Below are 91,545 nucleotides of genomic sequence, written 5' to 3' on the forward strand. Positions count from 1 at the left end.
CTCCGCGGGGGCCACACGCACGTTGTGCAGGAGCAGGCCGAGGGCGGGGAGCACCTCCGTCGACGGCTGGAGGGCGTTGGTCAGGAGCAGCAGAGAACTCATACGTCTGGTTCCTCCTCGGTCCCTGCGAGGACGTTTGTTGGCACAGCACCGCTCTGCGATCCCGAAGGCTCCGTACACCTGCGGTTTCCCGCGTCGTATACAACGCTTCCGAAAGCACAAAAGGACCCGGGGGCTACGCTGCCCGAGTCCTCTGCCCAGCAGAATAGCCCACATGAGCTCTGGTCCGGCAGGTCATGTGGCGCGTTCCACCGATCGTCCGCATTCCGAGACGACTGTGGGAACGCCCGTTCGGAAGCCGTCGAGGACGTTTCTGCGCACGTCCGACGGCGTGACGATCGACGCCGTGTACGACCCGGGTACCGCCGTATACGACGCCTCCGGGAAGCCTTCCCGTCACCCCGTGTTCGTCGTCGCCCACGGCTTCACCGGGGCCGTGGACCGGCCGCATGTGCGCCGGGTGGCGCAGGCCTTCGCGCGGTACGGGGCGGTCGTCACGTTCTCCTTCCGGGGCCACGGGGCGTCCGGCGGGCGGTCCACGGTCGGCGACCGGGAGGTGCTCGACCTGGCTGCGGCGGTGCGGTGGGCGCGGGAGCTCGGGCACGCGCGCGTGGGGACGGTCGGGTTCTCGATGGGCGGCTCGGTGGTGCTGCGGCACGCGGCGCTGCATCACCGGGACAGCGACGCGGTGGTGTCGGTCAGCGCACCGGCCCGCTGGTACTACCGGGGGACCGCCCCCATGCGGCGGCTGCACTGGCTGGTGACGCGGCCCGAGGGACGGGCGGTCGGCCGGTACGGGTTCGGCACGCGCATCCACCACCGGGCCTGGGACCCGGTCCCGCTCTCTCCGGTCGAGGCGGTGCCGAGAGTCGCTCCCACCCCGCTGCTGATCGTGCACGGCGAGGCCGACGGCTACTTCCCCGTGGACCACCCGCGGATGCTGGCCGCTGCCGCCGGTGACCAGGGCGAACTGTGGCTGGAGCCGGGCATGGGGCACGCCGAGCACGCCTCCGGTGACGAGTTGCTGGCCCGCATCGGGGAGTGGGTGACCGGCCGGGCGGGCTAGCCTGACGGGGTTCACCGTCGGATGAGCCCGTGGTGAGTCCGATGTGAGTCCGCTGCGACTGTGCGATTGAGGAAGCAGATGCCAAAGGTCACGGTGCGCTACTGGGCCGCCGCCAAGGCCGCGGCCGGGGTGGCCGAGGAGCCGTACGAGGCGGCCACGCTCGCCGAGGCGCTCGACGGAGTGCGCGAGCGGCACCCCGGCGAACTCGAGCGCGTCCTGCGGCGCTGCTCGTTCCTCGTGGACGGCGACCCCGTGGGCACCCGCGGACATGAGACGGTACGGCTGGCCGACGGCGGCACGGTCGAGGTGCTCCCGCCGTTCGCAGGAGGATGAGCGATGACCAACCAGCCGAACGACGGTTACGGCCCCTACGACCCGTACCGGTCCTACGGGCAGCAGCAACAGCCGCAGCAGCAGCAGCCGCAGGCGTGGCCCGGGCAGGAGTACCAGGGGTACGACGACCCGCACGCCGCTCAGCAGTACACGCAGCAGTGGCAGGGCCAGACCTGGGAGACGCAGACGCACCAGCCGGTGTCCGCGCCGGTGGCGGCGGAGGAGACGGCGTACCTGCCGCCCCAGGCCCCGCAGGGGCACGCGGCTCCGGCTGACGCCGAGGCCGCCGACGGCACCGCTCCCGGCTACGGCCCGGCCACCATCGGCGGGAACACGCGCGTCACGGACGCGCAGCGGGCCCGGGCGGAGGGGCGGTCCCCGATCATCGAGCCCGGGACGCAGCCGGCCGCGCTGACGGCGCTGCTCGGGCTGCTGCTGGCCGGTGCGGCGGCGGTCGGGACGTACGCGCTGCTCGTGCCGCTCGTGATCCTCCAGGCCGTCACCGCGGCGGGCTGGTTCCGGCTGAACGGGATGTGGCCGGCCCGGCAGGGCATCGCCCTGGGCTTCGCGGGCGCGCTGGCCGCGGACGCGGCGCTGCTGGCCTCGGGCCGCTCCCCGTCGGCGATCCTCGGCACGCTCGGCGTGTGGGTGCTGCTCGCGCTCGTCCTGCAACTGCGGTCGCACGCCGACCCGGACGAACGGATGTACGGCCTGATGGCGACGGTCGCGGCCTCGGCGCTGGCGATCGTGGCCGGCGGGTACCTGGCGGCCGACGCGGACGCGGTGACGGTGGGCGCGGTGGCCGTGGCGGCGGCCGTCCTGGCCCGCGCCCTGCCGCTGCCGACGCCCGCCTCGGTGGTGGTGTCCCTCCTCGCGGCGGCGGGCGCGGGCATCGCGGCAGGGTCGGTCACGGACCTCGGCGCCTCGGGAGCGCTCCTCGGCGCGGGCGTCGCCGTCTGCGCCCTGATCGGCCACCGGGTCGCGAGCTACGACTACCCGTCCCGCTTCGTCCACTTCACCGCGGGCGTGGCCCTGCCGCTGGCCGCGGCGGCACCGGCGGTGTACGTCCTGGGCAGGGCGCTGGCGTAGATCCGGCTGGGGCGGGACGCCGGGCGCCCGCCCTGTCACAGATGATCAACAATCCTCCGGTTCCCCTTCCCCGCAGGGTTACCCTCACGCAAGGGACGGCCACCCGGTCGTCAGGGACCGCCGTCTGACCGACTGGGTGGGGACACACCGCATGCGCGCACTGCGAATACTGCTGATCTTCGTCGTGATCCTGGGCGGGCTTTTCGTGATCGCCGACCGCGTCGCGGTCAACTTCGCCGAGGACGAGGCCGCCGACCGGCTCAGGACGACGGAGAACCTGTCGGCGACCCCCGACGTGTCGATCAAGGGCTTCCCGTTCCTCACCCAGGTCGCCGGCGGCTCCCTGGACGACATCGAGGTCGGCATCAAGAACTACGAGGCCGCCGCGGGCAACGGCGACCGGAAGATCCGTATCGACGACCTTCAGGCCGACATGAAGGGCGTCGAGTTCTCCGGCGACTACAGCTCCGCCACCGCCACCAGCGCCACCGGCACCGCGACCATCGCCTACGACGAGCTGCTGAAGACGGCGAAGTCCGAGCCCACCCAGGTCGCACCGGGCGTCACCGCCCATGTCATCGGACTCTCCGACGGCGGCAACGGCAAGATCAAGGTCACCGTCGAGGCCACGGTCCTCGGCACCAAGCTTCCCGAGCCGGTCTCCGTGCTCAGCTCGGTGAAGGTGGACAACGGCACCGTCCGCGTGCACGCCGACGGCCTGCCCGAGTTCGGCGGCGTCGACATCGCCGAGAACCGCGTCCGGGCGATCACCGACTTCCAGCAGAAGATCGACGGCCTGCCCGGCGGCATCAAGCTGGACACGGTCCAGGCCGCCCCGGACGGCGTCGAGATCACGGTGAAGGGTTCGGACGTCCGGCTGGCCGGGTAGGAAGGCGCTCGACCGGGCCCACGGCGGGCCCGACCAGGACTGTCCGGTGGGCGAGACGGCAATGTCCGCCGCGTAGAGGTGACGGGGGGCACGGTCGGCCGAATGCCGTGCGGCGAGCGGCCCGACGGCGCTCTGATCCCATATCCCGGATCATCCCGTCTCAGTATGCGACACACCGGTGACATGCCCGCCCGACCGTCCCTACGATCGACGCTATGAAGCGACAGGCGGATCTCACGAAGCGGCGGGCAGTAGACCTGTGCCGCGTCGCCGCCATGCTCTGTCGCACCTTCTGAGCGATCGCGTCGGCCCGCGTGCCGACGCGCGCATCCCCGCCGCCCCGCATCAAGGGCACCCGTGCGCCGCCCTCGTCATGGGCGCGCCCTGCAGACCTCGCACGCCCCGCCGTAACTGCCCCGGAGGAGAAGAAGCATGAGCCGCAGCGACGTCCTGGTCGACGCCGATTGGCTCCAGGAGCACCTGGACGACCCGACCATCGCCATCGTCGAGGTGGACGAGGACACGTCCGCCTACGAGAAGAACCACATCCGCAACGCCATCCGGATCGACTGGACCAAGGACCTGCAGGACCCGGTCCGCCGGGACTTCGTCGACCAGGAGGGCTTCGAGAAGCTCCTGTCCGACAAGGGCATCGGCAACGACCACACCGTGGTCCTCTACGGCGGCAACAACAACTGGTTCGCCTCCTACGCCTACTGGTACTTCAAGCTGTACGGCCACGAGAGCGTCAAGCTCCTCGACGGCGGCCGCAAGAAGTGGGAGCTCGACGCCCGCGAGCTGGTCGCCGGCGACGAGGTGCCGGAGCGTCCGAAGACGGACTACAAGGCCAAGGCCCAGGACACGTCCATCCGCGCCTTCCGTGACGACGTCGTGGCCGCCATCGGTTCGCAGAACCTCGTCGACGTGCGCTCGCCCGACGAGTTCTCCGGCAAGCTGCTCGCCCCGGCCCACCTGCCGCAGGAGCAGTCGCAGCGCCCGGGCCACGTCCCGTCCGCCCGCAACATCCCGTGGTCCAAGAACGCCAACGACGACGGCACCTTCAAGTCGGACGAGGAGCTCAAGGAGCTCTACGCCGAGGAGAGCGTCGACCTGGCGAAGGACACCATCGCCTACTGCCGCATCGGTGAGCGCTCCGCGCTGACCTGGTTCGTGCTGCACGAGCTCCTCGGTGTGGAGAACGTCAAGAACTACGACGGCTCCTGGACCGAGTACGGCTCCCTCGTGGGCGTGCCGATCGAGCTCGGCGCCAACAAGTAAGCAACCCCGACCGACCTTTCCAGACTTCAGGAGTACGACATGTGCGGTGCGAAGGCCGGCGGCCCCGACGCCTCGACGATCAAGCCCGGTGAGACCACCATCCAGGGTCAGGTGACCAAGGACGGCGAGCCCGTGGTGGGCTACGTCCGTCTGCTGGACTCGACCGGCGAGTTCACGGCCGAGGTGCCGACCTCGGCGACCGGACAGTTCCGCTTCTACGCGGCCGAGGGCACCTGGACCGTCCGTGCCCTCGTGCCCGGCGCCACCGCCGACCGCACGGTCGTCGCCCAGCAGGGCGGCCTGGCGGAGGTCGCGATCGCCGTCTGACGGCGACGGGTCCTCGAAGGGCCGCACCCCTCGGGTTGGACGCCTGGGGTGCGGCCCTTCGGCCTGCCCGGACCTACGCTGGACACATGTACGCACGGCGGCGTCATACGTACTTCGCGATGATGGGCCTCTGCATCGGACTCTTCGTCCTGGCCTGGGGTGTCGTACGCCTGTGGTCCGTCCCCGTCGCCGTCGGGATGTGTGTCGTCGCCATGGTCATCCCGCCGGTGGCGGCCATGGTCGCCAACCGGCGCGGGCCGGAGGACCGGTGGTGGGACGACCCTTCCGGAGACCCCCAGTCCGACGAGTGGTGGGACGAGCTGGACGGCAAGAAGCGTCCGCGGTGAACGGCGTCGTCTCGCGTACGGGGGGTATCCCGGCCCTATGCGACTGACAGCGGCGACCCTGGACGCACCGCACGCGCGCGAGCTGGCGGACTTCTATCTGCGGCTGCTGCCCGGCTGGGGCATCCGGCGCGACGAGGACGGCCCGGACTGGGTCCACATCCGGCCGCCCGACGGCGGCACGGGGCTGTCATTCCAGACGGAACCCGCCTACCGCCCCCCGGTCTGGCCGAGCGTTCCGGACCGGCAGCAGATGATGATCCACCTCGACATCGAGGTCGACGACCTGGAGCGGGAGACCGCGCGGGCCGTCGCCGAAGGCGCGCGGCCGGCCGAGTTCCAGCCGCAGGCCGATGTCCGGGTGCTCCTGGACCCGGCGGGCCACCCGTTCTGCCTCTACACGCAAACGCCTCAGTAGACGAGCGCCTGCGTCTCCTCCGCCATCGCCTCCTGGACGAAGACCTGCGCGCCCGCGATGCGGACCCCCTTGAGGACGTCCTGCTCCGTGATCTCGCGGCGGGCCGCGCACTGCGTGCACAGGGTGACGCGGCCGGCCGTGAGGAGGGAGTCCAGCAGGTCGGGCAGGGGGGCCGCGTGCGGCAGCTCGAACTCGGCGGCGCGGCCGGGCAGGGCGAACCAGGAGGACTCGCCGGTCAGCCACAGGGAGACGTCGACGCCGCTGGCGACGGCCACCGCCGCCACCGTGAACGCCTGAGAGCACCGCTCGGGGGCGTCCGCCCCCGCCGTCACCTTGATCACCAGCTTCTTCGCCATAGCCGGAATCGTAGTGCCGAAGGGGCCCGCGTAAGCTGGGCTCGGCCCTGTGCACCCATTCGCACCCCCGCTCAAGGAGCACCCCGTGGAGATCTTCTTCGAAATCCTGTTGGTCCTGGTCGCCGTCGGCGTCCTCGCCTTCGCCGGACTGACCGTGAAGAAGCTGTACCAGGGCCAGCGCTGACCCACGTCTAGGAAGTTCCCATGATCGAGATCCCGTCCGACCTCCACAAGGACCTCGTCCCGCTCGCCTTCCTGCTCGGCAACTGGGCGGGCGCCGGCGTGCACGACTTCCCCGGCTCCGAGAAGTGCAACTTCGGGCAGGAGGTCACCTTCACCCATGACGGCCGGGACTTCCTGGAGTTCCAGTCCCACAGCTGGGTGCTGGACCAGGACGGCAACAAGGTCCGCCCCCTGGAGTCCGAGCACGGCTACTGGCGGATCGACGCCGACCGCAAGGTCGAGGTGACGATGACCCGCGACGACGGCGTCATCGAGATCTGGTACGGCGAGCTGGCCGACAAGAAGCCGCAGATCGACCTCGTGACGGACGCGGTGGCCCGCACGGCCGCCTCCCGGCCCTACACCGGCGGCAAGCGGCTGTACGGCTACGTCAAGAGCGACCTGATGTGGGTCGGCGAGAAGCAGACCCCCGAGGTCGAGCTGCGCCCCTACATGTCCGCCCACCTGAAGAAGGTCGTCACCCCGGAGGAGGTCGAGCGCTGGGCCAAGGCCCTGCCCGACGACATGCCGGACGACGGCATCGCTTTCTTCAAGTAGTCCTAGACTCTTGGGTGTGGTGAGCACCGACTGGAAGAGCGATCTGCGGCAGCGCGGCTACCGGCTGACCCCGCAGCGGCAACTCGTGCTCGAAGCCGTGGACACCCTGGAGCATGCGACCCCCGACGACATCCTCGTGGAAGTGAGGAAGACGGCGTCGGGGGTCAACATTTCGACGGTGTACCGGACGCTGGAGCTCCTGGAGGAGCTCGGCCTGGTCAGCCACGCGCATCTGGGGCACGGGGCGCCGACGTACCACCTCGCGGACCGGCACCACCACATCCACCTGGTCTGCCGCGACTGCCAGAACGTGATCGAGGCGGACGTCTCGGTGGCGGCCGAGTTCACCGACAAGCTGCGGCAGACGTTCGGCTTCGACACCGACATGAAGCACTTCGCGATCTTCGGCCGGTGCGAGGACTGCACGCTCAAGGCTTCACATACCGAGTCGTAGGCTTACGGACATGAAGAGCCCCCTGCTGACCCTGCCCGGCGCCGTCCCCGCCGAGGGCGTGGACGAAGGCGTCGCCGCCCACTACGGCGATCTGTTCCGTGAGCAGCGCGCCCTCGCCGACGGCACCGGATTCGTGGACCTCTCGCACCGCGGGGTCGTCACCGTCACCGGCGAGGACCGGCTCGCCTGGCTGCACCTGCTGCTGACCCAGCACGTCAGCGACCTCCCGGCGGGCCGGGCCACCGAGGCGCTGATCCTCTCCGCGAACGGCCACATCGAGCACGCGCTGTACCTCGTCGACGACGGCGCGACGGTCTGGGCCCATGTGGAGCCGGGCACCCAGGAGGCGCTGATCGCGTACCTGGAGTCGATGAAGTTCTTCTACAGGGTCGAGGTCGCCGACCGGACGGCCGACATCGCCGTCGTCCACCTCCCGGCCGGCTCCATCGCCGAGGTTCCGGAGGACGTCGTCGTACGGGAGACGCCGCACGGCAGGGACCTGTTCCTGCCGCGCGCCGACCTGGAGGCCTACGCGGCGCAGGCCGGGCCGCCCGCCGGGATCCTCGCCCACGAGGCGCTGCGCGTGGAGCAGTACCGGCCCCGGCTCGGTTTCGAGACCGACCACCGCACCATCCCGCACGAGCTGGGCTGGATCGGCTCGGCGGTGCATCTGCAGAAGGGCTGCTACCGGGGCCAGGAGACGGTCGCCCGGGTGCAGAACCTGGGCAAGCCGCCGCGCCGGCTGGTCTTCCTGCACCTCGACGGCAGCGAGGTCCATCTGCCCGTGGCCGGGACGGAGCTCCGGCTCGCGGACGACGGGCCCGACGGCCGCAAGATCGGCTTCATCACCACGTCCGCCCGCCACCACGAACTCGGCCCGGTCGCCCTCGCCCTGGTCAAGCGGAACGTGGCGGTGGACGCCCCGCTGGTGGCCGGTGACACGGCCGCGGCCCAGGAAGTCGTCGTCGCGCCGTAAAGCTTGTAGATCTTTCGGGTCAGATTTCGATCTGCACGGTGAACGGGCCGTCGTTCGTCAGTGATACGCGCATGGCCGCGCCGAAGCGGCCCGTGGCCACCGTCGCGCCGAGGGAGCGCAGCTGGGCGACGACCTCGTCGACGAGGGGTTCCGCGACGTCGCCGGGGGCGGCGGCGTTCCAGGTGGGGCGGCGGCCCTTGCGGGCGTCGCCGTAGAGGGTGAACTGGCTGATCACCAGGAGCGGGGCGTCGATGTCGCTGCACGACTTCTCGTCGTGCAGCATGCGGATCGACCAGAGTTTGCGGGCCAGCTGGGCCGCCTTCTCCTTGGTGTCCTCGTGGGTGACGCCGACGAGGACGCACAGCCCCTCGCCCTCGATCGCGCCCACGGTCTCGCCGTCCACGACGACGCTCGCGCCGTCCACCCTCTGCACCACTGCTCGCATACGTCCATCATGCAGGGCGGTGACTTCGGCGCCGCGGCCGGTCGGCGGATGGCCCGAAAGGGTGGTTTGCGCGGGGCTCCAACAGCCCCTGCACGGCCGTATTTTGCTGCTTAACCGCCCATCTGGGGTCTATCGGGGGCACTCGTTCCCATAGCGGCCACCTGGGGTGGCACGATGCTTGCACACACCGGTCGAGGGGACGGTTGAGGCACATGAGCACATCAAGCACCGGGCAGCAGCAGGCGGCTGTCTGGTCGACGTACACGGGGATCGGCGCGTCGGAGTACCACCGGCCGCCCACACAGCGCACCGACAGCCCGCGGCTGCCCTCGGACGGCCCCGAGGACCAGCTGCCCGCGCTGAGCCTGCCCGACCTGCGCACGCTGCGCCGCGAGACCCAGCGCGACGAGGCCGACCTCAGCTATCTACGGCGGCTGCTCCAGGGGCGGATCGACATCCTGCGCGCGGAGGTGGCCCGGCGTGCCCCGGCGGATGTGGCCTCCGCCGCCGCACCCGACGAGGCGTCGGTGGTGGAGCGGCTGGCGGAGATCCTGCGGGACGCCCCGGCCCGGCACCGTTCCTCGGCCCGCCATCTGACCCTGGGCACCCCGCAGGGCGAGGAGTTCCGGCGGCTGGCCGCCGAGATGCTCGCCGAGGTCGAGCTGTCCGACCTGGACGCGCGCACGGACCTGGAGCTGAACACGGCGATGGGCCGGCTCGAGCGGTACGAGCAGCAGGTCTCCCGGCGCAGACAGCGGCTGCAGCGCACGGCCGACGAGTGCAGCGCGGAGATCGCGCGCCGGTACCGCGAGGGGGAGGCGCAGGTCGAGGACCTGCTGGTGTGACCCGTCCCCGGGCCCAGGAGGGCCGGCGGTCGGATATTTACGCGACACCGACCGGCCCTCCGCCTAGCGTGACGTCATGACCCCCATGTCCCGTGCCGACGACATCGACGTACGCCCGATCGTTGAAGCCGAGGTCGCCGACTGGCTGCGCGCCGTCAACACCGGTTTCCTGCGGGCGCCCGCCCTCACCGAGGAGGAGATCGAGGGCCGGCGCGAGAGGTTCGTCGAGGGCCGCTACCTCGGAGCCTTCGACGGCGGCCGGTGCGTGGCGACCTTCCGCTCCTTCGACCAGGGGCTCACGGTCGTCGGCGGGGCGAGCGTCCCGGCCGATGCCGTCTCGGGCGTCACCGTCACCGCGACGCACCGCCGCCGCGGGCTGCTCAGCCGGATGATGGCGCGGGACCTGGCGGCCGCGAAGGACCGCGGGGACGTCGTCGCGACACTGATCGCCGCCGAGTACCCGATCTACGGCCGGTTCGGCTTCGGGCCGGCGACCTGGATGGCGGAGTGGACGGTCGACGTGCCACGCGCCGGTCTCGACGCCCGCTGGGCGGGCCCGGCGGACGGCGGGCGGATCGACCTGGTCGACGGCGAGGACGTCCGCAAGCTCGGCCCCGAGCTGCACGAGCGGTTGCGCCGCGGCCGGCCCGGCGCCGTCACCCGCGACGACCTGTGGTGGCAGATGAACACCGGCGCCCTGCGGTGGGACCCGTCGTGGAAGACGCCCTTCTTCGTCGTGTACCGCTCGGCGTCCGGCGAGGTCGAGGGCATGGCGGCGTACGACGTGGACGACACCTGGGGGGACGGCAAGCAGCCGCTGAACACGGCGACCGTGCGGTGGCTGCTCGGCGTGACACCGGCCGCGGAACGGGCGCTGTGGGAGTACCTCTGCTCCATCGACTGGGTCGTGAAGGTGAAGAGCGGCTGGCGGGCGCCCGACGACCTGCTCCCGCATCTCCTGCCCGATCCGCGGGCGGCGGAGATCACCTCGCTGGCGGACTGGCTGTGGGTGCGGATCCTGGACGTCGTACGGGCGCTGGAGGCGCGGACGTACGAGGGTCAGGGGACGCTGGTTCTGGAGATCGCCGGGGTGGACGGGCTGACCGGGGGGCGCTACCGGCTGGAGGCCTCACCCGAGGGGGCGTCCTGCGCGCCGACCACGGAGAGCGCGGAACTCGAACTCGGGCTGGGCGAGTTGGGGGCGCTGTGGCTCGGGGACGAGTCGGCGGTGCGGCTGGCGGCGCTGGGGCGGGTGCGTGAAGAACGAGCGGGCGCCGCCCGGAAGGCCGACGCCCTGCTGCGCACGTCCAGGCGGCCTTGGTGCCCGGACATGTTCTGAGCCGCTCCCTTCTGCCGGCGTGCTGGGACCCGCATCCGTAGCGAGCTGTTCGGTTGTGGTTGTTGTGCGGTGGTGCCGACCGGGCGGGACTCCCGGCTCCCCTCCGGAAGGGAGTCCCTTGGCGGGTGGCCAACCCCCTGAAGGTCTGACCATGTTCCCGAAGTTGGTGACCAACTTCACTGTACTTATCTCCGCCTGGAACCGGCTCATAACCACCTTTCCCTGAACTGCCGGAAGATGGCGGGAAGTTGTAGTGTTCAGTTGTGGACCCGGAACACGACTCCGTCAATGGACGGAAGAGGTCGCAACGGCCACAGAGGACACATCACGAGGTGGCCGACGAGCTGCGCGCCCGGATCAGGTCGGGGGTGCTGCGGCCGGGTGAACGCATGCCCACCCAGGCCCAGCTGGCCCACGAGTTCGGTGTGGAGCGCGGTGCCGTGCGGCAGGCGCTGCGCATCCTTCAGTCCGAGCGGTTGCTCACCAACGTGTCCAAGGGCAGCCCGGCGACCGTCGCCCCCGACCCCGTCGGTGCGCTGACCGGCCCGGAGGCCCCTCCGCTGCCCACGACGGTGGCTCTCGCGCCCCGGATAGCGACGGCGTTCGCGGCGGAGCACGTCGAGATCGACGCCGTGTGCCTGACGTCCATCTCCCTCACGCTCGCCATCGGTGAGCCGCTGCGGCAGATCCACGCCGGACGGCTGAAACCGGCCAAGGTCGACGTCCGGGTGCTGCTGCCGAGCCGGGACATCGACCTCGCCTTCCCGGTGCCGGTCGAGGGGGGCGGCGACGACTGGGTGCACGAGCGGTGGCTGGCGATGCGCAACGCCCAGGGGCAGGTCCTCCAGCACAACCTGCTGGCCCTGCGCGCCACCCACGGCATCGACGTCCGTGTCACGTTCCGCGCGCTGCCCTTCACCCCGCCGGTGAAGCTGTACCTGCTCAACGGCACGGAGGCGCTGTTCGCGTACTACACGCTGACGCGCCGGGAGGCCGAGCTCGATCAGGAGCAGCCGGCGATGTACGACGCCCAGGGCACCCAGTCCATGCTGTTCTCCTTCCGGCAGGGCGCCGGGCTGCGCGACACCACGTTCGTCGAGCAGTCGCACCTGTGGTTCAACGCACTGTGGGAGACGATCAGTTCGGAGCTGGTGCTCACGAGCTGACGTCTCCCACGGGTCGTTCCGGGGCGGCGCGGTGACTCATCGGGCGGGCCCCGTCATCAGCAGCGCGAGCACGACGGCTCCCGCGGAGCTGACGGCCGGGCTCTTGGCCTTGACGCCCACGGTGAGAAGGATCAGGCCGACGATGCCGGCCGGACCGTACTTCCACTGGACGAGCTGTTCGAAGGCGACGACGAAGGCGGCGGAGAGGAGAGCGAGGGCGGGCATCGGTGTTCCCCCTTCGGAAGTCCGGAAGCAAAACTTCCGCCAACTCCGAGAAGTTGGCAACCAACTCTGATTAAGTTGTCCCCACTTGGCCCCTAGTCATAAACAACTTCCAAACAACTCCCGCCAGATGGATCAGAGTTGTAGCGTTTGGTCGTGGCCCAGGAGAGCGTGGCGGAGAACGTGGCAGTGAACGGCAGCAGAAGGTCCTCGCCCCAGGAGATCGCCGACAACCTGCGGCAACGCATCCGCGCCGGTGAGCTCAGGCCGGGGGACCGCCTGCCCACGCAGGCCGAACTCGCGGAGGAGTTCGGCGTGGAGCGCGGTGCCGTCCGCCAGGCCCTGCGCGTCCTCCAGGAGGACGGCCTCCTCACCAACGTCAGCAAGGGCAGCCCGCCACGCATCGCCGCCCCGGCTCCCGCCCGCGGCGAACCCCAGCCGACCATGGTGGGCCTGGCCCCGCGTCTGACGGAGGCGTTCTCGGCCGCACGCGTGTGCGTCGACGTCGTCTGCCACACCGCGGAAACGCTGATGGTCGCGATCGGCGAGCCGCTGCGGCTGATCCACGAGGGCCGGATCCACCCCGAGTCGATCGACGTGCGCATCCTGGTCCCGTCCCGGGACATCGAACTGGCCTTCCCGGTCCCGGTCGAGGCCCACGGTGACGACAACCCGGTCCACCAGCGCTGGCTGGCCATGCGCAACGCCCAGGGGCAGGTTCTCCAGCACAACCTGCGGACGCTGCGCTCCACGCACGGGATCGACGTCCACGTCACGTTCCGCGCGCTGCCCTTCACCCCACCGGTGAAGCTGTACCTCCTCAACGAGGAGGAGGCCCTGATCGGCTACTACATGCTGACCAGGCGCGAGGAGGAGTGGGGCAGCCAGACCCTGGACATGTACGACGTCCTCGGCTCCCAGTCCCTCCTCTTCTCCTTCGTGCAGCGAACGGGCCGGCGGGACGCGGCGTTCGTGAAGGAATCCCAGAAGTGGTTCAACGCCCTCTGGGAAACCATCACGACGGACCTGACACTCTCCTAGTGACTTCTGATACGAAGCAGACTGGTGCGGTGACTGCATCGACCGAGGAACTGCGGAAACTGCTCGCTCCTGTTCGATACGTCCTCTGGGATCTGGACGGGCCGATCTGCCGCCTGTTCGCCGGCCATCCGGCCAAGGAGGTGGCGCGGGAGCTGGTGAAGCTGATCCAGCGGCTGGGCCTGGGCGGGCTGCTGAAGGAGAAGGAACGTTTCGACCCGGATCCGCAGGCCGTGCTGCTCGGGGTCAACGAGCGGCACCCGGACAGCGACCTGATCACGCTGCTGGAGAACTGGCTCACCGAGCAGGAGCTGACAGCCGTCCCGACCGCGATGCCCACGCCGTACACGGACCCGCTCGTCAGGACGTGGTCGGCCCTGGGCGCCGGATTCGCCATCACCACGAACAACTCGGCGCTCGCGGCGGCCTCCTACATCGAGAGCCGGCGCCTGGAGGCGTGCTTCCCCTACATATACGGGCGCACCAAGGACCTCGACCTGATGAAGCCCCACCCGCACTGTCTGTCCCAGGCCCTGAAGTCCCTGGGTGCGGATCCGTCACACGCGCTCATGCTCGGCGACACCGGGACGGACTACCAGGCGGCGCAGAAACTGAACGTCCCGTTCCTCGGCTACGCGCGAGACCAGCGCAAGCTGGATCTGCTCGTGGCCGCGGGCGTCAAGCCGTCGCACATCGTGAGCTCCATGGAGGACGTGCTGACCACGCTGAAGGGCATGCACTGATCGTCACGGTTACCTCATTGAGACCAGGGATCACCGGACTCGAGTCGTGCGGGCATCGGCGCGGCGCTAGGCTCTGCACCACTTTCCAGAGCTTCGCACCTTGATCCAGGAGCAGCCGGTGCCCCCGCAGCCGGTTTCCCCTCCTCCCCCAGGGAGGGCCCCCGCGCACGACCCTTACGGGGAGTTCGTGCGGCGGGCCAAGACAGACGGCGTGATGCACGACGGTCATCACAACCGGAACTTCGTGTTGCCCCTGACCGAGCCCATGGCGCGGTACGTGGGGCGGGCGGCCGGCACCCCGGCGATAGTGCGCCTGCGGGTCCTGAACGCGCTGCCCGTGGTGATCCGGACCTGGAAAGAGCCCGACGTGCTGCGGGCCATCAGCGGCGTGCTGCCCAAGGCGCCGGAATGCCTGGCCAGGCGGAACGGTTCGGCGGTCCACAGCTATGTGGAGGGCGTCCCGCTCTCCGGCCTGCACCGCGACGGCGAACCCGTCGGCCACCCCCTGATCGCCTCCCTGATGCAGACCGTCGCCCGGATGGCACAGGTCCGCAGGGAGGCGCTCCCGCCGCTGCCGGGTACCCGGCCGAGCAGCGACAAGGACAGCAGGGGGTTCCTGCGCACCCTGGCCCACGTGGCCGACCGCCAGATCCGGCAGCCCAACTGGGGCGAGTTCGGCGGGCTCTTCGAGGCGCTGGGCGTCCCCGCCGACGCCCTGACCAGACTGGCCGAGCGGATCCCCGCCATGGCGCGCCGGCCGTACACGCTGCTGCACACGGATCTGCACCGGGACAACCTCATCGTCGCCGCGGAGGACCGGTCCATCGCCTGCGTCGACTGGGAGCTCGCCACCTACGGCGACCCGCTCCACGAGCTCGCGACGCACCTCGTCCGGATGCGCTACCCCGCGTCGCAGTGGGACGAGGTGCAGCAGGCCTGGGCCGTGGCCATGGAGGAGTGCCGGCCGTCGGCGGTCAAGGGTCTGGCCAGGGATCTCCGGCACTACGTGGCCTTCGAGAAGGCCCAGTCGGTCTATCCGGACGTGATGCGTGCCGCCAAGTCGCTGGACGACCGCCTCGACGACCGGAGCCTGAACGAGGCCACGGCCGTCGTGCAGGAGGCGCTCGTGGCCGCCGCCGCTCCGCTCGGGCTCGCCAAGGTGCCGTGCGACGAGGAGATCGAGCGGGTGCTGCTGCGCTGGCGGGCCTCCCGGCACCGCCGGCCCTCCGCCTTCCGGCCGGTCCCGACCCTCGCCTGGGACCCCGACAAGCGGGTTCCGGAACACCCCGGCTTCCCGCACACCGCCGTGCGCGACGCCCTGGTCGCCGAAGGCACGGCCCCGGCCGGCCGGGTCTTCAGGGGCACCGCACACCTCAACTCCGTGGTCCGCGTGCCGCAGGCCGACTTCCCCGTGGTGGTGCGCCGGAGGATCGCCTCGTTCTGCCGCCGGGAGCCGAGCCACCTGAGCGAGCACGCGGTGCTGCGCGCCATCGCGCGTTCCGAGGTCGATGTGACGGCGCCCCGGGTACTGGCCCTGGGCAGGAGCCACGGCGGGGACGCCTTCGCCATCCACACCTACGTCGGACCGCGGCACAGCGACCGGCCCCCCAGCCATCCGGTGCACGGTCTGCTGCCGCACGAGGCCGACGGGCTCGTCTACCAGCTCGGGCAGCTGACCCGGGTCGACCACGCCGGGCTCGACCCCATCGCCGGGACGTGGGACTTCTACACCTGGCTCAGCCGGCAGCTGGTCACCCTGGTGCGGGGGCTGCCGGCGGAGTCGCAGCGGCTGGCCAAGGCGCTGGGGCTGCCGGACGCCGACCGGCTGAGCGAGATCCTCGCCCGGCATCGCGTCACCCCCCGCAAGCACGCCCTGCTGCACGGGGACCTCAACCCCTGGAACCTCGTCCGTCACTCCCAGCGGGACCGGCACGCTCTCACCATCATCGACTGGGAGATGGCGATGGTGGGCGATCCGCTGTACGACCTGGTGCGGCACATCCACCTCACCCCGACCCGGCCGGAGATCCGGCAGCGCATGGTCCGGCAGTGGGAGAACACGCTGCCCGCCGAGTACACCAGGGACTGGCAGCGGGACTGGCGCGTCTACCGCTGGGTCGAGATCGTCCGGTCCGCCTACGTCGACCTCGACCGGCTGGTGACCGGCGCCGGTCTGGACGCGCCCAATGTGCGCCGGGCGGTGGACTCGTACGCCATGACCCTGGCGGCCGCGACCGCCTCCCTCGGCCTCCCGGCACGGTCCGTCGAGCACCCCTGGCTGGTCCGGGCCGACGGCCGCACTGCGTAGGCTCCCCGGTATGAACGACCCCGGCCTGCGTGAGCGCAAGAAGCGGCGGATGTACGAGACCGTGTCGGACATCGCCGTGCGGCTCTTCATGGAGAAGGGGTTCGACGCGGTGTCCGTCGCCGAGGTGGCGGCGGCGGCCGAGATCTCGAAGCCGACGCTGTTCCGGTACTTCCCCGCCAAGGAGGATCTGGTGCTGTACCGGATCGCCGACCACGAGGGGGAGGCGGCCCGGGTGGTGGCGGGGGCCGAGGGGGAGGCCGTGGAGGCGTTGCGGCGGCATTTCGTCGAAGGGCTGGAGCGGGGGGATCCCGTCACCGGGCTCAACGACCACCCCGACGTGCTCGCCTTCCACTCCCTGCTCTACGGGACGCCCTCCCTGGTCGCCCGGGCGCACACGCATCAGGAGCGGTCGGAGGCGGCGCTCGCCGAGGTGCTCGGGGGTGATCTGGACGCGCGGCTGGCGGCCGGGCAGATCATGGCCGTGCTGCGGGTGCTCGCGCTGGAGAACTGGCGGCGGATCGAGGCGGGGGAGCGGGTGGCGGACGTGCGGCCGGACGCGCTGGCGGCGGCGGAGCGGGCGTTCGGGTGGCTCGCGGCCGGACTGCCGCCACGCCTCCGTAGTGAAACTCGGTAATTTATTTAACTCGGTCACTTTTTCACGTACGCTCGGTGGAATGACCTCGACCGAGCCTGCCCTCCAGCACGTCCTCGACCGGGAACGCGCCCACCACGAACGCTGCCGGACCGCCCTCGCCGCGATGGTCGAGGGCGCCGGTGAACAGGTCGTCATGGGGGAGGACGTCTCCGCGTCCGGGGCCGATGCCGAAGTCCTCGGGTACCGGCTGCGCAGCCGGGCGAAGGCGCTGCGGGACCTGCCCGAGGGGCCGTTGTTCTTCGGGGCCCTCCAGGGCGGGGAGGGGCAGTTGCACATCGGGCGGCTGCGGATCTCCGAGCACCCGGCCGAACCGCCCCTCGTCGTCGACTGGCGTGCGCCCGTCTCGCGCGCCTTCTACCAGGCCTCGGCACGTGACCCGCAGGGCGTCGCCGTACGCAGGCGGTTCGGGTGGGCGCCCGGCAGCCGGGGCGACTCCGGCGATCTCACCGGCCTGGAGGACGAGCACCTGGAGCAGGGGGAGACGCGCGACAGCGAGATCGTCGCCCGGGAGATCGAACGGCCCCGCGTCGGGCCCATGCGGGACATCGCCGCGACGATCCAGCCCGAGCAGGACGACCTCGTACGGGGGGAGCTGGCGGAGTCGGTGTGCGTGCAGGGCGCGCCGGGCACCGGCAAGACCGCCGTCGGGCTGCACCGGGCCGCGTATCTGCTGTACACGCACCCGCAGCGCATCCGGCGCGGCGGCCTGCTGATCCTCGGGCCCAACCGCACCTTCCTGTCGTACATCGCCGAGGTGCTGCCCGCCCTCGGTGAGACGGGGGTGCGGCAGTCGACCCTGGGGGAGGAGATCGCCCGGTGCCCCGTGCGGGTCGTCGACGACGAGCGGGCCGCCGTCGTGAAGCACGACGCCCGGATGGCCGAGGTGCTGCGGCGGGCGCTGTACGCGAGGGTGCGCGTCGACGGGGGCGGCGCGTCGCTCGCCGTGCCGGACGGGTCGTACCAGTGGCGGGTGCCGGCGGGGGAGCTTGCGCGGATCGTGACCCGGGTGCGGGAGGAGGAACCGCCGTACGAGGTGGGGCGGGAGCGGGTGCGGGCGCGGATCGTGCGGTGTCTGCGCGAGCAGGTCGAGCGGCGGGCGGGGCCGCCCCCGGGCGCCTGGGTGCGGCGGATCGAGCGGTCGCGGCCGGTGTCGGCGTATGTCGACGCCGTGTGGCCTCGGGTGCGGCCCGAGGAGGTCGTGGCAGAACTGCTCGGCGACGAGGAGAGGTTGGCGGCGGCTGCCGACGGGCTGCTCGACGCCGGTGAGCGGCGGGCGCTGCTGTGGGGGCGGCCGCCCCGGTCGTGGAAGTCGGCGCGCTGGTCGGCCGCCGATCTGGTGCTGCTCGACGAGGTGGCCGGGCTGATCGGACACCCGGAGGGGTACGGGCACGTCGTCGTCGACGAGGCGCAGGATCTGTCCCCGATGGAGTGCCGGGCCGTCGCCCGCCGGGCCCGCTTCGGTTCGCTGACGGTGCTGGGCGATCTGGCGCAGGGGACGACGCCGTGGGCGGCGCGGTCATGGCGCACGGTCCTCGCGCACCTGGGGAAACCGGACGCGACCGTGGTCGCCCTGACCACCGGCTTCCGGGTGCCGAAGGCGGTCGTGGGGCTCACCAACCGGCTGCTGGAGCGGCTGGACGTGGACGTGCCGGCGGCCCGTTCGCTGCGCGGGGACGGGGAGTTGCGGGAGCGGGAGACCAGCGTCGAGGGCGTGCCCGGCACGGTCGTCCAGGCCGTGCGGGACGCGCTGGGGCGGGAGGGCTCGGTCGGGATCGTGGCGGCGGACGCGGACGTTCCCCGGGTCCGGGCGGCGCTGGAGGCGGCCGGCATCGAGGCGGCGGGCCCGGACGCACTCGGCGCGCGGGTCACCCTGGTGCCGGCGAGCGTGGTCAAGGGCCTGGAGTACGACCATGTCGTGGCCGTCGAGCCGGCGGCGATCGCCGAGGCGGAGGAACGGGGACTGCACCGGCTGTACGTGGTGCTGACGCGGGCGGTGTCCCGGCTGGAGGTGGTGCGGGGGAGGCCAATGCCCTTCTAGGGCAGGGTGGTTAGGGTCCATGCCATGACTGAAGCCGACGCGTTCACGGGCATACCCACGACCACCCTGGCCGATCTGCTGGGCCGCGAACAGGTCATGGACATCGGGATCCGGCCGCTGTGGGAACCGGTGCCCCGGGTGGCCGGACCGGCCTTCACCGTACGGTGCCCTCCCGGCGACAACCTGATGCTGCACGCCGCGATCCACCGGGCCGGCCCCGGCTCGGTCGTCGTCGTGGAATCGGGCGACCTGGACTACGCCCTGGCCGGTGGCAACGTCTGCGCGGTCGCCCGGCGCCGGGGCATCACCGCGTTCGTCGCCGACGGACTGATCCGCGACCTCGCCGAGGTCCGGGACCTGCGCTTCCCGGTGTTCGCACGCGGGGTCATCCCCATCCCGGGCACCAAGTCGGCCGCCCGCCCGCTGAACGAGCGGGTGCGCTGCGGCGGGGTCACGGTCGACGCGGGCGACACGGTCGTCGCCGACGAGGAGGGCGTCGTGGTGGTCCCCGCGGCCCGCCGTGAGGAGGTGCTGGCCGCGGCCCGGACGAAGCTGGCGAAGGAGGACGCGGAGACCCTGGACATGTGGGAGTCGGCCCACCGGACGCGGATCGCCAAGATCCTGGCGGAGCAGGGGTTCGACGACTGACCGACGCCCGGCCGGGCAGCCGCTCAGCCCTTCGCCGAGAAGGGCCCTCCCTCGGTGAAGGCCAGTTCGTGGAAGCGGGCGCCGATGTGGTGGTGGGTCGCTGCGTCCGGGTGGACGTGGTCGGGGAGGGGCAGGGCGGTGGCGTCCTCGGCGCCGTAGAGGTCGAGGCCGTCGAGGTAGTGCAGATTCGGGTCGTCGGCGGCGCGCTGCCGGACGATGCGGGACAGTTCCTCGCGGATGACGGTGAGGGTGAGTTTGCCGGTGGGCGTCTCCGCCGGGTCGCCCATGGCGGCGAAGAGGAGGCGGCCCTTGCCGAGCTCGGTGCTGTCGGGGGCGGTGGGGCCGGGCGTGTCCTCGTGGAGGGGGCAGTGGATGGGCGAGACCAGCAGCAGCGGGGTGTCGGGGTGCCCCTCGCGGACGGTGTCGAGGAAGCCGTGCACGGCGGGACCGAAGGCGCGCAGCCGCATCGCGTCCTGGTTGACGAGGTTGATGCCCACCTTGACGCTGATCAGGTCGGCCGGTGTGTCGCGCATGGCGCGCGCGGTGAACGGGTCGAGCATCGCGCTGCCGCCCAGGCCGAGGTTGACCAGTTCCACCCCGCCGCGCAACGCGGCGACCGCGGGCCAGATGGCCGTCGGGCTCGCGGCGTCCGAGCCGTGGCTGATCGAGCTGCCGTGGTGCAGCCACACCCGGCGGCCCCGGTCCGGCCCGGGCACGACGGGCGCGTCCGTGCGCAGGGCGACCAACTCGGTGGTCTCGTTGTGCGGCAGCCAGATCTCGACGTCCTTGTCGCCCTCGGGCAGGCCGGTGAAGCGGACGGTGCCGACCGGGCCGGGCGTGAGCCCGCTCTCCCAGGTGGTCAGGTCGACGGTGAGGACGTTGCCGCCCGTGCCCGGGGCCTGGCCGGCGGGGCGGCCGTCGACGAGCAGGTCGTACAGACCGTCCGGGCGCGGCGGGAAGCCGGTGTACTCGCGCTTGGTGCGCAGCGTGTCCAGTTCGACGGCGGTCGCGGCGGTACGGAAGGCCAGGCGTACGCCGGAGGGCTGGGCCTCGGCCATCGCCAGCTGCGCGTCGGTGTTCTGCGCGCGGGCCCGGGCGGGGAGGCGGTGGGGGAGCAGGCCGTGCTCGGTGCGCTCCACGTCGAGGGCGCCGCGCAGCAGGTCCGCCGTGACGGGAGTGGTGATCCAGTCGTGCTCGGTGTGCATGGGTGTCAGCCTCGGGGATCGGTAGGGCCGCGGGCCGGTTCCGCAGCAGCGTGTCGAGGGCGTCGAGGATCCGGGCCCAGGAATCTCGGTGTCCGGGGTTCTGCGGCTGAAACCGCGACCGGCCGGTGTCCTGCCGAAGCCGGCCTCACCGGCGCGCTGAGGCGTCCTGGAGGGCCCGGCGGGCGGGCGCCCGCAGTCTCCTGCCCCGGCGGGTCGGCCCCCAGGGCTTCAGGACGGAGATCACCGTCATGAAGACATAGGCGGACAGCGACACGACCGGCCCGAACAGCACGTCACCGGCGTCGGGCAGCGGCCCGCCCGCGGCGACGGCGGTGACAGCGGAGTTCACCCCGGGGCGCAGTGCGAACACCGTCGCGGTGGTCGTGGCGAGCGTCAGCCAGAACTTCGTGTACACCCACCGGTACCGGGCCAGACCCCACACCGTGCCCAGTGACAGCAGCAGGCCGCTGAGGAGCGTGAGGAAAGCGGCGGGGAGCAGGAGCCAGTCGGCGAAGAGCTTCATGGCCCGTACGGAGGCCTCCACGGTCGCGGGGGAACCGTCGGTGGCCGCCGTGATCCCGAGCGCGAGCAGCCCGAGCGAGAGCCCGAGCCAGCCGGCGGAGGCGATGACGTGCACGACGAGAGCGGCCCGGCGGGCGGGGCGGCCGAGCCTCGGCGCAGGGCCCGGGCTCGGTTTCGCTTTCGGTTTCTGCTGCGTATTCACACCGAACACCGTGCCGGGCCCGGGCGGTCGGGTCGTCTCACGGCGGGAGTAAACCGACGTACTGGCGTCGGAGTACGGTCGCGTGTCACTGCCGTCGCCTAGGTTCGCGGCATGACCGAACCTACCCACCTCACCGCGGTCCGCCAGTCCTACGACACCGTCGCCGCCGACTACGCCCGGCGCGTCAAGGAACCGGCCGAGCTGGACCCGGTGTCGCGCGCGATGCTGGCCGCCTTCGCCGACCTCGTACGGCCCCCGCACCCCGGGCCGGTCGCCGACCTGGGCTGCGGCCCCGGCAAGGTGACGGCACACCTGGCCGCCCTGGGGGTACCGGTCTTCGGTGTGGACGTGTCGCCGAGGATGATCGAGCTGGCCCGGGCGGCGCATCCGGAACTCCGCTTCACCGTCGGCTCGATGACCTCGCTGGACATCGCCGACGGCGAACTCGGCGGCATCCTCGCGTACTACTCCACCCACCACACCCCGCCGCAGTGGCTGCCGACGGTCTTCTCCGAGTTCCACCGCACGCTCGCGCCCGGTGGCCGGCTGATGCTGGCCGGCCATGTCGGCGACGACGAGCACCTCCGCCCGACCCACGCCTACGGCGACCACCCGGTGTCCTACGTGTCGTACCTCCTCCCGCCCGACCGCATCGCCGAGCTGCTCCACCGGGCCGGGCTGGTGGTCACGACGCGGGTGGTGCAGGAACCGGAGGGCGCCTCGAAGAGGCAGGTGGGCACGTTTCTGGCGGACAAGCCGGGGTGACGCCGACGGGGTCAGGCCGACCGCTCGTGCACCCAGACCCGCAGCGGTCCGACGGTCTCGAAGCCGTACCGGAGGGCGGTTGCCAGGTCGTCGCCCTGCTCGTAGCCCACGACGGGCGCAGCGGGGAAGAGCCGGCCGACCGCGTGCAGGACGAGGGGCCAGGCCGTGGGGGGCGGTCCGAAGACGTTGGACACGCCGACCACCCGCTCACTCCGCGTGGCCACCGCTCCGGCGACGACACATCCGTCCGCGGACCGCCCCGAGATCACGAAGGTCCCCGGGTCGGCGAGCAGCCCGTCCCGGAAGAGACCCGAGTCGTCACCTCCGTCGTCCCAAGCCTGTGCCCAGCTCCGCAGCGCGTCCCGATCACCCACCACGTCCCACGCGAGACCCGCCGGCTCCGGGGCGGTACGGGTCGCGGGTGCCGCGCCCGCGGGGCGGTGGATCCACTGTGCCTCGAACAGCACCCGGAATCCCGCCTCCGTCAGATCGAGATCGGCGAAGCTGTCCTTGACCGAGGCGCCGGGCAGGGCCGTGTCGACCCGCGCCAGGAGCGCCTCCCGGTCGGCGCCGGGGCCCAACGTCACCGCGTCGGGGTAGTACAGCGGCGTCCGCCGTGCCGCAACCCAGACCCGACCACCGAACTCGCCCGCCACGCCATGAGCCCGGCACATCGCCGCACACCACTCGGCGTTGTTGCGGGCGGCGGACCGGGCCGGGGCTTGCTGCGGAGTCGTCACGACGCGGATCAAATCGATGGCCGGCCCGGTCCGTCCACCGATTTGATGGTTGCCGACCCCGACCACCCTGGAAGGAAGCCACCCTGTGCCTGTCTCCCTTGCTGACTCCGGACCGGCCGTGGCGCTCCTGCGCGGGCTCGGCGCGGCGGACATCGCCCATCCGGGCGGCACCCTCCTCGCCCATCTCCAGCGCGTACAGAGGCAACTCGCCGCATGGGGTGCCCGCCCGGCCCTCCAACTCGCGGGCCTGTGCCACGCGTTCTACGGAACGGACGGCTTCCCTGGCGCCCTGCTGCCCCTGGAGCGCCGTGGCGAACTCGCAGCGGCGGTCGGTGCCGAGGCCGAGGCCCTGGTGTACCTGTACGCCTCGTGCGATCGAAGCGCCACCTATCCGACGCTCGCGGAGGCCGACGGGCCTTTTCGTGACCGGTTCACAGGACTGAGCCACACCCCTGAGCCGCAGTCGCGGTGCGACTTCGCCGAGTTGTCCGCCGCCAACGAGACCGACCTCGCTCGCCTCGACCCCGCCTTCCGCGACCGATGGGGACCCGAACTCCTCACCTTCTTCACCCGCATCCGTCCCCTGCTGAGCCAACCCGCCTGGTCGGACTGCCAGGAGGTGGTTGCCGGATGAAGTTGAGCGCGATAACCCTCGACTGCGCTGATCCGCTCGCGCTCGCGGCGTTCTATCAGCGGGCCACCGGGCTCGAACTCCATCCGAAGTCGCACGCCGACTTCGCCTCCCTGGGCAGCGAGGGTGGACTCTCCCTCGGCTTCCAGCGGGTCGACGGCTACCGGGCACCGAGCTGGCCGGACCAGGAGGTTCCTCAGCAGCTGCACTGCTGCTTCAGGGTGGCGGACCTGGACGAGGCCGAGGCGCGGCTGGTGGAGTCGGGTGCGTGCAGGCCGGAGTATCAGCCGAATGTGGGCAGGTGGCGGGTGCTCATTGATCCGGCGGGGCATCCCTTTTGCATCGTCGGGGGCTGAGCGAACGGCTCGGTCGCCAGGCACACTCGGGGTTCAGGCGCTCGGTTCGCCCTCCTGGGGCGCGTCGCCGGTCGGCTCCGGGAGCCCGATGACGTACGTGCCCTTCGCGGGGAGGGTGGCGACGAGGCCTCGTTTGCGGAGTTCGACGACGGCGCGACGCACGGTGCCGATGCTCACGCTGTACAGACCGGTCATGGCGCGCTCGCCCGGCAGTGCGGCGCCTTGCGGCAGCTTGCCGGACGCGATGTCCGCGGCGATGGCGTCGGCGAGTTTCACGTACTCGTAGCGCGGAAGCTCCGTCATCTCTCCACCGTGCCGCAGCCCTACGCATGCCGCAGGAGCGGGACGCGTCCTGCCGCAGCGGAACGCGGAAGGACGCAGAGGGGTGCAGGGGGACGCAGTTGCCGGTAGGGTCGACATGACGAGACCCCGGCGAGGTGGCTAGACCTCCCGGGGCACGGCCAACGCTTACAAGGAGCGTCGACATGCACGACCTTATCCCCCGCGCCCTCCAATGGCTGCGCCTCCTCTTCGCCCCCGGCACCGGGAAACGGCGTCGGGGCCGCCCCCGCCGGCATCTCTTCCCCCACGTGCACCTCACCCTCGTCAGCTGCCCCTCCGCCCCCCGGTCACCGCAGCTCCCCCGCCACCGTTCCCCGTACGGCCTGCACACCCCGCTCGACGGCACCGCCTCCGCCCTTGTCCGCCCCTACCTCGGGGTCGATCCCGACCAGCACCTGATCGGCCCGCGGAAGGTGGCTGCATGATGGAACGCCCCGCCGGTCGGACACCCGGCACGCCGCCACCCCGGCTTCTGCCCTGGCTGTCCCCCAAAGGCAACCCTTGCTACCTGGTGACCGACGACAACGGCAGCTACCTCTCCCGTCTCGCCGACGACCTGGAGGCCGTCCAGCTCGCCACCGGCACCGAGGTGCTCGGCCTCGCCCGCAAGGTGCTGGACGACCCGGCCTCGCCGTACACGGAGGTCCGTTTCGCCGGCCTCCGTCTCGCCGAGTGCCTGGCCGACGCCCTGCGCGTCGCCGAGTCCCGGGGGATGCGCGTGCCCGTACCGGACAGCGAGGAGGGCGAGCGCACCCCCGGACAGGCCACGGACAACGCAGGAAGCGGGCCGTGGTCGTGACCACGAAGGGCCGGGGGTGGAGTCGCTGGCGTTCAGCCCGGACGGACGCACCCTGGCCGTCGGCGCGGGCAGCTCCGTCGGATTGTGGGACGCCGACCTGCCCGTCCCGGCCCGCGCGATCCGCACCATGCCGTCGACACCACCCTCAGCCCTCGGGAACAGTCCCGGTACCTGCACGACCGGCCCGCCGAAACCGGCTGCCGGCCGACCGTGTGACAGGACCTCCGAGAGGCACTGTCCGTCTGGTGGCCGCGTGGCGTGGCGCACTATTGCAAGCGGGTGCTTGCAATAGTTAGCGGGGTGTTGCACTGTGGAGGCATGGCATCGCTCAACGTCGGCAACCTCGGTGACTATCTGCGCGAGCAGCGGCGCACTGCGCAGCTGTCGCTCAGGCAGCTCGCCGATGCCGCCGGGGTGTCCAATCCGTATCTGAGCCAGATCGAGCGCGGGCTGCGCAAGCCGAGCGCGGAGGTGTTGCAGCAGGTCGCCAAGGCCCTGCGGATCTCCGCCGAGACGCTGTACGTGCGGGCCGGGATCCTCGACGCCGAGCGGGACCGGGACGAGGTGGAGACGCGGGCCGTCATCCTCGCCGACCCGACGCTGAACGAACGGCAGAAGCAGGTGCTGTTGCAGATCTACGAGTCCTTCCGCAAGGAGAACGGATTCGGGACCGACGAGGGCACCGCTGTCTCGGACGGCTTGGGCGTCGCAGGTGTCGTCGGTGTCGTCGCCGGTGACGGTGCGGTGAGCGTCGACGGGGACGCTCCCGACGCCGGCACCGGGATACCGCGGACCGGCCCGGCCGACGCCGGCCAGCCCGCCCGGCGCCGTAGCCGCGAGAGCGCCGGCAAGAACGACGGCGGCGCGTCCGCCACCCGCCAGGCCCGTGAGGGCACCGGCGGCAGTGACACCGATCCGCGGCAGACGGCCGGCTGAGCCGGACCAGGGCACCGGCCGTGCCGCCGCGGATCACACAACCCTCAGCCGAACCCTCAAGCGAGACAGAATCCGGGAGGACCATCACCATGGCCATCACCGACGACCTGCGCAAGACCCTCAGCGACCCGACCCCGCTCTACTTCGCCGCAGGCACCGCCGACCTCGCCCTTCAGCAGGCCAAGAAGGTGCCGGCCCTGGTGGAGCAGCTGCGCTCCGAGGCCCCCGCGCGGATCGACGCCGTACGCAACACCGACACCAAGGCCGTCCAGGAGAAGGCGTCCGCCCGGGCCAAGGAGGCCTCCGCCCGCGTCAAGGAGACGCAGGAGACCCTCCAGACGAAGGTCACGGCGTTCATCGGCTCCCTCGACGCCGACTTCAAGAAGCTCGGCAGCACCCTCGACGCGGACCTGAAGAAGTTCGGCGAGAGCGCCCAGGACTTCGCGCTGCGCGGCGTCGGCGTGGCCGCCGAGTACGCCGTCAAGGCCCGTGAGACCTACGAGAAGGTCGCCGAGCACGGCGAGCAGGCCGTGCGGACGTGGCGCGGCGAGGCCGCCGAGAGCATCGAGGACGTCGCCGAGGGCGTCGAGGAGCTGGCCATCGCCGTCGAGCCGAAGCGCCAGCCGGTCGAGGTCAAGGAGGAGCCGGTCAAGCCCGCCGGTGCGGCCGCCCCCGCCAAGACGGCCCCCGCCGCCAAGAAGGCCCCGGTGCGCAAGCCGACCACCGCCAGGACCACCACCGCCAAGAAGACCACCCCGCCGGCCAAGTAGGACGGCGGAGGGATCACACGGGCCGGGCACCCTGGGGGTGTCCGGCCCGTTGTACGGGTACGGTGACCGCGTAGGGACGAGCCGAGTCAGGTGGTGGGCGTTGTGCTGATGCAGGGCTTCGCAGGGTTCATGTGGCTTCTGAGCATGGCCCTGATCGTTTTCAGCGGTTTCGCGTTGTTCGACGCGGCCGTCCGCCGGGAGGACGCCTACCGCGCGGCCGACAAGAAGACCAAACCCTTCTGGCTGATCATCCTGGCGATCGCCTTCGTGGTGAACCTGCTCTTCCCGATCCTGTCGTTCCTGCCGATCATCGGCCTCATCGCGACGATCGTGTACATGGTCGACGTACGGCCCGCGATCCGGGCGCTCCCGGGCGGCGGCCGCAGCCGGCGCGGCTCCAGCAGCGACGGCCCCTACGGCCCGTGGAACGGCGGCCGGTAAGGACCCGCAGCGGCCTGAGCGGCCGGTGCTACGGCACCCGGTCCAGCAGCAGTACCGCCACGTCGTCCGTCAGCTCGCCGCCGTTGAGGTCGCGCACCTCGTTCACCGCCGCCCGCAGCAGCTGCTCGCCCCGCAGGCCCTCGGCGAACTGGCGGCGGACCATCTCCGTCATGCCGTCCTGGCCGAGCCGCTCCCGGCCCTGGCCGATGTGGCCCTCGATCAGGCCGTCGGTGTAGAGCATCAGGCTCCACTCGGCACCCAGCTCCACCTGCATCCGCGGCCAGCGGGCGCCGGGCAGCAGACCGAGGGCCGGTCCGTTGTTGTCGTACGGCAGCAGCCGGGCCGGCTTGCCCGGCCGGGCCAGCAGCGGCGACGGGTGGCCCGCCAGGCACAGGCCGGCGCGGCGGCCGTCCGGCGCGATGTCCACCGTGCACAGGGTCGCGAAGATCTCGTCGTCGGCCCGCTCGTGCTCCAGCACCTGCTGGAGCGTGCCCAGCAGCTGGTCGCCGCACAGGCCCGCCAGCGTCAGCGCGCGCCAGGCGATCCGCAGTTCCACCCCGAGGGCGGCCTCGTCCGGGCCGTGCCCGCAGACGTCGCCGATCATGGCGTGCACGGTGCCGTCCGGCGTCCGCACGACGTCGTAGAAGTCGCCGCCGAGCAGGGCTCGCGAGCGGCCCGGCCGGTAGCGGGCGGCGAACCGCAGCGAAGAGCCCTCCAGCAGCGGTGTCGGCAGCAGGCCGCGCTCCAGACGGCGGTTCTCCTGCGCCCGCAGCCGGCCCTCGGCGAGCCGGCGCTCGGCCGACTCGGAGCGCTTGCGCTCCACGGCGTAGCGGATCGCGCGGCTCAGCAGCCTGCTGTCCAGCTCGTCGCGGAAGAGGTAGTCCTGGGCGCCCACGCGCACCGCCTCGGCGCCGCGCTCGGCGTCGCCCGACGCGGTCAGTGCCAGGACGGCGTGCCGGGGTGCGAGCTCCAGCACGTGCTTGAGCACGGCGAGCTCGTCCTCGGAGTCGCCGTGGCCCGGCGCGGGCAGCGCCAGGTCCAGCAGGATGCAGTGGACGTCGTCGGTCAGCAGCCGTCCGGCCTCGGTCAGATTGCGGGCCGTGCGGACGCGGATCGGCTTGCCTGCCTGGTCGAGCATGTCCGGCACGATCGGCGAACCGGCCGGGTCGTCCTCGATCAGCAGCAGCGTCAGGTTGGTGTGGGCGGTGTGGTTCTCCACCTTGTCCGTGGTGTTCCCGGCGGTGTCCGGCGTGCGGCCCGACGGCGAGGCGTCCTTCAGGGACTCCTCGGCGGATCCGCCGCGCGGGGACGCGGCCTGCGCCTGACCACTCTCCGCGGCCGGGATCGCTCTCTGCCGCGGTATGGGTACGGGCATCGTGTTGGGTTCCTTCCCTCCCCCCGAGGGCATGGCGGGGGCGAGGGACCTCGACCCACCGACGGGGACCATAGCGGGTGTCGCGGCCGCATAGGAATGGTGTGAGCCACGCCGCTGCGCCGACGGCCAGTGTCATATGCCGCGATATGCCCCGCAGTTGGACAGCTCGGGGATGCTGTGGGGATGACGAACGTCACGTCAGCGCGCTGTGGGGCGTGCGGTGGGTCACGTGGGCCAGGTCACCGCGGGTGTCCGATATCCGGTGTGCCGTCTTCGGGCCGCCGTCGGCGATCAGTTGGGGCCGGTGTCGGCGTCCGGCCGGACCACGCCGAGGATGGGCATGGATCCGGCCCCCGCGATCGTCACGGTCCGCCCGGGCCGCGGCGCGTGCACCATCGCCCCGTCACCGATGTACATGGCGACATGGCTGGCGTCGTCGAAGTAGATGATGAGATCGCCGGGCCGCATGTCCTGGACGTCGATGTGCCGCAGCCGCTTCCACTGCTCCTGCGAGGTGCGCGGGATGCCACGCCCGGCGGACATCCAGGCCTGTGACGTCAGCCCCGAACAGTCGTAGGTCTCCGGGCCCTCGGCGCCCCACTGGTACAGCTTGCCGATCTGCGCCGTGGCGTACTTCACGGCCTGCTTGCCCTGCTCGGAGGCCTTTCCGTCGATCTCGTCGAGGATGCCGGAGTCGAGCCAGGCGGTCTGCGCCCTGTTCGCGGCCTCCTTCTCCAGCTCGGCGAGGCGCTCCTGCTCCTCCTTCTGGAGCTCGGACTCGAGCTTCTCCGCCTGCGCGATCTGCTTCTCGATCTTCTTCTGCGCGGCGGCCTTGGCCTTGCGGCCCGCCTCCAGCTTCTTCAACTGCGCGGAGGCGTCCCGGGCGTACTGCTCCAAGTCCTCCTGGGTGCGGGTCAGTTCGCCGAGCAGGCCCTTGGTCGCATGGTGGCCCTCGCGGACCCGGCCCGCGCCGTCGAGGAAGTCCTGCGGATCGTCGCTCAGCACCAGATGGGCCTCGGGCGGCAGTCCGCCGCCGCGGTACTGGGCGGCGGCCGCGGCGCCCGCGCGGTCCTTCAGCTTCCTGAGCTTCTCCTGGCCCTTGACGATCTTCTTGGCCAGGTCGACGACCTCGGCGGACTGTTTGTCCGCCTTCTCGTCGGCGGCGTTGTACTCGTCGGTGGCGCGGCCCGCGGCGCGGTAGAGCTTGTCGAGTTTCTTGCGGACGGCTTCCAGGTCCTTGGCGGGCGCGAGCGTCGATCCCGCGCCCGGGGTGGGTGAGGGGGTGGGGTTCGCGAACGCCGTGCCCGGTGCCGCCAGCACCGTGACCGCGCAGACCACGGCCACCGCCGTCGCGATCAGGCCACGCTTGCCCGTTCCCATACCTCAGCCCCCAACTGATTAACCGTCAGTAACGTCCGGTTCGCCTGGGGATGCTGTCATGCCGGCTCGGAAAGCGACAGAGGTAGTACTTCCCACCGCCCCCTCGCCGGTATGCCCCCGGCATGACGATCTCCCCGCCTGTGTGACGAAAGACTCAAAGAGATCGTTCCCAACGGGCCCGATCCGGACCTCGGGAGTCATGCGTGTGGGGCCAAGGCCTCCCACCGGAGCGTCACTTCGCCCTGCCGCCACCGCGCCGGCCCGTCCGTCACCGGCCAGTCGGCCGTCAGGTCGCGCACCGCCCGGATCCAGCGCTGCCGGGCGCCGTAGGAGGCGTAGGGCGCGGCGGCCGCCCAGGCGCGGTCGAAGTCGCGCAGGAAGGCGTGCACCGGCTCGCCCGGGACGTTGCGGTGGATGAGCGCCTTCGGCAGGCGCTCCGCCAGGTTGGAGGGGCGCTCCAGGGAGCCCAGCCGGGTCGCGAAGGTGACCGTGCGCGGTCCCTCCGGGCCGAGCGCGACCCACACGTGCCGGCGTCCGATCTCGTCGCAGGTGCCCTCGACCAGCAGCCCGCCGCGCGACCCGGTCACCGGGTCGGCCGGCGCGAGCCGCCCGCACAGCCGCTGCCACACGGCCGCGACCTCGCCCTCCTCGTACTGCCGCAGCACGTTCGCCGCGCGGACGAGCAGGGGCCGCTGCGGGATCGGGATCTCGAAGCCGCCGTGCCGGAAGACCAGCCCCGCCCGTTCGTAGGGCAGCGCCGCCGCGACCCGGGCCGGTTCGATCTCGACGCCCACCACGCGCGCGCGTGGCGCGACGGTACGCAGCCGGTGCAGCAGCTCGACGGCCGTCCAGGGGGCGGCGCCGTACCCGAGGTCGACCGCCACCGGGTCCGCGGCGCGGCGCAGCTCGGCGCCGTGCGTGGCGGCGATCCAGCGGTCCATACGGCGCAGTCGATTGGGGTTGGTCGTCCCGCGCGTCACCGTGCCCTGAGGGCGGGTCGCTGCGCGGGATGTCATACGCACGAGGTTAAGCCGCCGCGGGCCCCTGTCGGGGCGCGAGGTGCCGCCGCCGGTAGGCGGGACGCCGGCTCGTCGTCCCGCCGTCGCCGTACGGGGAGACCCTGGGCGAGCTGTGGGCCTACGAGACCTGCCCGTCTGCTACTGGGAGGAGGACCCCCTCCAGCTCCGTCACCCCGCGGCATGCCGTGGGCCCTGTCATGCCTGTGAGGGTAGGGACCCCCGGCGCTGGTCGCCCGCCTTCTCCGGTGCCCGGCCCGGCCTCGGCGGCTACTCCCCGCCCCCGTACGTCCCGAACTCCGGCACCCCTGCCGACTCGAAGACATGGACCGACAGACCGCCCGGTGTCGTCCGGTGGCCGGCCGGCCGGAGCCCCGCGGGGGCGCCGCCGTCCGGGAAGAGACGTCGCCCCTGGCCGACGACGACCGGCGCGATCGCCAGCCGGAGTGTGTCGACCAGTCCGGCGGCCAGCAGGGACTGGGCGAGGCGGGCGCTGCCGTGGATCTGGAGCTCCCGGCCGGGCTGCCGCTTCAGCTCGGCGACCTGGGCGGGGACGTCGCCGGACAGGATCGTGGTCGGGTTCCACCCGGCCTCGGTCAGGCTGCGGGAGGCGACGTACTTCGGCAGGCCGTTCATGATCCCGGCGAGGGGATGGCCGGTCATCGCGGGCCAGTCCCGGGCGAAGTTCGTGTAGGTCCGGCGCCCGAGCAGCAGCGCGTCCGCCTCGCCGAGCCAGCTGCCGGCGAGCCGCTCGAACTCCTCGTCCAGATGCGGCACGAACCAGCCGCCCCGCTCGAAGCCGTCACTGGTGTCCTCGTCCGGGGCGCCCGGCCCCTGCGAGACACCGTCGAGCGACAGAAATTGCTGCACCACCAGCTTCATCACGCACCACTCCCTTCCGGGTTCACCACGCACCACTCCCTTCCGGGAGTCACCGCCACTGCTTCAGACATCGTGGGGCGCCGGAACTCATCGGTGCGGTGACCCGGCCGGGGCCGCACGCGCGATCGTGCGGCCCCCGGCCGGGTGAGACCCGTCAGTCCTGGCGGACGATGTTCCTGCCCGGGCCGCCGGAGAGGGTGTCCCGGCCGGGGCCGCCGTACAGCTCGTCGTCGCCGCTGTTGCCCCATATGAGGTCGTCGCCGCTGTTGCCGTACAGGACGTCGTCACCCCTGCCGCCGTACAGCTCGTCGTTGCGGTCCCCGCCGTAGACCGTGTCGTTGCCGTCGTCGGCGCGCAGGATCTGGTCGCCCTTGCCGCCGCGGAGGATGTCGTCGCCGGCGCCGCCGTCCACGATCTCGCCGCCGCGGGCCGCGTAGAGGGTGTCCGCGCCGTCGCCGCCGCCCGCGTACGCCAGCGCGCCCGCCGTGAGGGTGTCGTCGCCCGCGCCGCCCCGGACGGAACTGCCGTCGACCCCGCTGCCGGTCGCCCCGGTCCACCGGTCGTCGCCGGCGCCCAGCTCGACGGTGGTGAAGTAGTAGATCTGGTCGGTGGTGTTGGTGTAGGAGGCGGCGTCGGCGGCGTCGCCCAGGTCCATCTCCAGGGAGTTGACCGGGGACTGGCTCTCCGGGGCCCCGACCGTGCAGGAGATTGTGGTGAGGTCCTTGCCGTCGGGGTGGACGCACCCGTTCCCGGCGTCGACCGGGACGGCGTCGTCGATCACGAAGACGAACCCGGAGCGGTCGCCGGTGTACGACTGGGTGATGGTCACCTCGTTGGCCTGCCCGGGCGCGGCCGTATAGGTGAGGTGCCAGCCGTACTCGTTCACCGCGGCCGTGGCCGCCGGCGTCGCGGCAGCGGCCGGACCGGCCAGGGCGATCGGAGCGGCCAGGGCGGTGCCGAGAACCGGCGTCAGGACGGATGCGGCGCGTAACAGGCCGCGGCCGGCGAGGCGAGAGGGCATGGGAATCCTCCGTGAGGCAGTCGAAGCGGTTGTGGATCCTTCCGCTGTGGGTGACCGGTGCGGCGCGTGCCCGGTTGTCCGTTCCACCGGAGTCGTCGAGCGGCGTTCACCTCCTGGTCACGCTTCCGGGGCCGACGGACAGGGGGCGCCCCGGCTCTCGAACGGTTGAGCGGTAAGCGGTAATGATTCGGTAAAACTCCCGAATGGGGAAATGGAGCACCTCCCTCCGGTGTTGGACCGTCGGAGGGCACCGTGCGCCCTGCGACAGGTATGCCCGGACGAGGAGGACGCCACGTGAGCCAGTACATCGGCAGGCTCGGTCGGCGCTCCACGTCGTCCCCCGCACGCCTGCGGCTGCACCGCAGGCCCCGCCGTGTCGCCATGCTCTCCGTGCACACCTCCCCGCTCCACCAGCCGGGCACCGGCGACGCCGGCGGCATGAACGTCTACATCGTGGAGCTCGCCCAGCGCCTCGCCGCGCAGGGCGTCGAGGTCGAGATCTTCACGCGCGCGACCGCCGCCGCCCTCCCGCCGACCGTCGAGCTGGCCCCCGGCGTCCTCGTCCGGCACGTCGACGCCGGCCCCTACGAGGGCCTCAACAAGGAGGACCTCCCCGCCCAGCTGTGCGCCTTCACCCACGGCGTGATGCAGGCCTGGGCCCATCACCGCCCCGGCCACTACGACCTGGTCCACTCCCACTACTGGCTCTCCGGCCACGTCGGCTGGCTCGCCGCCCAGCGCTGGGGCGTCCCGCTCGTGCACGCCATGCACACCATGGCCAAGGTCAAGAACGCCAATCTGGCCGACGGCGACACCCCCGAGCCGGCCGCCCGCGTCATCGGCGAGACCCAGATCGTCTCCGCCGCCGACCGCCTCATCGCCAACACCACCGAAGAGGCCGACGAACTGGTCCGGCACTACGCGGCCGAGACCGACAAGGTCGCCGTCGTCCACCCCGGTGTGAACCTCGGCCGCTTCTCACCCGCCGACGGCCGCGCCGCCGCCCGGGCCCGTCTCGGCCTGCCCCAGGACGCGCTGATCCCGCTCTTCGCGGGCCGCATCCAGCCCCTGAAGGCCCCGGACGTGCTGCTGCGGGCCGTCGCCGTCCTCCTCGACCAGCGCCCCGAGCTGCGTTCGCGCATCCTCGTGCCCGTAGTCGGAGGCCCCTCCGGCAGCGGCCTCGCCAAGCCCGAAGGCCTGCAGAAGCTGGCCGCGCGCCTGGGCATCGCGGACGTCGTACGGTTCCGCCCGCCGGTCGGCCAGGAGCAGCTGGCGGACTGGTTCCGCGCCGCCTCCGTGCTGGTCATGCCCTCCTACAGCGAGTCCTTCGGCCTGGTCGCCATAGAGGCGCAGGCGGCGGGCACCCCGGTGCTCGCGGCGTCGGTCGGCGGTCTGCCGGTCGCCGTGCGCGACGGGCACACCGGCTTCCTCGTCCGCGGACACGATCCGGCCGACTACGCGCGCGTGCTCGGCGATTTCGCCGACGACCCGCAACTGGCCACCCGGCTGGGCGGGCAGGCCGCCCGGCACGCCCAGTCCTTCGGCTGGGACACGGCGGCCGCCGCCACGGCGGACGTCTACACGGCCGCGATGCAGGCCCACCGCCGTCGCGTACGCTCGCTGCATGGGTGAAACCGATCAGGAACAGCGCGCGGCACAGGTCGTCGAGGGAGTGCTGAAGGACGCCGAACTGGAGTGGGAGAGCCCCCAGCCCGGCACCTACGTCGCCCAGCTCCCCGGCACCCGCAAGCTGAAGACGACGGTCTCCCTGATCGTCGGCCGCCACTCCCTGTCGCTGAACGCGTTCGTCATCCGCCACCCCGACGAGAACGAGCTGGGCGTCCACCGCTGGCTCCTGGAGCGCAACCTCAGGCTCTTCGGCGTGAGTTACGCCGTCGACCAGCACGGCGACGTCTACGTCACCGGCCGCCTCTCCCTGTCCGCCGTCACCGCCGACGAGCTCGACCGCCTGCTCGGCCAAGTCCTGGAAGCGTCCGACGGCGCCTTCAACACCCTTCTGGAGCTGGGCTTCGCCTCGGCGATCCGCAAGGAGTACGCGTGGCGGGTGTCGCGGGGGGAGTCCACGCGCAACCTGGACGCGTTCGCCCACCTCACCCAGCGCCCGGAGCGCTAACCGGCCCGGTAACGCCCCGGCGGCACGCCCACCAGCCTGCGGAAGTGCCGGGTGAGGTGCGACTGGTCGTAGAACCCGGCCGCCACCGCCACCTCGCCCGGTGAGCGCCCCTCCAGGAGCAGCCGCCGGGCGCGCCCCACGCGCAGGGACGTCAGGTACTGGTGCGGGGCGATGCCGTAAGCGGTGCTGAACGCCCGTACGAGATGGGCGGGATGGGCGCCGAGCAGCCCGGCGGCCTCCCGCAGTACGACGCCCTCGACGATCCGCTCGTCCAGCAACTCGCGCAGCCGCCGCGCGAGAACGGGATCGGCCGGCCGAGGGGAAGCGGGGTCGCCCCGCAGATGCCCGCGCAACCGTTCCCCGACGAACATCAGCCTGCTCTCGGCCTCCAGTTCCTCACCGGGCCGCCCCAGCGCGCCGTGCAACTGCCCCACCCGCCGCCGCAGCAGCGGATCGCGCAGATCGGGCCGGTCGACGGCGGCCCCGATGAGTTCGTCCCCGAGGTGTGTCCCGTCGAGGTACAGCACCCGCTTGCGGAAGCCCTCGGAGGTGACGGGGGAGCCGTTGTGCGGCACGTGCGGCGGCAGCAGCGACACGGTGTCGTGCGGGGTGCCGTGCTCGTGCCGGTCGAGGTCGTACCGTACGGCGCCGGTGTCGACGATCAGCAGGGTCCAGGCGTCGTGGACGTGCATCGGATAGGCGTACTCGGTGAACCGTGCGTGGAAGACCTCGACGACACCCTGGACGGCGGGCCGCCAGGCGGTGACGGTCCGGGAGGACTCGGAGGCCATGCAAAGAACGTACAAGACCCCGGCCGGGGCCGCCGGGCACGCTCGGACCATGGACACCGAACCGATCCGCTTCGACACGAAGATCGCCGTGCTGCTGCGCGCCGACCTGGAGCCCTGGCAGCGCCTCAACGTGACATCGTTCCTGGTCAGCGGCTTGGGGACACAACTTCCCGAGGTGATCGGCGAACCGTACGAGGACGCGGACGGCGTGCCCTACCTCCCCATGTTCCGCCAGCCGGTCATGGTCTTCGAGGCCACGAAGGAGACCCTGACCACCGCCCACGCCCGTGCCCTCTCCCGCGCCCTGCCCCGCGCGGTCTTCACCTCCGACCTCTTCGCCACGGGCAACGACCGCGACAACCGCGCCGCCGTACGGGCCGTGCCGACCGCGGAACTGGACGTCGTCGGACTCGCGGTGTACGGCCCGAAGAACGCGGTGGACAAAGTGGTGAAGGGGGCGCGGATGCACCCGTGAGCCGGGGCGCGGGCGGGAGGACGACCAAAGTCGCGGGCGCGTAGACCAACGGCTGACGACAGGGCGGACGGTTCCTCGTGAGACTGCCTCCATGGAGGAAGCCAGGAACGTCCGGATGCGGAAGAGCCACCGGCCGCAGGCGGACAAGACCACCGAACTCACCGAATCGGCCTGGGCCATCGTGCTCTTCTGCGTCGCCTGCGGTGCCGTGGCCGGCGCGCTGCTCCCGCTCCTCGCCCGCCTGCTGCTCGCCCTGCCGTGGGCACCGCTCGAAGGCCCGGCCGAACTGCTGACCTCGGTCCCGGAACCCGCCCTCACCCTCGGCACGATCACCGTGGGCGTGCTCGGCGGCCTGCTGCTCGGCTTCTCGGCGGCGCACGAGTCGCTGTCCGTGCGCGTCAGCGGCACCCGCGTGACCCTGACCATCAGGGACAGCGCCCAGGAGTTCACCCGCGAGGAGATCTCCTCGTTCTTCCGGGACGGCAGGCAACTCGTCCTGCTCGGCCCCGGCGGCCTCGAACTGGCGCGGGAGCACTGCGGCCTGAACTGGCAGCGCCTGGCGGACGCCCTCACCGCACACGGCTACGCGTGGGAGGAACAGGACCCGCACCGCGCCGAGTTCCGCCGCTGGGTCCCCGGCACCCCCGGCCTGCCCGCGGGCGCGGACGCCCTGCTGCGGGCCCGGGCGGAGGCCCGCACGGACGAGGGCGGCGCCGAGGATGCCAGGGAGTTGCGCGGCGAACTGCTGCGACTGGGGGTGGTCGTGCGGGACGAGGAGAGGCGGCAGTACGTCCGCGTCGTGACCGGGCGGAGCACTGCGACCTGAACGGGCAGCTCCTCAGGGCGTACAGGCCGCGGCGATCGACACACTGTTCTCGTACAGGTGGTGCCGGGTGATCCGCCCGTCCTCGACGGTGAGCCGCAGCGCGAAGGGCCCCGAGAAGGACTTGCCGGTCGCCCGGACGGTCCCGGAGATGTGCCCCATCAGCACGGCGTCCGTCCCGTCGACGAGGAACGTGTCGACCGACGCGCGGGCGTCCTCGGGGACGGTGTACCGGGCCAGCTCGTCGGCCTGCGCCGCGCATTCGGCGGCGGTGGACCGAGGCCGGATCCAGGGGACGACGGGGTTCTCGGCGAGCATCCAGTCGACCTTGTCGGCGAAGAGCGCGGTGAGCCCCTCGGTGTCGCCGGCGAGGCGGAGGTCGAGGAACTTCCGGACGGTGGAGCGGGTGGCTTCGGCGGTCTCGGCAGGCGTCATGGAACCCAGACTGCCGGGACGCCGGGGGTGCGTCGATTACCCCGGAGGTAACCAGTGCCACCGCTGCTGATGGGTCCGGGGTGGGCCAGGAGGCGACGTCGATCCTAGAATCGAACGCATGAACGATCCAGAGTCGCGGCTCGCGCTGCTCCGTTTCCTGGAGCGCGTGCAGGAGCGCGACCTGGCACGCACCCGTCGGTGGATCGCGGACGAGGAACGCCGCCAGGCCGAACGCCGACGCGGCCTCCTGGCCCGCCCTCCCGCGCCGGACTGGCTGATCGAGCGCGGCCTGACCGGACAGCAAGCCGCGTACGTCCACGTCGGTGGCTGCTGGAACGCGGGCCGGCGCAGCAAGGGCGTCGACCGCGACCACGCCCGACGCGCCCTCGCCGACGGGATCAAGGCCTGCCCCCAGTGCCGGCCGGACACGGAGCTGGGCTTCGTGGACGGGTAGAGCCGCCGCCCCTTGACGGGACCTCTCATGGCTCCGACCGGGCCGAACACGGGCCGGGACGCCACGACCTCGCCTCGACGCACGCACCGTCACGCCGAGGAGCGGTGTGCCTCCCGTGTGAGCGACATGACCTGGACCGGCTGCCCGTGGGCAGGGACGCGGGTGGTGCGGTCGAACGTCATTCCGAGCTTGGTCATGACGCGTAGCGAGGCGTGGTTGTCGACGTGGCAGACGCTGACGACGCGCTCCAGATCCGTCTCCCCCTCCGCCTCTCCCCCCGCCTCCGCCTCGCCGAAGGCGAACGCCAGGACCTCGCGAGCCGCCTCGGTGGCGTAGCCCCGGCCTCGCCGGTCGCGGTCTCCTCGGCGGCGAACAGACCGTAGCCGCGCTCGTCCCGGGCCGCGCGTACCCGGGCCAGTGCCGCTGCGGTCTGCTCACGGGTGCCGACCGAGCCGTCGCCGATGTACCGCATGGGCTCCGGGTCCGCGTCCATCTCCGCGAGCGCGTCCAGGTCGGACTCCCTCCACTGACGCAGCCACAGCCGTTCGGTACGGCGCTCCGGGTGCCGTGTGATCACTCACCGTCTCCTCGCTCTGCCCGGCCGCCCCTTCCGGGACAGCCGCTGCCTCACGGCAGACCCCTCCGGCTCACCCCGCACCGACCTCCGGCTGCGGTCGCACCCCCACCGCGGGCTCGACCACCGTGTCCTCCCCGGGCAGGTGCCGCATCAACACGGCGTACCCCACCCCGGCCGCCGTCCCCACCAGCGCGCACAGCCCCCACAACCACTCCGCCCCGAACCGATCGATGACGAACCCGGACAGCAGCGGAGCGACGAGGGCGGCCACGGACCAGGACATCGTGTACATGCCCTGGTAGCGGCCGCGCCCGTGCACCGGCGACAGCCGTACGACGAGCCCCGTCTGCGTCGGCGCGTTGACGATCTCCGCCAGCGTCCACACGCACACCGTGAGCGCGATGACCCCCACCGACCCCGCGAAGGCGGTGAGCGCGAAGCCGTACCCCGCGAGAACGGACGAGACGACCAGCAGCCGGCGGGGATCCCGGTGTTCGATGAAGCGGGTGACCGGGATCTGGAGCACGACGATCAGCACGCCGTTCACGGCGATCGCCATGCCGTACTCGGCCGGAGTGAAACCGGCCTCGCCCATCGCCACCGGCAGCCCCACCGCCCCCTGCTGGAAGATCAGCGCGACGAGGAAGGACAGCCCGACGACGCTCATGAACCGCCCGTCGCGCAGCACGGTGCGCAGGCTCACGGAGTCGTCCCGCCCGCCCGCCTTCACCGAGCCCTCGGCGGGCTTGGACTCCGGCAGCCGCAGGAAGACGAGGATCGCGCAGACCATCGTCATTCCCGCCTCGATCAGGAACCCGGCGCGATAGCTGACCTCGGCGATGAACCCGGCGGCCATGGAGGAGACGGCGAAGCCGAGGTTGATGGCCCAGTAGTTGAGGGAGAAGGCCCGGATACGGTCCTCGGGCCGGACGATGTCGGCCATCATCGCCTGCACGGCGGGCCGCGAGGCGTTGCTCGCCATGCCGACGAGGAAGGCGACACCGGCGATCGCGACCGGGTCGCGCACGAACCCCAGCAGCGCCACGGACACGGCCGTCGAGGCCTGCGCGATCAGCAGCGTCGGCCGCCGCCCCAGCCGGTCGGTCATCACGCCACCGCCCAGCGAGGAGATGACCCCGCCGAGCCCGTGCAGGGCGGCGACCAGACCGGCGTACGTGGCGGAGTAGCCGCGGTCGAGCGTCAGGTACAGCGCCATGAAGGTGGCGACGAACGCGCCCAGCCGGTTGACCAGCGTGCTGGTCCACAGCCACCAGAACTCACGGGGCAGGCCGGAGACCGTCTCCCGGACGGCACGTCGGGCACGCAGGGCGTACGGCATGGATCCCCCCGGAGGCAACACGGTGTAAGTAGCGCTGGCGGTACGCGCAACTTACAAGTCGCCGCTGGTGGAGGCTACTCAATTAGCAGATCCGGTCAAACGTCCGCCTGCCGGGCAGCCACGCGAACGGGCGAAAGCGTGGATTACGCTCTGAGGCATGGCCGACGCACCGTACAAGCTGATCCTCCTCCGCCACGGCGAGAGCGAGTGGAACGCGAAGAACCTGTTCACCGGCTGGGTGGACGTCAATCTCAACGAGAAGGGCGAGAAGGAGGCGGTCCGCGGTGGCGAGCTCCTGAAGGACGCCGATCTCCTCCCCGACGTGGTCCACACCTCCCTCCAGAAGCGCGCGATCCGCACGGCCCAGCTGGCCCTCGAGGCCGCGGACCGCCACTGGATCCCCGTCCACCGCTCCTGGCGCCTGAACGAGCGCCACTACGGCGCCCTCCAGGGCAAGGACAAGGCCCAGACGCTCGCCGAGTTCGGCGAGGAGCAGTTCATGCTGTGGCGCCGGTCCTACGACACCCCGCCCCCGCCGCTGGACGTCGACGCCGAGTACTCCCAGTACTCCGACCCGCGCTACGCGACCCTCCCGCCGGAGCTGCGCCCGCGCACGGAGTGCCTGAAGGACGTCGTCGTCCGCATGCTCCCGTACTGGTTCGACGCGGTCGTCCCCGACCTGCTGACCGGCCGCACGGTCCTGGTCGCGGCCCACGGCAACTCGCTCCGCGCCCTGGTCAAGCACCTGGACGGCATCTCCGACGCGGACATCGCGGGCCTCAACATCCCGACGGGCATCCCGCTCTCCTACGAACTCGACGCCGACTTCAAGCCCCTGAACCCGGGCGGCACGTACCTGGACCCCGAAGCGGCCGCGGCGGCCATCGAGGCGGTCAAGAACCAGGGCAAGAAGAAGTAAGCAGGGCCGAAGAAGCCCCCTAACTGCGGGTTCTCCGCCGGTAGGGGGCTTTTCTGCGAGGCTGGGCCGTCTCTGGCCTGGGCCGTCACGTGCGACGGCGCCAGCGGACGCGGATGTCGAGGGTGATCAGCAGCGCCACAGGGACGGCGATCTCGGCGGGGGCGTAGGCGAGCTGTGCCCCCGCCGTCCGACTACCAGATCAGCACCCCTTGTGTCGTCGTGCGAAACTCCCTCCCTGGTCAGAGGGAGAGGCAGGGGCGTGGAGAAGTCCGAGGCGAAGCAGTTGCTGGAACGGGCTCGCGAGATGTGGGATGCGGAGGAGTGGTTGCGTTCCGCCGAGCTGTACGAGCAGGTCCTTGCTCACTATCCGGACGAGGGCCCCAGCGCGGTGTGGTGGTACGACGCAGCACTGGCGTACAAGTTTCTGCGTAACTGGGTAAAGGCCTACGAACTCGGCCGGGAGGCTGCCGCCCGCTCGCCGCGCGGCGAGCAGGACCCGGCGTTTTGGAACCTGGGGGTCGCAGCCACAATCCAGCGTGATTGGGCGACCGCCCGTGACGCTTGGGAGGGCTTCGGGATCCCGATGCCGGAGGGCGAGGGGGAGATCAACGGCGCCTTTGGCCCGGCGTGCGTACGGCTGGACACGGGTGGCGAGCGCGAGGTGGTCTGGATCCAGCGACTCTGCCCGACGCGAGGACGCGTGATGAACGTTCCTGCCACGAAAGGCCGTCACTTCGGCGAGATCGTCGTGCACGATGGGGAACCGACTGGCGAGCGGACGTACAACGGCCAGAGCGTCGCTGTCTTCGACGAATTGCTGCTCTTCGAGGCCTCTTCGCTGCCGACGCTGCATGCGACCGTAAAGGCAGCGGATGCATCCGACGTCGACGCCCTGGTGGCTTCATTCTTCGCGCAGGACTTCGGCGCCGAGCCGGCGAGCAGCTTCCACATGCTGTGCGCATGCTGCAGCGAGGGCCGGGTCGACTGGGATGAGGCCGGCGTACGGACACACGGCGGCTCTCAGGCTGTCTGGCTGGCCGCCCCTGAGACCGAGGCCCGGCAGCTACTGGATGCGTGGGCGACGGGTGGCGAACGCAGCTGGAACGGACTGGAGCTGTTTGGTTGAGCCCCGGGGAGTGAGCCTGGGGTGGATCAAGAAAATCGTGCACGCAGGTCCCTAGGTCCTACGTGCGGCAGACCTTCTGGGCGAGATGCCCGTGGAGGGCGAGGCCGCCCGGTCTCTCCCCCCGTCATCCCGATATTCGGTGGCGGGCCCGCCCCGCCCGGTCCACCATGCCCGCATGGCCCCAGGCGAGCACCCCGGTGAAGCAGTGACGTCAGCGACCTCGGACACGACACGGTGGACGCAGTCGACCGTCTACCCCGACATGTGGGTCGACCCCGACGACGACCCCCGCGAGACCGACACCCAGCCGGTCGACGAGCGCGGCATCCTCCTCGACTACCTGCGCAACTACCGCCTCACCTTTGAGATGAAGTGCGCGGGCCTGGACGCCGAGCAGATGGCCCGGCGATCCTGCCCGCCGTCCACGATGTCGCTGCTCGGACTGGTGCGGCACCTGACGGAGGACGAGCGGCACCTCCGCCGGGTGATGGCCGGCGAGGACGCGCCGAAGCTGTACCGCACGCAGGAGGACCGGGACGGTGACTTCAACGGTGCCGTCGCCGACCCGGCGGCCGTGGAGGAGGCCTGGCGGCACTGGCGGGCCGAGACCGAACGCACCGACCGCTACCTGGCCGGCGTCACCGACCTCTCCTCCCGCAACGCCGGCTTCTCCGACTACGGCCCCGAACCCGGCGGGCAGGTCCAGCTCCGCGACATCCTGGTCGCGCAGATCGCGGAGTACGCCCGGCACTGCGGCCACGCCGACCTTCTGCGCGAACGGATCGACGGCCGCGTCGGGCAGTGAGCACCGCCCACAAAAAAACTTCGGCGGCGATGTCGAGAACCCGTGCCCTGCTCCGTCCCCGGGGTGAAGGCGGCCAGGATGGGTCGCACCAGCACCGAGGAGAACATGATGGCCAAGTACCTGCTTCTGAAGCACTACCGAGGCGCCCCGGCAGCGGTCAACGACGTGCCCATGGACCAGTGGACGCCGGAGGAGATCTCGGCGCACATCCAGTACATGAACGACTTCGCGGCCCGGCTGGAGAAGACCGGCGAGTTCGTGGACGGCCAGGCGCTCGCCCCCGAAGGGAAGTGGGTCCGGTACGACGGTGAGGGACGCCCGCCGGTCACCGACGGCCCGTTCGCCGAGACCAAGGACCTCATCGCCGGCTGGATGATCATCGACGTCGACAGCTACGAGCGTGCCGTCGAGCTGGCCGGGGAACTGTCCGCCGCTCCCGGCGCGGGCGGCAAGCCGATCCACGAGTGGCTGGAGGTGCGTCCGTTCCTGACCGCGCCGCCCACCATTCCCGAGTGCCTTGTCCATGGATGAGGCGCTGCTCCGCAGCCTCACACCGGGCGTGCTCACGATCCTCGTCCGCCGCGGAGCCGACTTCGCGGCGGCCGAGGACGCCGTGCAGGACGCGCTGATCGAGGCGCTGCGCGTCTGGCCCGCCGAGCAGCCGCGGGACGCCAAGGGCTGGCTGGTCACCGTGGCCTGGCGCAAGTTCCTCGACCAGGCGCGGGCGGACAGCGCCCGCCGCCGGCGTGAGGACCTCGTCGACGAGGAACCGGCGCCCGGGCCCGCGCCCGACGTGGACGACACGCTCCAGCTCTACTTCCTGTGCGCCCACCCCTCGCTGACGCCGTCGTCGGCGGTCGCGCTCACCCTGCGCGCCGTCGGCGGGCTCACCACGCGGCAGATCGCCCAGGCCTACCTGGTCCCCGAGGCGACCATGGCGCAGCGCATCAGCCGCGCCAAGCGCACCGTCTCCGGCGTGCGGTTCGACCAGCCCGGCGACGTCGCCACCGTGCTGCGCGTGCTCTACCTGGTCTTCAACGAGGGTTACTCCGGGGACGTCGACCTCGCCGCCGAGGCCATCCGGCTCACCCGCCGGCTCGCGACCCGGGTCGACCACCCCGAGGTGGCCGGGCTGCTCGCCCTCATGCTGCTCCACCACGCCCGGCGCGCCGCCCGCACCGCACCCGACGGCAGCCTGGTCCCGCTCGCCGACCAGGACCGCGGCCGGTGGGACACGCGCCTGATCGCCGAGGGCGTCGCGATCCTCCAGGCGGCCCTCGCCCGCGACCGGCTGGGCGAGTTCCAGGCACAGGCCGCCATCGCGGCCCTCCACGCCGACGCGCAGACCGCCGAGGAGACCGACTGGGTGCAGATCGTCGAGTGGTACGACGAACTCACGCGCCTGACCGACAGCCCGGTCGTCCGGCTCAACCGCGCGGTGGCCCTCGGCGAGGCCGACGGACCGCGCGCCGGGCTCGCGGCGCTCGCGGCCCTGGACGACTCACTGCCCCGGTACGCCGCGGTGGCGGCGTACCTCCACGAGCGCGACGGTGACCCGGAAACGGCGGCCCGCCTGTACGCCGAGGCGGCCCGCAAGGCGCCCGACCTCGCCGAACGCGACTACCTGACCCGGCAGGCGGCCCGCCTCAACGCCGGCCGGCGCCGCTGACGGACCGCGTGCGGTGGGTCACCGCACCGACAACGGCACGGGGTGCACCTCGTCCGCCTTGTGCCCGGCGCGCTCGTGAATGCGCTGGACCGCTTCGGCCGACGGAGCCTCGGAGAGGCAGTAGACGAGGCCGGACTCCGGGTCCGCCCAGGCCATCTCGAAGTGGACCTGCTCGTCCTTCTCGATCGCGAGGTCCGCGTTGTGGGCTTCACGCAACTGTTCCTCCGTGATGCCCTTCATGCCGCGATGGACATCCATGAACTTGGGCATGCCTCGCGCCTCCTTCCCGGCACGGCGCCCGCCCGCGCCGCCTTGCCTACCTCTCATGCTCCGCCCGTACGGCCACCCCGGCGACCCCAGGCCCTACGACGGCCGCAACGCCGTAGGGCCCCGGCGACACCCGGGGCCCTACAGGTCGGACGAACGACAACGCGTCGGCGTCAGCCGCACTGGCAGGCGCTGCCCGACTGGCAGCCGCAGCCGCAGCCCGAACCGCAGCCGCACGCGGCGACCAGGGGCAGGCTCCTGATCTCGGCGGGCTGCTCGGTCTCGCGCTGGCGGGCGGGGTCGGGCGTGGTGCTGGGGGATTCGGCCATGGGTCCCTCCTCGAGGCTGGTGCCTGTGCCCATTGGATGCCCGTTCCGCTGGGCGCATCAACAGCGCACTGAGGCGCCCGCGCGCCTCAGCCGGTCCCCGGCCGCCCCCGGTCAGTCCCGGCGCCGCCCTCGACACGGCCCGTTCAGGCGCTCTCCGCCCCCGAAACCGCCTGGATCTCCGGCTGCGCGTCCGTCTGGAGCTCGTCCGCGTGCTCACCCGTCACCAGGTACACCACCCGCTTGGCGACCGACACGGCGTGGTCGGCGAACCGCTCGTAGTAGCGGCCGAGCAGCGTGACGTCCACGGCCGTCTCGATGCCGTGCTTCCAGCGGTCGTCCATCAGGTGCTGGAACAGGGTGCGGTGCAGCAGGTCCATCTCGTCGTCGTCCTGCTCCAGCTGGAGCGCCAGGTCGACGTCCTTGGTGATGATCACCTCGGCGGCCTTCGCCATCAGGCGCTGCGCGAGCTGGCCCATCTCCAGGATGGTGGCGTGCAGGTCGCTCGGGACCGCGCGGTCCGGGTAGCGCAGGCGCGCGAGCTTCGCCACGTGCTGGGCGAGGTCGCCCGAGCGCTCCAGATCGGCCGACATCCGCAGCGACGTGACGACGATGCGCAGGTCCGTCGCCACCGGCTGCTGCCGCGCCAGCAGGGCTATGGCCCTGGCCTCCAGCTCGTGCTGGAGCTCGTCGACCCGCTGGTCGGCCTCGATGACGTTCTCGGCCAGCTTCAGGTCGGAGTCGAGCATGGCGGTCGTGGCGCGCCCGATCGCCGACCCGACCAGCCGGGCCATCTCCACCAGACCGTCGCCGATCGAGTCCAGTTCCTCGTGGTACGCGTCCCGCATCAGGCTTCCCTCTCGTGCGTCTCAGTCGGGGGTCCAAGGGCCGGGGCCCACCGGACAACCGGCGGTACGACCGTCGTATGACCAACGGTCCGAACCCCACGCTCCCACGTTCCGGCCCGTACGCGTCCGTTTCCGTCATCCCAAATGAACCAATACTGGCTCCAAGGTGAACTCTGGGCGACGAGTGTTCGAGCTCGCAGCCCGGCGGCTGTGGAGGGTGCCCGAGCCATGCCTAACCTGGGTGCATGGACGTGAACGCGGCGGTCGCCGCAGCGGCAGCGATCGCCGGGGTGCTCACCGGCGTCATCGCCATGCTCGCGTTCCGCTGGAGTGAGCGCGAGCAGAAGCGCCCCACCCGTAGCTCCCTGCACACCGACGCGGTCCTTCCGCCGGGCGTGGACACGGTCCTGTCGGTGCTGAGGTCGTCGGCCGTCGTCCTCGACGAGGCGGACGCCGTGGTCAAGGCCAGCTCGGCGGCGTACGCCCTCGGCCTGGTCCGCGGCGGCAAGCTCGCCGTCGAGCCGATGCTGCAGATGGCCCGGGACACCAGGCGGGACGGCGAGATACGCCAGGTCGAGCTGGATCTGCCACGGCGCGGCACCGGACGCGGAGAGGCCCTGGCCGTCTCCGCGCGGGTCGCGCCGCTCGGCTCCCGGCTGGTGCTGCTGCTCGTGGAGGACCTGACCGAGGCCCGCCGCATCGAGGCGGTCCGGCGCGACTTCGTCGCCAACGTGAGCCACGAGCTGAAGACGCCCGTCGGTGCCCTCTCCCTGCTCTCCGAGGCCGTCATGGACGCCTCCGACGACCCCGAGGCCGTCCAGCGGTTCGCCGGGCGCATGCAGATCGAGGCCACCCGGCTCACCAGCCTGGTGCAGGAGCTCATCGACCTGTCGCGCGTGCAGAACGACGATCCCCTCGAGGACGCCGAGCCCGTCCGCGTCGACGAGCTCGTCGCCGAGGCAGTCGACCGCTGCCGGCACCAGGCCGGCGCCAAACAGATCACCATGGCCGCGGGCGGCACCGCCGATCTGCACGTGTGGGGAAACCGCGGTCAGCTCGCCGCCGCCCTCGGCAACCTCGTCGAGAACGCGGTCAACTACTCGCCCGCCCGTACCCGCGTCGGCATAGCGGCCCGCAGGGTGAACGCGCCCGGCGGGGAGCTCATCGAGATCGCCGTCACCGACCAGGGCATCGGCATCTCCGACAAGGACAAGGAGCGCATCTTCGAGCGCTTCTACCGCGTCGACCCGGCCCGCTCCCGTGCCACGGGCGGCACGGGGCTGGGACTGGCGATCGTGAAGCACGTGGCCGCCTCGCACGGCGGGGAGGTCACCGTGTGGAGCGCCGAAGGCCAGGGCTCCACGTTCACCCTGCGGCTGCCCGAGGCCGGTGCGGCCCGCGACCGCGCACATCAGCAGCCCGCCCGAGAGATACGCGCAGGAGGCGCGGGCCTCGACGTGGAGGCCGGGCGGTCCACCCCCACATCCCCCGATTCCACCGCGTACGAAACGCTTCCCGCCCCGGAGGTCCTTCCGTGACCCGTGTGCTCGTCGTCGAGGACGAGGAGTCCTTCTCCGACGCCCTGTCGTACATGCTCCGCAAAGAGGGCTTCGAGGTCGCCGTCGCGACCACCGGGCCCGACGGACTCGACGAGTTCGAGCGCAACGGCGCCGACCTCGTCCTCCTCGACCTGATGCTGCCCGGCCTGCCGGGCACCGAGGTCTGCCGCCAGCTGCGCGGCCGCTCCAATGTCCCCGTCATCATGGTGACCGCCAAGGACAGCGAGATCGACAAGGTCGTCGGCCTGGAGATAGGAGCCGACGACTACGTCACCAAGCCGTTCTCCTCGCGCGAGCTGGTCGCGCGCATCCGTGCCGTACTGCGCCGCCGCGGCGAGCCCGAGGAGGTGACCCCGGCGGCCCTGGAGGCCGGTCCGGTCCGCATGGACGTCGACCGGCACGTGGTCACCGTCGGCGGCACCAAGATCGACCTGCCGCTGAAGGAGTTCGACCTGCTGGAGATGCTGCTGCGCAACGCCGGCCGCGTGCTGACGCGGATGCAGCTCATCGACCGCGTCTGGGGTGCCGACTACGTCGGTGACACCAAGACCCTCGACGTCCACGTCAAGCGCCTGCGCGCCAAGATCGAGCCGGACCCGGGCGCCCCGCGCTACCTGGTGACGGTCCGCGGTCTCGGCTACAAGTTCGAGCCGTAGACCGGCCGCGCACGACGGCATCACACAAAAGGGCGGGACCTCTCCGGAGAGAGGTCCCGCCCTGGTGCGTCTGCTCAGTGACCGGCGCTCGCGCTCGCCGAGGCCGCGTCGGTCGGCGTGCCGGAGGCCTCGTGGCCACCCGGTGTCTCGCCTGCGGCGGGGCTCTCCGGGGCGCCCGACTCACCCTCGGCGGGAGAACCGGACGGCGAACCGGACGGGGACGGCGAGGCGCCCGGCGCGGCCGGGACCTCGGTCGGGCCCCACTCCTTGAAGTAGTGCTCGGCGGGGACCACGAACGCGCGCAGGCTCACGGCACCCGTCTTGCTGAAGGTGAAGGTGACCTTCTGGGCGTTGCCGTCCTGCACGGCCTCACGGCTGCTCGGCAGCATCGCCGTGGCGTTGTCCTTGCCGCCCACGATCAGCGAGCCGCCGGGCGGGATGCTGAGGCTGCCGCCCTTGGCGGGCTTGAGCTCGGCGGTCTTGCCGGTGCCGGGGAGGGTGATGGACTCCAGCGTCTCGGCGGTCCTGCCGGAGTTGAAGAAGGTCGCGGAGATCGCGGCCGGGCCGGTCGACTCGAGGTCGGGCTGAGTGATCACGATCGCGTTCTGGATCTTGATGTCGCCGAGGCTCGTGGCCGCGTTGTCCGGCTTGATCTCCAGGGTCTGGGCGTTGTTGCCGGCGCCGCACGCGGCGAGCGAGGCGATCGAGAACGCGGTGACGGCGGCGGCGAGGGCACCGCGTCGAAGGCTGCTGCTCACGGCGGCGGCAACTCCTTGACTCGAGCGGAGCGGCCGATAAAGCCGCCCTAAGTGTCTGTCAGCGGGCCTTAGGTTACCGAGCCGCCCCCGTCCGGCCGCACCCGACCCCCCGGCGCCGCCGATCCACCTGAGTCACGCGTGACTCCGCGGTCACATTGGCGTGGTGCCCGTCCGGCATTCACATAAGAGTCCCGGGCAGTACCGCAAAATTTCCGTGAAGGAATGCGGGGACCACCTGGAATTGATCACCGACGGCCCGCCCGGGCGCCTCGTGATCAATTCCGGATTCGACCGGAACCCGGCTCGGGCCACCGAACGGAGTAGCGGAAGTCGATCATACGGAACCGGACATATGGGGATGTTCGGCCGTCTGGAGGATGCTCCGGATGCGTGTAGCGTACGCGTTTCGCTCCCCCCGGAGAGCCGCTCCCACCTGCGAATACCTTCTTCCACTCCCTGTCCGAAGCACGTTCCTGTCGGAGTTGTCAAGCCCCGAGATACGCCCTGACCTGCGAAAACGCCATTCAGAACCCACGATTTCCGTGTTACTCTGGATAGCCACGGAAGGGGTACCTGTCACATGACGTTCAAGGTTGGCGACACCGTGGTCTATCCCCATCACGGGGCCGCGCTGATCGAGGCCATCGAAACTCGCCAGATCAAAGGCGTGGACAAGACCTACTTGGTGCTGAAGGTCGCCCAGGGCGACCTGACGGTGCGTGTGCCAGCGGACAATGCGGAGTTCGTCGGCGTGCGTGATGTGGTCGGTCAGGACGGGCTGGACCGGGTCTTCGAGGTGCTGCGCGCACCGTACGCCGAGGAGCCCACGAACTGGTCCCGTCGGTACAAGGCAAACCTGGAGAAGCTCGCCTCGGGCGATGTCATCAAGGTCGCGGAAGTCGTGCGTGACCTGTGGCGTCGTGAGCGCGAGCGCGGACTCTCCGCCGGTGAGAAGCGCATGCTCGCCAAGGCCCGCCAGATTCTGGTGAGCGAGCTCGCCCTCGCGGAGAACACCAACGAGGACAAGGCCGAGGCTCTGCTCGACGAGGTTCTCGCCTCCTGAGGCGAAGCCCGTCGTTCAGCAGCTCTGCTGATCAAGGCTGATCAAGCGCGCCTGCACATCGAAATGCCGCGGTGCCCGATGACGAATTCCTGTCGCCGGGCGCTGCGGCATGTCCGTACTCCGACGCCATGCGCCGCCACCCCGGGATGTGTTATCACTCACGCCCCGATGCTTGGTGTGCCGGGCCCGGGCAGCCGGCTCGACCAGCGTCACGGAAGGGTCCGGTCGAGCGCGTCGCGCCCGGCACTCCTCCAGGCCATACCCACGCCAGGCCAGCACACAAACCTGACAGGAACCGATGTCTGACGATTCGCGTCCCTCGCCGCCTGCCGCCTCCTCCGCGGCCCGTACGGCGGCCGTGATCCCGGCCGCCGGCCGGGGTGTCCGGCTCGGCCCGGGCGCCCCCAAGGCGCTCCGCGCGCTGGGCGGCACCCCCATGCTGATCCACGCGGTCCGCGCGATGGCGGCCTCCCGCGCCGTCTCCCTGGTCGTCGTCGTGGCACCGCCCGACGGTGCCGCCGAGGTCAAGACGCTGCTCGACGCGCACGCCCTGCCCGAGCGGACGGACTTCCTCGTCGTCCCGGGCGGGCAGACCCGCCAGGAGTCCGTGAAACTCGGCCTCGACGCGCTGCCGTCCGGCCACGACATCGTGCTGGTCCACGACGCGGCCCGGCCGCTGGTCCCGGTGGACACCGTCGACGCCGTGATCGAGGCCGTACGGGACGGCGCCCCTGCCGTGGTCCCGGCACTGCCCCTCGCCGACACCGTCAAGCAGGTCGAGCCCGCCGGCACCCCCGGCGAGCCGGAGCCGGTCGTCGCCACGCCGGAGCGAGCCCTGCTGCGGGCCGTGCAGACCCCGCAGGGCTTCGACCGGGCCACGCTGATCCGGGCGCACGAGACGGTGACCGGCGAGGTCACCGACGACGCGGGCATGGTCGAGCAGCTCGGCCTCACGGTCGTGGCCGTCCCCGGTCACGAGGAGGCCTTCAAGGTCACCCGCCCCCTTGACCTGGTCCTCGCGGAGGCGGTCCTGGCCCGCAGGAGGCTCAACGATGGCTTCTGAGGCATCCGATGTCCGTCTGCCGCCGGGTGGGATCCCGCTTCCCCAGGTCGGCATCGGCACCGACATCCACGCCTTCGAGGAGGGCCGCGAGCTGTGGTGCGCCGGCCTGAAGTGGGAGGGCGAGGGCCCGGGCCTGGCCGGCCACTCCGACGCGGACGTCGTCGCCCACGCCGCCTGCAACGCCCTCTTCTCCGCCGCCGGCCTCGGCGACCTCGGGCAGCACTTCGGCACGGGCCGCCCCGAGTGGTCGGGCGCCTCCGGCGTCACCCTCCTGACGGAGGCCGCGCGCATCGTGCGCGAGGCGGGCTTCCGGATCGGCAACATCGCCGTACAGGTGGTGGGTCCCCGCCCGAAGATCGGCAAGCGCAGGGACGAGGCCCAGAAACTCCTGTCGGAGGCGGCCGGAGCCCCCGTGTCGGTGTCGGGCGCGACGACGGACGGGCTCGGTTTCCCCGGCCGGGACGAAGGGCTGATGGCGGTGGCCACGGCGCTGGTCGTGCGGGTCGGCTGAGGGCAAGCGGTCGGGGCGTACCGATGGCCAATGTCACGAATGTGTGCGCCCCGCGGGGAAGGTCCTGAGGCACACCCCGGGGGCCACTACCCTGGAGTGGTGACTATTCGCCTGTACGACACCAGCGCCCGGCAGATCCGTGACTTCTCCCCGCTCCAGCCGGGTTGCGTCTCGATCTACCTGTGCGGTGCCACCGTGCAGGCCGCCCCGCACATCGGGCACATCCGCTCCGGCCTGAACTTCGACATCATGCGCCGCTGGTTCGAGTACCGCGGCTACGACGTCACGTTCGTGCGGAACGTGACGGACATCGACGACAAGATCATCGCCAAGTCGGCCGACCAGAACCGCCCCTGGTGGGCCATCGGCTACGAGAACGAGCGCGCGTTCAACGACGGCTACCACGCCCTCGGTTGCCTGCCCCCGACCTACGAGCCGCGTGCCACCGGCCACATCACCGAGATGGTCGAGATGATGCGCGGCCTCATCGAGCGCGGGCACGCCTACGTCGCCGACGGCAGCGTCTACTTCGACGTCCGCTCCTTCCCCGAGTACCTGGCGCTGTCCAACCAGGACATCGACGACCTGCGCCAGCCCGACGAGGGCGTCTCGGGCAAGCGCGACCCGCGCGACTTCGCCATGTGGAAGGCCACCAAGCCGGGCGAGCCCGACTGGGAGACGCCCTGGGGCCGCGGCCGTCCCGGCTGGCACCTGGAGTGCTCGGCGATGGCGCACAAGTACCTGGGCTCCGCCTTCGACATCCACGGCGGCGGCCTCGACCTGGTCTTCCCGCACCACGAGAACGAGATCGCGCAGGCCAAGGCCTACGGCGACACCTTCGCCCGGTACTGGGTGCACAACGCCTGGGTCACCATGAGCGGCGAGAAGATGTCCAAGTCGCTCGGCAACTCGGTCCTGGTCAGCGAGATGGTCAAGCGCTGGCGGCCCATCGTGCTGCGCTACTACCTCGGCACCCCCCACTACCGCTCGATGATCGAGTACAGCGAGGAGGCCCTGCGCGAGGCCGAGTCGGCGTTCGCGCGGATCGAGGGCTTCGTGCAACGCGTGGTGGAGAAGGCCGGCCCTGTCGAGCCCGCCGCCGAGGTGCCGCTCGCCTTCGCCGAGGCCATGGACGACGACCTGGGTGTGCCGCAGGCGCTCGCCGTGGTGCACACCACCGTCCGGCAGGGCAACAGCGCGCTCGCCGCCGACGACAAGGAAGCAGCCGTGGCCCGGCTCGCCGAGGTGCGCGCGATGCTCGGCGTCCTCGGCCTCGACCCGCTCGACCCGTACTGGGCCGGGGAGGGCGACCGCGGTGACGACCTGCACGGCGTGGTCGACACGCTCGTCCGCATGGTTCTCGACCAGCGCGAGGCCGCCCGGGCCCGCAAGGACTGGCCCACCGCGGACGCCATCCGCGACCAGCTGAGCCAGTCCGGCCTGGTCATCGAGGACAGCCCGCAGGGACCTCGCTGGAGCCTCGGCCCGCGCTGAGACCAGCCCCACGGCTGATCGACTGTGCCGCCCGGGCCTCCGGGCGGCACACTGCATAGACGTAACAGACGTACACAGACGTACGTACGAACACCGAACACTTCACGGAGACGGGTAGCTCATGGCCGCGAACAACCGCCGCATGTCCGGCAAGAAGGGCGCGCAGGTCGGCAGTGGCGGCCAGCGGCGCCGGGGCCTGGAAGGCAAGGGCCCCACCCCGCCCGCCGAGATGCGCAAGGGACACAAGAAGAACCGCGTCGCCAACGCCAAGGCGAAGCAGGCCGTGCGCCGGCCCGTGGCCCGCGGCCGCGGCGGCAAGGGCACGTCCGAGCTGGTCGTCGGACGCAACCCGGTCCTGGAGGCGCTGCGCGAGGGCGTCCCGGCCTCCACCCTCTACGTCCAGCAGTTCATCGACAACGACGAGCGGGTGCGCGAGGCGCTCCAGGTCGCCGCCGAGCGCGGTGGCATCAACCTCATGGAGGCGCCGCGCCCCGAGCTGGACCGGATGACCAACGGTCTCAACCACCAGGGCCTGGTCCTGCAGGTCCCGCCGTACGAGTACGCGCACCCCGAAGACCTGGCGTCCGCCGCCTACGACGACGGCGAGGACCCGCTGATCGTCGCCCTCGACGGCGTCACCGACCCGCGCAACCTGGGCGCGGTCGTCCGTTCCGTCTCCGCCTTCGGCGGCCACGGCGTGGTCGTCCCCGAGCGCCGTGCGGCCGGTATGACGGCCGGTGCCTGGAAGACGTCCGCCGGCACGGCGGCCCGCACCCCGGTCGCTCGCGCCACCAACCTCACCCGGGCCCTCGAGGCCTACAAGAAGGCCGGCATCGTGGTCGTCGGCCTGGCCGCCGACGGCGAGGCCGAGATCGGCGAGCTTCCGGCGCTGGACGGCCCGGTCGTCATCGTCGTCGGCAGCGAGGGCAAGGGGCTGTCCCGGCTGGTCGGGGAGACCTGCGACCACCGGGTCCGGATCCCGATGCCGGGCGGCGCCGAGTCGCTCAACGCCGGTGTGGCGGCGGGGATCGTGCTGTACGAGGCGGCTCGCCGCCGTCGCTGAACAGGCGTCCGGAACTTCACCCGTACGGGGTAATTTCGGTGTCATCCGGGCGGGGAGGGCAAGCTTGACGGGGTCCGGACAGATCCGGCGGGTCAAAGCAGTGTCCTAACCCGACGTCACTCGGTTAGATGAGTGTGGACACCAGAACACCCCGCACACCCACGGGGGACCGCTCGTCTGGACTCGACGACGCTCCCGCGCTGAGCATGGTGAAGGTGCCGAGCGACCCGGCGCAGGTCATCGTCAACCACGCGAGTTTCCGCGTGCAGTTGGGCGTCTCGACGCATCGCGTCCAGTCCCCCCGGGTCGCACGGCACCTGACCGCCACCGAGGACACCGCCCGTGTCCCCCTCGCGGGGAGCGAGGCGGCCGGGGCCACCGCCCGCCGCCGGCCCGTCGTCTGGAGCGGCAGATCCGCGCCGGACGACACCGGCGCGCACCGGCTCCTCCAGGCCGTGCGGCACGAGAGTGTCCGCCACGCCGACGAGCCCGCCTCCGACACCGGAGCCACCCAGGTCATCTCCCGCGTGGGCCCGGGCTACGGCAGCCCCGGATACCAGGGCCCGGGCTACGGCGGCGCCGGCTACGAGGACGACCTCGCCCAGACCGTCGAGACGCCGGTCGTCGGCCCCCAGCGCACCCACGATCCCGCCGACGGCGCCCGGCTGCTGCCGCCCATGCGCACCGTCGGCAGCGCCTACGACGAACCGGCCTACGAGGACGACGAGTTCGAGGAGTCCGCCACCGACGCGGACGGCACCGGGCACCGGGCCAAGCGGCACGGTGACGACCCGGCCCGGCACGCCTACTACCCGGGCCGCCGGATGAACCTCGGCGTCGTCCTGCTCCCGCTGCGCGTCTTCCTCGGCTTCATCTCCATCTACGCCGGCATGGGCAAGCTGTGCGACCCCGTCTACTTCGAAGGCGGCAAGCGCGGCTCCATGGTCAAGTGGCTCAACACCCTGCACCCGTGGGAAGTCGCCGAGCCGCTGCGTCAGTTGGCCCTCGAGCACCCGGTCGGCGCCGGTCTGGTCATCGCCTTCGCGCAGGTCATCGTCGGCGTCCTGACGGTGCTGGGCTGCTGGCAGCGCGTCGCCGCCTGTCTGGGCGCCCTGCTGTCGGCCGCGCTGCTGGTCACGGTCAGCTGGAAGAGCGTCCCCGCCTACGAGACGCCGGACATCATCTACCTCGCCGCCTGGTCCCCGCTGATCATCGCCGGCGCCCCCGTCTACTCCGTCGACGGCCGTCTGGCCGGTGGCGCCTGGCGCCGCCTCGGCCCCCGCGCCGACATCTGGGACCTGCGGCGCTACGTGCTGCGCCGCGGCGCCCTCGTCACGGCCATCGCCACCGGCGTCACCCTGCTCGTCGGCTCGCTGCTCGGCGGCGCCGTCCGCGACGCCGACCGGGTGGTCGTCCCGGGCCCCGGCGAGGCCCCGCGCAACGAGCTGCCCGGTTCCCCGCTCCCGGGCGAGCCCGGCAAGCGGAAGGAGAAGCGGACTCCGTCGGCCTCCTCCTCGCCCACTCAGGGCGCCACGGCCGGCTCGGCGAGCCCCAGCGCGGGCACCACGACCAGGCCCGGTGCCACCCACGACACCGGCACCGTCACCGGCGGCTCCCCGAGCCAGACCCAGGGCACCGCGGGCCAGGCGCCGCCTCAGCGCTCCTCCCCGGCCGACGAGGCCCCCAGCACCACGACCGGCCCCACCTCCGGCGGCACGGCCACGGGCGGTACGGGCTCGACGGGCGGCTCGGGCAGCGGCGGCTCCTCCGACACCGGCCGGCCGGGGCTGGTGGGCGGCCTGCTGGGCTAGCAGCCGACCCGAGCGACAGAAGGCCCCGCACCAGGGAGGTGCGGGGCCTTCTCGCGCGGGGAGGGCAACGGACTTCCGGGGCGCGGGGAACTGCGCGACAAGCCACGACGAGCCGTCAGCCGCCGACCGGTAGCAACCAGCCGGGCTCTCAGCGCCCCAACGCCGCCAGCTCCTTCGCGGCCTCGGTCAGGTCCTTCGCCGTGTCGATGGCGCGCCAGTACGACCCCTGGGGAATCGTGAACCCGGCCAGCCGCCGCTCACGGGCCAGATGAGGAAACGTCGTCCGCTCATGGTCGCCCCGGTGCGGCAACAGCCCGGCGAACTCGGGGGAGAAGACGTACACACCGGCGTTGATCTCGAAGGTCGACGGCGGCGCCTCGATGAAGTCGGTGATGCGCCCGAACCCGTCGGTCCGCACCGCCCCCCACGGCAGCCGGGGACGGGCCAGCGCCAGCGTCGCGACGGCGTCCCGCTCGGCATGGAAATCGGCCATGTCCCGCAGCGAGAACCGCGTCCAGATGTCCCCGTTCGTCGCGTACCAGGGCTGGTCGGGGTGGGGAAGATGCGCCGCGGCGTACTTCAGGCCGCCGCCGCGTCCGAGCGGCTCCGGCTCGACGACCGTCGTGACGGAGACCGGCAGCTCGGCCGTCTCCAGCCACTTCTGCAGCACCTCGGCGAGATGGCCGCAGGACACCACGACGTCCGTCACACCCTCGTCGGCGAGCCAGGACAGCTGATGGCCGATGATCGGCGTCCCCGTCCCGGGGATCTCGACCATCGGCTTGGGCCGGTCGTCGGTGTACGGACGCAGCCGGGAGCCCTGGCCACCGGCCAGAACGACGGCTTGAACGGGGCGGGACGCGGCGCTCGGATCGCTCATGAGAACGAACTGTACGTGGCGTCCCGCCCGGGGCAGCGGCTGAGGACGGTTCCCGTCAGCCGTCAGGGACGTCCCACCCGGTGGCAGGGCGGTGCGCTCAGCTGTGCGCGGCGGCGACGCCGGTGGCGAAGGCGGTGTCGCAGACCGGCCGCGCGTAGGACTGGGCGCGGGTCGGGCCGTAGACCCGGACGGCGGCCTGGCCGAGGGCGCGGGCGATGGACGCGCAGTGCTTCGCCAGCGACGGGCGGCCGTTGACGGCCTGCTGGAGGTGGGTGAGGGCGACGTCCGGATTCTCCTCCTGCAGTTCGGTCAGCAGCTTGTCGCGCAGGACGTCCTGGGGGGCACGCTTGGCGGCCCTCGGGGTGCCCACGGAGGTGTCCGCGGCGGTGAGCACCGGGTCGGTGGAGTTCCCCGACCAGTTGACTCGGGTGACCGCGAGGGTTCCGGAGAGCACCAGGACGACGGGCAGGACGAAAGCGAGGGTGCGGCCGATCCGGCGGGCGGGGCCCCGGCCGCGTCGCGTCTGTTGGTTCATGGAGTGCTTCACGCGTGTGAGGGTAGCGCCCGGTAATGGTTTGTAGACATTTAGTCACCGGTTCGGGGGATGAGAGAGGGCCACTTTCTGGGTAAGGCGTTGACGCACAGTGCTCGAAACGTCCGGTCTGCCGGGGTATTTGTCGACAACGAGAAGGGCCCCGCAGCGCGCTGCGGGGCCCTCTTCGTCAACCTGGGTGAATTACCCGGGGTTGTGCGTTCGCTGGTTGATCAGTCGGACAGACGCGCACCGGTCGACGTCGAGAACACGTGGGTCTCGCCGGAGCGGGGCACGACGTGCAGCTGGCTGCCCTTCTCCGGGACGTCACGGCCGTTGACGCGGACGACGAGGTCCTTGGAGTCGTCGCCGACCTTGGCGGTGCCGTAGACGTACGCGTCGGCGCCGAGCTCCTCGACGACGTTGACGGTGACGGCGAGGCCCTGCTCGACGTCCGACACCTCGAAGTGCTCGGGGCGGACGCCCACGGTGACGGTCTTGTCGGTGGCGGCGGCGATCGCGTCGCGCTGCACCGGCACGACCGACTTGCCGAACTTCACGCCGCCGTCGGTGATCGGCACCTCGACGAGGTTCATCGCCGGGGAGCCGATGAAGCCGGCCACGAAGAGGTTGGCGGGCCTGTCGTACATGTTGCGCGGGGTGTCGATCTGCTGGAGCAGACCGTCCTTGAGGACCGCCACGCGGTCGCCCATCGTCATGGCCTCGACCTGGTCGTGGGTGACGTAGACGGTGGTGATGCCCAGGCGGCGCTGGAGCGAGGCGATCTGCGTACGCGTGGACACACGGAGCTTGGCGTCCAGGTTGGACAGCGGCTCGTCCATGAGGAACACCTGGGGCTCACGCACGATGGCGCGGCCCATGGCGACACGCTGGCGCTGACCGCCGGAGAGGGCCTTCGGCTTGCGGTCCAGGTACTCGGTGAGGTCGAGGATCTTCGCGGCCTCCTCGACCTTCTGCCGGATCTCCGCCTTGTTGACGCCGGCGATCTTGAGCGCGAAGCCCATGTTGTCGGCGACGGTCATGTGCGGGTAGAGCGCGTAGTTCTGGAACACCATGGCGATGTCCCGGTCCTTCGGCGGCAGGTGCGTGACGTCGCGGTCGCCGATGCGGATGGCGCCGCCGTTGACGTCCTCGAGCCCCGCGAGCATGCGGAGCGAGGTGGACTTGCCGCAGCCGGAGGGACCGACGAGGACGAGGAACTCGCCGTCCTCGATGTCGATCTCCAGCGCGTCGACGGCGGGCTTGGTGGAACCCGGGTAGATCCGGGTCGCCTTGTCGAACGAGACAGTGGCCATGGTGAGTGAACCCCTTCTACCGGCAGGAACGTGCCGGACGATCCGAGTAGGAAGGCGGTGCCACGACGGTGATTCCGTTGTGGTGTAGTCCACGCGTGTGAACTGGCTCAGGACGGTACCTGGCGTTCACACGTCTGTCAGTAGTTCCGGGCCTGTGAACTTCGCGGAAATTTTCGAAGCGGCACGTCAGGGCTGCCCGGGTCTGTTCACGGCTGCCCGGACTTGTTCACGGCTGCCCGTACCGGTCGGCCAGCGCCACCACCGCCCGGGCCACGGCCTGCCGGAGCCCGGGAGGGCCGAGCACCTCCGCCTCCGTGCCGAGCCGGAGCAGATCGCCCACGGCCACCGCCTCCGACTCGACGGTCAGCTCCACCTCCACCCAGCCGTCGCCGTCGGGCGGGCCGGCGCCCGCCAGGGCCCGTACGCCCGCCGCGCCGAACTGCATCGGCAGCAGCTGCCGCGCGCGGGGTGAGATCCGCAGCCGGGCGGTGCCCTGGTGCAGGGCGGCCTCCAGACGCCGGGAGGACTCGGCCCAGTAGGCGGCCAGATCGAACCCCGTGGGACGCTCGAAGACCTCCCCCGTGTCCTCGACGGACAGCACGCGCGACACCCGGTAGGTCCGTACGGCCTCCTCCGCGAGGGCGACCAGGTACCAGATGCCGCCCTTCAGCACGAGCCCCAGCGGCCGCACCTCCCGGCGCATCTCGCCGCGCCAGCGCCGGTAGTGCAGCCGCAGTGCCCGCCGCTCCCACACGGCCGCCGCCACGGCCTCCAGACACGGCACCGGGTCGGCCTCCCGGAACCACGCGGGTGCGTCCAGGTGGAACCGCTCCTGGATTCGCCGGGCCTGCGCGGACAACTCGGCGGGCAGGGCCGCCTGGACCTTGAGCTGGGCGCTGGCCAGGACCGCCCCCAGCCCCAGGTCCCGTGCAGGGCCGGGCATCCCGGCGAGGAACAGCGAACCGGCCTCGGCGTCGGTCAGACCCGTCAACCGCGTCCGGTACCCGTCGACCAGCCGGTAGCCACCCTCGGGTCCCCGGTCGGCGCACACCGGCACACCGGCCGCCCCCAGCGCCTCGACGTCCCGGTAGACCGTCCGCACCGACACCTCCAGCTCGGCGGCGAGCTCGGGTGCGGTCATCCGCCCGCGGTTCTGGAGCAGCAGGAGCAGGGAGAGGAGCCGGTCGGCGCGCATGGGGGCCATTGTCGCGGCGTACGTCGCCGTACCTGACAGGAGATGTCAGGTACGGCGTCCAGGCTGGTGGAGGACATCAGCCCGACCGAGAGGACCACCCATGCCCGGCACCCGCACCACCACCGGTCACTTCACCTTCGCCGACTGGCAGGAACGCGTGATCGGCCCCGGCGAGGACGCGAACCCCCGCCTCGCCCACGCCTCCGTCCGGAACACCTTCACGGGCGGCATCGAGGCGGCCGGGACGAACTGCGAGTACTCGATCGTCTACGTCACCGCGAAGACCGGCTCCTTCAGCGGCATGGAACTCCTCACCGGTCGCGTCGAGGGCCGTGAGGGGAGCTTCGCGGTGGAGGAGCGGGGGTTCTTCGGCGAGGACGGCACGGTGCACTGCGCCTTCGAGGTGGTGCCGGGGTCGGGGAGCGGAGAGCTGACCGGCCTCACCGGAAGGGGGGACTTCACCGCACGGCACGGTGAGACGGCGGTGGCGTACCGCTTCGCGTACGAGGTGGCGGAGGAGTCCGGCCGAACGGAACTTCGTGGCTCGGCGTGACGGGCTCTGTGTACAGTGGTGCCGCCTCGCGTACGGCGTCGTAGTACGCGCGCCTCCTTAGCTCAGCTGGCCAGAGCAACGCACTTGTAATGCGTAGGTCGTCGGTTCGAATCCGACAGGGGGCTCTGCTGAAACCCCAGGTCGGATGCGTTCTGACCTGGGGTTTCGTCGTCAGCGGACGCGGCGGCGGCGCCGGGCGCGGACCGCGCGGGTGCCGGGGGTCTCAATTCTGGTCTCAGTGGGGCCCGGATCCGCCGTGGTGGGCGCGGGCACGAAGAACTCACCCATGCGTCGCATGGCGTCCTTGGACAGGTGGGAGCGGCCCTTCACGTATCGCCGGGTCTGACTGATCTGGGTGTGCCGGAGGATCTCCATGATCGTGGGCATGTCCACGCCCAGCTCGTTGAGGATGGTGCCGGCGGTGTGGCGACTCCCGTCGTAGAGGCGGCGGTCGTCGATCCCGGCCTCCTTCAGCAGCTCCTTGAACTCCTCGTAGTCGGCGCGCGGGTCGAGCGGGCGTCCGTCCGGCCGGGAGAACACGACGTCGTGCTCCTGCCACAGCTCGCCGGCGGCGGCCCGCAGCTCCTCTTGCCCGGCCTTGTGCTCGTGCAGGAACGGGATGAACACGGGCGGGATCGGGACGGCGTTCCGGCTCTTCTTGGTCTTCGGGCGGGTGAAGACGAGGCCGCCCTCCTTTCGCTGCGGGCAGGCGCTCGCGTGCCTTGTGCAGGTCTTGGGGCACGGCTTCGGGCAGCCGCGCTTGTAGCTCTTGTGCCTGGCGCATTCGGCCGGGCACGGCTCGAAGCGGTGCAGGCGCGCCCCGCAGGCGTGCGGGTCGGCGCAGCCGTGCCGCCACGTGAGGCGCTGCAACTGCCACTCGGGGCGGAACAGCTCCGCTTCCAAGTCGACGTACGACCAGCGCAGGCCGAGCGTCTCGCCCTGCCGGAACCCCATGCCTACGCCGACGATCCACCGCATGAACGTGGGCCGCTTCGACGCGGCCTCCAGGAAGGCCTTGGCTTCCTCCTTGGTGAAGGGGTTGGCCTCGATCTCGTCGATGCTCGGCGGGTCCACGAGCGTGGCTACGTTCTCGCCGATGATGCGGCGGCGATGGGCAATCTTCAGGGCCCGGGACAGAATGCGGTGCACCTTGACGACGTGCGAGGGAGCGTGGCCGGCGTCGAGCATGGCCCGGTACATCCGCTCCAGGTGCTCGGGCTGCAACTTGTCGATGCGGTGCTGGCCGACGCCGGGGACGATGTCGTTCCGGGTCTTCGACCAGTAGTCATCGAGTGACCGCGGCTTGAGCTTCAGGCTCGCGATGTCGGTCAGGTAGGTCTCCATCCACTGCGCGACGGTGGGCTTTCGCCCCGCGGTGGTCGCGCGGCCCTGGTCGCGCAGCCGCTCCAGCTCCCTGACCTTGCGGCGCACCTCCGTCTTGGTCTTGGCGCGGCGGTGCCGGCGGTCGGGGCTGCCGTCGTTCTTCACGCCCATCGTGACGCGTCCGTGCCACCAGCCGTCCGCACCGAAGTAGATGGTCGATTCCATGTTGGGCTTGCGGGGGCTCATGTGCTCCTCCATGCGGGAGGCGCCCCGAGCGGAGTGCTCGGGGCGCCTCAGGGCGTGCGTGCTGTGGGTCAGTTGGGCAGGGGCGCGAGGTTCGCCACGTACTCCTCGAGGTCCGTTCGCCGGATCCGGCGCGTGCGGCCCAACTTGATGTACTTCAGGGCGCCTTCGGCCATCAGTTCGTAGACGGTGGATCGGCCGATGGCGAGCGCTTCGGCAGCCTCCTCGGGTTTGTAAAGGAGTCGGTCGACGGGAGCGGCAAGCGCGGTGCTCATCCGGGTGTCTCCTATGCGGGCGGCTTGCAACTTGTCAGGGTTCGCGTCTGTCCGAGGTGCGGATTTCTGCGTCACCTGCGTCATCTGCGTCATTCACGTCTCTGACCTGCGGTTTCGGGGTGACGCAGGAACCTGGGGTTGCGTCACCTGTGACGTAGGCCTTCGTCATCGGGTGACGCAGGTGACGCAGGTGACGCGGGGTGACGCAGAAGCGGGCCGTCTGCGTCACCGCTGTTCTGGCAGGTCACTGGCCGTTTTCGGGGTGTGGGTGACGCAGGTGACGCAGGGTCTCTCTACTTCGGACAAGAGAGGGGGTGGTGTCTGTTGTGGTGCGCGGCTCAGAGAGCGAAGAACGGGCCGCTTCGCGGCGCGACCATCGCAGGGCGGCGCCGCCGCCGAACAGCAAGAAGAGCACGCCGCGACGGGTGCTCCTCTTGCTTGTCCGGGCGGTAGCGGTACCGCGCGGTCAGAAAGCCGGTTCCTGCTCGTGTGGTGGTGGCGCGGAGGACGGCCGCGCGATCTCGATGTAGCGGGACGTATTGGTGCGGCCCCAGTCGATGAGTACGCCTCGGGCGGCGAGGGTGGGCTGAAGGCGCTTGAGGCGGTCTGAGAGGACCTTGCCGGTGGTCGGCCACCCTTTAGGCAGGGGGCGGAAGTCCTCGCCCGTGTAGAGGCCGGTGAGGCAGTGCAGCCATTCGGCGGACGTCATGCGCTGCTCGGTGCCCGGGTCGATGCCGGCGGCGTGCTTGAGCACGGTCTGTGCCAGCAAGTCGCCTTCAATGACGTCGTCGTTGAGGTCGTCCAGGCTGGCCCGGTAGGCGGCGAGCGCCCCTAGACCGGTGGCCGCGTCGAGCTGCGCGCACAGGTGCGCGAAGTCGGCCATGCGCAGGTCCGTCGGGATGTCCGCCTGAGCCGCGCGTACCTGCACGGTGAGGTCCAGGAGCGAGCCGAGGATGACGGGCAACACCTCAGCGAAGTCCGACCACAACTCGGCTTCGGTGCGCCGGACGCGGGGGCGTTCCAGCCGCAGGGGCAACAGCCGTTCGGCGAGGTCCGGCCGGATGACTCCGACGTCGATGCCGGTCAGGAGCAGGGGGCGGCGGTAGCCGATGCGGAAGACGTCCCCGTCGGTGAACAGGGCGCGCTTGACGTTCTCTGCCCCGGTGACGATGCAGCACATCGCATCCGACAGCTCGGGGGTCATGTGGGAGAGGTTGTCCAGGGCGGTGACCCATCCGGCCGCCACGGCCGTGATCAGGTTCTCCTCATCCCTGGGTGCCCGGCGCAGGTCGCCGCTCATGCCCTCGATGATCCGCACGAGCATCCGCCCACCGGTGGACTTGCCCGCACCCTGCGGACCGGTGAGGAACGGCGCGGGAACCGGCACGTCCGGACCCAGGCAGCCGATCAGCCAGGCGATGGCCAGGCACTCGGTCTCGGCGGTGGCGAAGTTGCACAGCCGCATCAGCAGGTCGATGCCCTTGCCGTTGGTGTCCTTGACCGGCAGGGGCAGTTCCCCGGTGAGCTGGGTACGCCGCCAGCACACCTCACGCGGGTCGGGGGTGCGGATGTCCCATCCGGTGGGGTGGATCCGCACGGACTGCCCATCGCTGCGGCCCAGGTCCAGCCACGTGGCACCGTCGAATCCGGGGGCGACGCGGATGTGCACGGGTTGCACGTCCTCGGTCAGTGCGAGTGCCTCGATCAAGTCCAGTGCCTCTTTCATGGCGGTGCCGTTGAACACGCCGATGCCGTCCTTGAACAGTCCGACCATGAGTTCCTGCCGGTGGCTTCCCGCGGTGCCCTGGGAGCGGATCGGGCGGGCCACGGGGTGGCCGTTGCGCTGCGCGTACACGGTCCCGTCAGCGGTGCGGAAGTACCGAAAGTGGGATTGGGCGTAGTCGGTGATGACTTCGCGGGCGGGGTTCTTGTCGTCGTCGGACATGGTCACAGTCCCAACGTGGTGCGGGCGTTGGTCCACGCGTCCGTGCAGTGCCGCAGGGTCTCGCCTTTGGCCTGCGCGGCGGTGAACAGCCGGGTGATGTGGGTGTCGGTGAGGCAGCCGCACCGGCCGTGCTTGGACAGCACCGCGAGGAACGCCCCGTACACGGTGGCGTGGATCGCGCCGCGGGCACCGGTGATGCGCTGCACGGCCATAGCGATGCCGCGTTCGAGGTAGGCGGGCGTGCGGTGCGGGCATTCCGCACCCCCCGGCCCTGCGGGCACGGTGACGGCCTGCGGCACCGGCAGGGCCGGGGAAGGCTCCTTCACCGCAAGGGCACGGACGGTATCCGGCAGGTCGGCCATGTGGCCGGTGCCGGGACCCAGGTAGCGGGCGTAGGACATGGTCGACTTGATGTCCACGCCGGGGCGCACCCCGTTCACGGACCGCATGGCGCCCCGGTAGATCCAGTGCTGGCCGCGCGTCGTCGGCACAGTCCGCGTCGCGGGCAGGGTGGTGCGGGCCCAGGCGATGGCGTCCGCGTTGTCCAGGTCGACCACGGTCAGGCCGGCGCCGCCGGGGTTGTAGCCGACGCACACCGCCCGCCGCCACGCCGCCGCCCACGAGGGCGAGATGATGACGGCCGGGTCGGTGGTGGCAGCGGCCCACGCGTGGCAGACGCCGGCGCACCGGCAGGGGCCCGGGGTCTTCATGTTCGGCCGGCCGCCGCAGGCGTTGTCCGCGCACGTCGTGCAGTTGCCGAACGGCACCTTGCCCCGACGCAAGGGCAATACGGGCACGCCGGATGCCGCGAGGCTCAGCGCGGTGTGCCGGGGGGAGAGCGTCCCGCTCATGCCGCCACCCCCAGCGACGGCTTGGCCGTGGCGGTACCAAGCAACCATCCGTAGGCGTGGTGTGCCTGGCGTGGCACGACGCCGTTGCCGAGGATCTTCAGTTGTTCCTTGCGGGGGATGCCAGGGACGGCGGTGACCCAGCCGGCGGGCAGGCCCATCATCCACTCGGTGAACAGCGGGGACAGCCGCCGGTTTTCGCGCGTGCCCGGTTCGGTCGGGCACGGTGCCGGCCGTCCGGTGATGCGCTCCCAACGGCGGACGGCGGGCCCGAAGTCGGTGCCGTCGCTCGCCACCCACCGCTCGTCCAGCGGGACCGGCCCGGTGGGGGTGGTGTCCACGCCGGCGAGCAGGTTGACGGCCACCTCGTTCAGCGGCCGGGCGTTGCGCTCCAGCAGGTTCGACGCGCCGGACTTCCAGTCGCGGGCCGCCGGTGTGGGCAGCAGGGTCACGACTCCGGGGGCGCCGGGAGTTTCGTGACGGCGGTGCGCAGGTTCATCCCGCCCTTGCGCTTCGGTGAGGTGCCGGGGCCGCCAGTGCCGTCCGAGCTGGTGGGGGTCGGCATCAGCGGGATGGGCAACTGCGAACCAGCGGTCGCGTTCGTGCGGGGCGCCGGTTTCGGGGTCACCAGCGCGTACGCATGTCCACCGGAGGTCATACCCGATCGCGGCCAGGTCCGCGGCGACGACGTCCAGCCCCCGCGAGCGGAGCGCCGCCACGTTTTCCAGGAAGACGAGGCGCGGTCGAAGGTCGCCCACAGCCTCAGCGACGTTTTTCCAGACTCGCGACCACTGCCCATTGATCCCGTCCCTTCGTCCAGCGTTGGAGGTGTTGCGGCAGGGGAAGCCGGCCCCGATCACGTCGGGCCGGTACACGTCCCGTACGCGGTTCCAGTCGACGTGGCGAATGTCCCCGAGGTTGGGCACGCCCGGGTGGCGGTAGGCGAACACGGTCGCGGCGTGCGGGTCGTTCTCGGCGTAGGCGGCGACCTGGCCGCCGATGCGGGCCCGGATCGCGGCCTCTAAACCGCCGTAGCCGGCGCACAGTGCCAAGATGCGCGGCGAGTCAGGTGCTCGCCGAATGTCGGTGGGTTGGGTCATGCTGGTGTGTCTCCAGTTCTCTTGTTGGGTGCTGGTTGACGGGGCGGTCGCGGTCTTTGGCGAGAGGCGACCGCCCCGACTCATGACAACTTGGGGGTGGAATGGCTACTGCGTGGCTGGTGCTGGCTCTGGGGGACAGGCGAGAGCACGCCGGAAACGACGGGTACGACGACAATCCTGCGGAGCACTACAGCTGGGACAGCACGGTTCCCAATCACGCGCGCCTGGCAGAGGGAGACGTGATCGCGCTCTGGGACAGGAAGGAACTGATCGGCGTCTCTGTCATCGAGGCCATCGAGACGGACACTCGTGAGAAACCGCTGTATTTCTGCCCGCATTGCGATAAGGCAGCGATCAAGCGGAGACAGCAGAAGGCGCCCCAGTACCGCTGTTATGACTGCGGAGCGTCGTTCGACGTCCCGGGCCGCACGACCAAGCAGGTAACGACTTACCAGTCACGCCATGGCAAGGCGTGGATGGACGCGAGAGGGCTACTTTCCGGGGCGGAACTACGGGCCCTGTGTGAATCGCCGCGATCGCAGCACAGCATGCGACCCGCGCGGTGGGAGAAGCTACGTAACGCCCTGACCGCTGTCACGGGCGACGTCGCTGAACTCGACGTGCTGGAGGAGACGCGCTTGTCCATTCCCGGAGGACACCGAGAGTCGGTTGTACGGGTTCGCATAGGGCAAGGCGCCTTCCGTAAGCGGCTGCTGGCCGACCAAGGCGAGCAATGTGCTTTCACCGGCCCTGCACCCGCTACAGCCTTGGAAGCTGCCCACCTCTACAGCTATGCCCAGAGCGGAGAGCACCACGAGCACGGCGGGCTGCTGCTGCGCCGCGACATCCACCGTCTCTTCGATCTGGGCGAGATTGCGGTGAATCCCACGACAGGCACGCTCGACATCAGTGCGGAGATGCTCGCGTATCCGCTGTACGCGAGTTTGCAGGAAAAACCGGTGGCAGTTCCCCTGCAACGGGAACACCGCACTTGGCTTGATAGGCACTGGCGTCTCCATCGACCGGAGTCCTAGCTGGCCCAGCACAGAGACACCTGGGCTTCAGCCGTGGAAGTGGTTTCGCTTGAACACGGCGCGGCGGATGTTCACCGTCGTGCCACCGCTCGGGGTGAGGACCCGGACGGCGATCCAGCCGCCGGTGACGACGGCGGCGAGGATGACGAGCTGGGTGACGAGTGCGGTCAGGGCGGTGATGAACGAGGTGAGCAGCAGCAGCCCGCCGCACGCCGCGAGGAACCCGACGCCTCCGAGGGCGACGTTCACCGCCGCGCGGGAGACGACCGGCTTGGTGGCGATCGGTTCGGGTTGAGCCGGTGCTACGGAGTAGCCGGTGACGACGCGGCCGTCCGGCAGGACGACGCTCGCGACTGCCGGGACGTGGCCCGGCTGGACGTGGGCGACCGGCCCCGGGCGCACGGTGGCGGGGGTGATCGGAGTGGGCTGGTGGACCACGAGGGGCGCGGTTTGGTGGGTGGTGGGTTCGTTCACGGTGGGGCTCCTTCAGTTGCCGAGGGCGGTCAGGGCGTCGGCGGATGCCTGCACGAGGTTGTGGATGGGCTCGTAGGCGCCGGTGCCGGCCGCGAAGAACCCGAAGAGGAACAGGACGATGGCGGCGCCGCCGCCGGCGGACTTGGTCTTGACGGCGAAGAAGGACGCGGCGCCGAAGAGCAGCACGGCGGAGATGTTGAGCATCATCGGGTGCCTCCCGGGCGGGGGGTGTCGGTGCCGGCGCGGTAGATGCGCACCCAGCGGTTGTAGAGCCAGCGGCCGGCGCGGATGCGCTTGCCGGTCGCGCGGCAGCGGCGGCAGTCCTTGCCGCGCTTGAGTCGTCCTTTGCGGTCGTGCTTGAGGGCGTGGCCCATGCCGCGGCACTTGCGGCAGTCGCCGAACGGTGAGGCCGCACACAGCCCGCCGTAACCAAAAGTGACGGCTATCAGGCAGGCGATAGTAAGGAGAGTGGGGGTCATCAGGGGCCCTCCGGGCGGGTTTTCGGGGGTTTCCGCAGGTGGGGTGCTATCCGCTAACGGGCTGGTGGGAGAGGGTTTGGTGTGCTAGCGGGGGTGCTACCGGTAGCAGGTGTGGCTGCTACCGGTAGCAGCGTGTAAGCCCTATGCGGCGCCCGGCTTCTCGTTACGCTCCGCAATCGCCTTCAGGAGGTCGGCGCGGACGATGCCCCGGCGGGTGGTGCGGGTGCCGTCGTCGGTGGTGCCGGCCACGTCGCGGGTGCGGATGCCGTGCGGCTTGAGCGCGGACGTGACGTTCTCGCCCTTCCATCCGCCGTAGATCTCGGGGCGGAGTTCGGCGAGGCGGGCGGCGATCCGCTCGTTCCACACCCGCTCTTCCTTGTCCGCGACTACGGCGGCGACGTCGGCGAGCAGGTCGTAGGCCGGGCCGGTGACCGCCTCCGGGGATTCCCCCAGTGCGTAGCCGGACAGCAGTCCGGCTTTCTCGCGCACGGTGCGGGCGCGGGCGGCGATGGCTTCGGCGCCCGGGGCGTCCATGAACGTGGCGGAGACGATCCGGGCGTCGGCTCCCTCGCCCACGAAGTAGTGCAGGCCCTTGTCACCCCAGGCGAACATCGTGGCCCGCACGCCGCGCTTGTAGGACGACGTGCCCAGGACCATGTCGTTCTCGGTCTGGCCCATGACCTTCAGGCACCAGCGGGCGCCGGCGTTCGCGCTGATGCCGGTGGGCAGGGACTTGGCGTCCGGGCGCTGGGTGGCCAGCAGCAGCACGATCCCGGTGGCCGGGCCGCGCTTGACCAGGTCGGTGGCGATCTCCTCGAACTCCTTGCCGTGGTCGGCGTGCTCGAAGAGGACCTGGCACTCATCCACGGCGATCACGATCGGGTGCAGGCCGAGGGAGCGCTTGTCGGCAAGAGCGCTGGTCACCTTGGACTCGGGGCAGATGTCCCGGGGCAGGGAGCGGATCACCTTGGTGCGCCGGCGGAGTTCCTCGCGCAGGGCGCGGAAGTCGTTGAGAGCGTATTGGATCGTCTCGTCTTCCTCGCCGACGCCGTGCCGGTGGGAGACCTTCTCGCCGACCGGGTCGAGGTCGCCGGTGCCCTTCATGTCGTAGGAGTGGAGTTCCGCGCGGGGGTCGAGTGCGGCGATGAGCAGCAGCAGGCGCAGCAGGAACGTCTTGCCCATGCGGGGGATGGCGCCGATGACGCCGGCGATGAACATGAGCGTGACTTCGACCCAGCGTCCGCGCTGGTCCGTGCCGTAAGGGACGGGCTTGAACAGGTCCACGGTGCCGGACTTCAGCAGCGGCCAGGCGGGCTTCGGCGCGGACTTCAGGTCCTGGTCACCGACCCACAGCACCAGGCGCCCGGTGTGCTCATCGGAGACGGCCTCAGGCCATACACAGCCCAGCGGCCGACGCAGACCCGACGCGAGCCGCTCGCGCCGCTCGATCACGTCCGTGACGGTCACGCCGAAGGGGAGGTTCCCTTCTGCCCGCCAGCCGGGGCCGTCGCGCGTGATCGGGGCGGTGAACTCGAACCCGTCCCCTCCCTTGGCCTGCGCCTGGTTGATCGCCGGAATGCCCAGCGAGCCGAGGGCCCGCAGGACGATATCCGACGTCAGTTTGGAAGCCTTGGGCACTTCCACCGCGCGATGAATGACCGGGGCGTCTGCCTTGCGGCCGTTGACGCCCAGCGCCAGGACCAGGGCGCCGACGGACAGCACTTGCAGCCAGTCCGGGGCCAGCACGTACAGGGCGAGGGCCAGGCCGAGTCCGACGAACATGCCGAGCACGGCCACCAGGGTGCGCAGCCGCACGCGGCGGTCGCGCTGCCGGGAGAGCTTGAGGTACTCGGCCGCGTCCTCGCGGCGCACGGCCGCCAGGCGGACGGGTTCGCCCTCGCGGTCGGTCATCCACCGCATGGTGCCGCCCACGAACCGGGCCAGCCCGGTCGGGGCCTGCATGGTCAGACGGGCGGCATAGACCGGGGAGCGCAGGGCGTGGTAGCCGATGGTGTGCGCGTAGTGGCGGGCCACCCAGGCCGACGCGGTCCGCAGCTCGGCCATCGACCGCAGCCACAGCGGGACGACCGGGCGACGCTTGGCCGCAGCGAGCCGACCCAGGTAACCGGGCCCCGCCTTGACCTGGCCCGGCTTGTCGACCATGACTGGCGTGGTCGGGTCGTCCAACTCGACGTCGGTCGGGGCGGGTTCGCGGGCGGCACGGGCCTTGTCCAGGTCAACCACATCGGCGCCGCGGTCGGCGGCCATCTCGGCTTCCAGCCGGTTGAACAGTTCGTTGTCGTCTTCGGGATGCTTCACTGAAGGTTCCTTCCAGTGGGAGGGATGAGCGGGCCCGGCCGGCGCTGTGGAAGGTGAGCGGCCGGGCCCCTTACACGATCAAGCGACGTACCGTGCGTCGGGAAATGCGCAGGTCACGCAAGCACCGAGCGATGCCGGGATGACGTAGCCCGCATCCAGCCCGCAGACGGGGCAGGTGCGGCGGGCGGCGTTGGCCTTGGCCAGGGCCGCCCGCTTCGCCGGCGTCATCGGCCGCACCGGCTTGGCCAGGTCGACGCGGTAGAGGTAGGCGACCAGCGGCCCTCGCTGGCGACGGGGGCGTTCGAGCTGCGCGGCCACGTCCTGGCCCCCGGGCCGCAGCCCCTTGGAACGGAGCTGGCGGCGGGTGGCCAATCCGTCCGGCGCGAACTTCCACCGGTAGACAGGTAAGGCGCCCATCACTGACTGGCGATCGCGAGATCAGCCCGACCGCCGCCGGCGGCGGGGTTACGGTGCTCGGCGTAGCGGTGGGAGACCCAGCCGACCGACCAGCCGCACAGCTCCGCCGCCTGGCGGACCGACAGGTTCGCCTCGAACGCAGCGGCCACAATCCGGCGCGCCTCGCCCTCCGGCAGCTTGTCCTCAGCCGGGCCGCGCTCCAGCAGCGCGGCGCGTTCACGGGCTGCACGCTCCTCACGCTCGCGGCGTTCACGCTCCGCCTGCTCGGCACGCTCACGCTGCTCGGCCTCGGCCCGCTCCCGGGCCTGCTGTTCAAGCGCGAGCCGCTCTTGTTCACGCTGTTCACGCTCGCGTTCACGGCGTTCACGAGCCTCCCGCTCGGCAGCCTCAGCCCGCTCCCGGGCCTCCCGCTCCTCGCGGCGCTGCCGCTCCTCCCGCTGCGCCTGCTCGCGGGCCAAAGCGGCTTCGTGTTCACGCTGTTCACGCGCCAACTGCGTGGCGTGCTCGCGCTCCTCACGGGCCTCCGCGCGGGCCTGCTCGGCACGCTCCCGTGCCGCCTGCTCGCGCCGTTCCCGCTCGGCTTTCTGCTCGGCTTCCAGGGCCGCCACGGCGGCGGCGATTGCTCGCCGGTAGGCCAGGCTGGTCTCCGCTGTGACGATCAGCAGCAGCGGCGCCACCGAGTGGACAGCCACGCCCACCAGGTCTTTCTTCAGTGCGGAGTCAGCGGTGTTGAGGGCGAGGGTCATCAGGCCGGTCATCCAGCGCAGGGTGATGGGCCAGCGTCCGCCGTTTCCGCCCAGGCGGGCGAGCACGTCATCGAGCTTGACCACGATGACGACTGCCGCGTCTACCACCAGTGGCAGGATCGGTGCCGTCCAGGCCCACTTCTCGGCCGTGTGCTTGGCCATCAGCGGCGTCACGGTGAGGATCGAGTAGAGCATCGCCCCGCACACGATCAGCCACGTGCCGCCCGACAGGGCGCGCTCCGCTGAACGCGTTTGAACACTGTTCACGCTGCCCCCTCCCAGCCGGTCGGGGAGGGCACCGACACCGAGCGGAAGCCGTTGACCGCCTCGTCTCGCGTGAACGGCACGAGCCGCCACAGCACCTCAGCGGCAGGGCGTTCATCGCTCGGCTCCCACGCGTGAACGGGGATGCCGAGGGTGGCGACGTAGGCGTGCGCATCGCCCTGGCTGCGGTGGATGCTGTGCGGCTCGCCCCGTTGGAGCAGCAGCACCAGCCACCGCCCCTCCCGCCGGGCGCCCTCCACCTCCTCACGCAACCGGCGGATCTCGATGTCTTTCAACAACAGCTCCTGCTGCGCGGCCGCCAGCTCCTCCAGCGCGCGGGAGAGCAGCGCGCCCACCTCAGATGCGGCAGCGTCCGCCCGTTCGGCGCGGTCAGTGGTGGCGTGCAGTTCTCGAACGTGCCGGCCGACCGCCTCACCGGCCTCCCGGGCCTGCTCGGCGGCGGCGCGGGCGTCGTCCTCAAGCTGCGTGAGCCGGGCCCGCGTGACGATGCGGATCACGCCGCACCCCCGTCCGCAGCGGGCACGTCGGTGTAGCCGTGCAGGTGCACCTCTGCACCCGCGTAGTGGATCGACGCCTTCAACACGCGCGTCGTGCCAGAGCCCTGCACCCCGTGCGTCACGCTCTCCGGTGGCACTGCCAACGCCTCCCGCCACGCCTCGAACGCGTCGAGTCCCCCGTGGAACCGCAGGGTCAGCCGGTCGGGGTAGATGTGGGACGTGTCGACGTCCGGGGCGGGCAGGTGCCCGAAGTCAGCGGCCAGCAGGCGCAGCACGCGCAGCGGCGCGGACAAGTCGTCCAGCGTCAGCGGCTCGGCGATCCGGTTCTTGATCGGGAAGTTGTTCGCCCTCATGCCGCACCCCCCGGCATGCTCGCGCCGGCCGTGCGGTTGGCCAGCTCGCAGCGGGCGGCCAGCACCCGACGGCGGGCCCGGCGGAGACGCCGGTTGTCCAGCTCGGTCGGGATGCGGTCCATGGTGATGATCTGCGCGTCGAGCAGGTCAACGTCCGCCAGGATGACGGGCATCTCCTGCTCGATCGCGTTCAGCTCCGCGTTCGTAGGCTCCATGAAGTCGGCGAACGCGGTAACAGCGTCCTGAACAGTGACGATGTGGTCCATGGGTCGTGGTTCCTCTCACAGGTGGAACGGCCCGAACAGCGGCTCCCGGGTGGCACCCCGGGAGCCGTTCGCCGTCGAAGCCGGGAACGTCTCGGCTCCCCACGCCCCGCCCGTACGGACTCCGCGCGGTGCGCGGGCCCGGACGGGCGAGGGAGGCAACCGGCCGCAGCGATATCCGCTGCGATGGCAGGTAGAGAGCGGACCGGTTCGGTCGCGAGCGCGCGTTCCGCTCACGGACCCGGGTTGCGTACTGGCGCCCGCCGGCCGGTCCGACACGGCGGCGCCCAAAGTCTTCGTCGGTGCACTGGAATGCCTCTCAGGCGAGATCAACACGGGTGAATCACTGCAAGGGGGACCACGTCCCCACCCTCCGGCCGTTGCTCGCGGTCGCCGGGCCACCTCGCCAGTACGGGCCGAAGCCCTGTTCTGCCTGACCTTCAGCGGGATTGCAGCGTCCCCGCCTTCTGCGCATGCGGCATGAAGCCGCCCTCCGACCGAGGTGTTGCATTCGGTCGATGCAGTACCTGTTTTACAGGTACTGCATGAGGGTCCGTCAAGTACGTCGACGGAACCTTCGGTTTTCGCGCCGGGACTTGTTGGCGCACATTCAGGATCGCTGCAGCTCAGGGGAGTTGGGCACCCCGCGCCTAGACAGCTAGCGGCCTTCTGGCTACGGTCAAGAAGTCCCTAGAAGTCCCTACGGGGGTGCAGATGTCGAACGAGCGTTTACGGTCCGCCCTCCTCGCCCGCGGCATGACCGTGCAGAGCCTCGCCGAAGAGATCGGCGTCATCCCGAAGACGGTCGAACGCTGGATCACGCAGGGCAAAGTCCCCTACCGGCGCCACCAGTACGCAACGGCGGCGGCGCTGAACGTCGACGTGACGACGCTGTGGGATGACAGCCGTGCTGTCGAGAGCGCTGCAGATCTGACCAAAGCCGAGATCGTGGCTGTCTACCCGCATCGGCACGTCGTGCCGTCAGCTCTTTGGCGTCAGATGTGCGAGCGCGCCACGGAGCGCATCGACATCCTCGTGTACGCCGGCATCTACCTGGCAGAGGACCCGCTCTTCTTCTCGACCTTGAAAGAGAAGGCCGAGAGTGGTGTCCGCATCCGAGTTCTCATGGGTGATCCAGAGTGCGAAGCTGTCATCCGACGCGGCATCGATGAAGGTCACCGCATCATGGATGGCAAGATCCGCAACGCGCTGGTCAACTACCGCCCACTGTTCACCAGCCACCCCGAGATCGCCTTCCGCCTGCACGACACGGTGCTCTACAACTCGATCTACCGCGCTGATGACGAGATGTTGACCAACACGCATGTGTACGGCATCGGGGCCTACATGGCGCCCGTGTTCCACCTGCGGCGACTCTCCGGAGCTGGTCTGTTCGACACCTTCGCCAATAGCGTTCAACAGACCTGGGAAGGCGCCAGGCCAGTAACCGAACGCGACATCACGGGAGCTTGAGCATGGGACGCATCGACTACCTGCACGACCCGGACGCCCCGCCGGCCAACTCGGTCGTGCCGTCTGTCGTCGCGTTTGTGCAGAACGACGCGGGACAGGTGCTGATGATTCAGCGTTCCGACAACGGGCGCTGGGCGCTGCCCGGTGGTGGTCACGACGTGGGGGAGTCGATCAGCGACACCGTTGTGCGCGAAGTCTGGGAAGAGACCGGGATCAAGGCCGAAGTCGTCAACATGTCCGGGATCTACACGGACCCCGGGCACGTGATGCAGTACGACGACGGCGAGGTACGCCAGCAGTTCAGCATCTGCTTCCGCGCGCGGCCGGTCGGCGGTGAACTCCGGACAAGTAACGAGACGACTCAGGTCCGCTGGGTCGACCCAGCGGACCTGACGGCGTTGGACGTGCACCCCACGATGCGGCTTCGGATCGAGCACGCCATGGATCAGGCGCGCACGACTCCCTATATCGGCTGACGCTTGGCCGCGGCGACCCGTTCGAGCACGCGGGACGTGCAGGCGAGGATCTCCGGTTCGGCCCGGCGGATGAACTGCCCGATCAGGCTGTCCGGCCCATACCGGCCGGCGATCTCGTTGATCCGGTCAATCGGGTTCGTGGACGTGCCGTCCGGCGTGGTGTTCATGTCGCAGTAGCAGAGCGCGTCGTTCAGGTGCGCGCTCTCCCGGGGGAACTCGCCCTCCAGCTCCTCGCGCATGCCGCGCGCTTCGGCCTCCATCCAGGCGCAGGAGTGGTGGGCGACCAGGTTGATGACGCGGTTTTCGGCACCGGCCACGTCGCGGAGGTAGCGGGCCCCGTCCAGTGGGTGGAAACCGGTCTTGGCCAGGTCCGGCGCGTAGCCGATGTCGTGCAGGACTGCCGCAGCCTCCAGCAGATCGGCGTCCTGGTCGAGTACGAGCGCGATCGTGCGCGCCCTCTCAGCGACGCCGAGGCAGTGCTTCCACCGCCGTGGCAGCGGCTCGGCGAGCAGTGACTCAGCCAGGGGATAGGCCCACTTCGTCAACTTTGGCAAGCTACGAACGCTCCTCTCGCGTCGGCACGGAGCGGACCGTCCGCACCCTGCCCTGCCCTGCACTCGCCAGTACGCCCGCAGCCTCCAGTTTGTCCAGTGCCTTAGTCACGGTGGGCCGTGAGACTCCGAACCTTTCAGCCAGAACGGATGCGCTGGGGAAAGCTGCCCCTACTTCCAGACCTTCATCCATGACGATGTCCGCGATCCGATCTTCCAACGGGCGTCGGTCGGCTCGCTCACCTACTCGTACAACACGCCACCGTCCGCCCGGCACCGGTTCGGCAACACCGATCTGGTGGAGGACACCGAACGCACGGAGGGCGACCCCTCGTGAGATCTTGTATTCACGCATAAGGTCACCAGCAGACGGCAACTCGGTTATGCCAGCATCCGCCTCGATCCTTGACTTCAAGGCGTTAGCGATCCTTAGGAAGGTTCCACGCGGGCTGGGCTGCTGGGCCACTTAAACCCCCCTCTTTCGTCCTCACATCGGCTTCTAAAGCTTCTGCTCTAGGCCAGTCATCCTGCCCCAGCAGCCGTCGTCGGCTTTGATGCGAAGCCCCTGAGGGACTGCCGCCTGTTCAATTTTCTCTTGGCTCGACCCATCCAGACCGTGACGTGTTGGACAATACTCGATGTCACGGCTCCAGGCTTTCGATTACCTTGCGTACGCGGTCGAGACCTTCGCGACCTCTCAGGTATTCCGAATACAGGCCGCGAGCGTTGTCGAGCAACTCGTCGTAGGTCATCACTCGGGCGTTGATAGGGCCCAGAGTCTGTGCCGATTCGGCGCGTCCGTCTTCCTGCGCCCAATCGGAAAGGGACTTTCCGACGATGCACACGATCTCGATATGAGGATTCGCTTCGCCGCGATCCTTGAGCGCCCTCCGCAGCGCATCTCGATACTTCCTGACTTGCCTTGCCAAGGTGTAGGTATCAGTGACGACACTGTAGCGCTTGAGCTCGATGATTACATGTGCGCCCGATAGCCGCTTGTATCGTATGTCGATCCGGGATTTCTTCTCCTCATCAGTGAGGGCGACGTCATCGAAAGTCTTGCCAATGCGCTCTTCGAGATGGGCATCAGTCGCCCTCTCCCAGCTCGGGTCCAGTAGCCAGAGATGCTGAAACAGCAACTCTTGGAGAATCTTCTCTTTGCTGTCGGCGTCGGTCTCGGCTTGCATCTTCTCGATAACCTCAAGCCTCTGATTAACGATCCGATGGTACAAGGCGGACTCGATTTCATCGACGGTATTGAATACCGAGATGAAACCCTCAAGCGCGGGTCGTGTCATTTCTTCAAGCGCCTGCAGGTTGTCCTTGTAGCGGAGGCTCTCGAAAGCCATTACGCTGTGCGCGAAGAGTTCCTTCTTTTTGCCGGGATCGTCAATCGCGAGACTGTTGATTGTTCCGAAGAGTTTACGGGCTCTCTTTTGGGATTCAAGGCCCAATGACTTAAACCACTCGTCGATCGCAGTGTTTTCAGCGGCGACCTGAACCCCCTTGGTGTCGCGCCAATCGCCCCATGCCTTCTTGACGTTCCCCATCTCGCCCTCAAAGAATTCTCTGAGATCGATGAATCGAGGGTCGTCCTCGTCCAATCGCTGCCTGCTGCTTGTGGTTATGTCCTCCTCTGTGTCAGAGTCCAAGAAATCTGCGTTGAACTCTCCAATCACGTACTGCCGGTAGAAGCTACTATCGCTGATGTTCTCCAGGATGTCTTCATGGGCCAGGCGGCCGCGGGCCAAAACAACCACCTTGTTCAGGTTCTCACCCTGCTCGCGCAGCTGATCTGAGCTATGAACAGTGCCTATCCAGCCGAATACCTTGCCACCCTTTTCGGTTACCGAAGGGCGAATCTCCACCTGTTCGGCATTAATGGCCAGGCTACGGACCCGTTCCGTGTAGGATTCGTCGCCGTAGAGCCAAATGTATTGCAGTTTATGAAAGTAGGCGCGGTCGCTCACGGAGACGGGTTGGCCGTTGACTTCGAGTTCAAATCCGAATTCTGGCCCGATGACTGAGAATCGCCTGGCGAGTCGCTTCTTCAGTGCGAACTCGGCCTGATTTAGATTCTTCTTGAGGTCTCGAAGTACGATCTTCGTTCCGTGGGCGAAATCAATGTCGGTGGTGTCGAGAGGGGATGGGCGGTATGGGGAATCGCTACCCGCCTCGTCCGTGATTGCCGCCTTGATATCGTCCAAGCTCATTCGGAATGCATGCTTATGGTTATCCTTGACAGTATAAATCTCGACTGTGCGCGCGATCGAGAAAAGGGAGAGTTTGCCAATCCCCTTTCTCCCCATGACCGGTCGGCCGAGGTTCGGCGTGAGTGTTCCGGTATCGTCCCTGCGTCGATAGCCGACAGTGAGATACTTGTCGTTAATATCGCCCAAATCCATGCCTGAGCCGTCGTCGTGGACGACGACCGCGCCGGCCGCCTTGTCGATATCGACGGTTACCTTGCTGGCTTCCGCGTCCCATGCGTTTGCCACCGCCTCCGACAAGACAGCGGGAATATTGCTATAGAGATTGAGTCCGAGGTGGGTGACAACATTGAGACTTACGGACATCTTGTAAGGGCTGTTGGTTTCCACTCAGGCACTCTCCCGACGCTCCATGAAGACTCGTTGCTGCTCAACACGAGCGTAGCTTCAGCTCCTGGGGAACGCCTCCATTTCGTGACTATGGTCGGTAGCTGCTGCGCTGGGTTCCTAGGGCGCGGCGGCTTGGTGTCGGTGTCCGCAGGGCCGGGCGGGGGGGCGACCTCGGTCTCAGCTTTCGTCTCGATGGCCAGATGGTCCGTGGGCGTCCGCCCCTGTTCCCTGTGGTTCCGCAACCGCCATGACGAATGGTCCTGCCTCATGGACGCCCGAGACACCCCCGGACCAAGATCGGACAACATCTAGTGCGGCGTTCACGCACGAGCGCCCTCCCGGGCAGTGGAAGGGCGCTCAACGATGACCAAGGTCGACACCGCGACAGCTCACTAGCAGGTGGCAGCTTCGATTGGGTTTTGCTGCCACGGGCTGGTGACCCGAGGCGGTGTGACCGGCGCCGAGTTCTGGGGGTCACGGACGGATCGTTGTGTTGTCTCCGGTGACGGCCGTGCCGATCGTCTGGGCGGCGATAGACCGGTCACCAGACGCGGTGATCGTCACCGCCCCAGCCGGGGGAAGCTGGGCGGCCAGTTCGGCGAGCAACTGCGGATCCTCCCTTAGCGTCCGCTTGATCTGCTGACGCAGCGCGGCTGCAGCATCGGTGTCCCCCGGCTCCTCTGCCGCCTCACGCACCGCCGCCTCCAGTTCGGGGCGTTCGGCCGGGTTCCGGCGCCGCCAGACTGCGTGCAAGATACTGCGCCCCGCGTTCGCCGTGGCTCCTACCGCAGCGTCCTCAGCTCGGGCCAGTACCCCCGCACCGTAGGCCCCCAGGGCCGCGCTTAGATACGGCCCTGCCTGCTCCAAAAACTGCACGATCTCCGCTCCCACAACCCACCCCTAAATCCTGTCATTGACTGAGGCCAGGGCATCAGACTAAGCCGCCCAGCCAGCACGCATGCGGCAATCGCGGACCGTCGACGGCCTCACTCCGCGCGAGCCAAGCGAACACCTACCTGCCTCTGGCGCGGCCTGGCCCCGCTCCCGACTGCCAGGCCGCACTGACCAGGGAAACGGACAACCTCAATTGCGGACTAATGGTCAGACCGCGAAGTGGCGTTCTTGGCTGCGTCGATCCTTGCGCGGACCTGTGCGACGAGCGGGTTCTCCGGACCCAGGGTGGTCTCGATCCGGCCGAGGGCTACGCGATAGACGGCGATCGCGTTTTGGTGTGAACCAGCTTCCCGGTGGGTGTCCGCCAAGGTGAGTTGGGTGCTCAGGACATCCGGGTGGTCGCCGAGGGTCTGCTGCCAGTGAGTGAGGTTGGCTTCGTACAGCGGCACAGCCAAGTCGGGTCGGTCGTTGGCCCGGTAGATCTCAGCTAGGTACTGCCGTTGCTTGAGTGTGTCCGGGTGGGTGACGCCTAGTTCCTTCTCGGCGAGCGCGACACTGTGTTCCAGCAGTTCGGTCGCCCGGGGGAGGCCGCCGGACCCGCCGAGGGCGCGGGCCAGCATGGCGGTGCAGTGAAGTGTTTGCGGGTGGACGCGGCCGAGTTCGGCCTCCAGCTGGGCGCGGACGTCCTCCAGGACGGCGACTGCCTGTGCCGCGTTGTCGGACTCCATGTGAGCGGCGGCCAGGTTCGTCCGGCTGGTGACCGTGTGCGGGTGCGTGTCGCCGAAGATGAGGCTGGCGTTGCGCACGGCGGCTTCGAGGAGCTGGACGGCGCGCGGGGCGTCGCCGACTGTGAGGTGTGCGAGGGCCAGGTTGCTCCGACACACGATGGTGTGCGGGTGGTCCTCGCCGAGCGAACGGACGCACCGCTCCAGCGTCGACTCCGCGAGGGACACGGCCCGCGCCGGATTGTCCGTCTGGCGTAGTGCGTCGGCCAAGCCGATGTAGTTGGACAGGGTGTCTGGGTGGGACTCGCCGAAGACCTGCGCGCATTGGGCGACGAGGGTTTCGAACAGCGGGACGGCGCGAGCAGGGTCGCCCGCCGCGAGGCAGGCATTCGCTAGGCCGCTTCGGGTGGCGAGGGTATGGGGGTGGGTCTCGCCGAGCACCGTGGCACGGTGTTTGAGAATCGTGTCGTACTGGGCGATCGCCCGTCCAGCGTGGCCGGCGGCCCGGTATGCCTGCGCCAGCCCGTTCCTGGTGGTCAAGGTCTGGGGATGGCCGTCGCCGAGGAGGTGGGCGCTCTGCGCGGCCGCGGTCTCCAGCAATGGAAGCGAACGGGTGAAGTCTCCAGCGTCCCTGTAGGCGCAGCCGAGGTTCGCACGGATGGCTATGGTCTCTGGGTACGCCTCGCCGTAGACCTCCTCGCATCGGGCCAGGGCCGTCTCGAGGTGCTGCGCTGCCTGGTCAGGACGTCCGGCGATCAGGTAGGCGTAGGCAAGGTTGTTCCGGCTGGTGATGGTTTCGGGATCGCTGTCGCCGAACGCCTGCTGCCAATGTGCGAAGACGGCGGTGTACATCGGAATGGCGCGGGACAGGTCGCCTGAAGCGAGGTAGACCGCCGCTAGACCGTGCTGGCTGCTCAGCGTGGCAGGGTGAGTTGGTCCTAGGGATCGCTGGTACTGCGTGAGTGTGGCCTCATGCAGAGAGACAGCACGATCCAAGTCGCCGGACGCATGGTAGGTGCGGGCCAGTTCCTCGCAGCTGACGAGAGTGTCGGGGTGATCGTTGCCAAGTGCGTGCCTACGCCGGGCCAACGTCTCCTCGTGGAGTGTTATGGCACGGGCCAGATCGCCGGAGTCACGGTACGAGTTGGCAAGGTTAGCGGCGACGGTGAGCGTCCCCGGATGCGAGTCGCCGAGTACCTGCGCGCACTGAGCGACCAACGGTTCGAGGATGGCGATGGACCGTTCGAAGTCCCCGGCTCCGTAGTAGGCGTCGCCCAGGTTCGAACGGACCTTCAGGGTGATTTCGTGCTCGGCGCCAGCGAGCGCTTCGCAGCGGGCGAGGGCCGCCGTGAGCAGCGGAACCGCGCGGGCGTCATGACCGAGGCCCTGGAGATAGAGTGCAGCGCTCGCGTACCGTCCCGCGGGAAAGGTGTCAGCGTGCCCGTCAGGAGTGGTGGCAGCGAGCGCGATGAGGTGCGGGAGCAGCCGATCCCAGGCGGGGGACCGGCCAGAGTCGGGTGGTTCTCCCAGGGGGGCGACCGCAGCGCTCAGCAGCTGTTCGGCCTCTAGCCTGCCGATTGGTGCGCTGTCACCGATGGGCGGCTGGTTCCGGAGCGTGGTCTGGACGAGGCGGTGGATGCTCACCGAGTCCTGAGTGAGGGAGACCATGCAGTAGACAGCAAGCACCCCAAGGGCTTCGTGAAGGTCGTCGCTCTCGTCGCTGATAGGGGTCAGCAGTCCAACTGGGATGTCGTCGGGTGCTAGCCACGCCAGTGTGGACAGGACTCGGACTGCCAGAGGGTTGCGCTCCGTGAGGGTGCTAATCGTCTGGCGCCAGATCCGGGCGACGGTGCGCTCAGGGTCTACACCTTCGGGAGCCTTGTCCAACGCGCCTATCAGCCTTTGGCGGTAACGTTCGATGCTGATCGTTGGGTTCTGCGCGAGGTAGGCGCCAGCCTGCATCAGGGCGAGGGGAAGCTGCCCCAGGTCGGCCGAGAGGGCCCGGGTCTCCTGAATCTGACGGTGGGTCGGCGAAGTCGCACCGAGTACCTGGCTACAGAGGAGTTCACTCGCTGCAGCTAGGTCGAGTACGTCGAGGGCCAGCGTTGCGACGGACGTAGGCCAGCTAGCTGATCGTCGGCTGGTGGCGATGATGTGGCCGTTAGACGTGCTGACGTAGGGCTGCAGATCGGCCGGATTCTCAACGTTGTCGAAGATCAGCAGCCACCCCGGATGCCACTGCAGCCACGACATCGCCCAGACGGCGCGTTCTTGGGTAGACGCGCTGCCGGCCCACACGGGGATCAGTCGCAGAGCGAGGTCGGCCAGCGATTGCTCGATGTGGTCGGGTGATGCGGCGGCAATCCACCACACCACGGTGTAGTCGCGACGGTGTCTGTGGGCATACGCAAGCGCGAGGGTGCTCTTGCCGACACCGCCGAGGCCTTGGACGACGGCAGTCCCGGCGGAGGGCTGCCCGAGCGTGCCGCGCAGCCAGCCCAGCTCGCTCGTGCGGCCGAAACACAGGGGGAGCGGCGGCAGGTTGTTGAGTCCGGCAGGTGCCTGGACATCGCGCGCCGAGTTCAGCAACTCGGTCGTCAGAACGTTGACCGGGCCGGTGATCGCTGTCCCGATGTGATGGGCGGCGACGGATCCAGTCCCTATCGCCTGGAAGGTGAAGTCCGTCACCGCAGAACCCGCCGACTTTCTTGGCGAACGGTGACCATTGGCCTTTCTCTGCCCGACGGCCTATTGCGTGCCCCCATCTCAGTCCCCTCGGTAGGCCGGTTGGATGCCTCGCTGTCCAGCACGGATCTTAAGACTCCTCAGTCTCAGTTGTGGTCTCAGTCGGCGAGGAATCTGGGGTGGTCCACCATGGTTCATGGTCGTCTGACAACAAGGCTGACCCGGTAATTCGTTCTCGTGATGGATGCCTGTGGAAGCCGGTGGATCAAAATCCGACAACTTGTAATGCGTAGGTCGTCGGTTCGAATCCGACAGGGGGCTCTGCTGAAACCCCTGGTCAGGTGTGCTCTGACCAGCTGGCGGTTCAGGCGCAGTGGGTCCGGGAACAGCGGAGTGGCCGACACCCCGGCGAATCAGCCGGGCACCGGCAACGAGTGAGGGGCGTGCGGGCCCCTGGAGCGGGTTCAGCGCAGCAGCTGGCGTGAGAGTTGTTCGATGCGTTCGAGCAGTTTCATGTTGAGGGCTGCTCGGAGGTCCTTGATGCGGTCGATCTGCTCCGAGAAGTCGGGGACGTCTTCCGCGGTTCCGCGGACGATCTGGGCCCGGAGCTTCCAGGAGAGGTCCTGCAGTTCATCGAAGATCCGCGCGGAGAGACTGTCGACTTCCTGATGGGCCTCTCCCTGGGGCCTCGGTTGCTGATAGGCGGCGGAGGCCGCTCCGAGGCTGGTCCTGGTGATCTCGTCGTCGAAGCGGTCGAGCTCGATGTCCAGTCCGGCTCTGAGGCTCTGGTCGGCACGGAGCAGGACGTCGAACCAGGCCCGGCCCGTGGTCCGCAGCCGGGTGAGGCCGCTGATCTCCTCGCGGGTGAGGCGTTCACGCGAAGACCGTTCCTCGTCCCGGGACTGATGCCGTCGCTGGCGCATCGGTACGTAGACGGCGGCCGCCGCTCCGATCACGGCACCGCCCAGCCCGGTGATCAGCGGGACGACGTTCGAGGTGTCCGGCATGTGGACCTCCCTTTCTTCACATGCCCGGGCCGGGGTGGGCGAGGGCCGGGTGTTCTCAACCGCCGGGCGATCTCCAGCTGGGCGTCGTCTAGGGGGCGTGCGTCCTCGATGTCCCACAGGGCGTTCTGGAGGAGGCGGCCGAGGGTCCAGGCGCGGGCGCGGTCGCGGTCCAGGGCGAGGATGTCGGTCATGGCGTCGAAGCGCCAGAGGATGTCGTCGGGGTCGTAGCGGTTGTCGAGGGCGGGCCACAGTTCGAAGCCGGGGTCGCCGGCGAGGGGCTTGGGGTCGATGGCGAGCCAGGGGGCGCGGTCGGAGGCGAGGACGTTCTCGTCGTGCAGGTCCCAGTGGAGGAGGCGGTCGCCCGGCTCGTCCACGACCTCGCGTACGGCGGCCGCGCAGTCGGCGACGAGGGGGCGGGCCCTCCGGGTCGGGGATGCGGTCGAGGGCCCAGGGGGTCCGGTCGAGCATGCCCTGGGCGATGTCGCCGAGGCGGCGCATGCCGGGCGGGGCGGGGAAGGACGTGAGGTGGGCGAGGAGCTCGGCGATGGTGACCACGGCCTGGTGGGGGTCCGGCACGTGGGACAGCATGCGGGTCTCGTCGAGGCGTTCCAGCAGCATGGCGCCGGTGGGCTCGTCGTGGTCGAGGAGGCGGACGGCCCCGTCGCCGTTCCAGGCGCGCAGCGCGACCGGTTCGCCCTCGCTCTCCTCGTCGAGGATCTGGAGCTTGAGGACCGCGGGGGTGCCGTCGGCGCGGACGACCGGGAGGACCAGGGCCGAGACGCCGTGCATGGGTGGTCCGTCGGGTCTGAGGCACCAGTGGTCGAGGAAGCGTGCCGTCCGCTCGGGCAGTCCGGCGATGAAGGCGCGGCCCGCCTCGCCGTTGTACTTCTCCTGTGATGCCGCCAGTTCCCGGGGAATGTCGATCACTCCCGGCACGGTAGTGGGGCGCGCCGGGTTGGGTCATGCGAATGTGCCGGGTGGCCTCAGGGGTTACCTGCCTGGCCGCCGGTTGCAATGGGGGCGCTCTCGCCGGGACCGGTCATGGCTCCAGAACCACCTTCCCGGTCGTGCGCCGGGTCTCCAGCGCCCGGTGCGCCGCCGCGGCCTCGCGCAGCGGGAAGCGTTGTACGGCCGGGGTGAGGCGGCCGGCTGCGGCCTCGGTCAGGGCGCGCAGTTCCAGGGTGCGGACGGGGTCGGGTCCGCCGGCCTTCCCCAGCATCACGGGGCCGAGGACCTCCTCGGAGACGCCGTCGACGAGGTAGGGCCCGCCGTCCCGGATGCCCTCGCCGGACCAGCCGAACACGATGTGCCGGCCGCCCGGGCCGAGAAGGGCGACGGCCTCGCGGGCGATGTCGCCGCCGACGCCGTCGAAGACGACGGTCGCGGTCCGGCCGCCGAGGTGCGCGCGGACCTTGGCGGGCCAGGCGGGGTCCTTGTAGTCGACGGCGAGATCGGCGCCGCCCGCCTGCACCCGGGCGGTCTTCTCCGGTCCGCCCGCGAGGCCCACGACGGTCGCGCCGGCGTTCTTGGCGTACTGCACGAGGAGGGTGCCGATGCCTCCGGCGGCGGCCGGGACGACGACCACGGAGTCGGGGCCGAGGTCGGCGAACTGCACGATCCCCATCGCCGTACGGCCCGTGCCGATCATGGCGACGGCCTCGGCGAAGTCCAGGTTGCCGGGGATCTCGTGCAGGCGCTCGACCTCGGTGACGGCCAGTTCGGCGTACCCCCCGGGGACGAAGCCGAGGTGGGCGACGACCTGCTTGCCGAGCCACAGCCCGGCGACGCCCTCGCCCAGGGACTCGACGACACCGGCGACCTCACGGCCCGGAACGGTGGGCAGCGGCGTCGGCTCGGCCGCCGGGCCGCCCCGCATGCCCTCGCGCAGGGCGGCGTCCAGGAGGTGGACGCCCGCCGCGCGTACGGCGATACGGACCTGCCCCGGTCCCGGGCGGGGGTCCTCGGCCTGCTCGTAGGTGAGGTTCTCCGGCGGGCCGAAGGCGTGCAGGCGGATGGCGTGCATGGCAGCTCCTCTGGTGGGGCGTTCCGTGCGACCAGCCTTCAACGTCAAGCTTGCTTGAGGTCAAGCTCGCGCCGGCCGAGGGCCAGAGAGACCGCCGTCAGCGCGCTGTTGAAGGACACCTCCGACAGCACACCGGGGGCCGCGACCTGGTCGCCGGCGAGGTAGACACCGTCGCCCCGGTCCACGGCCGGCCGGTCGCGCCAGCTGGTGCCGGGCAGGTCGACCGCGCCCGTACGGCCGTTCGCCACGGACGCGCGCCGCCAGGTGACGCGCTCGCGCCAGCCCGGGAAGCCCAGGTCCAGCAACTGCTCGGCGCGGGCGGTCCCGTCGGCCTTGGACTCGTGCGGAGCGAGGGGGATCTGACCTTGGATCAACTGCTCGCCGGCCGGGGCGAGGCTGCGGTCCTGGGCGGTGAACCGCTCCAGCCAGCCGGGTGCGTCCAGGTCGGAGACCGCGAAGGCGTCCCCACGCCGGGTGCGTACGGCCAGGTCGACGAGGGCGGTGCGGCCGCTCGGCCAGGTCAGGGAGTCGTCGCCGAGCAGGCGGCGGGCGGCGTCGAGGGAGGTGGCGACGACGACGGGTGTGTCGGTGGGGAGCGTGTCGACGCGGGACAGCGTCTCCATCCGGACGCCCAGATTCCAGGCGCGGGCGGCCATCCGGTCGATGAGGCTCGCCCAGCCGCCGCGCGGGTAATGGGCCTCGGGCGGCAGCTTCGTGGCGCGGCGCAGCCGCTCCTGCACGAACGCGGCCGACAGGGAACCAGGGTCGTGGTGGAACAGGGCCACCGCGGAGTAGTGGGCGGCGGCCCGGGCTCCCTCCTCGCCCGCGATGCCCGTCGCCCAGGTCAGGAAGTCCACGTCCACGGGCGCCTGCCGGCCCGTCCGGCGCAGCAGCTTCAGCATCGAAAAGGGCGGGGTGCGGCGCAGCACGCCCTGGTGCCGCAGCCGGAGCCGGGCCGCCTCCAGGGGCGGGAGCGGGGCGAGCGGGCCGATGAGGTCACGCTGCTTGAGCCAGGCCCAGTGCGGGCCGCCGTTGTAGAGGGCGTGCGGGCCCTCGTTGGTGCGGTAGGGGCCCTCGGCGGTGCGCGCCCGGCCGCCGAGTGTGTGGTGGGCCTCGTGGATGGTGACCCTGGCGCCCGCCTCGGCAGCGGTGATGGCCGCGGTCAGTCCGGCGAAGCCGCCGCCGATGACGGTGATGCGGTGCATGGCTGGGGATCTCCCTCTGGTCGGGGTCGCCTGCTGTGAGTACGACGATCGAGGGGGCCGGAATGTGACATGGCGGGTGTTTTCGCAGGTCAGGGCCGATGTCAGTGGCGGGGTGCAGCATGGGGGCATGGCGAGGAGAGCGGCGGGCGGTACGGGTGTGAAGGGCGCGCGGCGACCGGAGGTGCGGCTGCCCGCGCTGGAGCCGTACGAGGGCGGTGAGCTGGAGCCGGACGGGGATTACGACGGGCTGGACTTCCGGGAAGCGGACTTCACCGGGCAGGACGGATCGGGCGCCCGCTTCATGGACTGTGCCCTGACGGGCTGCGCGCTGGACGAGACCCGGCTGCGGCACGCCCGTGTCCTGGACTCGGCCCTCACCGGCGTCCGGGGTGTCGGCACCGACCTCGCCGAGGCGACGCTGCGCGATGTGCAGCTGACCGATGCCCGGCTCGGCGGGCCGCAGTTGCACGGGGCGGTGCTGGAGCGGGTGCTCATCCACGGCGGCAAGATCGACTATCTGAACCTGCGCACGGCGCGGCTCCGAGACGTCGTCTTCGAGGGCTGTGTCCTGGTCGAGCCGGACTTCGGCGGGGCCCGCCTGGAGCGCGTGGAGTTCGTGGACTGCGCGCTGAAGGGGGCCGACTTCCACGCGGCGACCCTGACCGACGTCGACCTGCGGGGGGCCGCGTCCCTGGAGATCGGCCGCGGGCTGGACCGGCTGTCGGGGGCGGTGATCAGCACGGCGCAGCTGCTGGATCTGGCGCCGGTGCTGGCCGCGCAGTGGGGGATCCGCGTGGAGGGCTGATCCCCGCGGGGTTCACGGAAGGCGGGGGAAGCGGGCCTGAAGGGTCCAGATCGCCGGGTTGTCCGCGAGGTCGTCGTGCAGGTCGGTGAGGTCGGCGATCAGGTCGTGCAGGAAGTCCCGGGCCTCGCGGCGCAGTTCGGAGTGGGAGACGGTGAGGGCGGGCTCCTCCGCGCGCATCCAGTCGGCCTCGATGTCCACCCACCCGAAGCGGCGCTCGAACAGCATCCGGTCCGTCGACTCGGTGAAGTCCAGCTCCGCCCGCTGCGGCCGGGACGCCCTGGAGCCCGCCGGATCCCGGTCGATCCGCTCCACGATGTCGCACAGCGCCCACGCGAAGTCGAGCACCGGCACCCATCCCCAGGCTGTGGACACCTCGTGATCCGTCTTGGTGTCCGCCAGATAGACGTCCCCGCAGAACAGGTCGTGCCGCAGCGCCCGGACGTCCGCGCGGCGGTAGTCGGTCTGCGGCGGGTCCGGGAAGCGGTTGGAGAGGGCGTAGCCGATGTCGAGCACGGAGGTGATGGTGTCACGTGATCGTAGGATCGCGATCGTGGCCCGATCTGTGCGTCTTGTCCCCACGCTGCCCGCAGCCACCCTGCTCGCCTGCGCGCTCGTCCTCACCGCGTGCGGCGGCGGAGTGCACGGCACCCCGGGCGGCTCCGGCGTCCGCGACCCGTACTTCCCGAAGGCCGGCAACGGCGGCTACGACGTCACCCACTACGGCCTGCGCCTCGCCTACGACCCCGACGCACACCACCTCACCGGCACGGCCACCCTCACCGCCCGCGCGACCAAGGACCTCTCCGCCTTCAACCTGGACCTCCTCGGCATGGAGGTCGAGAAGGTCACCGTCGGCCGCGAGAGCGCCCGCTTCAACCGCGCGGGGCAGGAGCTCACCGTCCGGCCGCACGGCGACATCGACCGGGACGAGACGTTCCGCGTGACCGTCCGCTACTCCGGAGCCCCCGAGACCGTCACCGACCCGGACGGCTCCCGGGAGGGCTGGCTGCGCACCTCGGACGGGGCGCTGGCGCTGGGGGAGCCGACGGGGTCGATGGCGTGGTTCCCCGGCAACCACCACCCCTCCGACAAGGCGGCGTACGACCTGACGGTGACCGTGCCGAAGGGGCTGCGGGCCGTCTCCAACGGGGAGCTGCGCAGCGAGACGACCGCACGGGGGCGTACGACGTTCGTGTGGCACGCCGGTGAGCCGATGGCGAGCTATCTCGCCACGCTCGCGATCGGCCGCTTCGACATCAGCCGCTCCAGGGCCGGGGACCTGCCCGTGTACACGGCCGTCGACCCGGCCGAGGCGGCGGCGAGCCGGCCCGTGCTCGGGCGGGTTCCGGAGGTGCTGCGCTGGGCGGAGGGGCGGTTCGGGGCGTACCCCTTCTCCTCCAGCGGCGCGATCGTCGACCGCGCGGCCGACCTCGGCTACGCCCTGGAGACCCAGAGCCGCCCGGTGTTTCCCGGTGCCCCCGGCATCACGCTGCTCGTCCATGAGCTGGCCCACCAGTGGTACGGCGACTCCGTCACGCCGGAGAGCTGGCGGGACATGTGGCTCAACGAGGGGTTCGCGACGTACGCGGAGTGGTTGTGGGAGGAGGACCACGGCGGTCAGAGCGCGCAGGAGACGTTCGACGCGCTGTACTCCGGCGACCACTTCGACACGCAGGAGGCCGGGGAGGAGATCTGGGCGTTTCCGCCGGCGGACCCGCCGAGCGCCGCGCGGATCTCCGACCCGCCGGTGTACTGGCGGGGGGCGATGGTGTTGCAGAAGGTGCGGCAGGTCGTCGGGGACGAGAGGTTCTTCGGGATCCTTCGGGGGTGGGCGGCCGAGTACCGGTACGGCAACGCCGATAGCGCCGACTTCACGGCCTATGTCGAGAAGAGAGCGCCCGGGGAGGACCTTTCGGCGGTCTGGGACGAGTGGCTGCACGGGGAGGGGAAGCCGGAGCGGGGCTGAGGCCTCATGGCGTGGCCAGTTCCTTGCGCAGCACCGCGCAGGGGCGCCGGCGTTGCAGATCCTCACGGTGGTCGACGACCTGGTAGCCGAGGGCCGTCCAGAAGGCCAGGGCCTTGTGGTGGCCGGCCAGGACGGCCAGGCGTACGGCGGTGCGGCCGTCAGCGCGGAAGCGGTCCTCGACGAGCGCGGCCAGGCGGCGGCCGTGGCCCTGGCCGTGCAGGCTCGCGTCCACCATCAGCAGGCCGATCCACGGGTCCGGGTCGGCGGGGTCGGGGTGGTGGGCGAGGGTGACGGCGATGCCGATCAGGCGGCCGAAGCTGCGGGCGAGCAGGATCTCGGTGCCCGGTTGCTCCCACTCCTGTGACAGCGCGGCGGCGACCTGGTCGGGGCGGATGTCGTGCGGGTCGGGGAAGTCGCCGCTGAGGGTGTGGAACTCGTGGTTGGAGGCGTAGAGGGCCGTGAGTTCCTCGAGGACGGCGGGGCCGGGGGCGGGAGGGGTCAACGGGTCGAGGATCACTGGGCGGTGTCGGCTTTCGTGCGGGGGCGTGCGGGTGTGCGCTGAGGACGCCGGAGCCCCCGGCCCGAAACCCGTGGCCGGGGGCTCCACACGTGGACGAAAGGGGCGTCGTCAGACGTTCACGCCGAAGTCCTGGGCGATGCCGACCAGGCCCGAGGCGTAGCCCTGGCCGACCGCGCGGAACTTCCACTCCGCGCCGTTGCGGTAGAGCTCGCCGAAGACCATGGCCGTCTCCGTCGCCGCGTCCTCCGAGAGGTCGTAGCGGGCGATCTCCGCGCCGCCGGCCTGGTTGACGATGCGGATGTAGGCGTTGCGGACCTGGCCGAAGTTCTGGCTGCGGTTCTCGGCGTCGTAGATCGAGACCGGGAAGACGATCTTGTCGATGTCGGCCGGGAGGGCGGCGAGGTTGACGTTGATCGCCTCGTCGTCGCCGGCGCCCTCACCCGTGCGGTTGTCACCGGTGTGGACGATGGTGTTGTCCGGCGTCTGCTTGTTGTTGAAGAACACGAAGTGGGCGTCCGAGTAGACCTTGCCCTGCGTGTTGACCGCGATCGCGGAGGCGTCGAGGTCGAAGTCCGTGCCGGTGGTGGTGCGGACGTCCCAGCCGAGGCCCACGGTGACGTCGGTCAGGCCCGGAGCCTCCTTGGTGAGCGAGACGTTGCCACCCTTGGACAGGCTTACAGCCATTGTTGGGAGTCCCTTCCCTCGTTTACGTGCGGCAAAGAAGCTGCGGCAAAGAAGCTACAGCTACCCCCATGAACGTGGAGAGGGGCACGAGAGGTTCCAGCTCCTTTACTTTCTTTACTCGCGATTATTCGGGTGACGTGGACGGGTCAGGAGCGGGAACATGGAGGGCATGTCCGGTCCCCATGTCATCCGCGGCTCCGTCTCCCTGCCCGAGGCCGAGCTCATGTGGCGTTTCTCGCGGTCGTCGGGGCCGGGCGGGCAGCACGTCAACACCAGCGACTCGAAGGTCGAGCTGAGCTTCGACCTGGCGAAGACCGAGGCGCTGCCGGCGGTGTGGAAGCAGCGGGCCCTGGAACGGCTGGCCGGGCGCCTGGTCGACGGGGTCGTCACCGTTCGGTCCTCCGAGCACCGCTCCCAGTGGCGCAACCGCGAGGCCGCCGCCGTACGCCTCACCGCGCTCCTGGCCGAGGCCACCGCACCCCCGCCCAAGCCCCGCAAGCCGACCCGCATCCCACGCGGCATCAACGAACGCCGGCTGCGGGAGAAGAAGCAGCGCTCGGAGAGGAAGCAGGGGCGCTCCGCGCGGAACTGGGGCTAGGGGGTGTCCGCAAAGTCCCGCCTGCCCCGCGACGCCCGGCACGCACTCTCGCCGCACCGGGCGAACACCCAAGTACAACCAGTACGCGGG

Annotated in this window: 103 protein-coding genes, 1 tRNA gene and 2 pseudogenes (1 of these 106 running past the window's edge); 55 read left to right on the forward strand and 51 right to left on the reverse strand. The window is 70.6% G+C overall.

What is annotated here, in order from left to right:
- A protein-coding gene (locus tag ACIRDU_RS33030) for a response regulator transcription factor (RefSeq protein ID WP_403586515.1) crosses the window boundary here: on the reverse strand, positions 1-102 show its 5' end (the start). Its footprint begins 678 nt before the window's first position; only the first 102 of its 780 coding nucleotides appear in the window; its start codon is at positions 100-102; the stop codon falls past the left edge of the window.
- 172 nt (positions 103-274) lie between these two features.
- On the opposite strand from ACIRDU_RS33030, the gene ACIRDU_RS33035 reads away from it, so the two are divergent.
- The 9 genes from ACIRDU_RS33035 to ACIRDU_RS33075 all read left to right on the forward strand — a co-directional run bounded on the left by ACIRDU_RS33035 (position 275) and on the right by ACIRDU_RS33075 (position 5,804).
- Positions 275-1,126, forward strand: coding sequence for an alpha/beta hydrolase (locus ACIRDU_RS33035; RefSeq protein ID WP_403586517.1), 852 nt, complete (start codon positions 275-277; stop codon positions 1,124-1,126).
- Positions 1,127-1,204: 78 nt separating this feature from the next.
- Positions 1,205-1,459, forward strand: coding sequence for a MoaD/ThiS family protein (locus ACIRDU_RS33040; RefSeq protein WP_010036212.1), 255 nt, complete (start codon positions 1,205-1,207; stop codon positions 1,457-1,459).
- 3 nt (positions 1,460-1,462) lie between these two features.
- On the forward strand, positions 1,463-2,548 hold the full coding sequence (locus ACIRDU_RS33045) for a hypothetical protein (protein ID WP_403586519.1): 1,086 nt from the start codon (positions 1,463-1,465) through the stop codon (positions 2,546-2,548).
- 151 nt (positions 2,549-2,699) lie between these two features.
- A complete protein-coding gene (locus ACIRDU_RS33050) occupies positions 2,700-3,437 on the forward strand; it encodes a DUF2993 domain-containing protein (RefSeq protein ID WP_403586521.1) in 738 nt (245 codons plus the stop codon).
- Positions 3,438-3,652: 215 nt separating this feature from the next.
- Positions 3,653-3,733, forward strand: a complete 81-nt coding sequence (locus ACIRDU_RS33055; protein WP_350310325.1) for a putative leader peptide — start codon at positions 3,653-3,655, stop codon at positions 3,731-3,733.
- A 136-nt stretch (positions 3,734-3,869) separates the two neighbouring features.
- Positions 3,870-4,715, forward strand: a complete 846-nt coding sequence (locus ACIRDU_RS33060; protein ID WP_403586523.1) for a sulfurtransferase — start codon at positions 3,870-3,872, stop codon at positions 4,713-4,715.
- Between the two features lie 39 nt (positions 4,716-4,754).
- A complete protein-coding gene (locus ACIRDU_RS33065; protein WP_003991226.1) occupies positions 4,755-5,042 on the forward strand; it encodes a DUF1416 domain-containing protein in 288 nt (95 codons plus the stop codon).
- A gap of 86 nt (positions 5,043-5,128) precedes the next feature.
- A complete protein-coding gene (locus tag ACIRDU_RS33070) occupies positions 5,129-5,389 on the forward strand; it encodes a DUF3099 domain-containing protein (RefSeq protein ID WP_037759339.1) in 261 nt (86 codons plus the stop codon).
- A 37-nt stretch (positions 5,390-5,426) separates the two neighbouring features.
- Positions 5,427-5,804 (forward strand): VOC family protein, encoded by a 378-nt coding sequence (locus ACIRDU_RS33075; RefSeq protein ID WP_403586525.1) that lies wholly within the window; start codon positions 5,427-5,429, stop codon positions 5,802-5,804.
- Here ACIRDU_RS33075 and ACIRDU_RS33080 read toward each other — a convergent pair.
- Entirely contained in the window at positions 5,798-6,160 is a 363-nt protein-coding gene (locus tag ACIRDU_RS33080) for a DsrE family protein (RefSeq protein ID WP_403586531.1), read from the reverse strand. The two genes, ACIRDU_RS33075 and ACIRDU_RS33080, sit on opposite strands and share 7 nt — an antisense overlap.
- A gap of 204 nt (positions 6,161-6,364) precedes the next feature.
- Here ACIRDU_RS33080 and ACIRDU_RS33085 point away from each other — a divergent pair, with 204 nt between their 5' ends.
- From ACIRDU_RS33085 to ACIRDU_RS33095, 3 genes are read left to right on the forward strand one after another with little or no spacing between them, the layout of a single operon-like run.
- Positions 6,365-6,940, forward strand: a complete 576-nt coding sequence (locus tag ACIRDU_RS33085; protein WP_403586534.1) for an FABP family protein — start codon at positions 6,365-6,367, stop codon at positions 6,938-6,940.
- Between the two features lie 16 nt (positions 6,941-6,956).
- Positions 6,957-7,394, forward strand: coding sequence for a Fur family transcriptional regulator (locus tag ACIRDU_RS33090; RefSeq protein ID WP_175433344.1), 438 nt, complete (start codon positions 6,957-6,959; stop codon positions 7,392-7,394).
- Positions 7,395-7,404: 10 nt separating this feature from the next.
- On the forward strand, positions 7,405-8,370 hold the full coding sequence (locus ACIRDU_RS33095) for a YgfZ/GcvT domain-containing protein (protein ID WP_403586537.1): 966 nt from the start codon (positions 7,405-7,407) through the stop codon (positions 8,368-8,370).
- Positions 8,371-8,389: 19 nt separating this feature from the next.
- Here the strand turns inward: ACIRDU_RS33095 and dtd are convergent, their stop codons facing one another.
- Positions 8,390-8,815 (reverse strand): D-aminoacyl-tRNA deacylase, encoded by a 426-nt coding sequence (dtd, locus tag ACIRDU_RS33100; RefSeq protein ID WP_030242984.1) that lies wholly within the window; start codon positions 8,813-8,815, stop codon positions 8,390-8,392.
- A 212-nt stretch (positions 8,816-9,027) separates the two neighbouring features.
- On the opposite strand from dtd, the gene ACIRDU_RS33105 reads away from it, so the two are divergent.
- The 3 genes from ACIRDU_RS33105 (at position 9,028) to ACIRDU_RS33115 (ending at position 12,165) form a co-directional block, all read left to right on the forward strand.
- Positions 9,028-9,660 (forward strand): aerial mycelium formation protein, encoded by a 633-nt coding sequence (locus ACIRDU_RS33105; protein WP_403586540.1) that lies wholly within the window; start codon positions 9,028-9,030, stop codon positions 9,658-9,660.
- 85 nt (positions 9,661-9,745) lie between these two features.
- Positions 9,746-10,999, forward strand: coding sequence for a GNAT family N-acetyltransferase (locus tag ACIRDU_RS33110; RefSeq protein ID WP_403586763.1), 1,254 nt, complete (start codon positions 9,746-9,748; stop codon positions 10,997-10,999).
- Between the two features lie 263 nt (positions 11,000-11,262).
- Positions 11,263-12,165, forward strand: a complete 903-nt coding sequence (locus tag ACIRDU_RS33115; RefSeq protein WP_403586543.1) for a FadR/GntR family transcriptional regulator — start codon at positions 11,263-11,265, stop codon at positions 12,163-12,165.
- 36 nt (positions 12,166-12,201) lie between these two features.
- Here the strand turns inward: ACIRDU_RS33115 and ACIRDU_RS33120 are convergent, their stop codons facing one another.
- The gene (locus tag ACIRDU_RS33120; RefSeq protein WP_031143363.1) at positions 12,202-12,390 is read right to left on the reverse strand and encodes a hypothetical protein; all 189 of its coding nucleotides are present in this window, start codon (positions 12,388-12,390) and stop codon (positions 12,202-12,204) included.
- A 186-nt stretch (positions 12,391-12,576) separates the two neighbouring features.
- Here ACIRDU_RS33120 and ACIRDU_RS33125 point away from each other — a divergent pair, with 186 nt between their 5' ends.
- The 6 genes from ACIRDU_RS33125 to ACIRDU_RS33150 all read left to right on the forward strand — a co-directional run bounded on the left by ACIRDU_RS33125 (position 12,577) and on the right by ACIRDU_RS33150 (position 19,817).
- On the forward strand, positions 12,577-13,428 hold the full coding sequence (locus tag ACIRDU_RS33125) for a winged helix-turn-helix domain-containing protein (protein WP_403586766.1): 852 nt from the start codon (positions 12,577-12,579) through the stop codon (positions 13,426-13,428).
- Positions 13,429-13,457: 29 nt separating this feature from the next.
- The gene (locus ACIRDU_RS33130; protein WP_403586546.1) at positions 13,458-14,168 is read left to right on the forward strand and encodes an HAD family hydrolase; all 711 of its coding nucleotides are present in this window, start codon (positions 13,458-13,460) and stop codon (positions 14,166-14,168) included.
- A 214-nt stretch (positions 14,169-14,382) separates the two neighbouring features.
- Positions 14,383-16,476 (forward strand): phosphotransferase, encoded by a 2,094-nt coding sequence (locus ACIRDU_RS33135; protein ID WP_403586549.1) that lies wholly within the window; start codon positions 14,383-14,385, stop codon positions 16,474-16,476.
- A 10-nt stretch (positions 16,477-16,486) separates the two neighbouring features.
- Positions 16,487-17,110, forward strand: coding sequence for a TetR family transcriptional regulator (locus ACIRDU_RS33140; protein WP_403586552.1), 624 nt, complete (start codon positions 16,487-16,489; stop codon positions 17,108-17,110).
- Between the two features lie 40 nt (positions 17,111-17,150).
- Entirely contained in the window at positions 17,151-19,169 is a 2,019-nt protein-coding gene (locus ACIRDU_RS33145) for a HelD family protein (protein ID WP_403586555.1), read from the forward strand.
- Between the two features lie 24 nt (positions 19,170-19,193).
- The gene (locus tag ACIRDU_RS33150) at positions 19,194-19,817 is read left to right on the forward strand and encodes an RraA family protein (RefSeq protein ID WP_403586558.1); all 624 of its coding nucleotides are present in this window, start codon (positions 19,194-19,196) and stop codon (positions 19,815-19,817) included.
- A gap of 23 nt (positions 19,818-19,840) precedes the next feature.
- Here the strand turns inward: ACIRDU_RS33150 and ACIRDU_RS33155 are convergent, their stop codons facing one another.
- Both ACIRDU_RS33155 and ACIRDU_RS33160 read right to left on the reverse strand, forming a co-directional pair.
- On the reverse strand, positions 19,841-21,022 hold the full coding sequence (locus ACIRDU_RS33155) for a GDSL-type esterase/lipase family protein (RefSeq protein ID WP_403586561.1): 1,182 nt from the start codon (positions 21,020-21,022) through the stop codon (positions 19,841-19,843).
- 145 nt (positions 21,023-21,167) lie between these two features.
- A complete protein-coding gene (locus tag ACIRDU_RS33160) occupies positions 21,168-21,746 on the reverse strand; it encodes a DUF2269 family protein (protein WP_403586564.1) in 579 nt (192 codons plus the stop codon).
- A gap of 111 nt (positions 21,747-21,857) precedes the next feature.
- On the opposite strand from ACIRDU_RS33160, the gene ACIRDU_RS33165 reads away from it, so the two are divergent.
- Positions 21,858-22,511, forward strand: coding sequence for a class I SAM-dependent DNA methyltransferase (locus ACIRDU_RS33165; protein ID WP_403586567.1), 654 nt, complete (start codon positions 21,858-21,860; stop codon positions 22,509-22,511).
- An 11-nt stretch (positions 22,512-22,522) separates the two neighbouring features.
- On the opposite strand, the gene ACIRDU_RS33170 is transcribed toward ACIRDU_RS33165, so the two are convergent.
- Positions 22,523-23,251 (reverse strand): hypothetical protein, encoded by a 729-nt coding sequence (locus ACIRDU_RS33170; RefSeq protein WP_403586569.1) that lies wholly within the window; start codon positions 23,249-23,251, stop codon positions 22,523-22,525.
- A gap of 85 nt (positions 23,252-23,336) precedes the next feature.
- On the opposite strand from ACIRDU_RS33170, the gene ACIRDU_RS33175 reads away from it, so the two are divergent.
- Together ACIRDU_RS33175 and ACIRDU_RS33180 are read left to right on the forward strand one after the other, a co-directional pair.
- On the forward strand, positions 23,337-23,885 hold the full coding sequence (locus tag ACIRDU_RS33175; RefSeq protein WP_403586572.1) for a DUF6817 domain-containing protein: 549 nt from the start codon (positions 23,337-23,339) through the stop codon (positions 23,883-23,885).
- Positions 23,882-24,238, forward strand: coding sequence for a VOC family protein (locus ACIRDU_RS33180; protein WP_403586575.1), 357 nt, complete (start codon positions 23,882-23,884; stop codon positions 24,236-24,238). The genes ACIRDU_RS33175 and ACIRDU_RS33180 overlap by 4 nt, the downstream gene beginning before the upstream one ends.
- A gap of 33 nt (positions 24,239-24,271) precedes the next feature.
- Here ACIRDU_RS33180 and ACIRDU_RS33185 read toward each other — a convergent pair whose 3' ends face one another.
- The gene (locus ACIRDU_RS33185; RefSeq protein WP_403586578.1) at positions 24,272-24,541 is read right to left on the reverse strand and encodes a GntR family transcriptional regulator; all 270 of its coding nucleotides are present in this window, start codon (positions 24,539-24,541) and stop codon (positions 24,272-24,274) included.
- A 182-nt stretch (positions 24,542-24,723) separates the two neighbouring features.
- On the opposite strand from ACIRDU_RS33185, the gene ACIRDU_RS33190 reads away from it, so the two are divergent.
- The 5 genes from ACIRDU_RS33190 (at position 24,724) to ACIRDU_RS33210 (ending at position 27,526) form a co-directional block, all read left to right on the forward strand.
- On the forward strand, positions 24,724-25,005 hold the full coding sequence (locus ACIRDU_RS33190; protein WP_403586581.1) for a hypothetical protein: 282 nt from the start codon (positions 24,724-24,726) through the stop codon (positions 25,003-25,005).
- Positions 25,002-25,379 (forward strand): hypothetical protein, encoded by a 378-nt coding sequence (locus tag ACIRDU_RS33195; protein ID WP_403586584.1) that lies wholly within the window; start codon positions 25,002-25,004, stop codon positions 25,377-25,379. The genes ACIRDU_RS33190 and ACIRDU_RS33195 overlap by 4 nt, the downstream gene beginning before the upstream one ends.
- Positions 25,380-25,697: 318 nt before the next feature.
- Positions 25,698-26,315 (forward strand): helix-turn-helix domain-containing protein, encoded by a 618-nt coding sequence (locus ACIRDU_RS33200; RefSeq protein WP_403586587.1) that lies wholly within the window; start codon positions 25,698-25,700, stop codon positions 26,313-26,315.
- Between the two features lie 89 nt (positions 26,316-26,404).
- Complete coding sequence (locus ACIRDU_RS33205) at positions 26,405-27,085, forward strand: hypothetical protein (RefSeq protein WP_403586590.1); 681 nt, start codon at positions 26,405-26,407, stop codon at positions 27,083-27,085.
- A gap of 108 nt (positions 27,086-27,193) precedes the next feature.
- Positions 27,194-27,526 carry a DUF2516 family protein gene (locus ACIRDU_RS33210; RefSeq protein WP_403586593.1) on the forward strand — a complete coding sequence of 111 codons (333 nt, stop codon included), beginning with the start codon at positions 27,194-27,196 and terminating at the stop codon, positions 27,524-27,526.
- 28 nt (positions 27,527-27,554) lie between these two features.
- Here the strand turns inward: ACIRDU_RS33210 and ACIRDU_RS33215 are convergent, their stop codons facing one another.
- The 5 genes from ACIRDU_RS33215 to ACIRDU_RS33235 all read right to left on the reverse strand — a co-directional run bounded on the left by ACIRDU_RS33215 (position 27,555) and on the right by ACIRDU_RS33235 (position 33,200).
- Positions 27,555-28,901 carry a PP2C family protein-serine/threonine phosphatase gene (locus ACIRDU_RS33215; RefSeq protein ID WP_403586596.1) on the reverse strand — a complete coding sequence of 449 codons (1,347 nt, stop codon included), beginning with the start codon at positions 28,899-28,901 and terminating at the stop codon, positions 27,555-27,557.
- A gap of 291 nt (positions 28,902-29,192) precedes the next feature.
- Positions 29,193-30,281: an NlpC/P60 family protein gene (locus tag ACIRDU_RS33220; RefSeq protein ID WP_403586599.1), complete on the reverse strand. Its 1,089-nt coding sequence runs from the start codon at positions 30,279-30,281 to the stop codon at positions 29,193-29,195.
- Between the two features lie 197 nt (positions 30,282-30,478).
- Complete coding sequence (locus tag ACIRDU_RS33225; protein WP_403586602.1) at positions 30,479-31,297, reverse strand: class I SAM-dependent methyltransferase; 819 nt, start codon at positions 31,295-31,297, stop codon at positions 30,479-30,481.
- A 270-nt stretch (positions 31,298-31,567) separates the two neighbouring features.
- Positions 31,568-32,179 (reverse strand): dihydrofolate reductase family protein, encoded by a 612-nt coding sequence (locus ACIRDU_RS33230; RefSeq protein ID WP_403586769.1) that lies wholly within the window; start codon positions 32,177-32,179, stop codon positions 31,568-31,570.
- A gap of 154 nt (positions 32,180-32,333) precedes the next feature.
- The gene (locus ACIRDU_RS33235; protein WP_403586605.1) at positions 32,334-33,200 is read right to left on the reverse strand and encodes a calcium-binding protein; all 867 of its coding nucleotides are present in this window, start codon (positions 33,198-33,200) and stop codon (positions 32,334-32,336) included.
- 294 nt (positions 33,201-33,494) lie between these two features.
- On the opposite strand from ACIRDU_RS33235, the gene mshA reads away from it, so the two are divergent.
- Together mshA and ACIRDU_RS33245 are read left to right on the forward strand one after the other, a co-directional pair.
- Positions 33,495-34,832: a D-inositol-3-phosphate glycosyltransferase gene (gene mshA / locus ACIRDU_RS33240; protein ID WP_403586608.1), complete on the forward strand. Its 1,338-nt coding sequence runs from the start codon at positions 33,495-33,497 to the stop codon at positions 34,830-34,832.
- Positions 34,825-35,334 carry a YbjN domain-containing protein gene (locus ACIRDU_RS33245; RefSeq protein ID WP_403586611.1) on the forward strand — a complete coding sequence of 170 codons (510 nt, stop codon included), beginning with the start codon at positions 34,825-34,827 and terminating at the stop codon, positions 35,332-35,334. Before mshA ends, ACIRDU_RS33245 begins: the two co-directional genes overlap by 8 nt.
- On the opposite strand, the gene ACIRDU_RS33250 is transcribed toward ACIRDU_RS33245, so the two are convergent.
- On the reverse strand, positions 35,331-36,125 hold the full coding sequence (locus ACIRDU_RS33250; RefSeq protein WP_403586614.1) for an AraC family transcriptional regulator: 795 nt from the start codon (positions 36,123-36,125) through the stop codon (positions 35,331-35,333). The genes ACIRDU_RS33245 and ACIRDU_RS33250 overlap by 4 nt on opposite strands.
- Before the next feature lie 49 nt (positions 36,126-36,174).
- Here ACIRDU_RS33250 and ACIRDU_RS33255 point away from each other — a divergent pair, with 49 nt between their 5' ends.
- Entirely contained in the window at positions 36,175-36,600 is a 426-nt protein-coding gene (locus tag ACIRDU_RS33255) for a DUF2000 family protein (protein WP_403586617.1), read from the forward strand.
- Positions 36,601-36,691: 91 nt separating this feature from the next.
- Complete coding sequence (locus ACIRDU_RS33260; RefSeq protein WP_403586620.1) at positions 36,692-37,426, forward strand: hypothetical protein; 735 nt, start codon at positions 36,692-36,694, stop codon at positions 37,424-37,426.
- 12 nt (positions 37,427-37,438) lie between these two features.
- On the opposite strand, the gene ACIRDU_RS33265 is transcribed toward ACIRDU_RS33260, so the two are convergent.
- Positions 37,439-37,858 (reverse strand): nuclear transport factor 2 family protein, encoded by a 420-nt coding sequence (locus ACIRDU_RS33265; protein ID WP_403586623.1) that lies wholly within the window; start codon positions 37,856-37,858, stop codon positions 37,439-37,441.
- A 118-nt stretch (positions 37,859-37,976) separates the two neighbouring features.
- Between ACIRDU_RS33265 and ACIRDU_RS33270 the strand changes: the two genes are divergently transcribed.
- Positions 37,977-38,312: a DUF6233 domain-containing protein gene (locus tag ACIRDU_RS33270; RefSeq protein WP_403586627.1), complete on the forward strand. Its 336-nt coding sequence runs from the start codon at positions 37,977-37,979 to the stop codon at positions 38,310-38,312.
- Between the two features lie 236 nt (positions 38,313-38,548).
- On the opposite strand, the pseudogene ACIRDU_RS33275 reads toward ACIRDU_RS33270, so the two are convergent.
- Together ACIRDU_RS33275 and ACIRDU_RS33280 are read right to left on the reverse strand one after the other, a co-directional pair.
- Positions 38,549-38,805: pseudogene (locus tag ACIRDU_RS33275) on the reverse strand (hypothetical protein); the annotation flags it as partial.
- 154 nt (positions 38,806-38,959) lie between these two features.
- Positions 38,960-40,228: an MDR family MFS transporter gene (locus tag ACIRDU_RS33280; protein WP_403586630.1), complete on the reverse strand. Its 1,269-nt coding sequence runs from the start codon at positions 40,226-40,228 to the stop codon at positions 38,960-38,962.
- Positions 40,229-40,385: 157 nt separating this feature from the next.
- Here ACIRDU_RS33280 and ACIRDU_RS33285 point away from each other — a divergent pair, with 157 nt between their 5' ends.
- The 5 genes from ACIRDU_RS33285 (at position 40,386) to ACIRDU_RS33305 (ending at position 44,747) form a co-directional block, all read left to right on the forward strand.
- A complete protein-coding gene (locus ACIRDU_RS33285) occupies positions 40,386-41,147 on the forward strand; it encodes a phosphoglyceromutase (RefSeq protein ID WP_403586633.1) in 762 nt (253 codons plus the stop codon).
- A gap of 259 nt (positions 41,148-41,406) precedes the next feature.
- Entirely contained in the window at positions 41,407-42,273 is an 867-nt protein-coding gene (locus tag ACIRDU_RS33290) for a tetratricopeptide repeat protein (protein WP_403586635.1), read from the forward strand.
- A gap of 175 nt (positions 42,274-42,448) precedes the next feature.
- Positions 42,449-43,078: a DinB family protein gene (locus tag ACIRDU_RS33295; protein WP_403586638.1), complete on the forward strand. Its 630-nt coding sequence runs from the start codon at positions 42,449-42,451 to the stop codon at positions 43,076-43,078.
- A gap of 108 nt (positions 43,079-43,186) precedes the next feature.
- Positions 43,187-43,609, forward strand: coding sequence for a YciI family protein (locus tag ACIRDU_RS33300; RefSeq protein WP_403586771.1), 423 nt, complete (start codon positions 43,187-43,189; stop codon positions 43,607-43,609).
- Positions 43,602-44,747: an RNA polymerase sigma factor gene (locus ACIRDU_RS33305; protein WP_403586640.1), complete on the forward strand. Its 1,146-nt coding sequence runs from the start codon at positions 43,602-43,604 to the stop codon at positions 44,745-44,747. Before ACIRDU_RS33300 ends, ACIRDU_RS33305 begins: the two co-directional genes overlap by 8 nt.
- 18 nt (positions 44,748-44,765) lie before the next feature.
- On the opposite strand, the gene ACIRDU_RS33310 is transcribed toward ACIRDU_RS33305, so the two are convergent.
- From ACIRDU_RS33310 to phoU, 3 genes are all read right to left on the reverse strand, one after another.
- The gene (locus ACIRDU_RS33310) at positions 44,766-45,017 is read right to left on the reverse strand and encodes an SCO4226 family nickel-binding protein (protein ID WP_403586643.1); all 252 of its coding nucleotides are present in this window, start codon (positions 45,015-45,017) and stop codon (positions 44,766-44,768) included.
- 170 nt (positions 45,018-45,187) lie between these two features.
- Positions 45,188-45,343, reverse strand: a complete 156-nt coding sequence (locus ACIRDU_RS33315) for a hypothetical protein (protein ID WP_403586646.1) — start codon at positions 45,341-45,343, stop codon at positions 45,188-45,190.
- Positions 45,344-45,486: 143 nt separating this feature from the next.
- Positions 45,487-46,188, reverse strand: a complete 702-nt coding sequence (gene phoU, locus ACIRDU_RS33320) for a phosphate signaling complex protein PhoU (RefSeq protein WP_403586649.1) — start codon at positions 46,186-46,188, stop codon at positions 45,487-45,489.
- Between the two features lie 245 nt (positions 46,189-46,433).
- Between phoU and ACIRDU_RS33325 the strand changes: the two genes are divergently transcribed.
- Together ACIRDU_RS33325 and ACIRDU_RS33330 are read left to right on the forward strand one after the other, a co-directional pair.
- Positions 46,434-47,726 carry a sensor histidine kinase gene (locus ACIRDU_RS33325; protein WP_403586652.1) on the forward strand — a complete coding sequence of 431 codons (1,293 nt, stop codon included), beginning with the start codon at positions 46,434-46,436 and terminating at the stop codon, positions 47,724-47,726.
- Positions 47,723-48,403 carry a response regulator transcription factor gene (locus ACIRDU_RS33330; RefSeq protein ID WP_030243122.1) on the forward strand — a complete coding sequence of 227 codons (681 nt, stop codon included), beginning with the start codon at positions 47,723-47,725 and terminating at the stop codon, positions 48,401-48,403. The genes ACIRDU_RS33325 and ACIRDU_RS33330 overlap by 4 nt, the downstream gene beginning before the upstream one ends.
- Before the next feature lie 74 nt (positions 48,404-48,477).
- Here the strand turns inward: ACIRDU_RS33330 and ACIRDU_RS33335 are convergent, their stop codons facing one another.
- Positions 48,478-49,161: a DUF461 domain-containing protein gene (locus ACIRDU_RS33335; RefSeq protein WP_403586656.1), complete on the reverse strand. Its 684-nt coding sequence runs from the start codon at positions 49,159-49,161 to the stop codon at positions 48,478-48,480.
- Positions 49,162-49,741: 580 nt separating this feature from the next.
- Between ACIRDU_RS33335 and ACIRDU_RS33340 the strand changes: the two genes are divergently transcribed.
- The 6 genes from ACIRDU_RS33340 to ACIRDU_RS33365 all read left to right on the forward strand — a co-directional run bounded on the left by ACIRDU_RS33340 (position 49,742) and on the right by ACIRDU_RS33365 (position 56,166).
- Positions 49,742-50,224, forward strand: a complete 483-nt coding sequence (locus ACIRDU_RS33340; RefSeq protein WP_003953493.1) for a CarD family transcriptional regulator — start codon at positions 49,742-49,744, stop codon at positions 50,222-50,224.
- A 298-nt stretch (positions 50,225-50,522) separates the two neighbouring features.
- Complete coding sequence (gene ispD, locus ACIRDU_RS33345) at positions 50,523-51,287, forward strand: 2-C-methyl-D-erythritol 4-phosphate cytidylyltransferase (RefSeq protein WP_403586659.1); 765 nt, start codon at positions 50,523-50,525, stop codon at positions 51,285-51,287.
- Positions 51,277-51,798: a 2-C-methyl-D-erythritol 2,4-cyclodiphosphate synthase gene (ispF, locus tag ACIRDU_RS33350; RefSeq protein ID WP_403586662.1), complete on the forward strand. Its 522-nt coding sequence runs from the start codon at positions 51,277-51,279 to the stop codon at positions 51,796-51,798. Before ispD ends, ispF begins: the two co-directional genes overlap by 11 nt.
- A gap of 99 nt (positions 51,799-51,897) precedes the next feature.
- Positions 51,898-53,292, forward strand: a complete 1,395-nt coding sequence (gene cysS / locus ACIRDU_RS33355; protein WP_403586665.1) for a cysteine--tRNA ligase — start codon at positions 51,898-51,900, stop codon at positions 53,290-53,292.
- A 121-nt stretch (positions 53,293-53,413) separates the two neighbouring features.
- Positions 53,414-54,355, forward strand: a complete 942-nt coding sequence (gene rlmB, locus ACIRDU_RS33360; RefSeq protein WP_403586668.1) for a 23S rRNA (guanosine(2251)-2'-O)-methyltransferase RlmB — start codon at positions 53,414-53,416, stop codon at positions 54,353-54,355.
- 128 nt (positions 54,356-54,483) lie between these two features.
- On the forward strand, positions 54,484-56,166 hold the full coding sequence (locus tag ACIRDU_RS33365; RefSeq protein ID WP_403586671.1) for a DoxX family protein: 1,683 nt from the start codon (positions 54,484-54,486) through the stop codon (positions 56,164-56,166).
- Positions 56,167-56,314: 148 nt separating this feature from the next.
- Here the strand turns inward: ACIRDU_RS33365 and ACIRDU_RS33370 are convergent, their stop codons facing one another.
- From ACIRDU_RS33370 to ACIRDU_RS33385, 4 genes are all read right to left on the reverse strand, one after another.
- Positions 56,315-57,046 (reverse strand): NDP-sugar synthase, encoded by a 732-nt coding sequence (locus ACIRDU_RS33370; protein ID WP_403586674.1) that lies wholly within the window; start codon positions 57,044-57,046, stop codon positions 56,315-56,317.
- Positions 57,047-57,143: 97 nt separating this feature from the next.
- The gene (locus ACIRDU_RS33375; RefSeq protein ID WP_403586677.1) at positions 57,144-57,593 is read right to left on the reverse strand and encodes a hypothetical protein; all 450 of its coding nucleotides are present in this window, start codon (positions 57,591-57,593) and stop codon (positions 57,144-57,146) included.
- Between the two features lie 218 nt (positions 57,594-57,811).
- Positions 57,812-58,894, reverse strand: coding sequence for a sn-glycerol-3-phosphate ABC transporter ATP-binding protein UgpC (locus tag ACIRDU_RS33380; protein WP_390987434.1), 1,083 nt, complete (start codon positions 58,892-58,894; stop codon positions 57,812-57,814).
- A 226-nt stretch (positions 58,895-59,120) separates the two neighbouring features.
- Positions 59,121-60,089 carry a helix-turn-helix transcriptional regulator gene (locus ACIRDU_RS33385; protein WP_403586680.1) on the reverse strand — a complete coding sequence of 323 codons (969 nt, stop codon included), beginning with the start codon at positions 60,087-60,089 and terminating at the stop codon, positions 59,121-59,123.
- Positions 60,090-60,189: 100 nt separating this feature from the next.
- On the opposite strand from ACIRDU_RS33385, the gene ACIRDU_RS33390 reads away from it, so the two are divergent.
- A complete protein-coding gene (locus ACIRDU_RS33390) occupies positions 60,190-60,642 on the forward strand; it encodes a DUF3224 domain-containing protein (RefSeq protein ID WP_403586683.1) in 453 nt (150 codons plus the stop codon).
- Between the two features lie 51 nt (positions 60,643-60,693).
- A tRNA-Thr gene (locus ACIRDU_RS33395) sits at positions 60,694-60,767 on the forward strand.
- Between the two features lie 46 nt (positions 60,768-60,813).
- Here ACIRDU_RS33395 and ACIRDU_RS33400 read toward each other — a convergent pair.
- The 5 genes from ACIRDU_RS33400 to ACIRDU_RS33420 all read right to left on the reverse strand — a co-directional run bounded on the left by ACIRDU_RS33400 (position 60,814) and on the right by ACIRDU_RS33420 (position 66,376).
- Positions 60,814-62,211 (reverse strand): tyrosine-type recombinase/integrase, encoded by a 1,398-nt coding sequence (locus tag ACIRDU_RS33400; RefSeq protein WP_403586686.1) that lies wholly within the window; start codon positions 62,209-62,211, stop codon positions 60,814-60,816.
- A 68-nt stretch (positions 62,212-62,279) separates the two neighbouring features.
- Positions 62,280-62,483: a helix-turn-helix domain-containing protein gene (locus ACIRDU_RS33405; RefSeq protein ID WP_403586689.1), complete on the reverse strand. Its 204-nt coding sequence runs from the start codon at positions 62,481-62,483 to the stop codon at positions 62,280-62,282.
- A 466-nt stretch (positions 62,484-62,949) separates the two neighbouring features.
- Positions 62,950-64,428, reverse strand: coding sequence for an ATP-binding protein (locus ACIRDU_RS33410; RefSeq protein WP_403586774.1), 1,479 nt, complete (start codon positions 64,426-64,428; stop codon positions 62,950-62,952).
- A 2-nt stretch (positions 64,429-64,430) separates the two neighbouring features.
- The gene (locus tag ACIRDU_RS33415; RefSeq protein WP_403586692.1) at positions 64,431-65,279 is read right to left on the reverse strand and encodes a bifunctional DNA primase/polymerase; all 849 of its coding nucleotides are present in this window, start codon (positions 65,277-65,279) and stop codon (positions 64,431-64,433) included.
- Positions 65,276-66,376: a DNA cytosine methyltransferase gene (locus ACIRDU_RS33420; protein WP_403586694.1), complete on the reverse strand. Its 1,101-nt coding sequence runs from the start codon at positions 66,374-66,376 to the stop codon at positions 65,276-65,278. Before ACIRDU_RS33420 ends, ACIRDU_RS33415 begins: the two co-directional genes overlap by 4 nt.
- Positions 66,377-66,477: 101 nt before the next feature.
- On the opposite strand from ACIRDU_RS33420, the gene ACIRDU_RS33425 reads away from it, so the two are divergent.
- Positions 66,478-67,410 (forward strand): HNH endonuclease, encoded by a 933-nt coding sequence (locus tag ACIRDU_RS33425; protein WP_403586697.1) that lies wholly within the window; start codon positions 66,478-66,480, stop codon positions 67,408-67,410.
- 27 nt (positions 67,411-67,437) lie between these two features.
- Here the strand turns inward: ACIRDU_RS33425 and ACIRDU_RS33430 are convergent, their stop codons facing one another.
- From ACIRDU_RS33430 to ACIRDU_RS33470, 9 genes are all read right to left on the reverse strand, one after another.
- Positions 67,438-67,884, reverse strand: coding sequence for a hypothetical protein (locus ACIRDU_RS33430; protein WP_403586699.1), 447 nt, complete (start codon positions 67,882-67,884; stop codon positions 67,438-67,440).
- A gap of 12 nt (positions 67,885-67,896) precedes the next feature.
- Entirely contained in the window at positions 67,897-68,091 is a 195-nt protein-coding gene (locus tag ACIRDU_RS33435) for a hypothetical protein (protein ID WP_403586701.1), read from the reverse strand.
- The gene (locus ACIRDU_RS33440) at positions 68,088-68,363 is read right to left on the reverse strand and encodes a hypothetical protein (protein ID WP_403586704.1); all 276 of its coding nucleotides are present in this window, start codon (positions 68,361-68,363) and stop codon (positions 68,088-68,090) included. The genes ACIRDU_RS33435 and ACIRDU_RS33440 overlap by 4 nt, the downstream gene beginning before the upstream one ends.
- A 141-nt stretch (positions 68,364-68,504) precedes the next feature.
- The gene (locus tag ACIRDU_RS33445) at positions 68,505-70,682 is read right to left on the reverse strand and encodes a cell division protein FtsK (protein ID WP_403586707.1); all 2,178 of its coding nucleotides are present in this window, start codon (positions 70,680-70,682) and stop codon (positions 68,505-68,507) included.
- 78 nt (positions 70,683-70,760) lie between these two features.
- Positions 70,761-71,099: an RRQRL motif-containing zinc-binding protein gene (locus tag ACIRDU_RS33450; protein ID WP_403586709.1), complete on the reverse strand. Its 339-nt coding sequence runs from the start codon at positions 71,097-71,099 to the stop codon at positions 70,761-70,763.
- Positions 71,099-72,112 (reverse strand): DUF2637 domain-containing protein, encoded by a 1,014-nt coding sequence (locus ACIRDU_RS33455; protein WP_403586711.1) that lies wholly within the window; start codon positions 72,110-72,112, stop codon positions 71,099-71,101. The genes ACIRDU_RS33450 and ACIRDU_RS33455 overlap by 1 nt, the downstream gene beginning before the upstream one ends.
- Positions 72,109-72,627 carry a hypothetical protein gene (locus tag ACIRDU_RS33460; RefSeq protein ID WP_403586713.1) on the reverse strand — a complete coding sequence of 173 codons (519 nt, stop codon included), beginning with the start codon at positions 72,625-72,627 and terminating at the stop codon, positions 72,109-72,111. The genes ACIRDU_RS33455 and ACIRDU_RS33460 overlap by 4 nt, the downstream gene beginning before the upstream one ends.
- Entirely contained in the window at positions 72,624-72,980 is a 357-nt protein-coding gene (locus ACIRDU_RS33465; RefSeq protein ID WP_403586715.1) for a hypothetical protein, read from the reverse strand. Before ACIRDU_RS33465 ends, ACIRDU_RS33460 begins: the two co-directional genes overlap by 4 nt.
- On the reverse strand, positions 72,977-73,246 hold the full coding sequence (locus tag ACIRDU_RS33470; protein WP_403586718.1) for a DUF6284 family protein: 270 nt from the start codon (positions 73,244-73,246) through the stop codon (positions 72,977-72,979). Before ACIRDU_RS33470 ends, ACIRDU_RS33465 begins: the two co-directional genes overlap by 4 nt.
- Positions 73,247-73,957: 711 nt before the next feature.
- Between ACIRDU_RS33470 and ACIRDU_RS33475 the strand changes: the two genes are divergently transcribed.
- Positions 73,958-74,716: an XRE family transcriptional regulator gene (locus tag ACIRDU_RS33475; RefSeq protein WP_403586720.1), complete on the forward strand. Its 759-nt coding sequence runs from the start codon at positions 73,958-73,960 to the stop codon at positions 74,714-74,716.
- Positions 74,717-74,718: 2 nt separating this feature from the next.
- Positions 74,719-75,192, forward strand: a complete 474-nt coding sequence (locus ACIRDU_RS33480) for an NUDIX domain-containing protein (protein ID WP_403586723.1) — start codon at positions 74,719-74,721, stop codon at positions 75,190-75,192.
- Here ACIRDU_RS33480 and ACIRDU_RS33485 read toward each other — a convergent pair.
- The 9 genes and pseudogenes from ACIRDU_RS33485 to ACIRDU_RS33525 all read right to left on the reverse strand — a co-directional run bounded on the left by ACIRDU_RS33485 (position 75,180) and on the right by ACIRDU_RS33525 (position 86,882).
- Positions 75,180-75,746, reverse strand: a complete 567-nt coding sequence (locus ACIRDU_RS33485; protein ID WP_403586726.1) for an HD domain-containing protein — start codon at positions 75,744-75,746, stop codon at positions 75,180-75,182. The genes ACIRDU_RS33480 and ACIRDU_RS33485 overlap by 13 nt on opposite strands.
- A 1-nt stretch (position 75,747) precedes the next feature.
- Positions 75,748-76,098 (reverse strand): GntR family transcriptional regulator, encoded by a 351-nt coding sequence (locus ACIRDU_RS33490; protein WP_403586776.1) that lies wholly within the window; start codon positions 76,096-76,098, stop codon positions 75,748-75,750.
- Positions 76,099-76,384: 286 nt separating this feature from the next.
- Positions 76,385-78,343, reverse strand: a complete 1,959-nt coding sequence (locus ACIRDU_RS33495; RefSeq protein WP_403586729.1) for an ATP-binding protein — start codon at positions 78,341-78,343, stop codon at positions 76,385-76,387.
- 474 nt (positions 78,344-78,817) lie between these two features.
- Positions 78,818-79,096, reverse strand: a complete 279-nt coding sequence (locus tag ACIRDU_RS33500) for a hypothetical protein (RefSeq protein WP_403586731.1) — start codon at positions 79,094-79,096, stop codon at positions 78,818-78,820.
- Positions 79,097-79,437: 341 nt separating this feature from the next.
- Positions 79,438-82,650 (reverse strand): tetratricopeptide repeat protein, encoded by a 3,213-nt coding sequence (locus ACIRDU_RS33505; RefSeq protein ID WP_403586734.1) that lies wholly within the window; start codon positions 82,648-82,650, stop codon positions 79,438-79,440.
- 461 nt (positions 82,651-83,111) lie between these two features.
- Complete coding sequence (locus tag ACIRDU_RS33510) at positions 83,112-83,654, reverse strand: hypothetical protein (protein WP_403586737.1); 543 nt, start codon at positions 83,652-83,654, stop codon at positions 83,112-83,114.
- Positions 83,624-84,581 (reverse strand): annotated as a pseudogene (locus ACIRDU_RS33515) (aminoglycoside phosphotransferase family protein). The gene ACIRDU_RS33510 and the pseudogene ACIRDU_RS33515 overlap by 31 nt, the downstream one beginning before the upstream one ends.
- Before the next feature lie 112 nt (positions 84,582-84,693).
- Complete coding sequence (locus ACIRDU_RS33520; protein WP_403586740.1) at positions 84,694-85,677, reverse strand: zinc-binding dehydrogenase; 984 nt, start codon at positions 85,675-85,677, stop codon at positions 84,694-84,696.
- A 44-nt stretch (positions 85,678-85,721) separates the two neighbouring features.
- Entirely contained in the window at positions 85,722-86,882 is a 1,161-nt protein-coding gene (locus ACIRDU_RS33525) for an FAD-dependent oxidoreductase (RefSeq protein WP_403586742.1), read from the reverse strand.
- A 127-nt stretch (positions 86,883-87,009) separates the two neighbouring features.
- Between ACIRDU_RS33525 and ACIRDU_RS33530 the strand changes: the two genes are divergently transcribed.
- Positions 87,010-87,687 (forward strand): pentapeptide repeat-containing protein, encoded by a 678-nt coding sequence (locus ACIRDU_RS33530; RefSeq protein ID WP_403586745.1) that lies wholly within the window; start codon positions 87,010-87,012, stop codon positions 87,685-87,687.
- Between the two features lie 12 nt (positions 87,688-87,699).
- Here ACIRDU_RS33530 and ACIRDU_RS33535 read toward each other — a convergent pair whose 3' ends face one another.
- Positions 87,700-88,200, reverse strand: a complete 501-nt coding sequence (locus ACIRDU_RS33535) for a hypothetical protein (protein WP_355824202.1) — start codon at positions 88,198-88,200, stop codon at positions 87,700-87,702.
- A 37-nt stretch (positions 88,201-88,237) separates the two neighbouring features.
- Here ACIRDU_RS33535 and ACIRDU_RS33540 point away from each other — a divergent pair, with 37 nt between their 5' ends.
- Complete coding sequence (locus ACIRDU_RS33540) at positions 88,238-89,653, forward strand: M1 family metallopeptidase (protein ID WP_403586748.1); 1,416 nt, start codon at positions 88,238-88,240, stop codon at positions 89,651-89,653.
- Positions 89,654-89,657: 4 nt separating this feature from the next.
- Here ACIRDU_RS33540 and ACIRDU_RS33545 read toward each other — a convergent pair whose 3' ends face one another.
- Positions 89,658-90,170: a GNAT family N-acetyltransferase gene (locus ACIRDU_RS33545; RefSeq protein ID WP_403586750.1), complete on the reverse strand. Its 513-nt coding sequence runs from the start codon at positions 90,168-90,170 to the stop codon at positions 89,658-89,660.
- Positions 90,171-90,281: 111 nt separating this feature from the next.
- Positions 90,282-90,857, reverse strand: coding sequence for a TerD family protein (locus ACIRDU_RS33550; RefSeq protein WP_033312269.1), 576 nt, complete (start codon positions 90,855-90,857; stop codon positions 90,282-90,284).
- 160 nt (positions 90,858-91,017) lie between these two features.
- Between ACIRDU_RS33550 and arfB the strand changes: the two genes are divergently transcribed.
- Positions 91,018-91,455: an alternative ribosome rescue aminoacyl-tRNA hydrolase ArfB gene (arfB, locus tag ACIRDU_RS33555; protein WP_403586754.1), complete on the forward strand. Its 438-nt coding sequence runs from the start codon at positions 91,018-91,020 to the stop codon at positions 91,453-91,455.
- Positions 91,456-91,545 lie beyond the last annotated feature (90 nt).

Source organism: Streptomyces sp. NPDC093598 (genome assembly GCF_044764825.1).
Classification (GTDB): domain Bacteria; phylum Actinomycetota; class Actinomycetes; order Streptomycetales; family Streptomycetaceae; genus Streptomyces.

Excerpts from the sequence above, each read along its gene's own strand:
- ACIRDU_RS33140 (WP_403586552.1), top strand. The coding sequence starts at position 16,487 with ATGAACGACCCCGGCCTGCGTGAGCGCAAGAAGCGGCGGATGTACGAG.
- ispD (WP_403586659.1), top strand. The coding sequence starts at position 50,523 with ATGTCTGACGATTCGCGTCCCTCGCCGCCTGCCGCCTCCTCCGCGGCC.
- dtd (WP_030242984.1), bottom strand. The coding sequence starts at position 8,815 with ATGCGAGCAGTGGTGCAGAGGGTGGACGGCGCGAGCGTCGTCGTGGAC.
- ACIRDU_RS33070 (WP_037759339.1), top strand. The coding sequence starts at position 5,129 with ATGTACGCACGGCGGCGTCATACGTACTTCGCGATGATGGGCCTCTGC.
- ACIRDU_RS33220 (WP_403586599.1), bottom strand. The coding sequence starts at position 30,281 with ATGGGAACGGGCAAGCGTGGCCTGATCGCGACGGCGGTGGCCGTGGTC.
- ACIRDU_RS33050 (WP_403586521.1), top strand. The coding sequence starts at position 2,700 with ATGCGCGCACTGCGAATACTGCTGATCTTCGTCGTGATCCTGGGCGGG.
- ACIRDU_RS33075 (WP_403586525.1), top strand. The coding sequence starts at position 5,427 with ATGCGACTGACAGCGGCGACCCTGGACGCACCGCACGCGCGCGAGCTG.
- ACIRDU_RS33155 (WP_403586561.1), bottom strand. The coding sequence starts at position 21,022 with ATGCACACCGAGCACGACTGGATCACCACTCCCGTCACGGCGGACCTG.
- ACIRDU_RS33195 (WP_403586584.1), top strand. The coding sequence starts at position 25,002 with ATGATGGAACGCCCCGCCGGTCGGACACCCGGCACGCCGCCACCCCGG.
- ACIRDU_RS33510 (WP_403586737.1), bottom strand. The coding sequence starts at position 83,654 with ATGCCGGACACCTCGAACGTCGTCCCGCTGATCACCGGGCTGGGCGGT.
- ACIRDU_RS33305 (WP_403586640.1), top strand. The coding sequence starts at position 43,602 with ATGGATGAGGCGCTGCTCCGCAGCCTCACACCGGGCGTGCTCACGATC.
- ACIRDU_RS33425 (WP_403586697.1), top strand. The coding sequence starts at position 66,478 with ATGGCTACTGCGTGGCTGGTGCTGGCTCTGGGGGACAGGCGAGAGCAC.
- ACIRDU_RS33055 (WP_350310325.1), top strand. The coding sequence starts at position 3,653 with ATGAAGCGACAGGCGGATCTCACGAAGCGGCGGGCAGTAGACCTGTGC.
- ACIRDU_RS33295 (WP_403586638.1), top strand. The coding sequence starts at position 42,449 with ATGGCCCCAGGCGAGCACCCCGGTGAAGCAGTGACGTCAGCGACCTCG.
- ACIRDU_RS33525 (WP_403586742.1), bottom strand. The coding sequence starts at position 86,882 with ATGCACCGCATCACCGTCATCGGCGGCGGCTTCGCCGGACTGACCGCG.
- ACIRDU_RS33065 (WP_003991226.1), top strand. The coding sequence starts at position 4,755 with ATGTGCGGTGCGAAGGCCGGCGGCCCCGACGCCTCGACGATCAAGCCC.
- ACIRDU_RS33210 (WP_403586593.1), top strand. The coding sequence starts at position 27,194 with ATGCAGGGCTTCGCAGGGTTCATGTGGCTTCTGAGCATGGCCCTGATC.
- ACIRDU_RS33035 (WP_403586517.1), top strand. The coding sequence starts at position 275 with ATGAGCTCTGGTCCGGCAGGTCATGTGGCGCGTTCCACCGATCGTCCG.
- ispF (WP_403586662.1), top strand. The coding sequence starts at position 51,277 with ATGGCTTCTGAGGCATCCGATGTCCGTCTGCCGCCGGGTGGGATCCCG.
- ACIRDU_RS33450 (WP_403586709.1), bottom strand. The coding sequence starts at position 71,099 with ATGGGCGCCTTACCTGTCTACCGGTGGAAGTTCGCGCCGGACGGATTG.
- ACIRDU_RS33060 (WP_403586523.1), top strand. The coding sequence starts at position 3,870 with ATGAGCCGCAGCGACGTCCTGGTCGACGCCGATTGGCTCCAGGAGCAC.
- ACIRDU_RS33260 (WP_403586620.1), top strand. The coding sequence starts at position 36,692 with ATGGAGGAAGCCAGGAACGTCCGGATGCGGAAGAGCCACCGGCCGCAG.
- ACIRDU_RS33200 (WP_403586587.1), top strand. The coding sequence starts at position 25,698 with ATGGCATCGCTCAACGTCGGCAACCTCGGTGACTATCTGCGCGAGCAG.
- ACIRDU_RS33410 (WP_403586774.1), bottom strand. The coding sequence starts at position 64,428 with ATGTCCGACGACGACAAGAACCCCGCCCGCGAAGTCATCACCGACTAC.
- ACIRDU_RS33135 (WP_403586549.1), top strand. The coding sequence starts at position 14,383 with ATGCACGACGGTCATCACAACCGGAACTTCGTGTTGCCCCTGACCGAG.
- ACIRDU_RS33165 (WP_403586567.1), top strand. The coding sequence starts at position 21,858 with ATGACCGAACCTACCCACCTCACCGCGGTCCGCCAGTCCTACGACACC.
- ACIRDU_RS33110 (WP_403586763.1), top strand. The coding sequence starts at position 9,746 with ATGTCCCGTGCCGACGACATCGACGTACGCCCGATCGTTGAAGCCGAG.
- ACIRDU_RS33415 (WP_403586692.1), bottom strand. The coding sequence starts at position 65,279 with ATGAGCGGGACGCTCTCCCCCCGGCACACCGCGCTGAGCCTCGCGGCA.
- ACIRDU_RS33040 (WP_010036212.1), top strand. The coding sequence starts at position 1,205 with ATGCCAAAGGTCACGGTGCGCTACTGGGCCGCCGCCAAGGCCGCGGCC.
- ACIRDU_RS33250 (WP_403586614.1), bottom strand. The coding sequence starts at position 36,125 with ATGGCCTCCGAGTCCTCCCGGACCGTCACCGCCTGGCGGCCCGCCGTC.
- ACIRDU_RS33420 (WP_403586694.1), bottom strand. The coding sequence starts at position 66,376 with ATGACCCAACCCACCGACATTCGGCGAGCACCTGACTCGCCGCGCATC.
- ACIRDU_RS33470 (WP_403586718.1), bottom strand. The coding sequence starts at position 73,246 with ATGGACCACATCGTCACTGTTCAGGACGCTGTTACCGCGTTCGCCGAC.
- ACIRDU_RS33285 (WP_403586633.1), top strand. The coding sequence starts at position 40,386 with ATGGCCGACGCACCGTACAAGCTGATCCTCCTCCGCCACGGCGAGAGC.
- ACIRDU_RS33190 (WP_403586581.1), top strand. The coding sequence starts at position 24,724 with ATGCACGACCTTATCCCCCGCGCCCTCCAATGGCTGCGCCTCCTCTTC.
- ACIRDU_RS33400 (WP_403586686.1), bottom strand. The coding sequence starts at position 62,211 with ATGAGCCCCCGCAAGCCCAACATGGAATCGACCATCTACTTCGGTGCG.
- ACIRDU_RS33180 (WP_403586575.1), top strand. The coding sequence starts at position 23,882 with ATGAAGTTGAGCGCGATAACCCTCGACTGCGCTGATCCGCTCGCGCTC.
- ACIRDU_RS33095 (WP_403586537.1), top strand. The coding sequence starts at position 7,405 with ATGAAGAGCCCCCTGCTGACCCTGCCCGGCGCCGTCCCCGCCGAGGGC.
- ACIRDU_RS33405 (WP_403586689.1), bottom strand. The coding sequence starts at position 62,483 with ATGAGCACCGCGCTTGCCGCTCCCGTCGACCGACTCCTTTACAAACCC.
- rlmB (WP_403586668.1), top strand. The coding sequence starts at position 53,414 with ATGGCCGCGAACAACCGCCGCATGTCCGGCAAGAAGGGCGCGCAGGTC.
- ACIRDU_RS33390 (WP_403586683.1), top strand. The coding sequence starts at position 60,190 with ATGCCCGGCACCCGCACCACCACCGGTCACTTCACCTTCGCCGACTGG.
- ACIRDU_RS33530 (WP_403586745.1), top strand. The coding sequence starts at position 87,010 with ATGGCGAGGAGAGCGGCGGGCGGTACGGGTGTGAAGGGCGCGCGGCGA.
- ACIRDU_RS33370 (WP_403586674.1), bottom strand. The coding sequence starts at position 57,046 with ATGAGCGATCCGAGCGCCGCGTCCCGCCCCGTTCAAGCCGTCGTTCTG.
- ACIRDU_RS33550 (WP_033312269.1), bottom strand. The coding sequence starts at position 90,857 with ATGGCTGTAAGCCTGTCCAAGGGTGGCAACGTCTCGCTCACCAAGGAG.
- ACIRDU_RS33235 (WP_403586605.1), bottom strand. The coding sequence starts at position 33,200 with ATGCCCTCTCGCCTCGCCGGCCGCGGCCTGTTACGCGCCGCATCCGTC.
- ACIRDU_RS33045 (WP_403586519.1), top strand. The coding sequence starts at position 1,463 with ATGACCAACCAGCCGAACGACGGTTACGGCCCCTACGACCCGTACCGG.
- phoU (WP_403586649.1), bottom strand. The coding sequence starts at position 46,188 with ATGCGGGACGCGTACCACGAGGAACTGGACTCGATCGGCGACGGTCTG.
- ACIRDU_RS33205 (WP_403586590.1), top strand. The coding sequence starts at position 26,405 with ATGGCCATCACCGACGACCTGCGCAAGACCCTCAGCGACCCGACCCCG.
- ACIRDU_RS33230 (WP_403586769.1), bottom strand. The coding sequence starts at position 32,179 with ATGAAGCTGGTGGTGCAGCAATTTCTGTCGCTCGACGGTGTCTCGCAG.
- ACIRDU_RS33085 (WP_403586534.1), top strand. The coding sequence starts at position 6,365 with ATGATCGAGATCCCGTCCGACCTCCACAAGGACCTCGTCCCGCTCGCC.
- ACIRDU_RS33280 (WP_403586630.1), bottom strand. The coding sequence starts at position 40,228 with ATGCCGTACGCCCTGCGTGCCCGACGTGCCGTCCGGGAGACGGTCTCC.
- ACIRDU_RS33150 (WP_403586558.1), top strand. The coding sequence starts at position 19,194 with ATGACTGAAGCCGACGCGTTCACGGGCATACCCACGACCACCCTGGCC.
- ACIRDU_RS33365 (WP_403586671.1), top strand. The coding sequence starts at position 54,484 with ATGAGTGTGGACACCAGAACACCCCGCACACCCACGGGGGACCGCTCG.
- ACIRDU_RS33080 (WP_403586531.1), bottom strand. The coding sequence starts at position 6,160 with ATGGCGAAGAAGCTGGTGATCAAGGTGACGGCGGGGGCGGACGCCCCC.
- ACIRDU_RS33340 (WP_003953493.1), top strand. The coding sequence starts at position 49,742 with ATGACGTTCAAGGTTGGCGACACCGTGGTCTATCCCCATCACGGGGCC.
- ACIRDU_RS33380 (WP_390987434.1), bottom strand. The coding sequence starts at position 58,894 with ATGGCCACTGTCTCGTTCGACAAGGCGACCCGGATCTACCCGGGTTCC.
- ACIRDU_RS33310 (WP_403586643.1), bottom strand. The coding sequence starts at position 45,017 with ATGCCCAAGTTCATGGATGTCCATCGCGGCATGAAGGGCATCACGGAG.
- ACIRDU_RS33215 (WP_403586596.1), bottom strand. The coding sequence starts at position 28,901 with ATGCCCGTACCCATACCGCGGCAGAGAGCGATCCCGGCCGCGGAGAGT.
- ACIRDU_RS33315 (WP_403586646.1), bottom strand. The coding sequence starts at position 45,343 with ATGGCCGAATCCCCCAGCACCACGCCCGACCCCGCCCGCCAGCGCGAG.
- ACIRDU_RS33435 (WP_403586701.1), bottom strand. The coding sequence starts at position 68,091 with ATGATGCTCAACATCTCCGCCGTGCTGCTCTTCGGCGCCGCGTCCTTC.
- arfB (WP_403586754.1), top strand. The coding sequence starts at position 91,018 with ATGGAGGGCATGTCCGGTCCCCATGTCATCCGCGGCTCCGTCTCCCTG.
- ACIRDU_RS33185 (WP_403586578.1), bottom strand. The coding sequence starts at position 24,541 with ATGACGGAGCTTCCGCGCTACGAGTACGTGAAACTCGCCGACGCCATC.
- ACIRDU_RS33475 (WP_403586720.1), top strand. The coding sequence starts at position 73,958 with ATGTCGAACGAGCGTTTACGGTCCGCCCTCCTCGCCCGCGGCATGACC.
- ACIRDU_RS33465 (WP_403586715.1), bottom strand. The coding sequence starts at position 72,980 with ATGAGGGCGAACAACTTCCCGATCAAGAACCGGATCGCCGAGCCGCTG.
- ACIRDU_RS33440 (WP_403586704.1), bottom strand. The coding sequence starts at position 68,363 with ATGACCCCCACTCTCCTTACTATCGCCTGCCTGATAGCCGTCACTTTT.
- ACIRDU_RS33120 (WP_031143363.1), bottom strand. The coding sequence starts at position 12,390 with ATGCCCGCCCTCGCTCTCCTCTCCGCCGCCTTCGTCGTCGCCTTCGAA.
- ACIRDU_RS33105 (WP_403586540.1), top strand. The coding sequence starts at position 9,028 with ATGAGCACATCAAGCACCGGGCAGCAGCAGGCGGCTGTCTGGTCGACG.
- ACIRDU_RS33480 (WP_403586723.1), top strand. The coding sequence starts at position 74,719 with ATGGGACGCATCGACTACCTGCACGACCCGGACGCCCCGCCGGCCAAC.
- ACIRDU_RS33385 (WP_403586680.1), bottom strand. The coding sequence starts at position 60,089 with ATGCGCGCCGACCGGCTCCTCTCCCTGCTCCTGCTGCTCCAGAACCGC.
- ACIRDU_RS33300 (WP_403586771.1), top strand. The coding sequence starts at position 43,187 with ATGGCCAAGTACCTGCTTCTGAAGCACTACCGAGGCGCCCCGGCAGCG.
- ACIRDU_RS33325 (WP_403586652.1), top strand. The coding sequence starts at position 46,434 with ATGGACGTGAACGCGGCGGTCGCCGCAGCGGCAGCGATCGCCGGGGTG.
- ACIRDU_RS33245 (WP_403586611.1), top strand. The coding sequence starts at position 34,825 with ATGGGTGAAACCGATCAGGAACAGCGCGCGGCACAGGTCGTCGAGGGA.
- ACIRDU_RS33265 (WP_403586623.1), bottom strand. The coding sequence starts at position 37,858 with ATGACGCCTGCCGAGACCGCCGAAGCCACCCGCTCCACCGTCCGGAAG.
- ACIRDU_RS33520 (WP_403586740.1), bottom strand. The coding sequence starts at position 85,677 with ATGCACGCCATCCGCCTGCACGCCTTCGGCCCGCCGGAGAACCTCACC.
- ACIRDU_RS33225 (WP_403586602.1), bottom strand. The coding sequence starts at position 31,297 with ATGACATCCCGCGCAGCGACCCGCCCTCAGGGCACGGTGACGCGCGGG.
- ACIRDU_RS33490 (WP_403586776.1), bottom strand. The coding sequence starts at position 76,098 with ATGCGTGAATACAAGATCTCACGAGGGGTCGCCCTCCGTGCGTTCGGT.
- ACIRDU_RS33255 (WP_403586617.1), top strand. The coding sequence starts at position 36,175 with ATGGACACCGAACCGATCCGCTTCGACACGAAGATCGCCGTGCTGCTG.
- ACIRDU_RS33270 (WP_403586627.1), top strand. The coding sequence starts at position 37,977 with ATGAACGATCCAGAGTCGCGGCTCGCGCTGCTCCGTTTCCTGGAGCGC.
- ACIRDU_RS33145 (WP_403586555.1), top strand. The coding sequence starts at position 17,151 with ATGACCTCGACCGAGCCTGCCCTCCAGCACGTCCTCGACCGGGAACGC.